The following is a 115,343-nucleotide window of genomic DNA, read 5'->3' as shown; positions in this document are numbered from 1 at the left end:
GGGTCACCGGCCGCGGCGACGGCGAACAGCACGGGCGCCAGCTCGTGCCGCCGCCGGGCCGGGATACGGCCCAGGTGCAGCGCCTCGATCAGCGCGCGCATCGACGCCAGGTGGAAGTGCGCTGGCAGCGCGCGGGCCAGTTCCGTCGGCCCGCCCCGCCCGTCCTCGGCCCGCGCCGCGTGCCACAGCGCCTCGTCCGCCAGGCCGGCACCGCCGCCCCAGTCCCCGGAGAGGCGGCCCACGGCCAGGAAGCGGGCCGTCCGCCCGTCGGGCAGCATGCCGACGCAGTTGATGCCGGCCCCGCACACCACGGCGACGCCCCGCGGCTCGTCGACCCCGGCCCGCAGCACCGCGAACGTGTCGTTGCGCACGGTGGTCGACGCGCCCCAGGCGCGCGCCCCCACGGCGCGGGTGAGCTGTTCCTCCTCCACCGGCAGGTCGGCGTTGGCCAGGCACGCCGACACGTGCGCCGCGTACGGTCCGCCGCCGGGCGCGTCCCACCGGGGCCCCGCGTCCCGCACGGCCGCCCGCACCGCCGCCGCCACCACGTCGACGGCCGCCTCGACCCCCACCGCCTGGGGTTGGAAGCCGCCGCCGCGCGCGGTGCCGAGGACCGTCCCGTCGGCGGCGACGAGCGCCACGTCCGTCTTGCTGTTGCCCGCGTCGACCGCGAGCACGGCCGCGGCCGGGGTCACGCCCACGCCAGGTGCTCCCGGTTGTGCGCGACCAGCCGGTCCGTGAGCGTGTCGGCGTACCCGTACTGGCCGACCAGCGGGTGTGCGAGCAGCGCCCGGAACACCCGCTCCCGGCCGCCGCGCAGCGCCGCGTCCAGCGCCAGCTCCTCGTACGCGGCGACGTGCGCGACGAGCCCCGCGTACAGCGGGTCCAGCGGGCGCGCCGGCAGCGGCCGCACGCCCGTGCCGTCCACGGCGGCCTGCACCTCCACCACCGCGTCGTCCGGCAGGAACGGCAGCGTGCCGGCGTTGCGGGCGTTCACCACCTGCACCGCGCCGCCCCGGCCGCCGAGCAGCGACGCCACCAGGTCGACGGCGGCCTCCGAGTAGAAGGCGCCGCCCCGCTCCGCCAGCAGCGCCGGCTTCTCGTCCAGCGCGGGATCGGCGTACATCCGCAGCAGCCGGCGCTCCATGTCGGCGACCGCGGCGGCCCGCGACGGCCCGGCCCGCAGCTCGTCCACGACCTGGTCGTGGGCGTAGAAATAGCGCAGGTAGTACGAGGGGACGACGCCGAGCCGGTCCAGCAGGCCGCGCGGCAGCCGCAGGTCGTCCGCGACCGCTTCGCCGTGCTCCGCGAGCAGTGCCGGCAGCACGTCCGGCCCGTCCGGCCCGCCGAGCCGTACGCCCAGCTCCCACGTGAGGTGGTTGAGCCCGACGTGCTCCAGGTGCACCTCCGCGGGGGCCGCGCCCAGCAGCGCCGCGAACTTCCGCTGGAGGCCGATGGCGACGTTGCACAGCCCGACCGCCCGGTGCCCGGCGTCGAGGAGCGCGCGGGTGACGATGCCGACGGGGTTGGTGAAGTCGACGATCCAGGCGTCCGGGGCGGCCCGCCGGACCCGCTCGGCGATGTCGAGGACGACCGGCACCGTCCGCAGCGCCTTGGCGAGACCGCCCGCGCCCGTCGTCTCCTGCCCCACGCAGCCGCACTCCAGCGGCCACGTCTCGTCCTGCTGCCGGGCCGCCTGCCCGCCCACGCGCAGCTGGAGCAGGACCGCGTCCGCGCCATCGGCGGCCGCGTCCAGGTCGGTGGTGGTCGTGACCTTCGCCGGATGGCCCTGCCGGGCCAGGATCCGCCGGGCCACCCCGCCGACCACCTCCAGGCGCTCGGCCGCCGGGTCGACGAGGACCAGCTCGTCGAGGGGCAGCGCGTCCCGCAGCCGCGCGAAGCCGTCGACCAGCTCCGGGGTGTAGGTGGAACCACCCCCGACCACCACGAGTCTCATGCCACCCGCGTTCACCGCGTTCACCGTCTTCACCGCGTTCACCGTCTTCACCGCGTCGGACGTGTCGGATGCTCCGGACGTGTTGGCCGTGCCGGCCGTGCCGGCCGTGCCGGCCGTGCCGGCCGTGCTGGACGTGTTCAAGGTGTTTCCCCTACCCCTTCACTCCGGTGAGCGTGACGCCCTCGACGAAAGCCTTCTGGGCGAAGAAGAACACGACGACGACCGGTGCCATCACGAGCACCGCCGCGGCCATCGTCAGGTTCCAGCCCGTGTGGTCCGCGTGCAGTTCCACGTCCGGGGCGCCGGACCCGCCGGCGCGCAACGCCTGCTGGGTCTTGCCATCGGTGACGTTGGGGACAGCCTCCACCGTGATGTTCGGGTGCGCGTCCTTGAACGCTCGATGCCCGCGTCGACCGCCGCCACCTCCTTGGGCGCGGACCAGCGGTGCCAGAAGGTGAACGTCCCCTTCGTGTGCGGGTCGTCGTGGGCCCCGCCGCCCGCCGAGCCGGTACAGCCGACGCGGGCCAGGGCCAAGGCCATGCACACGGCGGCCGCGCCGAGCGGACGCGGGCGCCGGAGCGCGGGCGGGGGCATGGCGGGTCTCCTGTCGTCGGGGACGGACGGTCAGCGCACGGAGGTGTCGAACACGTCGTCGCGGGTGGCGGCCAGGGCGACCTCCAGAGCGCCCCGCAGCACCGGGTGCTCCCGCACGCCGCCGAGGACCAGCCGCGGCAGGGCGGCGGCCAGCTCCCCGAGCTCCGCCCGCACCCGCTCGCACAGCGCCTCGCCGCCCGCGACGGCCACGTCACCGGAGAGCACGACCAGCTCCGGGTCGAGGACGGCGACGAGCGAGGCGAGCCCGGTGGCCAGCCCGGTGGCGTAGACGTCGAGCAACCGCGCGTACGCCCCGGCGCGGGCGGCCCCGGCCCCGGCGCCGCCGGCCCCGGTGGGCTCCGCGTTCCTGCCGGCGCCGCCGGCCCCGGCGCCCGAGCCGGTCACCGTCGAGCCGGCCACCGCCGCCCCGGCCGCCGCTGCCCCGGTCACCGCCGCGGCGGCCCGCTCCAACAGCCGCACGGCGACCTCCGGGTACGGCCCCGCCGGCACGGCGAGCCCCAGCTCGCGGGCCAGCCGGGGGAGGACCTGGCCCCCGGCGAGCTCCTGGAACCCGCCGCTGCCGGCCTTGGCGACGTTCCGTACGAGCGGCGCGCCCGGCACCGGCATGAACCCGACCTCGCCGGCGCCGCCGGTGTACCCGCGGTGCAGCCGCCCGCCCAGCACGAGGGCCGCGCCGAGCCCCTCCTCGCTCCACAGCAGGACGAAGTCGCCGTACCCGGCGGCGGCGCCGAGGCGCTGCTCGGCGACGGCCACGAGGTTGACGTCGTTCTCGTACTCGACCGGTGCGGGCAGCGCGGCGGCCAGTTCCTCCAGCAGGGTCGGCCCGTGCCACCCGGGCAGGTGCGAGGCGTACCGCAGCCGGCCGGTCGACGGGTCGAACGCGCCGGGCGTGCCGATCACCAGCCGGTGCACGTCGCCGAGGGTCAGCCCGGCCGCCTTCACCGCGCCGTCCAGCGCCTCGGTCACCTGCCGCACCGCCCCGGGCCCGCCGCGCCGCGGGGTGCGCAGCTCGAACTCCCCGACCACCGCGCCGGTCACGTCGGCGACGGCCGCGCGGACGCGCCGCGGGTTCACGTCGAGCCCGGCGGCGTACGCGGCCCGCGGATTCACCCCGTACAACTGCGCGTTCGGCCCGGGCCGCCCCTCGCTCGTCCCGGTCGCCACGACCAGCCCGGCCGCCTCCAGCCGCGCGAGCAGCTGCGACGCGGTCGGCTTCGACAGCCCGGTCAACCGCCCGATCCGCGCCCGCGACAACGGCCCGTGCGCCAACAGCAGATCGAGCGCGGCCCGATCGTTCATCGCCCGCAGCACGCGGGGGGTACCGGGGACACCGGGACTGCTTCCGGACAAGGGACGCGCACCTGCCTTCGACCACGGCCGGGAACCTGCGGCCGACCACTGTTAGGAAAGTTTCCTGTTCGCTTGCTGTGACGGTAGGGCCGGTGTGATCCGGCGTCAACACCCTCGGCGGCGTCCTCCCGGGGCGCGTCCGCGCTTTGTCGCCACGAGCCACGCCGCCGTCGATAACGCGTTGACTCCGTGCCGTTCCGCTCCATAGCGTCGCGTCGATCACTCTGGGTCGTGTGTTCGACACGGGTGAGGATTCCGAGGGGGGATTCCATGCTTGTCCCGTCATCCCGGCCGCAGGTCGGGCGACGTGCCGGACGGCCGAGCGGCCGGTTCCGGTTCACCGCCGCGCTGGCGTTCGGCCTGCTCGCGGCGGCTGCCGTACCGCCGGCGTACGCGACGACCGCCACCGACGATCCCGTGCCCCGCGCACCCCGCGTCACGTCGCTGGGACCGTACGAGGAGTGCACGACCAACCAGTGCGCCACGCACGGCGCTTCCGGCCTGCCGGGCCGGTTCCGCTTCACGCCGGACCCCGCCGACGAGGACGTCACGAGCTACCGCGTGCGCGTCGGCGGCGAGGTGCACACGATCAGCGCGGCGGAGGCCGAGTCGTTCGCGTTCGTGCCGCCCACCGCGGGGTTCTACGTGCTCTACGTGGAGGCCGCCGACCGGGGCAGCCGCTACGGGCCGGAAACCACGTTCTCCTTCAAGGTGGGGTACGTCGAGGAGGCCGCCCGCTGGCGCTTCGACGACGGGCTGACCGACCCGTCCGCCACGGTCGCCGCCGACTCCGGCGTCCGGGGAGCGCACCACGACGCCGCGCTCCACACCGACGGCGACCCCTGGTCGCCGCTCGCCCGTGCCGGGGACCGCGACCGCGCCCTGCTGCTGGACGCCCCGGGGGAGGGCCGGCCGCAGGAGTACGCACAGACCGCCCGGCCCGTCGTGGACACCTCTCGGCCGTTCACGGTGTCGGCCTGGGCGCAGCTCGCCGACACCGGCGCGGACCGCGTCGTGCTGTCCGCGCCCGGCGAGCACGGCTCGGCGTTCGAACTGCTCTACTCGGCCGCCGACCGGCGCTGGGCGTTCGGCAGGACGGCCCGGGACGAGCCCGGCGCCCCGCGGGTGCGGTCCCTGGCGACCACCGCCGATCCGGCGCGGAACGCCTGGACCCACCTGGCGGGCGTCTTCCACACTCGGCACGACACCGACCCGTCCAACGACACGGTCCAGCTGTACGTCAACGGTCGCCCGCAGGGCAGCCCCGTCGTCCTCGCCGAGGGAGCCCCCGCCTACGAGCCGTGGACGAGCACGGCGGGTCTGCAGTTCGGCCGCGGCCGTACCGGCGGCGCGTACGACGGCCACTTCCTGGGCCGGATCGACGAGGTCCGCGCCTGGCAGTGGGCGCTGACCGCGGACGACGTGCGGAACGAAACGGACGTACGGGACGCCGAGGGTTACCCGGCCGTGCCGCTGGCCGCCCACTGGGACGCCGCGTCGGCCGGGGACGGCCGTGTGCCGCAGGTCGGCCCGTACCCGGTCGGGGACATGACCCTCTCACCCGCCGGCGCCACCCTGGACGCGGGGGAAGGCAGCGTCCTCCTCGACGGGGTGGCCGGGCACCTCTCGGCGACCGGGCCGGTCGTCGACGAGACGGGGTCGTTCACGGTGTCCGCCCGGGTGCGGGTGGACAGCGCCGGTCTGGAGTCCAAGCCTGTCGGCTACCGCGCGCTGGTGGCGGGCCAGCGCGCGGGTTCTGAGTACTCATGGGCCCTGTGGGCGCGGAAGACCTCGCCGGAGACGTGGCGCTGGGAGTTCTCCCGCACGGTCCTCGGCCCCGACGGCGAAAGCACGGACACGGCCACCGTGGGCAGCAACGAGGTTGTCGCCGCGGACACCTGGGTGGACCTGACGGGCAGCTACGACGCCTTGGACGGCAACGGGCGGCTGACCCTCTACGTCGACGCCTCCTGGCAGTACGGCTCCGGCGCATCCGAACTGAACGGCGTGCAGCAGGGCGGTGGCGTCCTGGGGGCCGGTGGTGACGCCCGCGACGGCGCGACCACCGAGCACGCCCTGCCCGGGGCGCTGAAGTCCTTGCGCGTGTGGACGGGCGCGATGACTCCGGACGGCCTGTGGCGGCACGTCCTGCCGCAGTGACCGGGCCCGGACCGACGTGAAGGCGCCCCCTCCGCTCGTGTGGAGGGGGCGCCTTCGCCCGCTGGTCGGCCCGGTGCCGGGCCCCGGTCGCTGCCGCGTCAGCCCTTCGACAGGTTCGACCCCGTGGACGGCTGCGGTATCGACGGGGGGTGCTGGAGGGGGGTCGCCGCCAGGGACTGGGGGGTCGTGGGGGAGGCGAAGGCGGACGGGGCGGCCATGCCGGCCGTCGGGTCGGCCGGGGCGTCCTCCGCCGGGAGCGGGATGCCGCCCACGATGCGGATGCCCGCCGCGTCGAAGGCGCGCTTGAGGCGCCAGCGCAGCTCCCGCTCCACGCCCAGGGCCTTGCCCGGCATGGTCTTCGCCGCGACGCGCAGCGTCATCGAGTCGATGAGGACCTCGGTCAGGCCCAGCACCTCGATCGGGCCCCACAGCCGCTCGTTCCACGGCTCCTCGGCCGCCATCTCCTCCGCGACGCCCTCGATGACCTTGCGCAGCGCGTCCAGGTCCTCCGTCGGGCGGACGGTGACGTCGACGGCCGCCGTCGCCCAGCCCTGGCTGAGGTTGCCGATCCGCTTGATCTCGCCGTTGCGGACGTACCAGATCTCCCCGTCGACGCCGCGCAGTTTCGTCACGCGCAGGCCCACCTCGATGACCTCACCGGAGGCGACGCCCGCGTCGATGGAGTCGCCGACGCCGTACTGGTCCTCCAGGATCATGAAGACGCCGGACAGGAAGTCCGTGACCAGGTTCCGCGCGCCGAAGCCGATCGCCACGCCCGCCACACCGGCCGAGGCCAGCAGCGGGGCGAGGTTGATCTCGAAGGCGGCCAGGACCATCAGCACCGCCGTTCCCATGATCAGGAACGACGCGACCGACCGCAAGACCGAGCCGATCGCCTCCGACCGCTGGCGGCGCCGCTCGGCGTTCACCAGCAGCCCGCCCAGCGCCGTGCCCTCCACGGCCTGGGCACTGCGGTTCATGCGGTCTATGAGCTTGGTCAGCGTCCGCCGGATCAGGAAGCGGAGCGTGACCGCGATGGCGATGATCAGCAGGATCCGCAGGCCGGTGTTGACCCACGTGGCCCAGTTCTGCTCGACCCAGCCCGCGGCCTCGCCGGCCTGGCGGGCGGCCTCGTCCAGGGACACGGGGGCCCCGGGGGAGGGGGTGGATTCGGTGGGCGGTACGGAAGGCGGGGCCGACCTGAGCACGGTGGAAACCTCCTGGCATCACGAGCGGGTCACAACCATTTAACGGGGTCGACCGGGGGGTTCGTTGCACTGTTCGAGGGAGAGCCTCGTCTCATGTGGGGATGACCACGGTGTGGTCGAAAACACCTCGGGCCCGTTACCGCCATGTGGTGGCGCTTCGACCTGGCATGAGGAGAGACTGAGAGCAGATCGTCCCGGCGCGAGCCACGCGCCGCCGGCGTACAAGGAGGCATCCGTGCCGCATGTCCTGGTCCTCAACGCGTCGTACGAGCCCCTCGGCGTCGTACCGCTCCGCCGCGCGCTCGTACTCGTCCTCGAGAACAAGGCCGTGTGCCTCGAGGAGTCCGGCGCCTTCATGCACAGCGCTACCCGAGCCATCGCAGCCCCCAGTGTCGTGCGGCTGAAGCGGTTCGTGCGGGTCCCCTACAGGGGGCCCGTTCCTCTGACCCGCAAGGCGCTCTTCGCCCGTGACGGAGGGCGCTGCATGTACTGCGGGGGCGTCGCAACCAGCGTCGACCACGTGGTCCCGCGCAGCCGCGGCGGCAAGCACGCCTGGGACAACGTGGTGGCCGCGTGCCGCCGCTGCAACCACGTCAAGGCCGACCGGCACCTGCGCGAGCTGGGCTGGCGGCTGCACCAGCCGCCGGCGCCGCCGTCGGGGCTCGCGTGGCGGATCATCGGCACGGGGCACCGGGATCCGCGCTGGCTGCCCTACCTGCAACCATACGGCGCGGATGACGCACTGGCCCGGATCGACGGCATCTCAGCCTGAGGCCCGGGCCCCGTCGTAGGCGGGTCCGGGTCCGGGTCCGGGTGGGCACCCCGGGCGGACCGCATGCGGGGGGCGGGGTGCGTCGTGGTGCGGGCGGGCCACCGGGGGTGGTGGGTGCCGGTCCGCCGTTGCGGCGTGCCCGCGTACGGGGTCGGGCGGGCGCGGGTCCCGCGGGGTGGCCGTGCCCACCCGTTCCGCCCTGCGGAACGCCTGCCCACGACCACACGGGCTCCGGCCCCGCCCGCATCGGCCATGGCCACCACCCGGGCGCGCCGCCGGACCCACCGGCCACCAGGTACCAGCCACCGCCGTCGGTCACCGATGTGACCGTGCCGACACCCCAGGCACAGCCGCCACCCGGCGCGCTGCCCGGCCGTGCCGTTCCGGGCCGTCCGCACGGGCGGTCACGCCGGCCGGGGGCTGGACGTACCGCCATCCCGGGCCGCGCCTGACACGCGGCCACGTCGACACCCCGGCCGCTCCCGCCAGGGCGACCGCGCCCACTGGCGCGGTCCCGCCGCCCCCGGCGGCCACACCCGCCGGGGGACCGCGTCGGTACGACCGCTCACGTCCGCCCGGCCCACCGCGCTGCTCCAGCCGCCCCCGGTCACACCCGCCGGGGGAGGGCGTCGATACGGCCACTCACGCCGCCCCGGCCGCGCCCGACCGGGCCCACCGCGCCGCGCCCGGCCGTGCCTGGTCGTGCCTGGCCGTGCCTGGCTCCCGCCTACCGCGCCGCCCCGGCCCCGCCCGGGCGGCCTGCCGCGTCGCCGGCCGCAGGCGCGCCCTTCCGCGCAGCCGGTGGCCGGGCGGTCTCCGCGACCGCGTACGCCTCCACCGCGTACAACGAGTAGCCGTACTTCGTCGCGCGCTCCTCGCCCTGGATGCGGAGGTAACGGGTGCCGGGGGCGTCGAAGCGAACCGTCTCGCGGCCGCCGCGGCCCTCGCGGACCGTCGCCGCGGTCCGCCAGGTGCGGCCGTCGGCCGAGACCTGGACGCGGTAGCGGGTCGCGTACGCGTCCTGCCAGTGCAGGACGACCTGGCCGACGCGGGCCGGGCGGGCCAGTTCGACCTGCCACCACGCGCCGTCCTCCGCCGGGGAGGACCAGCGGGTCTCCGGGTCGCCGTCGAGCGCCGCCGGGGCGGGGAAGTCGGGCGTCTCGTCACCCGAGGAGGTCGCCGTGCCGGTACGGGTCAGGTCGGGGCCGCCGGTGCGCGGGTAGGCGCGCACGGTCAGCGTGCGTTCCTCGCCGGCGAAGGCGAGCCGCACCTCGTACGTGCCGACCGGGGTGGTCGCCGGGACGGTGACCGTCACGGGCACCTTCGCGGCCGTGCCGCGCGGCACGGCCGTCAGCGCGGGGACGGTCACCGTGACGCCCTTCGGCGCCCGGACCGTGAGCGCCCCGCGGACGGCCCCGGGGCGCTGCGCGGAGAGGAGCGCGTCGACCCGCTGGGGGCCGCCGCCGATCACGGCGTCCGTCTCGGCGCGCGGCAGCTCCAGAGCGGCCTGCGGCTGGTCCGCGAACCACGGCACCAGGGAGCGCACGGGCGGCTCCGGCGCGCCCTGCGGCCAGGACACGCGGACCGCGTCGGCGCGGACCCCGGCGGCGGGCGTCTGCGTCCAGCCCGTGGGCGACAGGGCGCCGAGCCGGCGCCACCCCTCGCCGGGGACGTGCACGTCGACACTGCCGGAGCCGGAGCCGGAGCCTGCTCCCGGGCCGGAGCCCGAGTCCGCTCCCGAGCCCGTGCCGGGCCCGGTCAGCGCGGTCACCGCCTCCAGGGGCCGCACCCGGCCGAGGTCCACCGTGTACGAGGTGGCCGTGCGGTACGGCTCCCCGGTGGAGCGGGACGCCCCGGTCCACTCGGCCGCCGCGTCGAGGGCCCGCTTCAGGAACGGGTCGAGGACGCCCTGCCCCACCTTCGCGGGGCTCGCCGCCAGGTCCCGGCGCAGCGACTCCAGCTCCAGCTGGGCCTTCCAGGCGGCGGCGCCGTCGCCGCGCGCCTGCGCCTGGAGCATGTCGACGGCCCTCTCACCGGCCCGGCCGTACCGGGCGAGCTGCTCCAGCCACGGCCGCACCTCGTCGTCGAACCGTCCGTCGGCAGGGGCGGTCAGCGCGTCCGGGGCCTCCCGCATCACCGTGAACGCCGCCCGCAGCTGCCGGGCGGCCCGGTCGCGGGTGGCGGCGGGGACGCCCGCCGAGGTGCGGGTGTGCCAGAAGCCGGTCAGCAGCGGGCGCAGGTACGCCGACTCGCCGGACGGGTCCAGCAGCGACGAGGCGTCGTTGCCGGCCAGCGCGCCCAGGGCCCGACGGGCCGTCGGGTCGCCGCCCGCCAGGTCGTCCAGCGCGGCCCGCCAGGACTCCTGCGGGCGGTAACCGCGCGGGTTCCACGCGAAGTCCGCGGCGGTGAAGACGGGGACGCGGGAGGCGGACGCCTGCTCCATGCCGTTGGCGAGGAGCGCCGCCGACCCGGCCGCCACGGCCGGCTCGCGGCCGGTGTACGGGCCGAGGAAGATACGGTCCTGCGCGTAGTCGTTGACCGGGTAGTTGTCCATGGTGACCAGCGGGTGCCGGAACACGTCGCGGGCCTCGGCCAGTTCGCCGCCGCTGATGGTGCGCGGCACGACGCCGACGCCCGTCCACGCCACCTGGACGCGCGCGTCGAGGGTGTCGGCGAGCGTCGTGCGGTAGTCGGTGGCGCCGTCCTGGTAGTACTCGGTCGGCATCAGCGACAGCGGCGCGGCGTCCGGGTGGTGCGCCGTGAGGTGCCGGGACAGTTCGCTCGCCACGCGGGCGTGCGCCCGCGCCGCGCCCTCGGGGCCGCCGCCGAAGGCGTCCGCGTCCCGCGAGCAGTGCCACTCGTCGTACCCGGCGTCCTGGAACTGCAGCTGGAAGGCGCGCACCCCGAGGGCGTACATGGCGTCGACCTTGCGCTTGAGCGCCGCCAGGTCGTCGTCCGAGGCCAGGCACATGGACTGGGCGGGCGCCACCGCCCACGCCAGGGTCACGTGGTTGCGCCGGGCCCGCTCGGCGAGCCGGCGGAACTCCGCCCGCTGCGCCGCCGGGTAGGGGTCGCGCCACTGGGCCTGCCGGTACGGGTCGTCACCAGGGGCGTAGAGGTACCGGTTCTGCTTGGTGCGGCCCATGAAGTCGAGCTGGGCGAGCCGCTGGTCGTGGCTCCAGGGCCGGCCGTAGAAGCCCTCCGCCAGGCCGCGCACGGCTGTGCCGGGCCAGTCGCGGACGACGACGCCGGGCACGGTGCGGTCCGCCGCCACCAGCTGGCGGAGGGTCTGCACGGCGTGGAACAGCCCGTCCGGACCGACGCCGTCCGCCGCGACGGCGTCCCGGCCCTGGTACCGACCGGTCGCGAGCCGGTAGCCGCCGGCGGGCAGGTCCCCGCGCTCGGGCACCCGCAGGGCGCGCAGCACGCTCTGCGCGCCGTCCCCGCCCCACCACACCACCGGCCCGCGGGCGCCCGCCGGACCCTGCGGCCCGGCGCGCAGCACCCTCCGCACACCGGCGGCCCGCAGGACGTCCTCCAGGGCGGCCACGGCGTAGGGGTCGGCGGACGCGTCCGCGACGAGCGTCACCTCGTCCCCGAGGCGCACGGCACCGCCCGCGGCCCGCAGGGACTGCGGCCGGGGCCACACGGCGGGCGGCGCCGCCCCGGCGTCGCGGTCGGGCGCCGCCGCCGCGGGGGCGCCGGGCCCGCCGGGGGCGGCCAGGGCGCCGGGCGCGCCGCCGAGCAGACCGCCGAGCACGGCGACCGCGATGGCGGTCGCCGTGCCCTTGCCGCGTCCGAACTGCGCGAGCTGACCGAACTGCACGCGCGTCTCCCCTCGTCCTGCGTGGTTCTGCGGGTAGCTTTGCCGGTGCCGTACCGGTGTTCTGACTGGTTGTCGGACAGGGTCGTCCGTCCGGTGGGTGTCGAGCCCACCACCCCCTCGGCGAAGGTGTCAATGTGCGTGGCCGATGTGTCGGATTTGCACACCGGGCCCTGCGGGCCGGGCGCCGTCGCCCCGCGCCCGCGCCGGACGCGGGATGTGAGCAGCGCCACGTCCGGTGGATGCCGGGGCGCGCGATGGGTAGGGCTGGGTCGAACCGCCGTTCCTGTCGTCCAGTACCGGGAGGCCGCCATGGCCGCGTCCGCACAGCTCCTCCTCACCGCCCTCTCCAAACAGGTCCCGTCCCCCCGACCTGTCTCCTGCCCGTTCTCCGGGCCCCTCACCAGCGAGCCGCCGCTCGCCGACGCCGCGCCCCTCACCAGCGAACCGCCGATCTACGACGCCACGCCCCTGACCAGCGAACCGACCGCCCGCGGTACGGCCGGCGGACCGGAGTCGCCCCGCATGTGACGCCGCGTCGGCACGGGGGCCGCGCGGTCCGACCCGATCGACCCGTCCCCCCGAGCGTCCAGGAGGCCGAATGACCCTCGCCCGGCTCGCATCGCTGCACGGAGTGGCCACGGCCTACTCCCCGTCCCCGGGCACCACGGTCCCGGTCCCCGAAGCGACCGTGGTCACCGTCCTCGGGGCGCTCGACGTCGACGCCACCACCCCCGCGGCGGTCCGCGCGTCGCTCGCGGCCGCCGAGGAGGCGGCCGCCGCGCGGCTGCTGCCGCCCACGGTGGTGGTGTGGCAGGGCGACGAGCCGTCGGGAACCCCCCGGCCGCTCGCCGCCCTCCCGGCGGGCAGCACGCTCCGCGTCACGCTGGAGGGCGGCTCCGCCGCCGCGTCCCCCGTCCCGTGGGACGACCTGCCGCCCGGGATCCACACCCTGGAGGCGCGGGCGCCGGACGGGCGGACCGGGCACGCCGCCCTCGTCGTGGCACCCCCGCGGGTGCCGCGCCCCGCCGCGCCCTGCCACGGCGTGCTCGTCCAGCTCTACTCGCTGCTGTCCACCCGCTCCTGGGGCATGGGCGACCTCGGCGACCTGCGCGAGCTCGCCGACTGGGCGGGCCGCTCGCTCGGCTCGGGCTTCGTCCAGGTCAACCCCCTGCACGCCGCCGTCCCCGGCACACCGACCGACCCGTCCCCCTACCGTCCCTCCTCGCGCCGCTTCCCGGACCCGGTCCACCTGCGGGTGGAGGACGTGCCGGAGTACGCCTACGTCACCGGGGCCGCCCGCGCCGAGCTCGACGCGCTCGCCGGGCGGGCCGGGGAGCTGCGCGACGGCGTCCTGCGCAAGGGCGAGCTGATCGACCGGGACGCGGTGTGGGTCCTGAAGCGGCGCGCCCTGGAGATCGTCGCCGACGTGCCGCTGGGCCCCGGCCGGAAGGCCGCGTTCGACGCCTTCCGCGCCGCGCAGGGGCAGGCCCTGGAGGACCACGCCACCTGGTGCGCGCTAGTCGAGCGGTACGGCGCCGACCGCGCCCCGTGGCCGCGGGGGCTGCACGACCCCCGGTCCGCCGCCACCGCCCGGGCCCGCGAGGAGCTGGCCGACCGCGTCGCCTTCCACCGGTGGCTGGTCTGGCTCACCGACGGCCAGCTGGCCGCCGCGTCACGGGCCGCCCGCGACGCCGGCATGGCCGTGGGCGTCGTGCACGACCTGGCCGTCGGCGTCCACCCCGACGGCGCCGACGCCTGGGCGCTGGGCGACGCGTACGCGCGCGGCATGTCGGTCGGCGCCCCGCCGGACGCCTTCAACGCCCGCGGCCAGGACTGGGGACTGCCCCCCTGGCGCCCCGACGCCCTCGCCGCGTCCGGCTACGCTCCCTACCGCGAGCTGCTGCGATCGCTGCTGCGACACGCGGGCGCGCTGCGCATCGACCACGTCATGGGCCTGTTCCGGCTGTGGTGGGTGCCGGCGGGGCTGCCGCCCACGGAGGGCACGTACGTGCGCTACGACGCCGACGCCATGCTCGCCGTCCTCGTCCTGGAGGCCCACCGCGCGGGCGCCGCCGTGATCGGCGAGGACCTCGGCACGGTCGAGCCGGGCGTCCGGGACGCGCTGGAGCGCCGGGGCGTGTGCGGCACGTCCGTCCTGTGGTTCGAACGCGACTGGGAGGGCGACCGGCGCCCCCTGCCCCCTGAGGCGTGGCGGGAGGACTGCGTCGCCACGGCCACCACGCACGACCTGCCGTCCACGGCGGCCCGGCTGAGCGGCGAACACGTGGACCTGCGCCACCGACTGGGCCTGCTGACCCGGCCGCTGGCGGAGGAGCGCGCCGAGGACGCCCGGGACGTCGCCGAGTGGCTGGCGTACCTGCGCGGGCTCGGCCTGCTGGACGCGGACGCCGGGCGGGACGAGGAGGCCGAGGTCCGCGCCGTGTACCGCTTCCTGCGCCGCACGCCGGCCCGGATGACGGGGGTGTGGCTGCCGGACGCGGTGGGGGACCGGCGCCCCCAGAACCTGCCCGGCACCTGGGACCAGTACCCGAACTGGCGGCTGCCCCTCGCCGGCGCGGACGGTCGCCCGCTCACCCTGGAGGAGCTCGCCGCCTCGCCGCGGCTGCACGCCCTCATGGCGGAGCTGGACGCCGCCGGCGCCTCGGAGCGGCGTCCTACGGCACCCCCGGGCGCGCGGGGCGACTAGGCGTTCGCTACGTTTGCTCCGTGGACAAGAAGAACGCCCTGCGCGCCGGCGCCGTCGCGGCCGGTACGACGCTGATGATGCTGCTCATGTCGTCCCCCGCGCTCGCGCTCACCCGCGACGACGGCGACGACCCGGGTTCCGGCCTGTCCGTCGTCGAGACGCTCGGCCTGTACGTGGTCGCGCCGATCGCGCTCTTCGCGGTCATCGCGGGCCTGGTCATGGTCCTCGACCGGTCGAAGAAGCAGCAGCACCAGGGCTGACGCCGCCTCCCGCTCTTCCGGGGCGCCGCGCGACGGGGTGACCACCCCGCCACGCGGCGCTCCGTCGTGTCCGCGCCCGGGTACGGAACCGGCGCCTGGCGTCCGGGTACGGGACCGGCGCCTGGCGCCCGTGCGCGGGGCCGGGCCTGCCGCCCGCGCGTACACCGGGCCGCCCGTCCGTCGGCCCGCCGGCTCGTCCGCCGCCGGGGCAGCCGGCCTTGTCCGGGCGCCGGGCGCGGGGCTGTCCGTACGTCGGGCCGGGGCTGCCCGTACGCCCGTCCTGCCCGTACGCCGCCGGCTTGCCCGCACGGCCCGGCCGCCCGCACGCCGTCGGGCCGCCCGTACGCCGGTGTCGCGCGGGGCGGGCCGCGCTATCCGGCCGTCGTGCCGAGCAGCCGGCGCAGCAGCACGGCCAGCTCCTCGGCCTCCCGTTCGTCGAGCGCCGCCTCCAGCGCCTCGCGCTGCACGGCCAGACCGGCCGTCACCGCCCCGTCCACGACCTCCCGACCCCGGTCGCTGAGGGTCACCCGCAGGGCGCGCCGGTCGTGCGGGTCGGGGCTGCGGCTGAGCAGCCCGGCCCGCTCCAGCTTGTCCAGCCGGCCCGTCATGCCGCCGGTCGTCAGCATCAGCGTGTCCGACAGCTGGCGCGGGGACAGCGTGTACGGCTCCCCGGAACGGCGCAGCGTCGCCAGCACGTCGAACTCGCCGCGTGAGACGCCGAAGGGCGCGTAGGCGCGGTCCATCCGCTCGCCCATCGCGTGCGCCAGCCGGTACACCCGGCCGAAGACGGCCATCGGCAGCGTCTCCAGGTCGGGGCGCACGACCGCCCACTGGGCGGTGATCGCGTCGACCGCGTCGACCGCGTCGGCGGGTTCCACGGTGGGGCCGGTGCCCGCGGGGGCGCCGGGGTCCGCGGGGGCGCCGGTGCCCGCGGGGGCGTCGGGGGCCGGCGTGGGGGTGGGGCTCGCGTTCATGGCCGCAGTCTTCCCGCGCGAGCCCTTCGCTCGCAAGGAAGCAACCCGACGGTAAGCAACTTGTCAGCAACTCGTCCGCAAGTACCTTGCCAATAATTAGCTTAGCGCTAAGCTAGTTACTGCCAAGCTATTGATCGGAGGGGTCGCCATGCCGTCCCGCGCCGCCGTCGTCGCCGTGACCGCGCTCGCCCCGGTGTCCTGGGGCACCACCTACGCCGTGACGACCGAGTTCCTTCCGCCCGACCGGCCGCTGTTCACCGGGCTCGTGCGGGCCCTGCCCGCCGGGCTCGCCCTCCTCGCCCTCACCCGCACGCTCCCGCGCGGTGCCTGGTGGTGGCGGTCCGCCGTGCTGGGCGCGCTGAACATCGGTGCCTTCTTCCCGCTGCTCTTCCTCGCCGCGTACCGGCTGCCGGGCGGGGTCGCCGCGGTGGTGGGCTCGGTCGGGCCGCTGTTCGTGGTCGGTCTGGCGGCGCTGCTGCTGGGCGAACGGCCCACGGTCCGGGCCCTGTCCGCGGCGACCGCGGCGGCCTTCGGGGTGAGCCTCGTGGTCCTCACGGCGGGCGCCGCATTCGACTGGGTCGGTGTGGTGGCCGGGCTCGCCTCGTCGGCGTCCATGTCCGTCGGCACGGTCCTCACCAAGCGGTGGGGCCGGCCCGCGGGGACCGGACCGCTCGCCATGACCGGGTGGCAGCTCACCGCGGGCGGGCTCGTCATCGCCCCGGTCGCCTTCCTGGTCGAGGGGGCGCCGCCCGCGCTCGACGGGGGCGCGCTCCTCGGCTACGCCTACCTGGCCCTGGCGAACACCGCGGTCGCCTACTGGCTCTGGTTCCGCGGCATCGGGCGCCTCTCCGCCACGTCCGTGACCCTGCTCGGGCCGCTCTCGCCGCTCACCGCCGCCGTCGTGGGCTGGGTGGCGCTCGGGCAGTCCCTCGGCCCGGTGCAACTGGTCGGCATGGCCGTGGCGTTCGCGGCGACCGTGGCCGGGCAGATCGCACCGCGCCCCGTGCGACCGTTCAGCTCCACTGAACAGACTGGACAGACCGATCGAAAAGTTTCGATGGACCTCACCGTTCCGGCGGCGCGACGGTAGGGCCCGCCAACCACGGACCCGGCCGTACGGGCGGGAGAGGGGCGGTAACGAGCGTGACACTCCTGGACCTGGCCGGCCCGGCGGCACCGCCCCACCGGCCTGACGGCCACCGACCCGGCCCGGCGGCACCGCCCCACCGGGCGGTCAGACCGTGCGGACCCCGCCGGCGGGACCGGACCGCCCGCGTCCCCGGCGCGGCGGGACCGTCCCACCGACCCGGTCGGGGGCGGTCCCGTCGTCCGGCCGGGGGCGGCGCGCAGGTGCCGCGCGCCGCCCCGGCCGCTGCTACTTGTCGGCCGCCTGCGCCTTCAGCGCGCGCTCGACGCCCGCGCGGGACTCGGAGACCAGCCGGCGCAGCGCCGCGCTGGGCTCCGCGTCCGCCAGCCACGCGTCCGTGGCGGCGAGGGTGGCCTCGGACACCTGGAGCGACGGGTACAGACCGACGGCGATCTGCTGGGCCATCTCGTGCGAGCGCGACTCCCACACGTCCTTGACGACGGTGAAGAACCGCTCCGTGTACGGGGCGAGCAGCTCACGCTGGTCGGTCTGGACGAACCCGCCGATCACGGCCTCCTGCACGGCGTTCGGCAGCTTGTCCGACTCGACGACCGACGCCCATGCCTCCGCCTTGGCCTCCGCCGTGGGCCGGGCGGCCATGGCGGTGGCGGCGTGCCGCTCACCGGCCGCGGTGCGGTCCCGCTCGTGCTCGGCGGCGATCTCCGCCGCGCCGAACCGGCCCGTCGCCGCGAGCCGCTCGACGAACGCCCAGCGCAGCTCGGTGTCGACCTCCAGGCCCTCGACCGTCTCGGTGCCGTCCAGCAGGGCGTTCAGCAGGTCGAGCTGCTCGTCCGTGCGGGCGGTCGCCGCGAAGGCGCGGGCCCACGCCAGCTGGTGGTCGCTGCCCGGCGCGGCCGCCCGCAGGTGCTCCAGGGTCGCCTCCGTCCAGCGGGTCAGCCCGGCCTCGCGCCACTGCGGCGCCGCGTACAGGTCGAGCGCGAGCTTGACCTGCCGGTGCAGCGTCTGGACGACGCCGATGTCCGTCTCCTTGGCGATGCCCGACAGCACCAGGTCCAGGTACGCGCGGGTGGCGAGCTCGCCGTCGCGGGTCATGTCCCAGGCGGAGGCCCAGCACAGGGCGCGCGGCAGCGACTCGGTGAAGTCGCCCAGGTGCGCCACGACGTTGCGCAGCGACTCCTCGTCGAGCCGCACCTTGGCGTACGACAGGTCGTCGTCGTTGAGCAGCACGACCGCCGGCCGGCGCTTGCCGACGAGCGCCTCGACGCCGGTCAGCTCGCCGTCGACGTCCAGCTCGACCCGCTCGGTGCGCACCAGCTTGCCCGCGTCGTCCAGGTCGTACAGGCCGATGGCGATGCGGTGGGGCCGCAGGACCGGCTCGCCCTGGGCGCCGGCGGGCAGGGCCGGGGCCTCCTGCTTCACCGCGAACGACGTGATGAGGCCGTCGGAGCCGGTGTCCACGACCGGGCGGAGGATGTTGATGCCGGCCGTCTCCAGCCACTTCTTCGACCAGTGCCGCAGGTCGCGGCCGGAGGTCTCCTCCAGCGCGCCCAGCAGGTCCGACAGGCGGGTGTTGCCGAACGCGTGGCGCTTGAAGTACGCCTGCACGCCCTGGAAGAAGGCGTCCGTGCCGACGTAGGCGACGAGCTGCTTGAGCACCGACGCGCCCTTGGCGTACGTGATGCCGTCGAAGTTGACCAGGACGTCGTCGAGGTCGCGGATCTCCGCCATGATCGGGTGCGTGGACGGCAGCTGGTCCTGCCGGTACGCCCAGGTCTTCATCGAGTTCGCGAACGTGGTCCACGAGTGGGGCCAGCGCGAGCCGGGCGCGGCGGCCTGGCAGGCGATCGACGTGTACGTGGCGAACGACTCGTTCAGCCAGAGGTCGTTCCACCACTCCATGGTCACGAGGTCGCCGAACCACATGTGGGCCAGCTCGTGCAGGATCGTCTCCGCGCGCACCTCGTACGCCGCGTCCGTCACCTTCGACCGGAACACGTACTGGTCGCGGATGGTCACCGCGCCCGCGTTCTCCATCGCGCCGGCGTTGAACTCCGGCACGAACAGCTGGTCGTACTTGGCGAAGGGGTACGCGTAGTCGAACTTCTCCTGGAACCAGTCGAAGCCCTGCCGGGTGACCTCGAAGATGGCGTCCGCGTCCAGGAACTCCGCGAGCGACGGCCGGCAGTACACGCCCAGCGGCACGACCTGCCCGCCCGGGCCCTCGTACGTCGAGTGCACGGCGTGGTACGGGCCGACGATGAGCGCCGTCACGTACGTCGACATGCGCGGCGTCGGCTCGAAGGCCCAGACGTCGTCCTGCGGCTCCGGGGTCGGCGAGTTCGAGATGACCGTCCACCCGGCCGGCGCCTTCACGGTGAACCGGAACGTCGCCTTCAGGTCCGGCTGCTCGAAGCTGGCGAACACCCGCCGCGCGTCCGGCACCTCGAACTGGGTGTAGAGGTACGCCTGGTCGTCGACCGGGTCGACGAACCGGTGCAGGCCCTCGCCGGTGTTGGTGTACGCGCAGTCCGCGACGACCCGCAGCTCGTTCGTGCCCCGGCGCAGGTGCTTCAGCGTGATCCGGGAGTCCCGGAAGACGGACGCCACGTCGAGGTGCCGCCCGTTGAGCACCACCTCGTGGACGGCGGGCGCCACCAGGTCGATGAACGTCTGCGCGTCGTCCTCGGCGGACTCGAAGCGCACCGAGGTCACGGACCGGTAGGTGCCGCCCTCCTGCGCGCCGCTGAGATCCAGGTCGATCTCGTACGCGTCCACGGTCAGCAGCGCCGCGCGCCGCTGCGCCTCTTCGCGGGTCAGGTTCGTGCCAGGCACCCGGTCATCTCCTCCATGTACGACTTTGGGGGCCATCCTTCCACGCGCCGAGCGGATCACGGAGTGGGAGAACGGGGTGCGCGGGTCGAGGGCGGCGGGCGGCGGCGGACACGGGCGGCGGGGTGCGCGGGTCGAGGGCGGCGGGGCACGGAAAAGGGGCGCCTACGCCGTTCGGCGGAGGCGCCCCCAGGGGCGTGGGGCGCGGTGCGTCAGCCCCGCAGCTCAGCTGCGACCAGCTCGGCGATCTGCACGGCGTTCAGCGCGGCGCCCTTGCGGAGGTTGTCGCCGGACAGGAACAGCGCCAGACCGTTCTCGACCGTCTCGTCGACGCGGATGCGGCCCACGTACGAGGCGTCCTTGCCGGCCGCCTGGAGCGGCGTCGGGATCTCGGAGAGCTCCACGCCCTCGGCGTCGCCGAGCAGCTCGTGGGCGCGCTCCACGCTGATCGGACGCGCGAAGCGGGCGTTGACCTGGAGGGAGTGGCCGGAGAAGACCGGGACGCGCACGCAGGTGCCGGAGACCTTGAGGTCGGGGATCTCCAGGATCTTGCGGGACTCGTGGCGGAGCTTCTGCTCCTCGTCCGTCTCGAAGGAGCCGTCGTCGACGATCGAGCCGGCCAGCGGCAGCACGTTGAAGGCGATGGGGCGCTTGTACACGCCGGGCTCCGGGTACGCCACGGCCGCGCCGTCGTGGGTGAGCTCCGTGGCGCGGTCGGCGACGGCCCTGACCTGGCCGTCCAGCTCGGCCACGCCGGCCAGGCCCGAGCCCGAGACGGCCTGGTAGGTGGTGGCGACCAGGGCGGTCAGCCCCGCCTCCTGGTGCAGCGGCTTCAGCACCGGCATGGCGGCCATGGTGGTGCAGTTCGGGTTGGCGATGATCCCCTTGGGGCGGTCCTTGACCGCGTGCGGGTTCACCTCGGAGACGACCAGCGGCACCTCGGGGTCGCGCCGCCACGCGGAGGAGTTGTCGATGACGACGGCGCCCTGCGAGGCGACCTTCTCCGCGAGGGCCCGGGAGGTGGCGCCGCCGGCGGAGAACAGCACGATGTCGAGGCCGGTGTAGTCGGCCGTGGCGGCGTCCTCGACGGTCACGCCGTCCAGGACGGTGCCCGCCGACCGGGCGGAGGCGAACAGCCGCAGCTCCTCGACCGGGAAGTCCCGCTCCGTGAGGATGCTGCGCATGACCGTGCCGACCTGACCGGTGGCTCCGACGATTCCGACCTTCACGGGGACTCCTCCGTACGTACGTGCTGGGCGCTGGTCCATGATGCGTCGGCCCCCGGCCGCCTCGCCAATCCATTGTCCACGGGGTGAGAAGGACCACGCGGGGCGTGGGGCCGGTCGGGAAGGGGAAAGGGCGGGCGCCCGCGGGACGCCCGCCCTCACGCTCCGTATCCCTCCAGATTACGGAGTGACCCCGCCGATCACGACGCTGCCGGAGCCCGCGGCGGTGCCGCGCGCGTTGAGCAGCTGCACCTCACCGAAGAACCGGCGGCCGTCGGGGGCGGCGCCGTTCACCACGACCTCGGCGCCGAACCGCGCGGAGGCGCCGTTCGCCAGCGACACCGTCGAGGCGGCGTCGACGCGCACCTCGCCGAGCGCGGAGGAGAAGTACACGTCCTTGTAGTCGAAGGCGGTCTCACCGGCCGGGACCGAGTAGCCGTCGACGACGATCGTGTACGTGCCCGCGGCGGGCTTGACCAGGGACACCGACTCCTCCGAGTCGCCGTCCGCGGACGAGCCGACCTGCACGCCGTCGCGCAGCACCGTCAGGTCCAGGTCGGCGGCCTTGTCGGAGACGTTGCCGATGGCGACGTCGAACCGCTCGACACCCTCGCCGAGCTGCACGGTGGTGCGCTGGACGGCGTGGTGGGCGAGGGTCGGACGGGTGACCTTGGCGGAACCGAGCGAGCCGCCCCGCAGCTTGCCCTCCAGCGCGGCGAAGCCGTTGGTGACGGTCCACTGCACCGGCGCGGCCTTGCCGGGGGTGACCTCCGGCAGGGTCTGGACGGCCGGGTCGAACGTGGCGCCGAGCACGGCGACGTCCAGCTTGTACGGGTTGTCCAGCAGCGGCGACGTGCGGCGCGACTCGACCTCGATCTCCCAGACGCCCGGCTGCGGGTTCGGGTAGGACCGCAGGTCGGGGCGGCAGGTGTTGGCCGGGTTCGGGTAGTTCGGGTAGCAGTTCACCGTCGACGTGGGGTCGGACGGGACGCCGTACGGGTGGATCGCGACGAACCGGGTCTGGCTGTCCTTCGCCAGGCCGCCCAGGGCGACCTCCAGGGACTTGGCGCCGGCCGGCACGTCCACGAAGTACGAGCGGTGGCTGTTGCGCTGGACCGAGCCCTCGGCCGACAGGGCGAAGGCCGGCTTGGCGAGCTGCCCGGCGGCGACGACGGTCGTCAGGACCTGCTTGTCGATGCCGCGGGTCCGCGGGTCGGTGATCTCCAGGACGGCGCTGTGCACACCGGCGCTGCGCGGCTTCGCGGCGACCTTCACGGTGACCGGCTTGTTCAGCGGCAGGTCCACCTCGTCGCTGCCGACGACGCGGAAGGTGCGCTCGTGGTTGTTCTCGAACCACAGCTCGTGCCGGACCGGGCGGTCGGCACCCGTGGTGCGGGTGACGGTGATCTCGTAGACCTTCTCCTGGCCGACCTTGGCGCCGCCCTCGCGGTCGTACAGACCGGTGCCGTGGCCGGGCTCGGCGAGGAACTGGTCGAGCGCCGTGTCGACCGGCGCCTTGACGGTGTACTCGTGGGCGTGGGCGCCGCGGAGCACCTCCTGCCAGGCGTCGACGACGTTGATGCGGCCGGCGCCCTGCTCGTGCGCCTGCGTGCCGGGGATCCGGTCGGCCTGGCTGACCACGGCGGTGCGCAGCTTCGCGGGCGTGAGGTCGAGCCCCTGCTGCTTGGCGGCGGAGAGCATCAGCGCCATCGCGCCGGTGGCCTGCGGGGCCGCCATCGAGGTGCCCTGGAGCATGGAGTAGCCGGCCGGCAGCTCGTAGCCGGCCTCGCGGACGGGGCCGCCGGGCGACCAGGTCTGCGTGGTGTTGACGGCCGCGCCGGGGGCGCTGATCGTCGGGGCGAAGCCGCCGTCCTCGCGCGGGCCGCGGGAGGAGAAGGGCATCATCGCGTACGGCGTGGAGACGGCCGAGCCGTAGTTGGCGGCCCAGGTCTCGCGGGACGCCGCGGCGCCGACGCTGACGACCTTGTCGGCCAGGGACGGGTCACCGATGGTGTTGACGCCGGGGCCGCTGTTGCCGGCCGAGATGACCAGCTGGACGCCGTAGGTGTCGATGAGGCGCGTGTACAGCCGGGCGCGGGCGTTGTTGCCGTCGTTGAGCGCCGGCAGACCGCCGATCGACATGTTGACGATGTCGACGCCGCGGTTCACGACCAGGTCGATCATGCCCTCGGTGAGCGCGACGTTGGTGCAGCCGCCGCTCCAGGTGCACGCGCGCGAGGAGACCAGCTTCGCGCCGGGCGCCGCGCCGTTCATCCTGCCCCCGAAGAGGCTGTGGGCGGCGGTGATGCCGGCGACGTGGGTGCCGTGCGAGCCCTCGATGACGCCGATGTTGACGAAGTCCGCCTTGGCGCCGGCGCCGTTGTACACGACGTCCTTGCGGATCTCGACGACGAAGGGGATCCGCTCGACGACATCGGTGGCCGGGTCGTCGGTGCCGAAGTACCCGACCTGGAAGCCGTCCTTGTACGGCTTCATCGCCTCGTCGTCGCCGAAGTCGCCGTTGGCGTTCAGGTCGACGCGGACGGTGCCGGCGGCCGGGTCGTACAGCACGCCCCAGACGTCGGTGGTGTCACCGTCGCGGTTGAGGTCGCCGTCCATGTCGCCGCCCTTGGTGGCGGCCTCGGCGAAGGTGCGGAACCGGTACGCGCCCTCGGGCGCCTGCCAGCCGCGGCCCTCGGCGGTGAAGGACGGGCCGGACACGCCGACGTCCATCCGGCGCCAGGTGCCGTCCCCGTCGGCGACCGGGTCGGTCGCCGTCACCCAGTCGACGATCTTGCGCTCGCCGGTGGTGGTCTTCTGCAGCGCCGGGTGGCCGAGGTCGACGCCGGAGTCGAGGATGCCGATGGTGACACCGCGGCCGTCCGCGGCCGGCCACTTCCGCACGAAGTCGACGGCGCCCGTCTCGTGGGACGGGTTGTACGGGTTGGCCGCCGGGGTGGTGCGGCCCGGCGCCGGGTACGTCCCGGCCGTGCCCGCGGTCGCGCCCGCGCGGTCGGCGGCGGGCGTCGGGTCGTCCAGCCGGATCTCGTGCTTCAGGTCGATGCCCTGCACGCTGGAGAGCTTGGCGGCCGCGCCGATGGCGGCCTCGGCCCGCGCCGTGGGGACGGTGGCGCGCACGTAGCCGAGCTTGTCGTGGGCGACGCCGACGGTGCCGCCCTCGACCGCGTCGAGCTGCCGGGCGACCTGCTCGGTGGCGCCGGGCGCGGTCGCCACCATGAGGGTGATGTTCTTCTGGCCGCGGGCCTCGGCGTCGGCCAGGCGCTCCGCGTCGTCCGAACCGAGCTTGGCGGCGGCCGACTTGGCCGGTTCGGGAGTGGTCGCCGGGGGCTCGGCGGGGGTGGCGAAGGCGGGAGCGGCGCCGGTCGCGACGAGCGCGGCGACCAGGCCGGCGGCGGCCGCGATGCGGGCCGCGCGTCTCGCCCCGGGTATGGGGCTGGGGGGTTCGAGGGTCATCAGCATCCCTGTGCAGTGGAAGGACGGGTCCGGATTCCGGTACCGGATGACCGCTGAGCCTTGCGTACGCGACCGGGTCTTGTGGAGGTCTGGCGGAGGGGGAATGGTGCCGTGGCGGACATCCGCCACCGCGGCCCGTACGCCATCGGGAACAAACAGGGAGATAGTGAACTCGTCAACCATCGGCCGGAGTTGTCCGTAGCCTTCAGCGGGTGAGAAGGACCCTGAGGGTGGCGGCCTACGCCGTGTGCGTACGGGACGGACGGCTCCTGTTGGCCCGCGGCGCCGCGGGGGACGGCGCGGGGGCGTGGACCCTCCCCGGCGGCGGCACGCGCCACGGGGAGGACGTCCTCGAAGCGGTCGCCCGCGAGGTCGAGGAGGAGACCGGCTACCGCGCCGAGATCACCGCCCTCCTCGGCGTCGACACGCTCCGCCGGGAGCTGCGCCGGGGCCGTGCCCGGCGGCGGGTGGACCACCACGCCGTGCGCGTCGTGTACGAGGGCCGCATCACCGGCGGCACCCTCCGCCACGAGGTGGGCGGCACCACCGACCTCGCCGCCTGGCACCCGCTCGCCGACGTCCCCGCCCTGCCGCGCGTCGCGCTCGTCGACACCGCCCTGCGCCTGTGGCGCGACCGCCCGCCGACGGGCCGCCCGGCCCCCCTCCGCCCGGGTCCCGGCGAGGACGGCTGAATCCGGCTCAACCCCCGTGAGCGGTCCGCCCGGACGCTCAACCCGCGGGGCGTCCCCGCGGTCCCCACCCACGACCGCACCCGCAGTCGTCAAGGAGGGGACACCCCATGCCCGTACGCAGCACCAGAGGCGCCCTCGTCGCCGCCGCCCTCGCGGCGGCCGTGACCGCCACCGCGCTCACCGCCCCCGCGGTGGCCGCCCCGACCGGCCCCGACGCGCGCGCCGGCCGCCACGAGGCCACCCGGAAGGCCGCGGAGGAGATGGTGCGGGCGGGGGCGCCGGGCGTCCTCGTCCAGGCCCGCGACCGGTACGGCGTCCGGAACGTGGAGGCGGGCGTCGCCGACCGGACCACCGGGCGCGAGCGCCGGCCGCACGACCGCTACCGCATCGCCTCCATCACCAAGACGTTCGTCGCCACCGTCGTCCTCCAGCTGGAGGCGGAGGGCCGCCTCGACCTCGACGACAGCGTCGAGAAGTGGCTGCCCGGCGTCGTCCGCGGCAACGGCCACGACGGCCGGCGCGTCACCCTGCGCCAGCTGCTCAACCACACCAGCGGAATCTACGACGTGACCTCCGACCCCGCCTTCCAGGCGAAGGTCTTCGGCCCGGACTTCCTGCGCCACCGCTACGACACCTGGACCCCGCGGCAGCTCGTCGGCATCGCCATGGGTCACGCCCCGGCGTTCGCCCCCGGCACCGACTGGCAGTACTCCAACACCAACTACGTCCTCGCCGGGATGGTCATAGACGAGGCCGCCGGCCGCCCGTACGCCGAGGAGGTCGAGCGCCGGATCATCCGCCCGCTCCGGCTGCGCGCCACCTCCCTGCCCGGGACGGACCCGCGGATGCCGCGGCCCGCCGGCCGCGCGTACTCCACCCTCGGCGGCGACCCGGCCGACCCGGCCACGGGGGTCCACGACGTCACGGAGCTCAACCCGTCCGTGGCGGGCGCCGCCGGCGAGATGGTCTCCGACGGCGCGGACCTCCAGCGGTTCGTACGGGCGCTGATCACCGGTCGGCTGCTGCCGCCGGCGCAGATGAAGGAGCTGACGAAGGCCGTCCCGGTGGAGTCCGGCGACGGGCGGAACGCCTACGGCCTGGGCGTGGTGCGCCAGCAGCTGAGCTGCGGCAAGGAGGTGTGGGGCCACACGGGCGGCATCCACGGCTCCGGTTCGGTCGTCGTGTCGACCCGCTCGGGCGACCACACCCTGGCGGCGAACGTCAACGGCGACTGGGTGGGCGGCCTGGACAAGATCGTGGAGGCGGAGTTCTGCGGGTGACCCCCGCGCCGTCACCGCGGCAGGACCACCACGTAGGCGGCCGGCGCGCGATCGCCGGCCGCCATCAGGGCGGTCCGCACCACGACGGCCTGCTGGTCGGCGGCGTCACGCAGCTTGCGCGGCGTCAGGTGGACGACCGTGATCCCCAGCCGCTCCAGGTACTCGCGTTTGCGGGTGTACTCCGACCGCAGGGCGTCCTCGTCCCGGTGCGGCGCCCGCGTGTCGAGCTCCACCGCCACGGCGTGGTCCGGCCAGTAGGCGTCCACCCCGCCCAGGTGCGGTCCGCCGGGCAGCCGCAGGTCGACGTTCCACACCGGGTCCGGCAGGCCGTGATCCCGCACCATCGCGTAGAGCCGCTCCTCCGCCACCGCCCGGCCCTCGGCGAGGAGCGAGTCCACCGCGTCCACCACGTGCGGCCGGGACAGCAGCCGGGCCCGGGACAGCTCCCGCACCACCGGGGCCGGCTCGCAGTACCCCTCGCGCACGGCCTCGGTGAGCAGCCTGCGCACGGTCCGCGGGTCGGTCAGGCCCTCCACGGCGTCCGCCAGCGCGCGCGCCACCGGCGCGACGGGCAGCCCCGTCAACTCCTCGGCCGCGGGAGGCTCGTGGGCCGACGCCCGCACGATCCGGACGAAGCCGGTGGACCGCAGCCGGCGGGTGCGCGGCACGAGGACGTCCACCCGGTCCAGCGACAGCAGCCGGGGAGCGGACCGGAAGCCGTGCAGCGCGAGCGCCGCCAGCCCCGTGATCATGGATTCGCCGAACCCGGCCCCGTCGGCGGGACCGGGCCGCCGCCCCGTGTACAGCAGGGCGGCGTGCAGCCGCTCGTCACTGGTCGGCGGCCCCGGGTGCAGCAGGTACACCCCCGGCAGCAGCTGCTGCCAGGGGCCGCCCGGCCGGCTCTGGGCGGCGACCTCGGCGGCGGGCACGCCGTGCGCCCGCAGCTGCGCGGCGGTCAGGACGCGGCGGGGCGCGTCGGAGAGGTCGGACAGGGGGCGGGGGGGAAGCGGGGTGTTCTTCATGCTCGGGAAGTGCCCGCCGACTCCCGCCCTCCTAACCGCTGTTACACGCCCGTCGACAATCCGGGACGAGCCCGTCCTAAAGGACGGACGTTCGATTGCCGATGATGGAAGTTTCGCCCGGCTTCCGCTTCCGGCTCCGGCTTCCGGCTGTCGGAAGCCGGCCTCCGGCTTCCGCTCCCCGCCGCCCGCTCCCCGCCGCCCGCTCCCCGCCGCCCGCTCCCCGCCGCCCGTCAGGCCGCGGCGTCGCACTCCTGGGCGCGCAGGGCGCGGGCCAGGTCGTCCCGCGCCTCCAGCACCAGGCGGCGCAGCGCCGGCGCGCCGTCCTCGTGCGCGGCGAGCCACGCGTCCGTCGCCTCCAGCGTCGCCGGGTCGTCCTGGAGCGACGGGAACAGCCCGCGCACCACGTCCATCCCGATCTGGATCGACCGCTCGGCCCACACCCGCTCGATGGCCGCGAAGTACTTCTGCGCGTACGGCGCGACGAGCTCCCGCTGCGACGGCTGCGCGAACCCGGAGATCACCGCCTCCACCAGCGCGTTCGACAGCCGGTCGGACTCCACGACCTGCGCCCACGCCTGCGCCTTCACCGCCGCCGACGGCCGGGCCGCCAGACAGCGCACCTGGTGCCGCTTGCCCGACGCGGTGTCGTCCCGGGCGAGCTCCGCCGCGACCGCCGCCTCGTCGGCGCGGCCGTGCGCGGCGAGCGGCTCCAGGAACGCCCAGCGCAGCTCCTGGTCGACGTCGAGTCCGTCGACCTTCTCCGTGCCCGCCAGCAACCCCTCCAGGAGGGCGAGGTCGGCGTCCGCCGAAGCGACCGACGCGAAGAACCGCGCCCACGTCAGCTGGTGCTCGCTGCCGGGTTCGGCCTGCCGCAGCTCGCGCAGCGCGCCCTCGGCGAGGAGCCGGCCGCCCGTCGCGCGCCACGCGGGCACCGCGTAGTGGACGAGCGCCGTCCGCGCCCACGCGTGGAGCATCTGGAGCACGCCGATGTCGGTCTCGCGGCCCGCGAAGTCCAGGACCAGCGCCACGAAGTCCCGCGCCGGCATGAGGGCGTCCCGCGTCATGTTCCACAGCGCTGACCAGCACAGCGCCCGCGCCAGCGGGTCGTCGACGTCGCCGAGGTGGGCCCGCAGCGTGGCGAGCGACCCCTCGTCGAAGCGGACCTTGCAGTACGTCAGGTCCTCGTCGTTGACCAGCACCAGCGCCGGCCGCTCGGCGCCGGCCAGCTCGGTCACGGTGGTGCGCCGCCCCGTGACGTCCACCTCGGCGCGGGCGTAGCGCACCAGCCGGCCGTCCTCCAGCCGGTACAGCCCGACCGCCGCGCGGTGCGGGCGCGGCTCGGCGCCGTCCTGCTCGACGACGAGCTCGGCGACGCGCCCGCCGGCCGTCCCCGCCCCGTCACCGTCACCGGTCGCCTCGTCGTACGTGAGGACCGGCGTGAGGGCGTTGACGCCCGAGGTCTCCAGCCAGGACCGGGACCACGCCTTCAGGTCCCGCCCGGAGGTCTCCTCCAGTACGGCCAGCAGGTCGCCGAGGGTCGTGTTGCCGTACGCGTGCCGCTTGAAGTACCGGCGGGAGCCCTCCAGGAACGCCTCCCGGCCCGCGTAGGCGACGAGCTGCTTCAGCACGGCCGCGCCCTTGGCGTACGTGATCCCGTCGAAGTTCAGCTTGGCGTCCTCCAGGTCGCGGATGTCGGCCGTGATCGGGTGCGTCGACGGCAGCTGGTCCGCGCGGTACGCCCACGCCTTGCGGTTGTTGGCGAACGTGGTCCAGCCGTTGGTGAACCGGGTCGCCTCCACCATCGAGAAGGTGCCCATGAAGTCCGCGAAGGACTCCTTCAGCCACAGGTCGTCCCACCACTTCATGGTGACCAGGTCGCCGAACCACATGTGCGCCATCTCGTGGAGGATGACGTTGGCCCGCCGCTCGTACGCCGCGCGGGTCACCTTGCCCCGGTAGATGTACTCCTCGCGGAAGGTGACCATGCCGGGGTTCTCCATGGCGCCGAGGTTGTACTCGGGCACGAACGCCTGGTCGTACTTGCCGAAGGGGTACGGGTAGTCGAAGGCGTCGTGGAAGAAGTCGAGGCCCTGCTTGGTGACGAGGAAGACGTCCTCCGCGTCGAAGTGCCGGGCGAGGCCCTTGCGGCACATCGCGCCGAGCGGGATCTCCAGGTCGCCGCGCCGGTAGACGTCCGTGACGTGGTGGTACGGCCCGGCGACGACGCAGGTGATGTACGTGGAGATGGGGCGGGTCTCCGCGAACCGCCACACGCCCGCCTCGCGGGACTCCTCCGCGCCGTTGCTCCACACCGTCCAGCCCTCGGGCGCCGTCACCTCGAAGCGGTAGGGGGCCTTCAGGTCGGGCTGCTCGAAGTTGGCGAAGACGCGACGCGCGTCGGCCGGCTCGTACTGCGTGTACAGGTAGACCTCGCCGTCCTCCGGGTCCACGAACCGGTGCAGGCCCTCGCCGGTGCGGCTGTAGGCGCACTGCGCGTCCACCACCAGGACGTTCTCCTCGGCGAGGCCGTCCAGGGCGATCCGCGCCCCGTCGAAGACGGCCGCCGGGTCCAGCTCCCGCCCGTTCAGCGTGACCGAGGTCACCGAGGGGGCGACCAGGTCCGCGAAGCTGCCCGCGCCCGGGGTCACGCAGCGGAACCGGATGGTCGTCACGGACCGGAACGTACGCTCCCGCTCCTCGCCCTCCCCGACGGCGGACCGCAGGTCGAGCGCGACGTCGTACCCGTCGACGGACAGCAGGGCGGCCCGCTCGCGGGCCTCGTCGCGGGACAGATTCTCACCGGGCACGGGCACTCCTTCGTGGCTCGTTGGTTCGGCGGTGATCCTCCCACGCTGCCGGACGCGCGATAAGCGGGAATGCCCTCGTCGCCCCCCGGTGTTGTCGCGGTGGAGCGCACCGCACCTTCCCCGCGCGACGCCCGGATCCGAGGAGAGAGATGCCCGAGACGAGGACCACCGCCGACTTCTGGTTCGACCCGCTGTGCCCGTGGGCGTGGATGACGTCCCGCTGGATGCTGGAGGTCCAGGAGGTCCGCCCGGTGGACGTGCGGTGGCACGTGATGAGCCTCGCCGTCCTCAACGAGAACAAGCTCGACGAGCTTCCGGAGGAGTACCGGGAGATGCTCGCGACGCAGGCCTGGGGCCCGGTGCGGGTCGCCGTCGCGGCGGAGCAGCTCCACGGCCCCGAGGTGCTCGGCCGCCTGTACACGGCGATGGGCACCCGCTTCCACAACGAGGGCCTGGGCCCGACGCGCGAGGCGATGGCCGCCGCCCTGGCGGACGCCGGGCTGCCGGCCGGGCTGCTGGAGTACGCCGAGAAGGACACGTACGACGCGGAGCTGCGCGCCTCCCACAAGGAAGGCATCAACAAGGTCGGCCAGGACGTCGGCACGCCGGTCATCTCGGTGCCGGGCCCCGACGGCACGGAGGTCGCCTTCTTCGGACCGGTCGTCACCCCCGCGCCCAAGGGCGAGGCCGCGGCGCGGCTGTGGGACGGCACGCTGCTGGTGGCGTCGACGCCCGGCTTCTACGAGATCAAGCGCACGCGCACCGAGGGTCCGATCTTCGACTGAGCCCCACGACCGGGCCCGGCCACCGGCTCCGGTCACCGGTCCCGCCCTCCCGGTCACCGGTCCCGCCCTCCCGGGCCCCGGTCATCGGCTCCGGCCCGCTCCCGGGTCACCGGTCCCGCCCACCGGGTCCCGACACGCCGAACGGCCCCCCGCGAGTCCTGTCCTCGCGGGGGGCCGTTCCTCCATCCGCCTGCCACGTGAAGGGTGAGAAGACGATCACGAGCAGGACGACCTGGGCGCGGTGGGCCGTCAGGGGGCGATGAGCGGCGTGCGGTCCTTCGCCTCGGCATAGCGCTTGGCCACGTCCTGCCAGTTGACGACCTGCCACATGGCCTCGATGAAGTCCACCTTCTGGTTCCGGTACTGGAGGTAGAAGGCGTGCTCCCAGGCGTCGAAGACCAGGATCGGGACGGAGCCCTGGCCGACGTTGCCCTGGTGGTCGTAGACCTGCTCCACGATGAGGCGGCCGCTGACCGGCTCGTAGGCGAGGACGCCCCAGCCGGAACCCTGAGTCGTCGCCGAGGCCTTGGTCAGCTGCGACTTGAAGCGGGCGAAGGAGCCGAACGACTCGGCGATCGCGTCCGCGAGCTCGCCGACGCCGTCCTTCTCCAGCGGCTCGCCACCGCCCTCGCCCGTCATGTTGTGCCAGTAGATGGAGTGCAGGATGTGGCCCGAGAGGTGGAAGGCCAGGTTCTTCTGGAGGCCGTTGATGGCCCCCCACTGGTCCTTGTCCCGCGCCTCCTCCAGCTGCTCCAGGGTGTCGTTCGCGCCCTTGACGTACGCGGCGTGGTGCTTGTCGTGGTGCAGCTCGATGATCTCCGGGCTGATGACGGGCGCCAGCGCCGCGTAGTCGTAGGGAAGTTCCGGAAGGGTGTAGATCGCCATGGCCGAGCCTCCGACTGCTTATTGCAACCTATGTGCAGGTGCAGGCTAGCAGCAGCGGCCCGTCGAGTTGATCAGCCCTTCGTCGTAGGTCCGGGGGTCGTGCGGGGGTGCGCCGAAAGGGGGAGGCCCCGGCGCGACGAGCGCCGGGGCCTCCCCCGTGGACGGTGCGAACGGGTCAGTCGTCGGCCTTGGCGGGCTTCGCGGCCGCCTCGGTCCCGCCGTTCCCGGCCCCCGGAGTGGCGGCGGGCGTGGGCTCGTCGGCCTTCGGCTCGGCGGCCTTCGCCTTGGGCTCGGCGGCCTTCGGCTCGGCGGCGGCCGGCGCGGCGGCGGGGACGCCGGCGGCGGCCGCGGCGGTCGCGGTGCCGGCGGTCATCCGCTGGTGGGCGTAGCCGAGCACGGCGAGGAAGATGACCAGGCCGCCCGTGTAGTACAGCTGCGTCCGGGTGCCCTCCTCGCGGGCCATCAGCAGGAACACCGCGGCGATGCCGGCGAGCGCGGCCCACGTCAGGTAGGGGTACGCCCACATCCGCACGGCCAGCCTCTCCGGCGCCTCCTGCTCCAGGCGGCGGCGCAGCACCAGCTGGGAGACGGCGATGAAGAACCAGACGACCAGGATGATGGCGCCGATCATGTTGAGCAGCCACATGAAGATGTCGTCCGGCCGCCAGTAGCTCAGCAGCACGCAGAGGAAGCCGAAGACCGAGGAGGTCAGCACCGCGACGCGCGGCACGCCGCCCGAGATCCTGCCGAGCCCCTTCGGGCCCTGGCCGCGCGCCACGAGGGAGCAGGCCATGCGGGAGGCGCCGTAGATGTTGGCGTTCATCGCGGAGAGCAGCGCGATGAGGACGACGACGTTCATGATCTCGCCGGCGGCCGGCAGGCCCAGGTGCTCCAGGGTGGCGACGTAGGAGCCGTTGGCGAGCGACTTGCTGTTCCACGGGATCAGCGTGACGATCACCGCCATGGAGCCGATGTAGAAGACCGCGATGCGCCACATCGCCGTGCGGACGGCCTTGGCGACGCCCTGCACGGGGTGCTCGGACTCGGCGGCGGCGATGGTGACGGTCTCCAGACCGCCGTACGCGAAGACGGAGGCGAGCAGGCCGACGATGAGGCCCTCGCTGCCGTTCGGCAGGAAGCCGCCCTGACCGGTCAGGTTCGTCATGCCGGGGGAGTCCGTGCCCGGGAGCAGGCCCAGGATGGCCAGCAGGCCGATGACGAGGAAGAGGGCGATGGCGCCGATCTTCAGCGCGGCGAACCAGAACTCGAACTCGCCGAAGTTCTTCACGGCGGCCAGGTTGGTCACACAGAAGACCAGCATGAACAGGGCGACCATCGACCACTCGGGCACACCCGGCAGCCAGCCGGTCACGATCTTCGCGGCGCCGATGGCCTCCAGGCCGACGGCCACGCACAGCAGGAACCAGAAGGCCCAGCCCGCGGTGAAGCCCGCCCACGGGCCGATGGCCCGCTCCGCGTGGACGGAGAAGGAGCCGGACGCCGGGTTGGCCGCCGACATCTCACCGAGCATGCGCATCACCAGCATGACGAGCAGGCCGGAGATCGCGTAGGCGACGACGATCGACGGGCCCGCGGCGGCGATGGCGGAACCCGAGCCGACGAAGAGGCCGGCGCCGATCACACCGCCGAGGGCGATCATCGACAGGTGGCGTTGCTTGAGCCCGTGCGTGAGCGGCACGTCGGTGACCGGCGTGCCGCCCTCGTGCGGGCTGTCGTCGACGGCGGCCGGTTCGGCGGGCGCGGAGGTCCGAGACATGGATGGGCCCTGTTCCGTATCGGGGGAGGTGGAAGGGACGCCACAGTGTCGATGCGGGCCCCGGCCACAGGGAACATGTTTCCGCTATACGGACACAGCGCTCACACATTGTGAAGCCCTGCCCACGGAAACATCACAAGCGGAGGGTGATCACCGGTTGTCCGGAAAGCGTCGTCATGCCCGCCGTGTCCGCCGTGACCGCCGCTCGCGCAGCAGCGCCACGGCCACCACGGCCGCCGTGGCGCCACTGGACCACAGCACCTGCGGACGGGTCGCGTCCTCCCGCAGCATCAGCACGAGCACCCCGGTCATCCCGGCCAGGGCCGCCCACGTCAGCCACGGGAAGCCCCACATGCGCAGCGTCAAGGACTCCGGCGACGCCGCCTCGATCCGGCGCCGCAGCCGCAGCTGCGACACCGCGATCAGCGCCCAGACGAAGAGCAGGACGGCCCCCACGGAGTTGAGCAGGTAGAGGAAAACGGAATCCGGCCACTTCAGGTTCAGCAGCACGGAGGCGAACCCGAACGCCACCGACGCCAGCACCGCCCGCCGCGGCACCCCGCCCGCCGACACCTCCAGCAGCCCCCGCGGCGCCTCCCCCCGCTCGGCGAGCGAGAAGACCATCCGCGACGCCCCGTACAGGTTGGCGTTGAGCGCCGACAGCAGGGCCACGAACACCACGACGTCCATCACCTGACCGGCCGCCGGCACCCCCACCGCGTCGAGCACCATGACGTACGGGCTGAGCCCCGGCCGCATCTGCGTCCACGGCAGCAGCGCCACGACGACCAGCATCGACCCCACGTAGAAGAAGAGGATCCGCCACACGGCGCTGCGCACCGCCCGCGCCACGTTGCGCGCCGGGTCGTCCGACTCGGCGGCGGCGATCGTCACCACCTCCAGGCCGCCGAAGGCGAACACCACGGCCAGGACCCCGGAGACCACCCCCGCCCAGCCGTTCGGCAGGAACCCGCCCTGCCCCGTGAGGTTCGTCATCCCCACCGGCTCGCGCCCCGGCAGCCAGCCCAGCACCGCCGCGACACCGATCAGCAGGAACGCGACGATCGCCGCGACCTTCAGGGCGGCGAACCAGAACTCCGCCTCGCCGAAGGTGCGGACGGCGGCCAGGTTCGCGGCGGTGAACACCACCATGAACAGCAGCACCCACCCCCACTGCGGCACCACCGGCAGCCACCCGGCCGCGATCCGCGCCGCGCCCGTCGCCTCCACCGCCAGCACCACCACCAACAGCAGCCAGTAGAGCCAGCCCACCGAGAACCCCGCCCAACGGCCCAGTGCCCGCTCGGCGTGCACCGAGAAGGCCCCCGACGCGGGCATCGCCGCCGACATCTCGCCCAGCATCCGCATCACCAGCGTCGCGAGCGCCCCGGCGATCAGGTACGACAGGACGATGCCCGGCCCGGCCACCGCGATCCCCGCGCCCGAACCGACGAACAGCCCGGCGCCGATCACCCCGCCCAGCCCGAGCATCGTCAGATGACGCCGTTTCAGCACGTGCGCCAGGGGCTCGGCGGGGGCGGTCACGGTGTCCTGCATGGCGCTGCGCACACTTTCCTCGTACGGCGGTACGGGCACCCGGCCCGCGTCTGCTTTGGTGAGACCCCACAGTCTCTCCGTAGAGCGCGGCTCCGCGCAAAAGGGACCGATCAACCGGCGCCCCTAGTGACACGCATCACGTCCATCGATGATTGAGGGCGGGTCTTTGTGTGAACTCCACCAACGGCAGGAGTGGGGCTTTGTCGTCGGCTGACGGTGATCGCCCGTTCACCCCTGGGCTACGGTCGGCCTGTCCCCCCGTCCCACCGTCCGCGGAGCACCGCGGAGTACCGGAGTCCCGATGAGCACTGCCGCCGCTGCCGCGCCCGCCCGTACCGGAACGGTCCTCGCCGACCTGCTCCCCGCCAGTCGCGTCCGCGACATCGCGCTCGTCGCCGGGGGCGCCGTCCTCACCGGTCTCGCCGCCCAGATCTCCCTGCCCGTGCCGGGCTCCCCGGTCCCGGTCTCCGGCCAGACCTTCGCCGCCCTCCTCGTCGGCACCGCGCTCGGCGCCCGCCGCGGCTTCCTCTCCCTCGCCCTCTACGCGCTCGCCGGCATGGCCGGCATGCCGTGGTTCGCCGAGGGCTCCGCCGGGTACGCCATGCCGACCCTCGGCTACATCCTCGGCATGCTCCTCGCCGCGACCGCCGTCGGCGCCCTCGCCCGCCGTGGCGCCGACCGCTCGGTCCTGCGCATGGCCGGCACGATGGCGCTCGGCTCCCTGATCATCTACGCGGTCGGCGTCCCCTACCTGGCCCTCGCGACCGGCATGCCGCTCTCGCGCGCCGTCGCCGTCGGCCTGCTGCCGTTCCTGATCGGCGACGCCCTCAAGGCCGCCCTCGCCATGGGCCTGCTGCCCACCGCCTGGCGGCTCGCCGGCCGCCGCGACTGACCCCGCGCACGGGGTGCCGCACCCGGCGCGCGCCGCCCCACCCACGACGAGAGGCCCTCCACCCGAGCGGGTGGAGGGCCTCTCGTGCGCCGCGGACGACGCTCAGACCTTCCGGGCGGTCCGGTGCCTGCGGTCCACGACCACCCCGACGGCCACGACGACCGCCGCCACCAGCACCGACAGCAGCACGACCCGCCGGTTGGCGTCGTCGAACAGCATGTAGACCAGCACGAACAGGATCATCGCGGCGGTCGCCCACGTCAGGTACGGGAAGCACCACATCTTGACGGTGACCCGCTCCGGGGCCTCCCGCATGAGGATGCCGCGCATCCGCAGCTGGGTCAGGCAGATCACCAGCCACACGAAAAGCGCTACCGCGCCCGAGGAGTTCAGCAGGAACGTGAAGACGGTGTCCTTGAACGCGTAGTTGAAGTACACCGCGACGAAGCCGAACGCGACCGACGCCCAGATCGCGACGGCCGGCACGCCCTTGCCGTTGACCCGCGCGAAGGACTTCGGCGCGTCACCGCGCTCGCCCAGCGAGAACGCCATGCGGGAGGCCGTGTAGAGGCCGGAGTTCAGGCAGGACAGCACGGCCGTCAGCACGATCACGTTCATGATCTGCCCGGCGTGCGGGATACCGATGGAGTCGAGCGCGGCGACGTACGAGCCCTTCTCGACGATCGACGCGTCGTTCCACGGCAGCAGCGTCAGCACGACGAAGATCGAACCCAGGTAGAAGACGCCGATGCGCCAGATGACGCTGTTGGTCGCCTTGGTCACCGCGCGGCGCGGGTCCTCCGACTCGCCCGCCGCCAGTGTGACGATCTCGCTGCCCATGAAGGAGAAGACCACCATCAGCACACCGGTGAGCACCGCCCCGGCGCCCTTGGGGAAGAACCCGCCGGTGTCCGTCAGGTGCGCCAGCCCCGCCCCTGGGTTGTCCGAGCCGGGCAGCAGTCCGAAGACCGCCAGCAGGCCGATGACGACGAAGCCGCCGATGGCCACGACCTTGACCCCGGCGAACCAGAACTCGAACTCGCCGTACGACGACACCGAGACGAGGTTGGTCGCGGTGAGCACGACCATCACGATCAGCGCCCAGCCCCACTGGGGAACGGCCGGGACCCAGCCCTCCAGGATCACGGCGCCCGCCGTCGCCTCGACGGCGAGGACCACGACCCAGAAGAACCAGTACAGCCAGCCGATCGAGAAGCCCGCCCAGCGGCCGAGGGCGCGCTCGGCGTAGGAGGAGAAGGAGCCGGAGTCCGGGCTGGCCGCGGCCATCTCGCCCAGCATCCGCATCACGAACACGACCATCACGCCGACGAGGGCGTACGACAGGAGGATGGCGGGCCCGGCCGCGGCGATGCCGCCGGACGAGCCGACGAACAGGCCGGCGCCGATCACGCCGCCGATGGCGATCATGGAGAGGTGGCGGTTCTTGAGACCCGCCTTGAGACCGTGTGAGGGCTGCGAAGTGCCGGGTTCCCCGGCCTTGTCGCCTTCCTTCACCAGGTTGGTCTGCGTGGTCATGGGCAGTTCCTTCAGTTCTCTGGGTGCTCGGGTCGCGAGCCCACGCATTGAACACTGCCCCCGTTCATGGTCGTAAGGCCCCGAGTCCGGATCGTTGTACGCGTCACGTCGCGGCCGCCCCCGGCGACCCCCGGAGGCCACCCTCCGTGTCCCCGTGTCACACTCGGAGCCATGCGCGTGTACCTCGGCTCGGACCATGCCGGCTACGAACTCAAGAACCACCTCGTCGAGTGGCTGAAGGCCCACGGCCATGAGCCCGTCGACTGCGGACCCCACATCTACGACGCCCAGGACGACTACCCGCCGTTCTGCCTGCGGGCCGCGGAGCGGACGGCGGCCGACCCGGACGCCCTCGGCGTCGTCATCGGCGGCTCGGGCAACGGCGAGCAGATCGCCGCGAACAAGGTGAAGGGCGTCCGTGCCGCCCTGGCGTGGAGCGAGCAGACCGCCGCCCTGGGCCGCGAGCACAACGACGCCAACGTCATCGCCGTCGGCGCCCGGATGCACTCCACGGACGAGGCCACCAAGTTCGTCGAGGTCTTCCTCGCCACGCCGTACTCCGGCGACGAGCGCCACACGCGCCGCATCGACATGCTGGCCGCGTACGAGACGACCGGCGAGCTCCCCCCGATCCCGGCCCACCACCCGCGGCAGGACTGACCTTGCCCGAAGGGCACACGATCCACCGGCTGGCCGTCGACCACCGCGAGCGGTTCGGCGGCCGGCCCGTGCGGGTGAGCAGCCCGCAGGGCAAGTTCTCGGACGCCGCGGCCCTCCTGGACGGCTCCGTGCTGCGCACCGCCGAAGCCCACGGCAAGCATCTCTTCCTCGGCTTCGGCCCCGAGGAGTGGGTCCACATCCACCTCGGTCTCTTCGGCAAGGTCGCCTTCGGCCCGGCCCCCGCGCCGCCGCCCACCGACACGGTGCGCCTGCGGATCGCCGACGCCGACGCCTACGTCGACCTGCGCGGCCCCACGACCTGCGCCCTCGTCACGGAGCCCGAGAAGCAGGCGGTCCACGACCGGCTCGGCCCCGACCCGCTGCGGCCCGGCGACGACCCGGACCGGGCGTGGCGCCGGATCTCGCGGTCCCGCACGACCGTCGCCGCCCTCCTCATGGACCAGAAGGTCGTCGCGGGCGTCGGCAACGTCTACCGGGCCGAGGTGCTGTTCCGGCACGGCATCGACCCGTACCGCGCCGGCCGCGACCTCCGCCGCGAGGAGTGGACCGCGCTCTGGCAGGACCTCGTGGCGCTGATGCGCGAGGGCGTCCGCCACAACCGCATCGACACGGTCCGCCCGGAGCACACCCCCGAGGCGATGGGCCGCCCGCCGCGCGTCGACGACCACGGCGGCGAGGTGTACGTCTACCGCCGGGCCGGGCAGCCCTGCCACGTCTGCGGCGGGGAGGTCCGCGCCGCCGGCCTCGCCGCCCGCAACCTCTTCTGGTGCCCCACCTGCCAGCCCGCCTGATCCCCCACCGGCCCACCCGCGCCGCCCGGGCACTGCGACCCGCGTCCCCCGCCTGAGCGGCCCGGCCGGCCTGAGCGGCCCGGCCCCGCCGGAGCCGCCCGGCCGGCAAGCCCCTCCAGGCCCCGCCCGGGCCCCGGCCCCGCCTGTGCCCCCGGTCCCGCCTGTGCCCCCGGTCCCGCCTGTGCCCCCGGTCCCGCCTGTGCCCCCGGTCCCGCCCGGGCCGGCCGCCCCCGGACGCCCGCCGGGTGCCGCCCGGTCCACCGGCACCGCCCGACCTGCCCGAGCCGCCGCCCGGCGCCGTACGCCATCCGTACCCGGCGGCGTGCCCGGGGTGGGCCGCCGGGCGGCGTGCGCGGCTGCGTAGACGGGCGCCCACCGCGGTCCGGCTACGGTGCCGCGCCGGTGCCGCCACCGGCGCGGGGCCGACCGGGGCCCGCACCGGCCGTCCGCGCCGGACCGTCCAGCCACCGCCGCGCCATCGGGACGAGGGCGGAGCACCTCCCCGGCCCGCCCCGGAGCCGTCCCGTACCGGGCATATGCCAGGCGTACGGGCCCCTCCCGCGCCGCGGGGACCGATTTCGAACGCAATGTCACGGGGGTCCCCCTGCGCGCCGCCCACCCGGGTGGATAGGGTCCAGGCCAATGGCTCGTAGCGCACAGCGGATCGCCGCGTACACGGCCCGGTACCGCAAGGCGGCCCACCGGGTCCGCGTCGCGCTGCGCAAGTCCGCCGTCGACTACTTCCGCGGCGACGGCTCCGACTGGATCGCCCTCGCCGGCCTCTTCCTCACCATCCCGGCGATCCTGTTCGCCACCCTCGCCACCCCCGTGTGGTGCGCGCCGGAGACCCTCGTCCTGCCGATCGTCGCCGGCGGCCTGCTGCTGCGCCCCGCCAGCCTGCTGGGGCTCTACGCCGCTGCCGCCGCCGCGCTGATCGTAGAGTCGGCCGTCCTCGGCCCGTACACCGAGGGCGCCGCCCGGGTCACCCCCGGCACGGTCCTCGTCGTCGCGGCGTGCGGCCTCTTCGGGCTGCTGATCGCCCAGTTCCGGGCCCGCGTCGGCGTGCCCTGGCGGCGCGGCGGCACCATGCTCTTCGACCTGCGCGAACGCATCCGCGTCCAGAGCGCGCTGCCGCCGCTGCCCGCCGGCTGGCACCGCGAGATGGCGCTGCGGCCGGCCGGCGGCCAGTCGTTCTCCGGCGACTTCGTCGTCGCCGCGCGCACCCACGGCGGCCGCACGCTGGAGGTCGTCCTCACCGACGTCTCCGGCAAGGGGATGGACGCCGGATCCCGCGCCCTGCTGCTCTCCGGCGCCTTCGGCGGCCTCCTCGGCTCCCTCCCGCCGCACGGCTTCCTCCCGGCCGCCAACGGCTACCTGCTCCGCCAGGACTGGGACGAGGGGTTCGCCACCTCCATCCACCTCGTCCTCGACCTGGAGTCCGGCGACTACGAACTGCTCTCCGCCGGCCACCTCCCCGCCCTCCAGCTCCACGCGGGCAGCGGCCGCTGGGAGGAGAAGGCCGCCGACGGGCCGCTGCTCGGCGTGTACGACGGCGCCGAGTTCCACGGCCTCAAGGGCAGCCTGCGCCCCGGGGACGTGCTGATGCTCTTCACCGACGGTCTCGTCGAGGCGGCCGACCGCGACATCGCCGAGGGCATCGACCGGCTCACCGGCGAGGCGGACCGGTACGTCACCTCCGGCTTCCGCGGCGCGGCCTGGCACCTGATCGAGGCGTGCGCCAAGGACGTCAACGACGACCGGGCACTGCTGATCGTCTCCCGCGACGCCTGAGCCCCGCGCCCCCGGTCCGTACCCCGCACCCCGTCCGTACCCCGCACGCCGTCCGGGGCACCCGTCGGGCCCGGCCTCCCGTCGGCGTACAGTCGCCGCCATGCCGCACCTCTCGCTCCCGCAGGTCGAAGCCCTCGCGCGCCGCGCCCACGCCGGGCAGAAGGACAAGGCGGGACGGCCCTACGCCGAGCACCTGCGGGCCGTCGCGGACGGCGTCCGGGCAGGCGGCGGTACCGACGGGCAGGTCGCCGCGGCCTGGCTGCACGACGCGGTCGAGGACGACGCGCTGACGGCCGAGTGGCTGGCGGCCGCGGCGCTGCCGCAGGAGGTCAAGGACATCGTCCTCGCGCTGACCAAGCACCCCGGCGAGGACCCGGCCCGCTACGCCGCCCGGATCCTCGCCGTGCCGGGCGCCCGCCTCGTCAAGGAGGCCGACCTCGCGCACAACGCCGACCCGGACCGGCTCGCCGCCCTGGACGCGCCGACCCGCGACCGGCTGACCGCCAAGTACGCGCACATGCGGCGGCTCCTCGGCCTCACGGCCGGCTGACCGCCCCGGCGCAGGCCGCCACCGCCCGCTCCGGCCCGCCGGCCCCGTGCGCCCGCGACCCGCCGGGGGCCCCGCCGTCGCCCGCCCGGGGCCCTGCGCCGCCCGCCCCGCCGGCGTCCGTCCCCGCCGCGGCGGCGGCCGGGGGCGTACGGCGGAACGCCCACTCCAGGCGCGGTTCGACCGCCCACCGCAGCGCCCGCCGCACGGGCGGGGTGCACATCAGCGTCACGCCGGCGGCGGCCGCCACCGTCAGACCGACCCGCCCGGCCGGCGTGGCCAGCACCTCGTAGGCGTCGACGAGCCGCCAGTACTGGAGGGCCTTCACCGCGAATCCGTGCAGCAGGTAGCCGCAGACGCTGCCCGCCCCGAGGACCGTGAACCAGGTCCGCCGCGCCGGCACCCACGCCAGGAACGCCGCCGTCAGCACCAGCGCGCACGCGCCGAGGGCGACCGTCGCCACCGGCCCCGCCCACCACGCGGCGTCGAGCTCCTGGGCGCTCGTGTTCCGGTAGAACCAGCCCATCCGCACGTGCGGGGCCACCGCGTACGCCACGACCGGCGCGATCACCGCGAGCACCCCGGCCGCCACCCGCACCGCCCGCCGCCGCAGCAGCCGGAAGTGCTCCTCGCGCAGGCACAGCCCCAGCACGAAGAACGGCAGGAACTGCAGCACCCGCTGGAGGTCCAGGTCCGCCGCGATGCGCGGGGTCAGCGAGGCGAGCGCGGCGACGGCCACCGCGACCGGCAGGGGGTGGCGCAGGGCCCGCCACAGCGGCGCGGAGAGCCGCCAGACGAAGAGCGCCACCAGGAACCACGTGAGGTAGAAGGGGTCGGTCAGCGAGAAGGCCGTCCCCGGCGCGTCCTCGGCCCAGCGCCGGTAGAGCGTGTACGCGACCTCGAAGACCAGGTACGGCACGGCGACGCCGGAGACGAGCCTGCGCAGCTGGTCGGGACGGCAGGTGAAGCCGCGCGAGAAGTATCCGGAGATGATCACGAACGCCGGCATGTGGAAGGCGTAGACGAGCATGTAGAGCGCCCGCGTCGCGCGGCTGCCCTCCATGACCGGCTCCCAGGCGTGGCCCACCGCGACGAGCACGATCGCCAGGTACTTGGCGTTGTCGAAGTAGGCGTCCCGCTGACTGTGTTCTGCGTGGCGTGGCTGGAACATCCGAGGCACCATAGCCGCGCCCCGCGGCCTCCCGAAAAATTCGGGAAATCGATCACCACGCGGAGCGCACCGCCCGACTTGCCACCATAAATCCGTGACAAAGGGCGCGATTCTCCCCGCCGTCCATGGCCGGAGAACACCCCGGTCGGCACTCGTGCGGATTTCCTGTGGCGGACTCGCGGGCGCTTGGGGAGGATTCCCGCGCATTCCGTCGCGGAATTCCCGTACCTCCGTACGCCGCCCGGGTCCACCCGGCCCGGTGGCCCGCCCGCGCTTTCCACGATCCGTCACGGGGCAGCATGAAACGGGCCGTTGGTGGCACGATGGTCGACGGGCGGGGGAGTGCCGGGCCGTGTGCCCCCCGGGCCGTGCTGGCGGACCGACCGAGGGGTGAACTGGTGGCTATTTCGCTGTCCGTGGTGCTGCTGTTGGCGATCGTCCTGGTCGTGATGATCCGCAGCGGTTCGATCAAGGCGGGACCCGCCGTGGTCGCCGCGCTCTTCGGCTTCTTCCTGGCGTCCTCGGGCCTCGGGCCCACCATCACCAAGGTGCTGAACGAGATAGCCGCGTCCATCAGCAAGATCAACTTCTAGGCGGGAGCCGGCGTCTTCCGGCCATACCGGCCCGCCCGGGCGGCGCCCCGGCGGGCGACCCGGGCACGCCCTGCGCGCGGCCCGCGACGCGCACGCCCTGCGCCCGACTCGTGGGTGACCGGGGGAACGACTCCGGCCCGGCCGGGACCCGAGGGTCCCGGCCGGGCCGGAGTGCCGTGGAGCGGGCGACGGGAATCGAACCCGCGTAGCTAGTTTGGAAGACTAGGGCTCTACCATTGAGCTACGCCCGCGAGCGGCGCACCGCGCGCGTCACCACTGGAGCGACGGCCGCGGCACGTAGTGCATCGTAGCGGGTCCGCGGCCCCCGTCGCACACCGCTATATGTGCCGACGCAGCGCCCGCGGGCATGTACCCTACGTGTCGCACCGACGGGGTGTGGCGCAGCTTGGTAGCGCGTCCGCTTTGGGAGCGGAAGGCCGTGGGTTCAAATCCCGCCACCCCGACCACACACACCCCTCCGCGCGCACGCGACCACCCCCGTGCGCGCAGGCGACGCAAATCAAGATCACGTTGTGGGGCGGCTACTGCTTGCGGTTACTATGCAAGCTGCGTGCCCGTGTGTCTCTCTGACCGGGCCGATCCGCTGGGACGCCGCAGTCAGCGCCCAGCTGAAACCCAGAACAGCCACCAAGGAGACCGAACCGTGAAGAGCGCCGTGGAGACCCTGAACCCGACCCGGGTTCGGCTCACTGTCGAGGTGCCCTTCGAGGAGCTCAAGGCCAGCCTCGACGCGGCGTACAAGAAGATCAACCAGCAGGTCACGGTCAAGGGCTTCCGTAAGGGCAAGATCCCGGCCCGGGTCATCGACCAGCGGTTCGGCCGTGGTGCGGTGCTGGAGGAGGCCGTCAACGACGCCCTGCCGAAGCTCTACACCGAGGCGGTCAACGAGGCGGACGTCAACCCGCTGGGCCAGCCCGAGGTCGACATCACCGAGCTGAAGGACGGCGAGCTGCTGGCCTTCACCGCCGAGGTCGACATCCGCCCGGCGATCGAGATCCCGGACTACTCCGGCATCGAGGTCACCGTCGACGCGGTCGAGGTCGATGACGAGGACGTCGAGAAGTCGGTCGAGCAGCTGCGCGAGCGCTTCGCGTCCACCTCCCCGGTCGAGCGCGCCGCCGCCGAGGGCGACGTCGTGACGATCGACCTGCGGGCCGAGGTCGACGGCGAGGTCCTGGCCGACGGCGTCGCCGAGGGCGTGCAGTACACCATCGGCTCCGACGAGCTGCTCGACGGCATCGACGAGGCCGTGACCGGCCTGGAGGCCGGTGGCGAGGCCACCTTCACCTCCACGCTGAAGGGCGGCTCCGCCGAGGGCAAGGAGGCGCAGGTCACCGTCAAGGTCACCACCGTCGCCGCCCGCGAGCTCCCCGAGCTGGACGACGAGTTCGCCCAGATGGCGAGCGAGTTCGACACCCTCGACGAGCTCAAGGCCGACAGCCGCAAGCGCCTCGAGAACATGAAGCAGTACGACCAGGCCACGCAGGCGCAGGAGCGCGTCCTGGACGAGCTGCTGAAGCTGGTCGAGGTCCCGATCCCCGAGAAGCTCCTCGAGGACGAGGTCAACACCCGCAAGCACAACCTGGAGCACCACCAGCTCGGCCAGATGGGCCTCACGCTGGAGAAGTACCTGGAGCTCCAGGGCAAGACGGTCGAGGAGTTCGACGCCGAGACCAAGGAGCAGGCGGTCAAGGGCATCAAGACCCAGTTCATCCTCGACGAGCTCGTCTCCCGCGAGAAGCTCAACGTCAACCAGGAAGAGCTGACCGAGCACCTGATGCGCCGCGCCGCGTCCTCCGGCATGAGCCCGGACCAGTTCGCGCAGGCCGTCGTCGAGGGCAACCAGGTCCCGATGCTCGTCGGCGAGGTCGCCCGCGGCAAGGCCCTGGCCCTGGTCGTCGAGTCCGCCAAGGTCGTCGACACCGAGGGCGAGCCCGTCGTCCTGGACGACGACTCCGACGACACGGACGAGGTGGAGGAGGCGGCCGAGGCCGCCGACACCACCGAGGAGAAGACCGAGGCCTGAGCGGCCTCGCCCTGAGCTCCGCGGCGGGCTCCGGACGCTTCGCGCGCCCGGGGCCCGCCGCCGTACTCACGGAACCTTGCGCTCCCAGCGAACAGTTCGGGAACCGGGATGGCGCCCGCCCACCTGCGCGTTAGGGTCCATGAAGACGAGGGCAGGGGAGTACCCGCCCCCAGTACGACAGACGCTGAGACGGCCGCCGCGGCCGTCGGAGACGAGCAGGTGGATACGTGACGAATCTGAAGCCTTACGCCGCGGGTGAGCCGTCCATCGGTGGTGGCCTCGGCGACCATGTCTACAACCGGCTGCTCGGCGAGCGGATCATCTTCCTCGGCCAGCAGGTCGACGACGACATCGCCAACAAGATCACCGCCCAGATGCTCCTCCTGGCCGCCGACCCGGACAAGGACGTCTACCTGTACATCAACAGCCCCGGCGGTTCGGTCACGGCCGGCATGGCGATCTACGACACCATGCAGTACATCCCGAACGACGTGGTCACGATCGGCATGGGCATGGCCGCGTCGATGGGGCAGTTCCTGCTCACCGGCGGCGCGACGGGCAAGCGCTTCGCCCTGCCGAACACCGACATCCTGATGCACCAGGGCTCCGCCGGCATCGGCGGCACCGCCTCCGACATCAAGATCCAGGCCGAGTACCTGCTCCGCACGAAGCGCCGCATGGCCGAGATCACCGCGCGGCACTCGGGCCAGACCGTCGAGACGATCATCCGCGACGGTGACCGCGACCGCTGGTTCACCGCGGAGGAGGCCAAGGACTACGGCCTGATCGACGAGATCATCTCCGCCGCCTCGGGCGTTCCGGGCGGTGGCGGCACCGGCGCCTGAGCGGCCGCCCCGCCTCCGTCCCCCAGCCCCAGCCCGTCGAACGCCACCAGGATGGTGAACACCCCATGAGCAACTTCTCCGCGAGCGGCCTCTACACCGGCCCGCAGGTGGACAGCCGCTACGTCGTCCCGCGCTTCGTCGAGCGCACCTCCCAGGGCGTGCGCGAGTACGACCCGTACGCCAAGCTCTTCGAGGAGCGCGTGATCTTCCTCGGCGTGCAGATCGACGACGCCTCCGCCAACGACGTCATGGCGCAGCTGCTGTGCCTGGAGTCGATGGACCCCGACCGGGACATCTCGGTCTACATCAACAGCCCCGGCGGCTCCTTCACGGCGCTGACGGCGATCTACGACACGATGCAGTTCGTGAAGCCGGACATCCAGACGGTCTGCATGGGCCAGGCGGCCTCCGCCGCGGCCGTCCTGCTGGCCGCCGGCACGCCGGGCAAGCGCATGGCGCTGCCCAACGCCCGCGTGCTGATCCACCAGCCGTCCGGCGGCACCGGCCGCGAGCAGCTCTCCGACCTGGAGATCGCGGCCAACGAGATCCTCCGCATGCGCACGCAGCTGGAGGAGATGCTGGCCAAGCACTCCAGCACCCCGATCGAGAAGATCCGTGACGACATCGAGCGTGACAAGATCCTCACGGCCGAGGACGCCCTGGCGTACGGCCTGATCGACCAGATCGTCTCGACCCGCAAGAGCACGGCGGCCGCGGCGGCCTGACGCTCGACCTTCCCTTGGCGCGGCCCGCCGCGGACACCCGTCCGCGCCAACCGTGCCAAGGGGGGCCCGAACGGGGGGCCCGGCAAGGTACCGTCGGATATGAGGCACCAGGAGTCGGCTGCGAACAAGCCGCTCCCAGGCGAAGGGGAAGCACCTCGTGGCACGCATCGGTGATGGCGGCGACCTGCTCAAGTGCTCGTTCTGCGGAAAGAGCCAGAAGCAGGTGAAGAAGCTCATCGCAGGCCCCGGTGTGTACATCTGCGACGAGTGCATCGACCTCTGCAACGAAATCATCGAGGAGGAACTCGCCGAGACGAGCGAGGTGCGCTGGGAGGAACTCCCCAAGCCCCGCGAGATCTACGAGTTCCTCGAGGGGTACGTCGTCGGGCAGGAGCCCGCGAAGAAGGCCCTGTCGGTCGCGGTGTACAACCACTACAAGCGCGTCCAGGCCGGTGAGAACGGCGGCGCGCAGGGCCGGGACGACGCGATCGAACTGGCCAAGTCCAACATCCTGCTGCTGGGCCCGACGGGCTCCGGCAAGACGCTCCTGGCCCAGACCCTCGCCCGCATGCTGAACGTGCCGTTCGCCATCGCCGACGCGACGGCGCTGACGGAGGCCGGCTATGTCGGCGAGGACGTCGAGAACATCCTCCTGAAGCTCATCCAGGCGGCCGACTACGACGTCAAGAAGGCCGAGACGGGCATCATCTACATCGACGAGATCGACAAGGTCGCCCGTAAGAGTGAAAACCCGTCCATCACACGGGACGTCTCCGGTGAGGGCGTGCAGCAGGCGCTGCTGAAGATCCTGGAGGGCACGACCGCCTCCGTCCCGCCGCAGGGCGGCCGCAAGCACCCGCACCAGGAGTTCATCCAGATCGACACGACGAACGTCCTGTTCATCGTGGGCGGTGCCTTCGCCGGACTGGAGAAGATCATCGAGTCCCGGGCGGGCGCGAAGGGCATCGGCTTCGGCGCGACGATCCGCTCCAAGCGCGAGATCGAGGCGAGCGACCAGTTCCAGGAGGTCATGCCGGAGGACCTGGTGAAGTTCGGGATGATCCCCGAGTTCATCGGCCGACTCCCCGTCATCACCTCCGTCCACAACCTGGACCGCGAGGCGCTGCTGAAGATCCTCGTCGAGCCGCGCAACGCCCTGGTGAAGCAGTACCAGCGCCTCTTCGAACTCGACGGCGTGGAGCTGGACTTCGACCGGCCGGCCCTGGAGGCCATCGCCGACCAGGCCATCCTCCGCGGCACCGGCGCGCGCGGCCTGCGCGCCATCATGGAGGAGGTCCTGATGTCGGTGATGTACGAGGTCCCGTCCCGCAAGGACGTGGCCCGCGTCGTCGTCACCGAGGACGTCGTCCACAACAACGTCAACCCCACGCTGGTGCCCCGGGTCGTCAAGGACCAGGGCCGCCACGAGAAGAGCGCGTAGCGCGCGGCTCCACCACGACGACAGGGCGCCCGGCCGGTTCACCGAACCGGCCGGGCGCCCTGTCGTCGTGCGTGCGGCTCACGCCTTGACGCGGATCTCCTTGCGGAGGTCGGCGGTGATCTTCGCCGCCGCGTCCTTGCCCAGGCCGGTCGTGGCCTGGCCGGCGTAGACCACGGCGAAGGTGCTGTGGTCGGACCAGGCGCAGAACCAGCTCGTCTGGCGCTGCTTCGTCATCATGTTCTCGCCCTCGACCGACTGGCACTTCATCAGGCCGTTGAAGCCGTCCGGCTCCATCTCCTCCGGGGAGCCGATGAGCTTCGACTTGCTGGTCGTGTCCTTCTTCGCCTCCGCGTCCACACTGGCGAAGTAGGCGTCGAGGGTCTTCCCCGGGTCGGCGATCGTGCCGTAGACACCGCTGAACGAGACGGACTTCGCCGTCATCAGCTCGGGCGAGGCGGACGGGTTGGTCAGGTCGATCTTCTTCGGGTCGATCGTGGTGTACGCCCCCGTCACGGAGGTGCCGCCCTGGACGCCGGCCTTCTCCATGTCCTTGACCATGTCGGCGTTGTCCGTGCCCCCCTTGGAGGAGCGCTTGTACTCGGTGAGGACCGTCTCCGGCGCCGTCAGCTTGTGCGGGCCGTCGTCCTCCAGGCCGCCGCCCAGGCCGCCGCCGAAGACGAACCACGCCCCGACCGCCAGCGCCGCGACACCCGCGGTCACCCCGATGATCAGACCCGTCTTCTTCTTCGGCGCCGGCGGCACCGGGGCACCCGGGTAGCCGCCGGGGGCGCCGCCGTACTGCGGCTGCTGCGGGGGCTGGCCGTACGCGCCCGGCTGCGGGGGCTGGCCGTACGGGTTCGGCTGCTGCTGCGGGTACCCGTAGTCGGGCTGCGGCGGCGGGGCCTGCTGCGGGTAGCCGTAGCCGGGCTGGGGCGCCTGCGGGGGCTGGCCGTAAGGGCCGGGCTGCTGCCCGTAGGGGCCCGGCTGACCGTACGGCCCGGGCTGCTGGGGCGGTCCACCGTACGGGCCCGGCTGGTTGTAGCTCATCGAAGGGTTCCCCCATCCAGACGTTCATTCGTTCCCCACATAGTGGCCGAAGCGGGCCCCGCCGAGGCCGCCGGGGTGCACACCGTCACGGAACATTCCCGTTTCAGTACGCGCCTGTGACACCTCTAAACTGGCCCGGTGACCGAGAACACTCAGCAGCAGCCCGCATCCGTCCCCGAACTGCCGACCCAGTACGCGCCGGCCGAGGTAGAGGGGAAGCTGTACGAGCGCTGGGTGGAGCGCGGTTACTTCACGGCCGAGGCCACCAGCTCCAAGCCCGCCTACACCATCGTCATCCCGCCGCCGAACGTCACCGGCAGCCTCCACCTGGGCCACGCCTTCCAGCACACCCTCATGGACGCCCTCACGCGCCGCAAGCGCATGCAGGGGTACGAGGCGCTGTGGCTGCCCGGCATGGACCACGCCGGCATCGCCACCCAGAACAAGGTCGAGCAGCAGCTCGCCGAGGAGGGCAAGTCCCGCCAGGACCTGGGCCGCGAGGAGTTCGTCCGGCGGGTCTGGCAGTGGAAGGAGGAGTACGGCGGCCGGATCCTGGGCCAGATGCGCCGCCTCGGTGACGGCGTCGACTGGTCGCGTGAGCGGTTCACCATGGACGAGGGCCTGTCGAAGGCCGTCCAGACCATCTTCAAGAAGCTCTACGACGACGAGCTGATCTACCGCGCCGAGCGCATCATCAACTGGTGCCCGCGCTGCCTGACGGCGATCTCGGACATCGAGGTGGAGTACCAGGAGGACGACGGCGAGCTCGTCTCCATCCGGTACGGCGAGGGCGAGGACAGCCTGGTCGTCGCCACCACCCGCGCCGAGACGATGCTCGGCGACACGGCCGTCGCCGTCCACCCGGACGACGAGCGGTACCGCCACCTGGTGGGCAAGCGCATCAAGCTGCCGCTGACGGACCGTACGATCCCCGTCGTCGCCGACGCGCACGTCGACCCGGAGTTCGGCACCGGCGCCGTCAAGGTGACCCCGGCCCACGACCCGAACGACTTCGCCATCGGCCAGCGCCACGGCCTGGAGTCCCTGACCATCATGGACGAGCGCGGCGTCATCACCGTCCACGGTCCCTTCCAGGGCCTGGACCGGTTCGAGGCGCGCTCCTCCGTGGTCGGCGCGCTGCGCGAGCAGGGCCGGATCGTCGCCGAGAAGCGGCCGTACGTCCACTCCGTGGGCCACTGCTCCCGCTGCCGGACCACCATCGAGCCGCGCCTGTCGATGCAGTGGTGGGTCAAGGTCGGCCCGCTCGCGCAGGCCGCCGGCGACGCGGTCCGCGACGGCCGGGTGAAGATCCACCCGGAGGACATGTCGAAGCGGTACTTCGACTGGGTCGACAACATGCACGACTGGTGCATCTCGCGCCAGCTGTGGTGGGGCCACCGCATCCCCGTCTGGTACGGGCCGAACGGCGAGGTCGTCTGCGTCGGACCGGACGACGAGGCTCCGGCGGGCGAGGGCTGGACGCAGGACACGGACGTCCTGGACACGTGGTTCTCCTCCGGCCTGTGGCCGTTCTCCACGCTCGGCTGGCCTGAGCACACCCCGGACCTGGAGAAGTTCTACGCGACCGACGTCCTGCTCACGGGCCACGACATCATCTTCTTCTGGGTCGCCCGGATGATGATGTTCGGCCTGTACGCGATGGACGGCGAGGTCCCCTTCAAGACCATCGCGCTGACCGGCCTCGTCCGCGACGAGCGCGGCAAGAAGATGTCGAAGTCCTTCGGCAACGTCGTCGACCCGCTGGACTGGATGGACGCGTACGGCTCCGACGCCGTCCGCTTCACCCTCGCCCGCGGCGCCAACCCCGGCACCGACGTCCCGATCGGCGAGGACTGGGTCCAGGCCTCCCGGAACTTCGCCAACAAGATCTGGAACGCCACCCGCTTCGCGCTGATGAACGGCGCGACGGTCGAGGGCCCGCTGCCGGACCCGTCGCGGATGTCCGCCACGGACCGGTGGATCCTCTCCCGCCTGAACAAGACGGTCGCCGAAGTCGACGCGTTCTACGAGGACTTCGAGTTCGCGAAGCTCTCCGACGCGCTCTACCACTTCGCGTGGGACGAGGTCTTCGACTGGTACGTCGAGCTGTCGAAGACGACGTTCTTCGCGGGCGGCGAGCAGGCCCGGGTCTCCGGCCGGGTCCTCGGCGAGGTCCTCGACGTGATGCTGCGCCTGCTGCACCCGGTGGTCCCCTTCGTCACCGACACCCTGTGGACGACGCTCACGGGCGGCGAGTCCCTCGTCGTCGCCGACTGGCCGCGCGACAGCGGCTTCCGTGACGACGCGGCCGAGCGCGAGATCGAGCTCGTCCAGCGCGTCGTCACCGAGGTGCGCCGCTTCCGTTCCGACCAGGGCCTCCAGCCCGGCCAGAAGGTCCCGGCCCGCCTGGACCTCGCCGGCACGGACCTCGCCCCGCACGAGGCGGCCATCCGCCAGCTGCTGCGCCTCCAGCCGGAGGGCGAGGGCTTCCACGCCACCGCCTCCCTGCCGGTCGCCGGCGCCACGGTCGCGCTCGACCTGTCGGGCACGATCGACGTCGCCGCGGAGCGCAAGCGCCTGGCGAAGGACCTGGCGGCGGCCGAGAAGGAGCGGGCCCAGGCCCAGGCGAAGCTGGGCAACGAGGCGTTCCTCGCCAAGGCGCCCGACCAGGTCGTCGAGAAGATCCGCACCCGACTCGCCCAGGCGGACGAGGACATCGCCCGCATCGGCAACCAGCTGGCGAACCTGCCGCAGGGCTGACCCGCCCGCCCGCCGAGGGCCCCGGAGCCGCACGGTTCCGGGGCCCTCGCCGGTCCTCCGCCGAGTGCGCGGGTCCGGCCGGACCGCGGCCGCGGCGCTCCGTAGACTGGACGGCGTGAGTGAGCAGCCCTCGTCCAGCGACCCCAGCGACCACCCGACCGGCGACGCCTTCGACGCCTCCGACGACTTCGACGGCATCGTGGACGCGGAGACCGAACGAGACCCCGACCTGGCGGTGATCGAGGCGGGCAGCCGCACCCTGCGCGCCCAGTCCGGTCCGCCCCAGGGGGACCCCGTACCGGTGCGCCCCACCGACCCCGAGGTCGACGCGGCGCTGCGCGAGGTCGAGCAGGAGCTCTCGACCCGCTGGGGCGAGACCAAGCTGGAGCCGTCCGTCCGGCGGATCGCCGCCCTCATGGACGTCCTCGGCGACCCCCAGCGCGCCTACCCCTCCGTCCACATCACCGGCACCAACGGCAAGACGTCCACGGCCCGCATGATCGAGGCGCTGCTCGGCGCGTTCGACCTGCGCACCGGCCGGTACACCTCGCCGCACGTCCAGATGATCACCGAGCGGATCAGCCTCGACGGCGCCCCGATCAGCGCCGAGCGCTTCGTCGAGACGTACCGGGACGTCCAGCCGTACCTCGACCTGGTCGACAGCGGCCAGGAGTACCGGCTGTCGTTCTTCGAGGTCCTCACCGCGATGGCGTACGCCGCCTTCGCCGACGCCCCGGTCGACGCGGCCGTCGTCGAGGTGGGCATGGGCGGCACCTGGGACGCGACGAACGTCATCGACGCCTCCGTCGCCGTCGTCACGCCGATCTCGCTCGACCACACCGACCGGCTGGGCGGCACCCCCGCGGAGATCGCCGGCGAGAAGGCCGGCGTCATCAAGGAGGGCGCCACCGTCATCCTGGCGCAGCAGCCGGTGGACGCGGCGCAGGTGCTGCTCAAGAAGGCCGTGGACGTCGACGCGACCGTCGCCCGCGAGGGCATGGAGTTCGGCGTCGTCGCCCGTGAGGTCGCCGTCGGCGGCCAGCTGCTGACGCTGCGCGGCTTGGGCGGCGAGTACGACGGCGTCTTCCTGCCGCTGTACGGCGCGCACCAGGCGCACAACGCCGCGGTGGCGCTCGCCGCGGTCGAGGCGTTCTTCGGGATCGGCGCGCAGCAGGCCCGCCCGCTGGACCTCGACACCGTCCGCAGGGCGTTCGCCTCGGTGGCGTCGCCGGGCCGCCTGGAGGTCGTCCGGCGCAGCCCGACCGTCGTCCTCGACGCCGCGCACAACCCCGCCGGGGCGCGGGCCGCCGCGGAGGGCGTACAGGAGGCGTTCGGCTTCTCGCGGCTGATCGGCGTGGTCGGCGCGAGCGCGGACAAGGACGTGCGCGGCGTGCTCGAAGCCTTCGAGCCGATCTTCGCGGAGGTCGTCGTCACGGCGAACTCCACCCCCCGCGCCATGGACCCCGACGCCCTCGCCGCGGTGGCGGTGGAGGTCTTCGGCGAGGACCGGGTCGTCGTCGAGCCGCGCCTCGACGACGCCCTGGAGGCGGCGATCACGCTCGCCGAGGAAGAGGGCGAGTTCGCGGGCGCGGGTGTGCTGGTGACGGGTTCGGTGATCACGGTCGGGGAAGCCCGGCTGCTCCTGCGGAAGGGCTGACACGATGCGTACGCTCTGCGCCTCGACTCTGATCGGCGAGTTCTTCGTCATCGGTTTCGCCGGGCTGGTGGCCATGAAGGACGACAGCCTCTCCCCGGGCACGGTGTGGACGGTGTGCGGCGTCGCGATGCTGCTCTCCGTCCTGCTGTGCGGGATGCTCACCCGACCGGGCGGCGTCCAGCTGGGTTGGGCGCTGCAGATCGCCCTGGTGGCGAGCGGCTTCGTCGTGCCGGTCATGTTCTTCCTCGGCATCGTCTTCGCCGGGCTGTGGTGGGCGTCGATCCACTACGGCCGCCGGATCGACGAGGCGAAGGCCCGCTGGGCGGCGGCGGAGACCGCCGAGGCCCCCTAGCCCGTGGCCCTGTCGCGGCCCCCGGCCGGCCCGTTTCGGCCGCCCCGAGACCCGGACGGGGGACGCCCGGAGGGGTGTCGCGAGCCGTACCCGGAGCCGGGTGCCGGGGCGCCGATCACACCGGGTAACCTCGGGCGGAACCGCACACCCCGGCCTGCAAGGAGCCGCACACCATGACCGAGCGCACGCTCGTCCTGCTCAAGCCCGACGCCGTCCGCCGTGGCCTGATCGGCGAGATCATCGGCCGTATCGAGCGCAAGGCCGGCTGGAGCATCACCGCGCTGGAGCTGCGCACGCTGGACCAGGAGACGCTGGAGCAGCACTACGGCGAGCACCAGGGCAAGCCCTTCTACGAGCCGCTCGTCGCCTTCATGTCCTCCGGCCCCGTCGTCGCGCTGGTCGTCGAGGGCGAGCGGGTCATCGAGGGCGTGCGCCGGCTGGCCGGTCCGACCGACCCGATCGCCGCGGCGCCCGGCTCCATCCGGGGGGACTACGGCACGATCGTCCGCGAGAACCTGATCCACGCCTCGGACTCGGAGGAGTCCGCCATTCGGGAACTGAAGATTTTCTTCCCCGGTCTTTCCTGACCTGTTGTCAGCCATACAGCGCTCTCGCCCTGGGGCGACCGATGGAATTTCGGTCGCCCCCCGGCATATGAGGACGATGATCGGGAACGCATCGGTCCGACATCTCGTCACCTATACAGAGGCGGACCACCGCGCGGTGTTCGCGTAGGCGGCACTACGATGGAATCCTCCACTCCACACGATCCAGCGCGCCGTCCTGAGAAGCCGTCAACGCTCTATGGGAAGGCCCGACGCTCCTCATGGGAAACAAGGGGAACTCTATGTCGTTCATCGGCCGTGACATGGCTGTCGACCTCGGGACCGCCAACACGCTGGTGTACGTCAGGGGTCGCGGCATCGTCCTCAACGAGCCGTCGGTCGTCGCCATCAACACCAACACCGGTGGCATCCTGGCGGTCGGCGCGGAAGCGAAGAAGATGATCGGCCGGACCCCCGGCAACATCGTCGCCGTACGGCCGCTGAAGGACGGCGTGATCGCCGACTTCGAGATCACCGAGCGGATGCTCCGCTACTTCATCCTGAAAATCCACAAGCGCCGTTATCTGGCCCGCCCCCGGGTCGTCGTCTGCGTGCCCTCCGGTATCACCGGGGTCGAGCGCCGCGCCGTGATCGAGGCGTCGACGCAGGCCGGTGCCCGCCAGGTGCACATCATCGAGGAGCCCATGGCCGCCGCCATCGGCTCCGGCCTGCCCGTCCACGAGGCCACCGGCAACATGGTGGTCGACATCGGCGGCGGCACCACGGAGGTCGCCGTGATCTCCCTCGGGGGAATCGTCACGGCACAGTCCATCCGCGTCGCCGGCGACGAGCTGGACAACGCCATCATCCAGCACATCAAGAAGGAGTACAGCCTCCTCCTCGGTGAGCGCACCGCCGAACAGATCAAGATCACCATCGGTTCGGCGTACGACCTCGGCGAGGACGAGCACACCGAGATCCGCGGCCGTGACCTCGTCTCCGGCCTGCCGAAGACCGTCGTCATCTCGGCCGGCGAGGTCCGCAAGGCCATCGAGGAACCCGTCAACGCCATCGTCGACGCCGTGAAGACCACCCTCGACAAGTGCCCGCCGGAGCTCTCCGGCGACGTCATGGACCGCGGCATCGTCCTCACCGGCGGCGGCGCCCTGCTGCGCGGCCTCGACGAGCGACTGCGCCGCGAGACGGGCATGCCGATCCACATCGCCGAGGACCCGCTCGACTCCGTGGCCCTCGGCTCCGGCAAGTGCGTGGAGGAGTTCGAGGCGCTCCAGCAGGTCCTGGACGCCCAGCCCCGCAGGTAACGGCGGACGCGGTCAGCCGTACGGGTGCTGTCGGACCCGTACGGCTGATCGTTGGTATAACGGCATGAACATTCCTACGAGGAAGGTACGGCCGCCCCACGTGAGGGACACGAAAGAGAGCCGGCTGCTCCTGGCGCTGCTGGTCGCCGTGGCGTTCGCGCTGATCACGGTCGACATCCGCGGCGGTGAGGAGTCGCCCGTCGACGGAGCCCGGCGGGCCGCCGCCACCGTGTTCGGCCCGGTCGAGAACGGCGTCGCCTCCGCGGTCGACCCGATCGGCAACGCCATCGGGGCCGTGCGGGACTCGGGCGAGCGCCACAGCCGCATCGCACGACTGGAGCGGGAGAACGCCGAGCTGAAGGTGAGACTCGGCAGCGACGACCGCAACCGCAACCGGGTCCGCGAACTCGACAAGCTGCTGCGCACGGCCGGCGCCGGCCAGTACGGCATCAAGGCGGCCGAAGTCATCGCCATAGGAGCCGCGCAGGGCTTCTCCTGGACGGTCACCATCGACGCCGGCTCCCACGACGGCATCCGCCGCGACATGACCGTCGTCAACGGCGACGGCCTCGTCGGCCGCGTCACCACCGTCGGCCCCTCCACCGCCACCGTGCTCCTCGCCAACGACCCGGACTTCACCGTCGGCACCCGCATAGAGCGCACCAACGAGCTGGGCTTCGCCACCGGCCAGGGCGAGCGCCCGCTCTCCGTGCAGCTCCTCAACGGCAAGGCCAAGGTGCGGCCCGGCGACCGGCTCGTCACCTTCGGCTCGCAGGCCGACCGGCCGTTCGTCCCCGGCGTCCCGGTCGGCGAGGTCATCCGCGTCGACCCGTCCAGCGGCGACCTGACCCGCCGGCTGTTCGTCCGCTCCTACGCCGCGTTCAGCCGCCTCGACATCGTCGGCGTCGTCGTCCAGCCGCCGCGCACCGACCCGCGCGACACGGTCCTGCCCGCCAAGCCGAAGCCCGCCCCGACCGTCACCGTCACGGTCACCCCGTCCCCGAACGCCGAGGCCGCCGAGGGCGACCGGCCGCAGGGGGAGCGGGAGGGGCAGACGGAGGCGCAGCCCGGCGTGACCGCCCGCACCGACGAGCAGGAGCAGGAGTAGTCCCATGCGCTTCAACCGGATCCTGCTCTCCACCACCCTCGTCATCGTCGCCCTCGTCGTCCAGGTCTCCGTCCTCGCCCGCCTCCAGCTGCCCGGCGCCGTACCCGACCTGGTCCTGCTGACCGTCCTCGCCCTGTCCCTCGTGTACGGGCACGTGAGCGGCGCGCTCATCGGCTTCGGCGCCGGCCTCCTCGCCGACCTGGCCCCGCCCGCCGACCACGCCGTCGGCCGCTACGCCCTCGTGCTCTGCGTCATCGGCTACGTCGCCGGCCTCACCAAGCCCGAGAACGGCCAGCCACGGTCCGCCGCCGGCCCCATGGTCATGGTCGTCGCCGCCGCGGTCGGCTCGACGCTGCTGTACGCGGGCGTCGGCGCGCTCGTCGGGGACACCGGGGCGCGCCACGTCGGTCTCGTCTCGCTCATCCTCACGGCCGTCGTCTACGACCTGCTGCTCGCCCCGTTCACCGTGCCGTGGATCATGGCGCTCGCCCGGCGGGCCGACAACGACCCGCTCGCCGAGTCGACCACCACCGCCGGTGACGTCACCTCCGGCTGGATCGCCTCCGGCACGGGGCTGCGCGTCGGCGACCGGCGCGGCGGCGGACTGCGCGGCGGACTGCGGACCAGGGCCGCCCGCAGCAGGGCGGCCCGCGCGGCCCGCATCAAGGGGGTCAAGCGCCTGTGAGGCCGACCGGAGCGGTCCGGGCGACACCGGTGACCCGTGCGCGTCGACACACCCAGGGGAGGGAGTCATGAGCAACATCCCGGAGACGGGCCGCACCCCGCGCGTCCAGATCCGCCTCGTCGTCATCCAGGTCCTCGTCTTCTCCCTCCTCCTCACCCTCCTCGGCCGGCTCTGGTACCTCCAGATCCGGCAGGGCAAGGAGTACACCGACGAGGCACGCAACAACCACGTCCAGCAGGTCGTCCAGCCCGCCGTCCGCGGCTCCATCCTCGACGCCCGCGGCGTGCCCCTCGCCGACAACGAGACCCGCCTCGTGGTCTCCGCGTCCCGCACCGAGCTGATGAAGATGAAGGACGACGGCAGGGCCGTCCTCACCCGGCTCGCGGGCGTCCTGGGCATGAAGCCCAAGGAGGTCATGGACAAGATCCGCCTCTGCGACTCCGAGACCCCCCAGCCGTGCTGGAACGGCTCGCCCTTCCAGCCCATCCCCGTCACCGACTCGGCCACCACCCAGCAGGCCCTCCAGATCCGCGAACGCGCCGAGGACTTCCCCGGCATCACCGCGGAACCCACCGCCGTACGCCGTTACCCGGCCCCCGGCAAGGCCCGCACCTCGCAGGTCCTCGGCTACCTCTCGCCCGTCACCGACGCGGAGATCGAGGAGGCCAAGGACAGCGACTCGCCGTTCCTCCGCTCCGACCAGGTGGGCCGTTCCGGACTGGAGCGCACGTACGACAAGGCGCTGCGCGGCAAGGCCGGTGTCACCCGGTACGAGGTCGACAACCTCGGCCGGGTCCTCGGAGAGGCGGAGAGCGACCCGGGCCGGCCCGGCTCCACCGTCGTCACGAGCATCGACGCCCGGGTCCAGGCGGTCGCCGAGTACGAGCTCCACCAGGCGATGCAGACCGTCCGCAAGGAGACCGACCGCATCACCGGCCGCCCGTACAAGGCCGACGCGGGCGCCGTCGTCGTCATGGAGTCCAAGACCGGCCGGGTCGTCGCCATGGCGTCCCAGCCCGACTACGACCCCAACGCCTGGGTCGGGGGCATCTCCGGCAAGGAGTACGCGAAGCTCACCGGCAAGAACTCCAACTACCCGCTGCTCAACCGGGCCATCCAGGGCCAGGCACCGGCCGGCTCGATCTTCAAGGTGATCTCGGCGAGCGCCGCCGTGCGGGCCGGCTACCCCTTCGACGGCCGCTACAACTGCAGCAGCTCCTACAGCCTCGGCGGCCGCAGCTTCGCCAACTTCGAGTCCAAGGGGCACGGCCCCATCTCCCTCGGCGACGCCCTCAAGTTCTCCTGCAACACCGTCTTCTACGCCCTCGGGCACAAGGAATGGCAGAAGGACGGCGGCCTGAAGCCGAAGAAGGACGCCCACGACTGGTTCTACCGGACCGCCCACGACTTCGGGCTCGGCGCCGAGACTGGCATCGACCTGCCCAACGAGGTCACCGGCCGTATCCCCGACCGCCAGTGGAAGCAGCGGTTCTGGCAGGCCAACAAGGACGCCTGGTGCCGGCAGGGCAAGAAGGGCGGCAGCTACGTCGAGCAGATCGCCTACGAGAGCTGCCTGGAAGGCAACCAGCTGAAGGCGTTCGACAGCATCAACTACGCCATCGGCCAGGGCGACGTCCTCGTCACCCCCATCCAGATGGCCACCGCCTACGCCGCCATCAGCAACGGCGGCACCCTCTTCGAACCCACCATCGGCAAGGCCGTGATCAGCCCCGACGGCAAGAGGATCGAGGAGATCACGCCCAAGCGCCGCGGCCGGCTGCCCGTCGACGCCCAGACCGTCAGCGACCTCGACAAGGGCCTGCGCTCCGTCGTCGAGCCCGGCGGCACCGCCGCCTGGCGGTTCGAGGGCTGGCCCCAGGACAAGATCCCCATGCGGGCGAAGACCGGCACCGCCCAGGTCTACGGCAAGCAGACGACGTCCTGGTTCGCCACCTACACCGACGAGTTCACCATCGTCATGACGATCTCCCAGGGCGGTACCGGCTCCGGCGCCTCCGGCCCCGCCGTCCGCAACATCTACGACGCCCTCTACGGCCTCGACGACGCGGGCAACCAGGACCTCAAGCGCGCCCTGCTGCCCACGCCGCAGAAGACCCTGCCGAAGATCCAGCCGGACGGCTCCATCGAGGCCCCCACCGTCAAGCCGTACGACCCCGAAGCGCAGAAGCCCAAGGACGGCCAGGGCACGGGCGACGGACAACCGGGCCTCGCCGGCCCACCGGTCTGGAGGGACTGAGCGCCACCATGCCCGGAACCAGCACCTTCTCCGTCCCCCGCTACGCACCCGAGCGCGGCGGGCTGTGGGCCCGGCTCACCGCCCGCGACTCCCTCGTGCGCCGGCTCGACTGGCCGCTGCTCTTCTCCTCGCTCGCCCTGTCCCTGATCGGCGCGCTGCTCGTGTGGTCCGCCACCCGCAACCGCACCGAACTCAACCAGGGCGACCCGTACTCGTTCCTCTTCAAGCACCTGCTCAACACCAGCATCGGCTTCGCCCTCATGGTCGGGACGGTCTGGCTCGGCCACCGCACCCTGCGCGGCGCCGTCCCGTTCCTGTACGGCATCTCCGTGGTGCTGGTGCTGCTCGTCCTCACCCCGCTCGGCGCGACCATCAACGGCGCCCACGCCTGGATCGTGCTCGGCGGGGGCTTCTCCCTCCAGCCCTCCGAGTTCGTCAAGGTGACGATCATCCTCGGCATGGCGATGCTCCTCGCGGCCCGCGTCGACGCCGGGGACCAGCTCCACCCCGACCACCGCACCGTCGCCAAGTCCCTGCTCGTCGCCGTCCTCCCCATGGCCATCGTGATGCTGATGCCGGACCTCGGCTCCGTCATGGTGATGGTGGTGATCGTCCTCGGCGTGCTCCTCGCCTCCGGCGCCTCCAACCGCTGGATCCTCGGCCTGATCGGTGCCGGGGTGGCCGGTGCCGTGCTCGTCGCCGCGCTCGGCGTCCTCGACGAGTACCAGCTCAACCGCTTCGCCGCGTTCGCCAACCCCGAGCTCGACCCGGCCGGCGTCGGCTACAACACCAACCAGGCCCGCATCGCCATCGGCTCCGGCGGCCTGTACGGCGCCGGCCTCTTCAACGGCCACCAGACGACCGGCCAGTTCGTCCCCGAGCAGCAGACCGACTTCATCTTCACCGTCGCCGGCGAGGAGCTCGGCTTCCTCGGCGCCGGCGTGATCATCGCCCTGCTCGGCGTGGTCCTGTGGCGGGCCTGCCGCATCGCCCGCGAGACGACCGAGCTGTACGGGACGATCGTCGCCGCCGGCATCATCGCCTGGTTCGCGTTCCAGTCCTTCGAGAACATCGGCATGACCCTCGGCATCATGCCGGTCGCGGGCCTGCCGCTGCCGTTCGTGTCGTACGGCGGCTCGTCGATGTTCGCCGTCTGGGTGGCGGTCGGGCTGCTCCAGTCCATCCGGGTGCAGCGACCACTGGCCGCCTAGGGCCTGTCCTCCGGATCAGGCCCTGGGGGGCGTCCCGCCGATCCGGTCGGGTCCCGCGGCGCCCGGCGTGCGCCGTGCCGCCGCCCCGGCGCGGGGCGAGCCTCCGCCCGGTGCGTGCCGTGCCGCCGCCCGGGACCGCATGGCCGGGCCGTTCCGGGGCACCTGGAAGGACATGGTGGCGGATACGAAGCGCGAGATCGAGCGGAAGTACGAAGCCGAACCCGGCACGCGGCTGCCGGACCTCACCGCGGTGCGGGGGGTCGCGGCCGTCCTCGACCGGGGCGTCGCCGAGCTGGACGCCGTCTACTACGACACCCCCGACCTGCGCCTCGCCGCGGCCTCCGTCACCCTGCGCCGCCGCACCGGCGGCGCCGACGCCGGATGGCACCTGAAGCTGCCGGTCGCCCCCGGCGTCCGCGACGAGGTGCACGCCCCGCTGGCGGACGACGTCCCGCGCGACCTCGCCGACCTCGTACGGGCCCGCACCCGCGGGGCCGCGCTCGTCCCGCTCGTACGGCTCCGCTCCCACCGGGACGTGCGCCACCTCGTCGACGACCGGGGCGACCTGCTCGCAGAGGCGAGCACCGACACCGTCCGCGCCGAGCGCCTCACCGGCGGCGACGGCGGCACGGTCGAGTGGACCGAGATCGAGGTGGAGCTCGCCGACGGCGCCGACCCCGCCGTCCTCGACGCCGTCGACAAGCGACTGCGCAAGAAGGGGCTGGCGCCCTCCCGCGCGTCGTCCAAGCTCGCCAAGGCACTCGACCACACCGGACGGCGACCGCCCCGCGCCCCGGAGCCCGACGGCACCGCCGGCGGCCACCTCCTCGCCCACCTGCGCGAACAGGCCGACCTGCTCGCCGCCCACGACGCCGCGGTACGCCGGGACCTGCCCGACTCCGTCCACCAGATGCGCGTCGCCACCCGCCGTCTGCGCAGCGCCTTCCGCACCTACCGCAAGTTCCTGGACCGCTCCGCGACCGACCCGGTCGCCGCCGAGCTGAAGTGGCTCGCCGGTGAACTCGGCGCCGACCGCGACCAGGAGGTCCTCACCGAACGGCTCACCTCCCACGTCGACGCCCTCCCCGTCACGCTGCTCCTCGGACCGGTCCGCGCCCGGCTGCGCGCCTGGTCCGCCGCCGGTCGCGTCCGGGTCCGGGCCCGCACCCTCGCCGTCCTCGACGGCGAGCGGTACACCGCCCTCCTCGACGCCCTCGACGCCCTCCTCGCCGACCCGCCGCTGCGGCCGGCCGCGGCGGGCGCCGCCGACGAGGCGCTGCCCGCGGCGGTCCTCCGCGAGTACGACCGGCTGGCCGCCCGCGTCGACCGCGCGCTCGCCCTGCCGCCGGGCCAGGACCGGGACGTCGCCCTGCACGAGGCCCGCAAGGCCGCCAAACGCGTCCGGTACGCCGCCGAGGCCGCCGCGCCCGTGCTCGGGAAGCGCGGCAAGCGGTTCACCAAGGGCGTGAAGGCCGTGCAGAAGGTCCTCGGCGAGCACCAGGACAGCGTCGTCGCCCGCGAAGCCCTGCGCGACCTGGCGATCCAGGCCCACGCGTCCGGGGAGACGGCCTTCACCTGGGGCCTGCTCCACGGCCGGGAGGCGGCCCGGGCGGACGACTGCGAGCGACGGCTGCCGGAGGTGTGGGCGAAGGTCACGGCGGGGAAACCTCGGCGGCTCTGACCGCCGGCGGGCCGGGGTACGCTTGAGAGTCGCCCCCCTGCCCGCTCATGAAGGTCTCTGATGTCCGAGTCGGTCTTCCCCCAGCTCGAAGCTCTGCTCCCGCACGTGCAGAAGCCCATTCAGTACGTCGGCGGTGAGTTGAACTCCACCGTCAAGGAGTGGGACAGCTGCGACGTGCGGTGGGCGCTCATGTACCCGGACGCCTACGAGGTCGGGCTGCCCAACCAGGGCGTCATGATCCTCTACGAGGTACTCAACGAGCGCGAGGGCGTCCTCGCCGAGCGCACCTACAGCGTGTGGCCCGACCTCGAGGCGCTGATGCGCGAGCACGGCGTACCCCAGTTCACCGTGGACAGCCACCGGCCGGTGGGCTCCTTCGACGTCTTCGGCCTGAGCTTCTCCACCGAGCTCGGCTACACCAACATGCTCACGGCGCTCGACCTCGCGGGGATCCCGCTGGAGGCGAAGGACCGCACGCTCGACGACCCGATCGTGCTCGCGGGCGGCCACGCCGCCTTCAACCCCGAGCCGATCGCCGACTTCATCGACGCGGCGATCATCGGCGACGGCGAGCAGGCCGTCCTCGACATGACCGACATCATCCGCGCCTGGAAGGCGGAGGGCCGCCCCGGCGGCCGCGAGGAGGTCCTCCTCCGGCTGGCGAAGACCGGCTCCGTGTACATCCCGGCGTTCTACGACGTCGAGTACCTGCCGGACGGCCGCATCGGCCGCGTCGTCCCCAACCGCTCCGGCGTGCCGTGGCGCGTGTCCAAGCACACCGTCATGGACCTCGACGAGTGGCCCTACCCCAAGCAGCCGCTCGTCCCGCTCGCCGAGACCGTCCACGAGCGGATGTCCGTGGAGATCTTCCGCGGCTGCACCCGCGGCTGCCGCTTCTGCCAGGCCGGCATGATCACGCGCCCCGTGCGGGAGCGAAGTATCACCGGCATCGGCGAGATGGTCGAGAAGGGTCTCAAGGCGACCGGCTTCGAGGAGGTCGGCCTGCTGTCGCTGTCCTCCGCGGACCACTCCGAGATCGGTGACATCGCCAAGGGCCTCGCGGACCGGTACGAGGACGACAAGGTCGGCCTGTCGCTGCCCTCCACCCGCGTCGACGCGTTCAACGTCGACCTGGCCAACGAGCTGACCCGCAACGGCCGTCGCTCCGGCCTCACCTTCGCCCCCGAGGGCGGCTCCGAGCGCATGCGCAAGGTCATCAACAAGATGGTCTCGGAGGAGGACCTGATCCGCACGGTCGCCACCGCCTACGGCAACGGCTGGCGCCAGGTGAAGCTGTACTTCATGTGCGGCCTGCCCACGGAGACCGACGACGACGTCCTGCAGATCGCCGACATGGCGATGAACGTCATCCAGAAGGGCCGCGAGGTCTCCGGCGCCAACGACATCCGCTGCACGGTCTCCATCGGCGGGTTCGTGCCCAAGCCGCACACGCCCTTCCAGTGGGCGCCGCAGCTCTCCGCCGAGGAGACCGACGCCCGCCTGGAGAAGCTCCGCGACAAGATCCGCGGCGACAAGAAGTACGGCCGCTCCATCGGCTTCCGCTACCACGACGGCAAGCCGGGCATCGTCGAGGGCCTCCTCTCGCGCGGCGACCGCCGCATCGGCTCCGTCATCCGCGCCGTGTACGAGGACGGCGGCCGCTTCGACGGCTGGCGCGAGCACTTCAGCTACGACCGCTGGATGCAGTGCGCCGAGAAGACGCTCCCCGCCTACGGCGTGGACGTCGACTGGTACACGACGCGTGAGCGCACGTACGAGGAGGTCTTGCCCTGGGACCACCTGGACTCCGGTCTCGACAAGGACTGGCTCTGGGAGGACTGGCAGGACGCCCTCGACGAGACCGAGGTCGAGGACTGCCGCTGGACCCCGTGCTTCGACTGCGGCGTCTGCCCGCAGATGGACACGCACATCCAGATCGGCCCCACCGGCAAGAAGCTGCTGCCGCTGTCCGTCGTGAAGTGACCGCGGGACGACCGGCGTCGTGACGTCGGGACGTCGTGTGATGCCGTGACGGCTGACGTCGTGGCGCCATGACGCCCCGGCGCGGGATGCCCGCGTGACGGCCCGGCCCGGGGGAGGACCCCCGGGCCGGGCCGTCGCCGTGAGGGGCCGCGGACGGCGGCGGCGGGCGGGCCGGCGGGGCCCCGGCGGCACGACCTGGAGAACTCGTGGGAGTCACGGCGCGTACCCTGGGTAGGACAACGACCGCACCTGGCGTGGCGCCCGCACCCGAGATCTCCCCGCGACAGCGGGGGTGAGCCGGGCGGGACCCCCAGGGGCCGCCCGAATTTCGTGGGCGGCGCGCCACCGCGCCCGCCCCGCACCGAGGAGAAGAACCACTGGGCAAGCGACAGCCCGAAGGCCCGCCGCCCGCACCGGCGGTGCAGCGCATCCGACTGCGCTACACCAAGCGCGGCCGCCTCCGGTTCACCAGCCACCGTGACTTCCAGCGCGCCTTCGAGCGCGCCCTGCGCCGCGCCGAGGTGCCCATGGCGTACTCGGCCGGCTTCACGCCCCACCCCAAGGTGTCCTACGCGAACGCCGCCCCGACCGGTACCGGCTCCGAGGCCGAGTACCTGGAGATCGCGCTCACCGCGCCCCGCGACCCCGCCACCCTGCGGGAACTGCTCGACGCGTCGCTGCCCGACGGGCTCGACGTCATCGACGCCGTCGAGGCCCGCACCTCCGGCCTCGCCGACCGGCTCACCGCCTCCGTGTGGGAGCTGCGGCTCGACGGGGTCGAGCCCGCGGACGCCGAACGGGCCGTCGCCGCGTTCCTCGCGGCCGACGCCGTCGAGGTCCAGCGCAGGACGAAGAACGGCCTGCGCAGCTTCGACGCGCGTGCCGCCGTGGCGGGACTCGAGACCGTTCCCGCGGCCGGTGATAGGCCGGCGGACGGCCCCTGTGCGATACTGCGGCTGGTTGTTCGGCACGTGACACCTGCCGTCCGACCCGACGACGTCCTGTCCGGTCTCCGAGCTGTGGCCGACCTGGCGCCGCCGGTCCCCGCAGCGGTGACCAGGCTGGCGCAGGGGCTCTTCGACGAGGAGTCCGGAACGGTGACCGACCCGCTCGCGCCCGACCGCGAGGCAGTCACGGCCGCCCCACCCAAGGCCGCCGGACCCGCCGTCGCGACGGCGCCGGAAGGTGCAGGTTCCGCGTAGGAGCTGTCGTCGAAGCGCAGCCCTGGCACTCGGGAGCCACCTGGGTCGGGCCGCGTACAGACACAGGAGACTTTCGCCAGGCCGTCCGCACAAGGCGTACGGAACCGGCGAGCCAGACATCAGCTCCCGTGCGGCGCCCGCGCCCCGGACGGCGGCCACCGCGCATCGCGCGTGCCGCGGCCGGACCGGACTCAGACGCGGCGCCCGGGAGCGTGACGGGAGAACCGCCCGCATGCTCGAAGCGAACGAGACCGGCACCGCCGGTACCACCGAGAACGACACCAACGGCCCCGGCGACACGCTGCCGCCGCGCCGCCGGCGCCGCGCCGCGTCCCGCCCCGCGGGCCCGCCGGCAGGCGGGGGGACGGCCGCGGAGACCCCGGCCGCCGCCCCGGCCGCGCCGGAGGCCGCCGACACGCCCGGGCAGGCAGCCCCGGCGGACGCGACCGCGGACGCCGCTCCGGCCCGTCCGCGTCGCCGCGCCACCCGCAAGGCCACCGCGCCCGCCGCCGAGGCCCCCGAGGTCGTGGAGGCCCCGCGGAGCGCCGAGGCCGCCGCGCCCGAGGCCCCGGCCGACCAGGCTCCGGCCGCGCCGGCCGTCGAGGAGGCCGCTCCGGCCCGTCCGCGCCGCCGTGCCACCCGCAAGGCCACCGCGCCCGCCGCCGAGGCTCCCGCCCAGGCCGTGGAGACCCCCGAGGCGCCCTCCGCCGAGGCCCCGGCCGTCGAGGCCCCGGCCGCTCCGGCCGTCGAGGAGGCCGCTCCGGCCCGTCCGCGCCGCCGCGCCACCCGCAAGGCCACCGCCCCGGCCCCGGTCGAGGTTCCCGAGGCCGTGGAGGCCCCGCGGAGCGCCGAGGCCGCCGCGCCCGGGACTCCGGCCGCTCCGGCCGCCGAGGAGACCGCTCAGGCCGTCGAGGAGGCCGCCCCGGCCCGTCCGCGTCGCCGCGCCACCCGCAAGGCCACCGCCCCCGCCGGGGCGCCCGCGTCCACCGGGAGCGCGCAGACCGCCCCCGAGGCGCAGGCCGAGCAGGTCACCGCCGAGCAGGTCCCGGCCGAGCAGGCCGCCCCGGTCCCGGCCGCCGAGGAGGCGGCCCCGGCCCGTACCCGTCGCCGCGCCACCCGCAAGGCCACCGCGCCCGCGCCCCAGCCGGAGCCGGCCGCCGCCCAGGAGAACGGGGCGGGCGCCGAGAGCGGCGAGACCCTCCCGGCCGACACGGTCGCGCAGATCACCTCCGACTCCGGTGCCGTCGTCGCCGCCGAGCAGGCCGCCTCCCGTGGCCGCACCCGCCGCCGCGCGACCTCCCCGCAGTTCACCGCCGAGGCCGCGCAGAAGCCCGACACCGCCCGTGGCCGCCGTGCCGCGCGGCCCGCCGTGCCGGTGTTCCGGGCCCCGGTCTTCGCCGAGCCCATGTTCCAGACCCCCGAGACCGCCGCCGCGGCGGCCGCCGCCGAGGCCGCGCAGGCCACGGAGGTGGACGAGGAGACGGACGAGACCGTCGAGACCCCCGCGCCCGCCGAGGCGGTCGTCGAGACGCCCGCCGAGCGGCCCGAGACCGGTGGCCGCCGTCGCCGCCGCCGTCGCGCCGAGGCCGCCGAGACCACCACCCGTCCGGCTGAGGCCGCCCCGGCCGAGCCCGCGGCCCCCGCCGCGGAGCCCGCCGCGCCCGCCGAGGCCGTCGCCGAGGAGGAGGCCGAGCCGGCCGACGCCGACGAGCACGACGAGCACGACGAGTTCGACGAGCGCCCCTCGCGCCGCCGCCGGCGCGGTGGCCGCCGTCGCCGCCGCGGCGAGTCGGCCGACGCCGACGAGCACGACACCGACGAGCACGACACGGACGCCCCGCACGGCGGCACCGCCGACGCGGAGCACGACGCGGACACCGACGACGAGCCCGAGGACGACGAGGACGAGGCCGGCGACGCCACCCCGTCCGCCGCCGGCACCAGCAGCTCGCGCCGCCGGCGCCGCCGGCGCCGCCGCAGCGGTGAGCCGTCCGGCGACGCCGAGCCGGCCGCCGAGGACGACGGCGTCCGCACGGTCGTCAAGGTCCGCGAGCCGCGCCCCGCCCGCGAGAAGGCCGAGCCCGGCACGGGCGCGGACGAGGTGCAGTCCATCAAGGGCTCCACGCGCCTGGAGGCGAAGAAGCAGCGCCGCCGCGAGGGCCGCGAGCAGGGCCGCCGCCGCGTGCCGATCATCACGGAGGCCGAGTTCCTCGCCCGCCGCGAGGCCGTCGAGCGCGTCATGGTCGTCCGCCAGAACGGCGACCGCACGCAGATCGGCGTCCTCGAGGACAACGTGCTCGTCGAGCACTACGTCAACAAGGAGCAGGCCACCTCGTACGTCGGCAACGTCTACCTGGGCAAGGTCCAGAACGTCCTGCCGTCCATGGAGGCCGCGTTCGTCGACATCGGCAAGGGCCGCAACGCCGTCCTGTACGCCGGCGAGGTCAACTTCGAGGCGCTCGGCATGGCCAACGGGCCGCGCCGCATCGAGGCCGCCCTCAAGTCCGGCCAGCCCGTCCTCGTCCAGGTGACGAAGGACCCCATCGGCCACAAGGGCGCCCGCCTCACCAGCCAGGTCTCCCTGCCCGGCCGCTACCTGGTCTACGTGCCCGAGGGCTCGATGACCGGCATCAGCCGCAAGCTGCCCGACACCGAGCGCGCCCGGCTGAAGACCATCCTCAAGAAGATCGTCCCCGAGGACGCCGGCGTCATCGTCCGCACCGCGGCCGAGGGCGCCAGCGAGGACGAGCTGCGCCGCGACGTCGAGCGGCTCCAGGCGCAGTGGGAGGAGATCCAGGAGAAGGCGAAGAGCGGCAACGCCCCGACCCTCCTCTACGGTGAGCCGGACATGACCGTCCGGGTCGTCCGCGACATCTTCAACGAGGACTTCTCGAAGGTCATCGTCAGCGGCGACGACGCGTGGGAGACCATCCACGGGTACGTCTCGCACGTCGCCCCCGACCTCGCCGACCGGCTCCAGCGCTGGACCTCCGAGGTCGACGTCTTCGCGTCGTACCGGATCGACGAGCAGCTCATGAAGGCGCTGGACCGCAAGGTCTGGCTGCCGTCCGGCGGTTCGCTGGTGATCGACAAGACCGAGGCCATGATCGTGGTCGACGTCAACACCGGGAAGTTCACCGGCCAGGGCGGCAACCTCGAGGAGACCGTCACCAGGAACAACCTGGAGGCGGCCGAGGAGATCGTCCGCCAGCTGCGCCTGCGCGACCTGGGCGGCATCGTCGTCATCGACTTCATCGACATGGTGCTGGAGTCCAACCGCGACCTCGTGCTGCGGCGGCTGCTGGAGTGCCTGGGCCGCGACCGCACCAAGCACCAGGTGGCCGAGGTCACGTCGCTGGGCCTGGTCCAGATGACCCGCAAGCGGGTCGGTCAGGGCCTGCTGGAGTCGTTCTCCGAGACGTGCGTCCACTGCAACGGCCGCGGCGTCATCGTCCACATGGAGCAGCCGACCGGCACGGGCGGCGGGGGCGGTGGCGGCGGCAAGCGCGCCCGCAAGCGCGGTCGCGGCGGTGCCGAGCAGCCGCACGAGCACGTCGAGGCGGTCGACTACGACGAGACGACCGTCGACGAGGTCCCGGACTCCGCGCCCGCCCCGGTCGCCGAGCCCGAGCCGGCCTTCGCCCCGGACGAGGAGCTGTACTCCAGCGCCGCCGAGGCCGAGGCCGCCGCGACCCGTGGCCGTTCGCGCCGCCGGGCCTCGCGCCGGGCGTCGGCTCCGGCCGGTGCGCCGAAGGCCCCCGAGGCCGAGGCCGTCGTGGAGACGCCGGTGGTGCCGGTGGCCGACCCGGTCGTGGTGCCGGAGCCGGTGGCCGAGGAGCCGCAGGCCGAGCCCGCGCGGGTCGAGGAGCCGCAGGTCGAGACCGTCGAGGCGCCGGTCGCCGCGGAGCCGGTCGAGGAGGCCGCGCCGCAGGGCCGTACCCGTCGCCGGGCGACCCGTCGGGCGTCGGCTCCGGCCGGTGCGCCCAAGGCCGCCGAGGCCGTCTCCGTGGTCGTGGCGGCCGAGCCCGCCGCTCCCGAGGCGCCGGCCGCGCCGGCCGCCGCGGAGGAGCCCCCGGCGCCGGGCGAGCCGGCCACCGAGGCCGCGCCGCCCCGCCCGCGCCGCCGGGTGGTCCGTAAGGTGACGTCCCCCGCCGGCTCCCCGGCAGGGGCGCAGGAGGCCGCGATCGTCGTCGTGGCCGCCCCGGCCACCGCCGCCCAGGCGCCCGCCGAGGCCCCCGAGGCCCCCGAGGCCCCCGAGGGCAGTGGGGACGAGGCAGCGGACGACGCGGCCCCGGCGCGGAAGACCGCCAAGAAGGCGACGGCGAAGAAGACCGCCGCCAAGAAGACGGCGGCGAAGAAGACGACCGCCAAGAAGACGACCGCCAAGAAGGCCACGGCCACCAAGTCGGCGTCGAAGACCGCCAAGACCGCCAAGACGGCCAAGACGGCCAAGAAGACCGTGGCCGCCGAGAAGACGGCCCCGGCCACCGTGACGGCGGTCACGGAGGACTGAACACCCGGTGAAGACCGGCTGAAATGATCAGTGCCCCGCCCCGCATTCGTGCGGGGCGGGGCACCGCTTTCGTTTCGGAATCGATGCTTCAGGCCGTTAAGCGCCCGGAAATTGGCAGAGTCATTCCTGATAATGTGACGCCGGTCGACGCCGTCCGCCGGTCCCCACCGGAGCGCGCGGGAGGTGTGGACTCGGTTCCGGGCCGGACCCGTCCCGGCCGTCATCGGTAGGGCGTCGGCATCGCGCCGGAGGGGCTAGCGCGCGCTCTCGACGAGACGTACGCACACCCCGGACCTCTGCCACGAAGAGCTCTTGCGGTGTTCAAGGAGGACGTCCATGCCGAGCGTCAACGAGCAGCCCATCCCCGCTGCCCGCCCGGTCATCGGTGAAGAGGAGATCGAGGCAGCCGTACGCGTACTGCGCAGCGGCCGCGTCGTGCAGGGCCCAGAGGTGGCCGCCTTCGAGGAGAGCTTCGCGGAGCTGGTCGACGGCCGCCACTGCGTCGCCGTCAACTCGGGCACCTCGGCGCTGCACCTCCTTCTGATGGCCCTGAACATCGGCCCGGGTGACGAGGTCATCGTGCCGTCGTTCTCCTTCGCCGCGTCCGCGAACGCGGTCCGCCTCGTCGGGGCCGACGCCGTCTTCGCCGACATCGAGCCGGACTCGTTCTGCCTCGACCCGGCCGCCGTCGAGGCCGCCATCACCCCGCGCACGGTCGCGATCATGCCGGTGCACCTGTACGGCCACCCGGCCGCGATGGACAAGATCATGGCCGTCGCCGACAAGCACAAGCTGGCCGTCGTCGAGGACGCCTGCCAGGCCCACGCCGCGGCCCTCCACGGCACCCCCGTGGGCGCCTTCGGCGCCGGTGGCACCTTCAGCTTCTACCCGACCAAGAACATGCACTCCCTGGAGGGCGGCATGGTCTCGGTCGGCGACGCCGAGGTCGCCCGCACCCTGCGCCTCCTGCGCAACCAGGGCATGGAGCAGCGGTACGCCAACGAGATCGTCGGCGCCAACATGCGCATGACCGACGTCGCCGCCGCGGTCGGCCGTGTCCAGCTGGCCAAGCTGCACGGCTGGACCGAGCAGCGCATCGCCAACGCCGCGTACCTCACCGAGCACATCACCGCGCCCGGCGTGGTGACCCCCGTGGTCGCCGAGGGCGCGCGCCACATCTTCCACCAGTACACGATCCGCGTCCGCGGAGACCGCGACGCCGCCATGGCGAAGCTGACCGAGGCGGGCATCGGCAACGCCGTGTACTACCCGACGCCGATCCACCGCCTCAAGCCGTACTGGGAGCCGGACCAGAAGGCCGGCCGCGACTGGGACCTGCCGGAGACGGAGAAGGCGGCGGCCGAGGTCGTCTCCCTCCCCGTCCACCCGTCCCTCACCCAGGACGACCTCGAGCGGATCGTCACCGCCGTCAACGCCCTGGGGGAGGAGCTGTGACCGCCACCGGAACGCTCCGGGCCGGCCTCGTCGGCCTCGGCTCCATGGGCCGCCACCACGCCCGCGTGCTCGCCGGCCTGGAGGGCGTGGAGCTCGTCGGCGTCGTCGACCCGATGGGCGACAGGAACGGCTGGGCGCAGGGCGCCCCCGTCCTCGCCACCGTCGAGGAACTGCTCGCGCTCGGCGTCGACTACGCCGTCGTCGCCTGCCCGACCGCCCTCCACGAGGAGGTCGGGCTGAAGCTGGCCGAGGCCGGCGTGTGCGCGCTCGTCGAGAAGCCCGTCGCGGACACCGTCGACGGCGCCCGCCGCCTCGTCGAGGCGTTCGAGTCGCGCGACCTGGTGGCCGGCGTCGGCCACATCGAGCGGTGCAACCCCGCCCTGCGCTCCCTGCGCGCCCGCCTGGAGGCCGGCGAGCTGGGCGACGTCTTCCAGGTCGTCACCCGCCGCCAGGGCCCCTTCCCGCACCGCATCGCGGACGTCGGCGTCGTCAAGGACCTCGCGACGCACGACATCGACCTCACCGGCTGGGTCACCGGCCAGACGTACACGTCGATCGCCGCGCGCACCGTCTCCAAGTCGGGCCGCCCGCACGAGGACATGGTCTCCGCCGTCGGCCAGCTCTCCGACGGCACGATGGTCAACCACCTCGTCAACTGGCTGAGCCCGCTCAAGGAGCGCTTCACCTCGGTCACCGGCGAGCGCGGCTGCTTCATCGCCGACACCCTCACCGCCGACCTGACCTTCTACTCCAACGCCGCCGTCGCCACCGAGTGGGAGGCCCTGCGCGCCTTCCGCGGCGTCGCCGAGGGCGACATGGTCCGGTACGCCATCCCGAAGCGCGAGCCGCTCCTCGTCGAGCACGAGCTGTTCCGCGACGCCGTCCTCGGCAAGTCCGACGACATCTGCACGCTCCGCCAGGGCCTGCGTACCGTGGAGGTCGCCGCGGCCGTCCTGGAGTCGGCCGCCACCGGCGACACCGTCCGTCTCAACGGCTCCGCAAAGGGGTAGGGGTAGTCTCCCTTGACCAGACCTGATGTCACCGTCGTCGTGGCGGTCTACAACACCATGCCCTACCTGACGGAGTGCCTGAACTCGCTCGTCAAGCAGAGCATCGGCAGGGACCGCCTGGAGGTCGTGGCCGTCGACGACGGCTCGACCGACGACAGCGGCCGGGAACTCGACCGCTTCGCGGAGCGGTACCCCGGCGTCGTGAAGGTCATCCACCAGGCCAACTCCGGTGGCCCGGCCGCTCCCAGCAACCGGGCCCTGGAGGTGGCCACCGGCCGGTACGTCTACTTCATCGGTTCCGACGACCACCTCGGCCGCGAGGCCCTGGAACGCATGGTCGACTACGCCGACCGGCACGACTCCGACGTCGTCGTCGGCAAGATGGTCGGCACCAACGGCCGCTACGTCCACCAGGCGCTCTTCCAGCGCAACGACCCCGACGTCAGCCTGTACGACTCGGCGCTGCCGTTCACGCTGGCCAATACCAAGCTGTTCCGGCGCGACCTCGTCGAGCAGCACAAGCTGCGCTTCCCCGAGGACCTGCCGGTCGGCTCCGACCAGCCGTTCACCATAGAGGCGTGCGTCCGCGCCCGGAAGGTGTCCGTCCTCGCCGACTACACCTGCTACTACGCGGTGAAGCGCGGCGACTCGTCCAACATCACCTACCGCGCCGACCACCTGTCGCGGCTGCGCTGCACCGCACGGATCATGGAGCACGCGGCCGGGCTGATCGAGGCCGGGCCGCAGCGGGACGCGGTCTTCGTGCGCCACTTCACCTGGGAGCTCGCCAAGCTGATCCAGGACGACTTCCCGTCCCTCGACGCGGCCACGCGCACCGAGGTGTGCGCCGGCATCGCCGAACTGGCCGACGCGTACTTCACGGAGGCGCTCCGCGACTCCATGGACGTCAAGCGGCGGGTGCGGATCGCCCTCGCCCAGCGCGGCGCCCTCGACCACCTCGTCCGCGCCATCGAGGACGAGGCGGCGCACGGCGCCCCGCCGCTCCTGCTGGAGGACGGCCGCGCCTACGTCCGCTACCCCGGCTTCCGCGACCCGGCCCTCGGGCTGCCCGACCGGCTCTTCGAGGTGATCGGTGAGGCGGTGCCCCGGCAGCTCGCCGACGGCACCCGCCTGGTCTCCGCCGCCTGGGAGCAGAGCGGCGACGACCTCGCCGTCTCCCTCGCCGTCCGGGTGCCCGTCACCGGCGAGACCGACACCGCCTCCGTCCGCCTGGCCGCCAAGGCCCTGCCGAAGAGCACCGACAAGCCCGGCGGTCGGCGCGTCCCCGTCGGCGTCGAACTCCCCGCCCGCAAGGGCGAGTCGAGCCAGGAGCCGGCCCCCGACGGCACCGGCACCCACCTGCTCGCCCGCATCCCCCTCCAGCCGGCCCGCGCCAAGCTCGGCGTCCGCGCCTACCTGGATGTGGCAGGCTCGACGTACGAGATCCCCGTGAAGACCCAGGGGGTGCCGCTGCCCCTGGCCCGGCGCTGGCGCGAGAAGGTCCCGTACCGCGTCTCCGCCACCGCCAACGCCAAGGGGCGGCTGGTCATCACCACGGCTCCGCTCTGGGAGCCCTCGCCCGGCGCCGGCCTGCGACTGCGCCGCGTCCTGTCCCGTGTGAAGAGGAAACTGACCCGATGAACATCTGTGTAGTCGCGCTCGGCAAGATCGGTCTGCCGCTCGCCGTGCAGTTCGCCGACAAGGGCCACAAGGTCATCGGCGCCGACGTCAACGAGAAGGTCGTGGAGCTGGTCAACGCCGGCACCGAGCCCTTCCCCGGCGAGCACGACCTGGACGTCAAGCTGAAGAAGGCCGTCGACGCCGGGCTGCTCACCGCCACCACCGACACCGCCGCCGCGGTCGCGCAGTCCGAGGCCGTCGTCGTGGTCGTCCCGCTGTTCGTGGACGCCGAGGGCACCCCCGACTTCGGCTGGATGGACTCCGCCACCAAGGCCATCGCCAAGGGCCTCAAGCCGGGCACCCTCGTCTCGTACGAGACGACCCTGCCGGTCGGCACCACCCGCACCCGCTGGGCGCCGATGCTGGAGGAGGGCTCCGGCCTCACCGCGGGCGAGGACTTCCACCTCGTCTTCTCCCCGGAGCGGGTCCTCACCGGCCGCGTCTTCGCCGACCTGCGCCGCTACCCCAAGCTCGTCGGCGGCATCGACGAGGCGTCCGGCCGCCGCGGCGTCGAGTTCTACGAGCAGGTCCTCGACTTCGACGAGCGCGCCGACCTGCCGCAGCCGAACGGCGTGTGGGACCTCGGCACCGCCGAGGCGTCCGAGCTGGCCAAGCTCGCCGAGACCACCTACCGCGACGTCAACATCGGCCTGGCGAACCAGTTCGCCCGGTTCGCCGACAAGAACGACATCGACGTCAAGAAGGTCATCGAGGCCTGCAACTCCCAGCCCTACAGCCACATCCACCAGCCCGGCATCGCCGTCGGCGGCCACTGCATCCCGATCTACCCGCGGATGTACCTGTGGAACGACCCGGAGGCGACCGTCGTCCGCTCCGCCCGCGAGGCGAACGCCGCGATGCCGGAGTACGCCGTCGACCTGCTGGCCGCCGCCTACGGCGACCTGAAGGACGTCCCCGTGCTCGTGCTGGGCGCCGCCTACCGCGGCGGCGTGAAGGAGACCGCCTTCTCCGGCGTCTTCCCGACCGTCGAGGCCCTCACGGCGCGCGGCGCCGTCGCGTACGTCTCCGACCCGATGTACACGGACGAGGAGCTCGCCGCCCACGGCCTGACCCCCCACAAGGGGGAGAAGGTCACCGCGGCGATCCTCCAGGCCGACCACGCCGAGTACCGCGAGCTGGCCGCCTCCGACCTGCCGGACGTGAAGGTCCTGGTCGACGGCCGGCGCACCACCGACCCGGCCCGCTGGGAGGGTGTCCGCCGCGTCGTCATCGGCGGCTGACGGCCCGGTCCCGCGGCGACCGAGGTCGCCAGGCCCTGTCCCGCCCCGCCAGGCGGGGCAGGGTCGTTTCTCGTAGGAGGTTCCACGATGACCTGGATGATCACCGGAGGTGCCGGATTCATCGGCTCGCACGTGGTGCGGGCGATGGCCGGGGCCGGCGAAGGCGTCGTCGTCGTCGACGACCTGAGCTCCGGGCGCGCCGACCGGCTGCCCGCCGGGGTTCCGCTGGAGACCGGCACGGTCCTCGACCGGGACTTCCTCGACCGGGTCCTGCGCGAGCACGCCGTCACCGGGATCGTGCACGTCGCGGCGAAGAAGCAGGTCGCCGAGTCCGTCGCCCGGCCGCTCTTCTACTACCGGCAGAACGTCGAGGGCCTGCGCGTCCTGCTCGACGCCGCCGTCGCGGCCGGCGTCGGCAGGTTCCTGTTCTCCTCGTCGGCCGCCGTGTACGGGACGCCCGACGTCGACCTCGTCACCGAGGAGACCCCCTGCCGGCCCATCAACCCGTACGGCGAGACCAAGCTCGCGGGGGAGTGGATGGTCGGCGCGGTCGGCCGGACCCACGGCATGGCGACCGCCGCGCTGCGCTACTTCAACGTGGCCGGCGCCGCCGCCCCCGAACTCGCCGACGACGGCGCGCACAACCTCGTGCCCATGGTCTTCGAGCGGCTCACCGCCGGCCGGGCGCCGCTGGTCTTCGGCGACGACTACGCCACGCCCGACGGCACGTGCGTGCGCGACTACATCCACATCGAGGACATCGCCTCCGCCCACCTCGCCGCCGCGCGGCGGCTCGCCGCCGACCCGGGGGCCTCGCTCGTCCTCAACGTGGGCCGTGGCGAGGGCGTCTCGGTCACCGAGATGATCGACGTCATCGGGGAGGTGACCGGACTGCCGGCCACCCCGGAGGTCGCCCCCCGCCGGCCGGGCGACCCCGCCCGCGTCGTCGCCTCGTCCGACCTGGTCCGCGCGGAGCTGGGGTGGACGGCCCGGTACGGCGTGCGCGAGATGGTCGCGTCGGCCTGGGCGGGCTGGCGCCTGCGCCACCCGGCCTGACCGGGCGTCCACCCCGGACGGGGCCTGATCGGGCGTCCGCACCGGACGGGGCCTGATCGGCCGCCGGCCTTCCCGGGGCCGGATCGGCACGTACGCCTGACCCGACCGGACGCGACCCGGTCGGCCCGGCCCGGCGCCCCGCCCGCCGACCGGCCCGGCGCCGCGCCCCGGACCGGACCGGCACGGCGCCCGTCGGAGAGCCGTGCCGGAACGGCTCAGGCCGAGGCGCGGACCCAGGCGCCGAGCGCGAGCCCCGACTCGTCCTTCTGCCGGGCCACCCACAGCGCGCCGTCCGTACCGATCACGGCCATCACCACGCGCCCCGCGCCGTCCAGCGCCAGCGCGGGCGCCCCCAGGCAGGGACCGCCGGTGAGCGTCCAACTGGCGCCGGCACCCTCGTCCTCCGTCGGGTACGCGGCCAGCGCCGACCGTCCCGTCGCCTCGTCGCGGTGCGCCACCACCGTGCAGTCGTGGCCGTCGACGACCGTCCGCAGCACGGCCACCGGGCCCGTGCCCGTCCCGTCCCCGAGCCGCGCGGCCCCTCCGGCGGCGGCCACCGGGTCCGCCTCCCGCGCGTCCTCAGGCCCCTCGGACCCCGCGACGGCCTCCGCCGGCGGGCGCCAGGCCCGTACCGTACGGTCGTCGGCGTCGTGCCAGAAGTGGCTCAGCCCGCCGTCCCCGCCCGTGACGGCCGCGGCCGCCGAGGAGGGCGCCGCCCGCAGGGACACGTCCGGCGCCCGCTCGAACCGCACGCCCGGCTTCTCCCGCTCCCAGCGCAGCAGCCGGTCCGACGCCGCCGCCAGGACCTCCACCCGGCCGTCCCCGGCGAGCGCCGCCGACACCGTGCCCCGCACGTCCGCGCCCTTGAGGTCCACCCAGGCGTTCCAGGCGCCGGTCTTCGCCTGGCTGCGGGCGCAGACCCCGCCGCCGGCGTTGCGGACGAAGACGTTGAGCGACCCGTCGGTGTCGACCACGGCGGACGGGTGGCCCATCTGCGCGGCGAGCGAGGGGTCCGCCGGATAGGGGGACCCGAGCGGCCGCCAGTCCCGCACCGGCCGACCCGACTGGTACTGCAGGGCGTACACGACCTCGGTGCCCGTCCGCCCGTCCGGCAGCGGCGCCCGCCGCAGGCCCACCAGGTGGACGTAGCCGTCGGCGCCCTGGGCGACCGCCACGTACGGCAGCAGCCCCGGTGCCGGGATCAGCTCGGGCCCCGTCCAGTGGGGGCCGCCCGGCCGGGTCTCCGTCCAGCGCAGCACACCGCCGTCACCCGGGGCGTACGCCGTCAGCCGGCCGTCCTTGCCGCGCACCAGCCAGCCGGTGGCCGCCGGCACCGACGGGTCGAGGACCGCCTGCGGCGCCTCCTCGGCTGGGGCGGACTCGCCGGCCCGCTTTCTGGCTTTCCGTACGAACAAGACCGCCATGGCTGACGCCGACCTTTCCCTGTACCCGTACCGCGTACCCGTACCGCGAGTGAGTGATCCTCTTCTCAGGCGCGCGCGACCCTAGCATCTCGCATTCCGGCCGGACCGGTCACGGCGGACGGGGTGGGCACCGAGCACGCCGGCCGCGGGCATACCATGGCCGTGCCCCTCATCGGCCTGACCCAGAAGAAGAGTGCGCAGTGAAAGTCATCAGCATCGTCGGCGCCCGTCCCCAACTGGTGAAGCTCGCGCCCATCGCGGCCGCGTTCGCAGGGACGGAGCACGAGCACTTCATTGTGCACACCGGGCAGCACTACGACGCCGACCTCTCGGACGTCTTCTTCCAGGGTCTCGGCATCCCCGACCCGGACGTCCACCTCGGCGTCGGCTCGGGCAGCCACGGCGTCCAGACCGGCTCCGTGCTCTCCGCGCTCGACCCGGTCCTGGAGCGGGAGAAGCCCGACTGGGTCCTCGTCTACGGCGACACCAACTCCACCATCGCCGGCGCCCTCTCCGCCGTGAAGATGCACCTGCCCGTCGCGCACCTGGAGGCGGGCCTGCGCTCCTTCAACCGGCGCATGCCGGAGGAGCACAACCGCGTCCTCACCGACCACTGCGCCGATGTGCTCCTCGCCCCGACCGAGGAGGCCATGCGCCACCTCGCCGACGAGGGCCTGAAGGACCGCGCGGTCCTCGCGGGCGACGTCATGGTCGACATCTGCCTGCGCATCCGCGACGCCGTCCTCGCCGGCGAGCACGCCGCCCCGGCGCTGCCCGAGGGCATCGACCCCACGCAGCCCTTCCTGCTGGCCACCCTGCACCGGCCGGACAACACCGACGACCCCGAGCGGCTCGCCGCCATCGTCGACGCGCTCGCCGCGCTGCCCCTGCCGGTCGCCCTGCTCGCCCACCCGCGGCTCGTCGCCCGCGCGCAGAAGCACGGCATCGAGCTCGCCAAGGGCTCCGTCCACGTCGGCCGCCCGCTGCCGTACGCCGGCCTCGTCGCCGCCGTCCTGGCCTCGGCCGGCGTCGTCACCGACTCCGGCGGCCTGCAGAAGGAGGCGTTCCTGCTGGAGCGCATCACCACCACCATCCGCCCCGAGACGGAGTGGGTCGAGACCGTCGACACCGGCTGGAACGTCCTCGTCCCGGACCCGCACCTCATGTCCGCCGACGAGTGGGCCGCCACCGTCACCCGCGCCGTCCCCACCGCCGACAAGGGCATCCCGTACGGCGACGGGCGCGCCGCGCACAACGTCGTCCGCATCCTCGAGGAATGGCAGAGCACCGTCCGCAACGACGGCTGACGGCCGCCCGCGAGGCCGCGCCCGGACCCGCCTCACGGCCGGGTCCGGGCCGGTCCGGATCACCGGCCGTGAACACGGCCGGTGATAAAGTGGCGCGTCGCCGCGCAATCTCGTAAGGAAGTCGACATGAAGCAGGCAGCATCCCGGGATGCAGCCGTGGTCACGCCGTGGTATCCGACACGGGAGTTGCCTTTCCGGGGTTCCTTCGTCTACGACATGGTGGCGGCGACCGCACCCGGCTGCGACAGCCTCACGGTCTACCACGGCGACCCCTGGGTCGCCGCGATGGACGCGGCGACGACCAAGGCGGTCGAGGAGGCCAACGCCAAGCTCATGGCCCGCGCCGCGCACCGCGTGCCCACCGCGGGCGGCGCCGAGCTCGTCCACTTCCCCGTCACGACACCGCGCGGCCAGCTCTACGGCGCGCAGGCCCGCAACCACGAGCGGCACCTGCGCCAGGTCCTCGGCGGCAAGCCCATCGACGCGCCCGTCGTCCACGCCCACGTGGGACTCCCCAGCGGATGGGCGGCGCTGCAGAACGCCCGCCCCGACGCCAAGGTGTTCGTGACCGAGCACGCCTCGTTCCTCGACAAGGTCTTCCAGGACCCCGAGGCCGTCGAGCTCTACGACGCGGTCCTGGAGCGGGCGGCCGGCTTCCTCGTCGTCGGCGACCCCGTCACCGAGGCCGTCGCGCGGCAGTTCCCCCGGCACGCCGGCAAGATAGGGCGCATCCCCAACCCGGTCTCCTTCGACGCCCCGCGCGCCGAGCCGGTCAAGGACCTGCGCAACTGGCTCTACCTGGGCGGCATCCTGGAGAGCAAGGGCTGCCGGTGGCTCGTCGAGGCGTTCGCCCAGTGCCACGCCGAGGACCCGACGCTCACGCTCACGATGGTGGGCGAGGGCGAGCTGCGCCGCCCGCTCACCGAGCGCGTCGCCGAACTCGGGCTCGCCGACGCGGTGAAGCTGCCCGGCTCCATTCCGCACGACGAGGCCCTCGGACTGATGCGGAGCCACGACCTGCTGGTGCACCCCAGCCGGTACGAGACGTTCGGCATGACCATCGTCGAGGGCGTCGCCGCCGGCATGCCGCTCCTGGTCACCCGCTGCGGCGGCCCCGAGAAGACCCTCGCCGGTATCGAGGACGCCGCGGGCGAACTCATCGACGTGGAGGAGAACGCGGAGTCGATCAGCGAGGGCTTCCGGCGCCTGCGCGCCCGTTTCCTCGGCGGCGGACTGGACCTCGAACGCGCCCAGGCGAAGCTCGCCGCCGACTACGGCTACGAGGCCGTGGCCCAGGCGCACTACCGACTCTGGTTCCCCGACTCCCCGTGATGGAGTGACATGCAGGTTCTGTTCCTGGCCCTCGGCGCCTCGCGCAAGCGGGCCGTGGTCGAAGAGTCCGCCGCGGTGGCCGCCGCCGGCGGCCGGGCCGTCGTCCTGGTCGGCCGGAAGCAGCCCTGGGCGAGCGAGGTGTTCGCCCCCGGAGTCGAACTGCTCACCCTCGCCGACCTGGAGGCCAGGCACCTGCCCCGCCGGCTGGAGCGGGCGGTGCTCTACCAGGGCCCCCGCCGCGTCGCCGGCGTCGTCGGCCGCGGACCCCTGGGCGCCGGCGCCCGGAAGGCCCTCACGGCGTACGAGAAGCGGGTCGCCGGCCGTGTGCACCGCCGCGTGTTCGTGCCGCTGCACCGCAGGGTCTGGCCGACCGCGGCCGCCCGCATGATCCTCCGCCGCTGCTTCGGCCCGCAGGGCGGCCCCGACCTCGTCGTCGTCGCCGACGCCCTGTCGACGCGCACCGCCGCGGAGATGATGGACGCCTGGGCCGCCGAGGGCCTGGGAACCCCGCGCCTGTGCTACAGCGTCGATTCCGTCGTACCGCCGGTCGTCGCCCGGACGGCCCCGCAGACCTCAGCCGCTCGCTGACCCAACCGAGGAAGACTGATGAAGAACCGTAGCGAACGGCGCCCCCGTGTGCTCTACCTGGCGTTCTACTTCCCCCCGTCGCGCGCGAGCGGTGTCTACCGCGCCCGCGCCACCGCCAACCACCTCGTGGAGAAGGGCTGGGACGTCACCGTCTGCGCGGCCCCGCTGGACTTCCTCCACAACGTGATCGGCTCCGTGGACGAGGAGCTGTCGAAGACCGTCGACCCGCGCATCCGCGTGGAGCGGCCGTCCCTCAACCAGTACACCTGGCAGCAGGACCTGCGCGACTACAGCTGGCTGCGGCGCAGCTTCCCGCTGACGGCCAAGCGCGTCTACGAGTTCAGCCAGACGAAGCTCTTCCCCGAGCGCTACTCGTCCTGGGCGTGGGCATCGGTCACGCGGGCGCTGAAGCTGCACGCCAAGGACCGCTTCGACGTCGTGGTCGCCACCGGCAACCCGTTCGCCTCGTTCGGCGCCGCCTGGCTGTTCAACAAGCTCACGGGCGTCCCGTACGTCATGGACTACCGCGACTCCTGGACCCTCGACCTCTTCCACGACGAGCCGGCCTTCCCCGAGGGGCACATCGCCTGGGCGTGGGAGAAGCGCATGATCGGCAAGGCGGCCGCGTCCGTCTTCGTCAACGAGGCCCTGCGCGGCTGGCACGCCGAGCGCTACCCGGAGGTCGCCGACCGCATGATGGTCGTGCCCAACGGCTGGGACGCGGACGTGCTGCCGAAGGTCGTCGAGAAGGCCGCCGGTGAGCTGCCCGCCGCCGGTGACGGTGACGGCGGCACGGCGGCCGGTGACACGGCGGCCGGCGGGGACGGCGTCGCCGCGGCGGCCGCCGAGGCGGTCGCGGCGGCGGAGGCGGTCACGGGGGCGGAGGCGGCGCAGGAGCGGCGCGCCCCGCTGAAGTTCACGTACCTCGGCACGCTCACCGCGAAGCAGCCGGTGGAGGAGATGGCCGAGGCGTTCAAGATCGCCCGGCGCCACCCCGACCTGGCCGACGCCGAGTTGCAGATCCACGGCCACCTCGGCTTCTTCAAGAACAGCCCCGGCGCCCTCAAGGCCCGCCTCGGCCTCCAGGACGGCCCGCGCCCCGAGGGCGTCGAGGACACCGGGCTGCGCTACTGCGGCCCCGTCTCCAAGACCGAGGTCGGCAAGGTCTACGAGGAGGCCGACGTCCTCGTCTTCCTCGCGGGCGGCGGCAGGTACGTCACCTCCGGCAAGATCTTCGAGTACATGGCCTTCGGGCACCCGATCGTCTCCGTCCACCAGCCCGGCATCGCCGCGCAGGACGTGCTCGACGGGTACCCGCTGTGGTTCAACGCCGACAGCCTGGACGTCGAGGAGCTGGCCGCGTCGATGGTCGCCGCGGGCAAGGCCGCCCGTGACCTGACGCCCGACCAGCGCGCGGCGGCGCGGCGCCACGCCGACACCTACACGCGTGAGGCGACGCTCGCCCCGTTCGAGCAGCGCCTGCGGGAGATCGTCGAACGCTGAGGCCGGCTGACGGCCTGCCGGCGGCCCCGCCCCCAAGGCGGCGCCGCCGGCGCCCCGCGCGAGAAGCGCGCCGCGGATGAGGAAGATGGCGCGGACGGCGCGCGACGCGCGAGACGCACGACATGAGGCCCCCGACCGGAATCCGGTCGGGGGCCTCATGTCGTGCGTCTCGCGCCGGGGCGTCACCGCCCGCGGTGTCACTCCGGGTCGTACGCCGTGCGGTCCAGGCTCGTCGTCACCTTCAGGTGCGGGTGGGACTTCGCCCACTTCCAGCCCGTCACCGTGGAGTTGATGTCGCTGACGAACACCGTGTCCACCCGGTCGAGGCCCAGCTCCGGCAGCACCCGCCGCTTGGCGATGCGCGCGAACAGCTGCGGCCTGACCTCCTTGTAACCGCGGGTGAAGACCTTCTTGTGGAAGGCGTTGGCGACCTTCGTGTGCGCCCGCTGCACGGTCGCCACGGCCAGCTCGGGGCCGATCGCCTCACGGTTCTTCGCGGCGAGCCGCCGCGCCCGGCGCAGCACGGCGCGGGGCGCGCGGTACACGAGGAACCGCTCGGCGCGCGGGATCCGCAGCTTCTTCTCGGCGTCCCCGACACTCACGACCGGCACGCTCGGGTCCAGGTCCAGCCGCTCCCACAGCAGGGGCGCCTGGGCCGTGACGAGGGTGACCTCGACGCCCTTGCCCACCAGGTGGTTGGCGAAGTCGACGATGCGCCGCGGCTTCGCGGGCGTCAGCGCCAGGACCACGGCCCGCCCGACGGGCTCGCCGTCGCGGCGGACGACGGCCGCACCCGCGTCCTCGGCCACCTCTGCCGCCCCCGCGACCTCGGTGAGCGCGGCCGCCCCCTCCTCCGCCTCGGCGGACGGCGCGGGCGGTACGGGCGGCAGCGCGCCCCCGTACACCTCCACGATCTGCTTGCCGACGGCCTCGCAGCCGACCCGGCCCTCCAGCGCCGTGCGCGCCGCGGGCAGGTCGAGCTCGGAGGCGCGCGCGCGGAGCGCCCGGTAGGCGTCGACGATGACCCGCGGGTCGTCGCTGACGTCCATCAGCGCACCGGCCGCCGACTCGATGCCGGCCAGCGTCTCCTCGGGGCCCCCGCTGCGGGTGGCGAGCACGGGCAGGCCGGAGGCGATGGCCTCGACGACCGTCATCCCGAAGGTCTCCCGCTTGCTCGCGTGCACCAGCAGGTCGTACTCGTGCATCAGCGGGCCCACGGCCTCCGGCGCGACGGGCGGCAGGATCCGGAAGCGCTCGCCCAGGCCGAGTTCGGCGGCGCGGGCGCGCAGCTCCTCCTCGACGGGGCCGTGACCGACCATGGTGAGCGTCGCGCGCGGCTCGTCGGCGGCGACCAGCGCGAACGCCTCCAGCAGCTCGCCGACGCCCTTCGGCTGCACCAGCCGGCCGATGTACAGCCAGCGCAGCAGCTCGGGGGAGCGGTCACCACCGGGCGTGAAGCGGTCCAGGGCGATGGCGTTCGGCACCACGCCGACCTTGTGGGCGTACTCCGGGAAGCGGCCCACGACCTGCTCGCGCAGCGCGGAGCTCACGCACAGGACGGCGTCGGCGCGCTCCAGCATCTCCTCGTACATCCGCACGGCCGGGCGCTGGGAGAAGACCTTGTCGAGGAAGGAGGAGTGCTCGGTCACCACGACGCGGGCGTCGGGCCGGGCCAGCCGGGCGGCCAGCACACCCCCGTAGATGCCGGTGTGGGCGTGGACGACGGGCGCCTCGATCTGCCCCGTCGGCAGGGCACTGCGCAACGCCTTGACCTGGGCGTTGACCCAGGGCGCGTAGAGGCGGCGGTGGATGAGCGGCACCGGGACCCGGACGATCGTGCCCTCGTCGGCGTCCAGCACGTGGCCGAGGGCCCGGCGCTCCTGGAGGCGGTCGACGGTCACCCGGATCGCGTCGTTGAGCGGGGCCGACGCGCGGCCGGACCAGTCCTCGGTGTGGAAGACGGACACCCGGGCGAACTGCCCGGCCACCGCCGCCGTCGCGGCCTGCACGAACGACCCGGCGTACGGGTTGTTCGGCGACGGGTACCACGGCGTCAGCACCGCCAGGTCCGCGGGCTCCACGACCCGGCCCGCGCCGTGCGGCTCCAGCCGCAGCTCGACACCCGGCCGGCGGCGCTTGGCGATCCACGCCACGGGCAGCGCCTGGGCGTCACCCGCGACGACCACGTCGGCCTGTGCGAACGGGCCCGACTTCGCGGCGGCGAGCTTCTTGGCGGACGTCCACGCGTGGCCGTCCTTGTCCGGAGCGACACGGATCACGTCCACGCCGTCGACCCGGCCGAGCTCCTGAAGCGCCTCGCGCCACTCGGGAGCGTCCAGCACCACCAGGGAGACCCGGGACCCCGAGGCCGCGAGCTCCTGCACCTGCTCGCGGGTCGCCCGTACTCGGTATGTGCCAAGCGCGAGATAGAGCACGTGGCTGTTCATCTGGATCCCTTCGCCCTTTCACCTGCACGCCGCGCACCCGTGCGGCGGAAGCGTCATCACGGGGTTCGATACGGAGATACAGCGCGGCGGCACCACCCTACCGAAGGCGGTGCCCCCTCCCGGCACGCGGCCGGGGCGCCGTCAGCCCTCGCGCTCGGAGAGGACGCCGTCCTCTTCCACGTACACGGCGCCGGTCTGCGGGCACTCCCAGACGCCCGCTTCACCGGCCCGCTCGACCAGCCGCACACCGGCCCGGCCGACCCACCCGATCCGCTTCGCCGGCACACCCACGACGAGCCCGAAGTCCGGAACGTCGCGCGTGACGACGGCACCCGCGGCGACCATCGCCCAGCGACCGACGCGCACCGGCGCGACACACACCGAACGGGCCCCGAGCGAGGCGCCCTCGGCGACCTTCACGCCCACGGCCTCCCAGTCGCCGCCCCGCTTCTGCTTGCCCTCGGGGTCGACGGAGCGGGGGTTGTGGTCGTTGGTCAGCACCACGGCGGGGCCGACGAACACCCCGTCACCCAGCTCGGCCGGCTCGTAGACCAGCGCGTAGTTCTGCAGCTTGACGTTGTCACCGATCCGCACGCCCGTACCGACGTACGCGCCGCGGCCGACCACGCAGCCTTCCCCGAGCCGGGCGTTCTCACGGATCTGCGCGAGTTCCCAGACGCTGCTCCCGGCCCCGATCTCGGCGGTCTCGTCGACCTGGGCGGTGGGCTGGACCCTGTAGTTCACTCTGCTGTCTCTTTCGGGGGACGGCGGAAGTCTCTTCGACCGCCGAGCATACGCGGAGCCCCGCGCGCGCTCCGTGCGGCGGGGCGGTGCCTGCGCGACCGTACGGCGAGGGAGGGCAACGCGGGGCCGGAGCGGGGACGGTGGGGCTCAGCGCCGTCGGGTGAGCCCGCTCAGGCGGTGCCCGACGCCCCACGCGGTGACCCGCCACAGGGCCTCGACGACGATGGAGCGGCTCATCTTGCTGTCGCCCCGCTCCCGCTCGACGAAGGTGATGGGCACCTCGACGACCCGGAAGCCGGCCTTCACCGTGCGCCACGCCAGGTCGACCTGGAAGCAGTACCCCTGGGAGGCGACCTGCTCCATGCCCAGTCCCTCCAGCGTCTCGCGTCGAAACGCCCGGTAGCCGCCGGTGACGTCCTTGATCGGCACGCCGAGCAGGGTGCGGGAGTAGAGGCTGCCGCCGCGGGACAGGACCTCGCGCGACCTGGGCCAGTTCACGACCCGGCCGCCCGGCACCCAGCGCGAGCCGAGCACGAGGTCCGCGCCGTCGAGGGCGGTCAGCAGCCGGGGCAGTTGCTCGGGCTGGTGGGAGCCGTCGGCGTCCATCTCGACCAGGACGTCGTAGCCCCGCTCGATGCCCCAAGCGAAGCCGGCGAGGTAGGCGGCGCCCAGCCCCTCCTTGCCCCGGCGGTGCAGGACGTGCACGTGTTCGTCGGAGCCGGCCAGTTCGTCCGCGATCTTGCCGGTGCCGTCGGGGCTGTTGTCGTCGGCGACCAGGACGTGGGCCGCGGGGACGGCGGACCGTACGCGGGAGACGATCGCCTCGACGTTGTCGGCCTCGTTGTAGGTCGGGATGATCACGAGGACCGATTCCGCGGAGCCCCGAGCCCGCCGCTCGTTGATGTTCACTGCACCTTCACCTCGGGATCCCCGCCGGCGGGTCGGAGGGCCGTGCGGATCCAGGAAGCATACGGCGTCGCCCGGAGGACGGGGGCGGCGGCCGGGCGACGGTGCGGCCGGGGGACGCAGGGGAGTGCCGGGGTGCAGGGGGGTGCCGGGGTGCGGGCGGTGCGGGGGCGCGTGAGGGTCCCGCACCCCTATATGGGGGCCGCTCCACGGCAGGTGCCGGCCGCGACCGTGCCGGGACGCGGCCGCCGGGGGAGGCCGTGTCCGGCACCGCCGGCCGGGACCCGGGACGCCATGGCCGGTTTGACCCGGGCGGGGACGGATCGTAGTCTTGACCGTCGGCGTGTTTCCATGCGCGCCAGCTCCTGAGCACCTTCCCTCCCTGCTCCGGTCGGGAGAGGCCGTTCCAACCATCCGGTTCAGTCGCGGGCCCCGGCCCGTGCGGACGGCTGGCGTCAGGGGTTTCCGTAACGAGCGAGGAGAGATCCGTGTACGCCATCGTGCGCAGCGGTGGTCGCCAGCACAAGGTTGCTGTCGGCGACATCGTTGAGGTTGACAAGATTTCCACTGCCAAGGTTGGCGACACGGTCGAGCTCTCGACCCTGCTCGTTGTCGACGGCGACTCCGTGACCAGCGACCCGTGGGTCCTGGCCGGCATCAAGGTCGAGGCCGAGGTCGTGGACCACCACAAGGGCGCCAAGATCGACATCCTGCGCTACAAGAACAAGACCGGCTACCGCCGTCGCCAGGGCCACCGCCAGCAGTACACGGCGATCAAGGTCACGGCGATCCCGACGGCCGCGAAGTAAGGGACTGAGGAGACATGGCACACAAGAAGGGCGCATCGTCCACCCGGAACGGTCGCGACTCCAACGCTCAGCGGCTCGGCGTGAAGCGCTTCGGCGGTCAGGTCGTCAACGCCGGTGAGATCCTGGTCCGCCAGCGTGGCACGCACTTCCACCCCGGTGCGGGCGTCGGCCGTGGCGGCGACGACACGCTGTTCGCGCTGCAGGCCGGTTCGGTGCAGTTCGGCACCTTCCGTGGCCGCAAGGTCGTGAACATCGTCCCGGTCGCCTGACCGGACGCTTCGTGAGGGCGGGCCTCTCTTCCCGCACGGTGTAGGCCGTGCGGGAAGAGGGTCCGCCTTTCGCTTGTTACTGCTGAGACACACGTACGTTCTTTCCGCACTGCTGGAGGCACCCCCACCATGACCACCTTCGTGGACCGCGTCGAGCTGCACGTCGCCGCGGGTAGCGGAGGCCACGGCTGTGCCTCCGTTCACCGGGAGAAGTTCAAGCCGCTCGGCGGCCCCGACGGCGGCAACGGCGGGCGGGGCGGCGACGTCATCCTCGTCGTCGACCAGTCCGTGACCACGCTGCTCGACTACCACCACTCGCCCCACCGCAAGGCGACCAACGGCAAGCCCGGCGAGGGCGGCAACCGCTCCGGCAAGGACGGTCAGGACCTGGTCCTGCCCGTACCCGACGGCACGGTCGTCCTGGACCGCGACGGCGAGGTCCTCGCGGACCTGGTCGGCCACGGCACCCGGTTCGTCGCCGCCCAGGGCGGCCGCGGTGGCCTCGGCAACGCGGCGCTTGCCTCCGCGCGCCGCAAGGCCCCCGGCTTCGCGCTGCTCGGCGAGCCCGGTGACCTCCAGGACATCGTCCTGGAGCTGAAGACCGTCGCCGACGTCGCACTCGTCGGCTACCCGAGCGCCGGCAAGTCCTCGCTGATCTCCGTGCTCTCCGCGGCGAAGCCGAAGATCGCGGACTACCCGTTCACCACCCTGGTGCCGAACCTCGGCGTCGTCACCGCCGGCTCCACCGTCTACACCATCGCCGACGTGCCCGGCCTCATCCCCGGCGCCAGCCAGGGCAAGGGCCTCGGCCTGGAGTTCCTGCGCCACGTCGAGCGCTGCAGCGTCCTCGTGCACGTCCTCGACACGGCGACGCTGGAGTCGGACCGCGACCCGGTCTCCGACCTCGACGTCATCGAGGAGGAGCTGCGGCAGTACGGCGGTCTCGACGACCGGCCGCGCATCGTCGTCCTCAACAAGGTCGACATCCCGGACGGCAAGGACCTCGCCGACATGATCCGCCCGGACCTGGAGGCACGCGGCTACCGCGTCTTCGAGGTGTCGGCCGTCGCGCACATGGGCCTCAAGGAGCTGTCGTTCGCGCTCGCCGAGATCGTCGGCACGGCGCGCGCCGCCAAGCCGAAGGAGGAGGCGACCCGCATCGTCATCCGCCCGAAGGCCGTCGACGACAGCGGCTTCACCGTCACCCGCGAGGAGGACGGTCTGTACCGGGTCCGCGGCGAGAAGCCGGAGCGCTGGGTGCGCCAGACCGACTTCAACAACGACGAGGCCGTCGGCTACCTCGCCGACCGCCTCAACCGCCTCGGTGTCGAGGACCAGCTGATGAAGGCCGGGGCCCGCGCGGGCGACGGCGTCGCCATCGGCCCCGAGGAGAACGCGGTCGTCTTCGACTGGGAGCCGACCATGATGGCCGGCGCCGAGATGCTCGGCCGCCGCGGCGAGGACCACCGCCTGGAGGCCCCGCGCCCCGCCGCCCAGCGCCGCAAGGACCGCCAGGCGGAGCACGACGAGGCCGAGCGCGAGTACGACGAGTTCGACCCGTTCTGACGGACGGGGCGGGCCTGCCCGTGACGGAGGTGCGTCACGGGTCGCCGCCGGAGCCGCAGGGCCGCCCGTGGCGGGTGGCGGCAGTGGTGGCTCGTGGCTCGTAGTCGGCGTTCGTCGTCGTAACGTACGGAAGACGGGCGGGGCCGCCACACGGCGGCCCCGCCCGCCGTCGTGCGCGGGGCGGCGGGCGGGCGTGACGGGTACGGCGGGTTCGTCGGGCGCCGTCGCGGGGGAGGGCGGAAAATGGGCCCGACCTGCACAACCTTTCGGTTTCCGTCGCCGTCTAGCTTTCGGGGCGGCCTCGCAGCGCCCCCTTCGTACACACATGGGGCACCGGTGAAGATCTCTTTCCTCATTCACACCGTCTACGGGATAGGCGGCACCATCCGCACCACGCTCAACCTCGCGGAGGAGCTCGCGGACCGGCACGAGGTCGAGATCGTCTCCGTCTTCCGGCACCGCGACATCCCGCTCTTCACCATCGACCCGCGCATCACCGTGGTCCCCCTGATCGACACCCGCCCCTCCTCGCCGACGAACGAGAAGGAGCATCCGGACCTCCTGGCGCCGTCCACGTCCTTCCCCCGTAACGAAGCGCGGTACAAGGAGTACGGCCGGCTCACCGACGAGCGGGTCCGCGCCCACTACGCCTGCTCCGACGCCGACGTCGTGATCGGCACCCGCCCGGGCCTCGTCGCGTACGTCGCCCGGTTCGCCCCGCGCGGCGCCGTGCTCATCGGTCAGGAGCACATGACGCACAACCACCACAAGCAGGCGCTGCGCGACGAGATGCGGCCCCACCTTCAGGCCCTCGACGCGTTCGTGACCGTCTCCGAGGGCGACGCCGCGGTGTGGCGGGAGCGGATGAGCCTGCCGGACACGCGGGTCCTGTGCATACCGAACAGCGTGCCCGAACCGATGGTCGCGCCCTCCGACCAGTCGGGCACCACCGTCGTCGCCGCCGGGCGCCTCTCCCGGGAGAAGCAGTACGAGGTGCTCGTGGAGGCGTTCGCGAAGGTCGCCGCCGTCCACCCCGAGTGGACCCTGCGCATCTGCGGCTGGGGCACCGAGCGGGAGAAGCTTCAGCGCCGCATCCAGGCGCTCGACCTGCACAACCACGTCTTCCTCATGGGGCCGCGCTCGCCCATCGAACCGGAGTGGGTCAAGGGCGCGGTCGCCGTCTCCACCTCGCGGCACGAGTCGTTCGGCATGACCCTGGTCGAGTCGATGCGCTGCGGCGTCCCGATGGTCAGCACGGACTGCGACTACGGACCACGCGAGATCATCCGCGACGGCGAGGACGGCCTGCTCGTACCGGTCGGGGACGTCGACGCGGTGGCAGCCGCCCTGCTGCGGCTCATCGACGACGAGCCGCTGCGCCGGCGCATGGGCGAGGCGGCCCGACACAACGCCCGCCGCTTCGACCCGTCGGTCATCGCCGAGCGGTACGCCGACCTGTTCGCCGAACTCGGCGCGGGGACCGGCGCCAGGGCGGCCGGCGGGCGGGACCTCGCGGCCGGTGACGGGCCGGGTGCCGGGGCGGCGGGCGAGGGGGTCGGTGCCGGCTCCAACGCCACGACGGACGCCGTCGCGTCCGGCGTCCCGAACGGCGCCGGCTCCGGTGCCGCCACGGACACCACGCCGGACACCTCCGCCACCCCCGCGAGCCCCGCCACTCCCGCGAGCCCCGCCACTCCCGCGAGCCCCGCCCCTCCCGCCCCTCCCGCCACTCCTGCCCCCGACGGCTTCGAGCCCGTCGCCGACTGCGTGGTCCGGCCCGACGGTTCCCTCGCCGTCACCCTGCTCGCCCCGCCCGCCGCGGCCGCCCGGTACGAGGACCTGCGTCTGGTCGCCGTCCTGCAGGGCCGTACGCCCGTGGAGCGCTCCTGGGCGTTCGCGCCCGACGGCACGGTCACGGTTCCCGCGGGCGAGGACCTCGCCGAGGGCAACTGGGTGTGCCACGCCGAACACCCGGCGACCGGCGTCCGCGCCCCCCTCACCGCCCGCGCCGTCGACCAGCGCGGAGCGCTGCGCCCCGCCGACCGCCTCGCCCCCGGTGACCCGGTGCGCCACCTCGTCCCGTACCGCCGCGCCCCCCGCCACCTGCTGGAGCTGCGCGCCTGGGCGCGGGCCGTGCACGCGGAGGCGGGCGACGTCGCGCTCACCGACGACCACGTCACCGTCACCGGACGGCTCCTCGGCCCCGTCGGGCGGGTCGCCGAGCGGCCCGAACTCGTCCTGCGCCGCTACGACAGCCACGAGGAGTTCGCCGTCCCCGGCACCTGGCGGTCCGGGCACCGCTTCCGTGTGACCCTCCCGTGGGACGAGCCGGCCGCACGCCGCCACCGCGACCAGGACACCTGGGCGCTGTGGCTGCGGTACGCCGACGGCGAGCCGCCGGTGAAGGTCGCCCGCCTGCTCGACGACGTCGTCGCCAAGGCCGACGTGTTCACGTACCGCCCGGTCCGGCGGCACCGGCGGCGTCCGCTGCTCCTGCTGCGCCGCGTCGTCCGCCGCGTACGCCGCCGGCCCCAGCTCATGACCGAGCTCACCCTCCGCTACGACGGCCACAACGCCCTGTACCTCACGGTCACCGGCGCGTGACCGCGTACCGGGAGAGGGGAGGGGCGGACCATGGACACCCCCCGGCACCCCAGGAGTGTGGTGGGCCCACACACCGTGATCGCGAAGGGCCCACACGCCGTCCCGAACCGCCGGATCATGTGCGGTCCGTCACCACCCGGGCGCTTTCCCACCCCGCCAACACAGCTGGCCACACGGTGAACCACCGGTTGCCGGCAGGGGTCGACCCCGCCCGTCCCGCCTTGCGAGACGGTCACGGAGGGTGCGACCATCAGCCCGTTCCCCGAGCCATAGCAAGGTAGGTCGTCCCTGTGTCTGCGCCTCCGTCCGCGCCTCGTGAAGCCAAGACCCGCACCACCGCCGTCGTCCTCGCCGGGGGCACGGGCCAGCGGGTGGGCCTCGCCATCCCGAAGCAGCTGCTGAAGATCGCGGGCAAGGCCGTCATCGAGCACACCCTCTCGATCTTCGAGCAGGCGGACAGCGTTGACGACGTGATCGTGCTGATGGCGCCGGGCTTCGTCCCCGACATCGAGAAGATCGTCACCAAGGCCGGCCTGACCAAGGTCACCCGGATCATCGAGGGCGGCGCCACGCGCAACGAGACCACCGAGCGCGCCATCCGCGCCCTCGGCGAGGGCCTCGCGGACGGCGAGGACCTGAACGTCCTCTTCCACGATGCCGTCCGCCCCCTGCTGTCACAGCGGGTGATCGAGGACTGCGTCGCCGCTCTCGACCGCTACCAGGCCGTGGACGTCGCCATCCCGTCCGCCGACACGATCATCGTGACGCGCACGCACGGCGAGGACGGCGAGTTCATCACCGACGTCCCGGACCGCTCGCGGCTGCGCCGCGGCCAGACCCCGCAGGCGTTCAAGCTGTCCACCATCCGCCGGGCCTACGAGATCGCGGCCGGCGACCCCAACTTCCAGGCCACCGACGACTGCTCCGTCGTCCTGCGCTACCTCCCCGACGTGCCGATCCACGTCGTCCCGGGCGACGAGTACAACATGAAGGTGACGCAGCCCGTCGACGTCTTCATCGCCGACAAGCTGTTCCAGCTCGCCTCCACCGCCGCCCCCGCCCAGGCCGACGAGGACGCCTACCGCGCCCTGCTCTCCGGCCGCACGCTCGTCGTGTTCGGCGGCTCGTACGGCATCGGCGCCGACATCGCCGCGCTCGCCGAACGGTACGGCGCGCGGGTCTACGCCCTCGGCCGCTCCACCACCGGCACCCACGTCGAGAACCCGCAGCACGTCGAGGACGCGCTGGCCACCGCGTACCGCGAGACCGGCCGCGTCGACTACGTCATCAACACGGCGGGCGTCCTGCGCATCGGCAAGCTCGCGGAAACCGACAACGACACCATTCAGGAAGCCCTGAACGTCAATTACCTGGCACCCGTCCAGATTGCCCGTGCTTCCTACAAGTACCTGGTGGAGACGAGGGGGCAACTCCTGCTCTACACCTCCTCCAGCTACACCCGCGGACGCGCCGAGTACAGCCTCTATTCGTCCACCAAGGCCGCCATGGTGAATCTCACCCAGGCCCTCGCCGACGAATGGGCCACCGACGGAATCCGCGTCAATTGCGTCAATCCCGAGCGCACCGCCACGCCCATGCGCACCCGGGCGTTCGGCCAGGAGCCCGCCGGATCCCTGCTCTCCTCCGAGGCCGTCGCCCGCACCTCCCTCGACGTCCTGCTCTCCGAACTCACCGGCCACGTCATCGACGTGCGTCAGCAGGACCCCACCCGCGCCGCGGGCGAGGCGTCCGGCTTCGAGCAGGCCCTCGCGGCCGTCCTGGACCGCCAGGAAGATGTGTAATACTCGCAGGATGTGAATTCCCGGGCCCCTGCATCACCGCGAGCAATCGCGAATGCAGGGGCCCGCGCAGTGAAGTACCGCCTTCACGGAACCAAAGCCTTGTGAAACAACCGGCATCCCCGTCTGGAGCAGGTTCTACGTGATTTCGACCGTCATTCGACTGGCCCGCGTGGGCAGTCGGTCGGAGCTGGCCGCGGCAGTCCTCATGGGACTCGGTTACCCGGCCGTCATGCTCGCCGCGCTGATCCCGAACATCTGGCTGTTCGCGGCAGCCGGCGCCGTCACCTACGCCGCCGACTGGTACCTGCACCAGAAGAACAGCTACCTGGTCAACCGTCTCAACAGCGTCCGGGCCGGGCTGCCCATCCGCTTCCTGCTGCGGCAACTGCTGCTCATCCTGCTCCTCGCCCGCGAGAACCTCGCCGAGCAGCCGGTGTTCTACGCGACGGTCGCCTGCTTCCTGCTCTTCTACGGACTCCAGGCCCCGCACGGCGCGCTCGCCACCCTCATCAAGCTCCGCCGCACCATGCCAGTCGTCACCCGCAACGTCGACCTGCACGGCGTGCGCATCCCCGACGCCCCGCCGCGCACCCTGCTGCACCGCTCCGGCGAGAAGATGCTCCACCTCGACCTCCCCGCCGTCGTCGGCGTGGTCGCCGCCGTCGTCACCGGCCGCGCCACCCCCGCCTACGCGGGTGTCGCCGCCACCCTCGGCCTCGGCGTCCTGTACATCCTGCTCCTCGCCCCGTACCTGCGCCGCAAGCGCCGCGTCCCCGGCGCGGGCGCCGTCCTCAAGGCCGTCGACATCTGGCTGCGCGAGTACCAGCCCACCGTCGCCCTGTACTTCTCCGGCTCCGACGACTCGGCCTACCAGGTCAACATGTGGCTGGAGACCATGGAACAGGTCGACGGCCGGCCGATCGTCATCATGCGCGAGCCGAGCCTCGTCCCGAAGCTCGGCGACACCTGGGTGCCCATCCTGTGCATCCCCGGCGGACAGCACGTCATGGCCCGCGACTGGTCCACCGTGCGCGTCACGCTCTACCCGGCCAACGTCGGCAAGAACATCCACATGCTGCGCGTGCCGACCTCCAAGCACGTCTTCATCGGCCACGGCGACAGCGACAAGCTCGCCAGCGTCAACCCGTTCTCCAAGGTGTACGACGAGGTGTGGACCGCCGGCCGCGCCGGCCGCGACCGGTACGCCCTCGCCGACGTCGGCGTCCGCGACGAGGACATCGTCGAGGTCGGCCGCCCGCAGCTCGCGCCCATCCGCCGCTGGACGGGCGCACCCGCGAACCCCGTCCCGACCATCCTGTACGCCCCCACCTGGGAGGGCTGGGACGGCAACCCCGGCAACACCTCCCTCCTCCGCGCCGGCGAGAACATCGTCCGACGCCTCCTGGACGCCGACAGGCCCGTCCGCCTCATCTACAAGCCCCACCCCTTCACCGGTCTCGTCGACAAGAAGGCCAAGGCCGTCGACGAACGCATCCGCAAGCTCGTCACCGACGCCGCCGCCCAGCGCGCCACCGACCCGCGCTGGGCCGCCGAGGCCGCCGCCTCACAGGCCGGGCAGGCCGCCGCACGCGCCGAACTCCTGCGCATCGAGACCCGCCTGGCCGCCCTCGCCCGCCCCGGCCGCAAGGGCAGCGACGCCGCCGAGACCTCCCGCGTCTCCCTCGCCGACCCGCACCGCCTCGCCGAGGTCAAGCGCCTGCGCGCCGAGTGGAACGACGCCTACTGGCGCTCCGCCGGCTGGTGGGAGCACCGCGTCGTCACGGGCGCCGAACCGCGCCTCTACGACTGCTTCAACGAGGCCGACGCGATGGTCTCCGACATCTCCAGCGTCGTGTCCGACTTCATCGCCAGCGGCAAGCCGTACGCGGTGACCGACTCGGCGGAGCTCGGCCCGGACGAGTTCCGCCGCCAGAACACCGCCGTGCGCGCCGCCGTCATCCTCACCAACAGCGCCGTCGAACTCGACGAACTGCTCGCCGCCGTCGCCGACCCCGCCGCCGACCGGACGGCACGGGAACGGCGCGAGCTGAAGCAGTACCTGCTCGGCCCCGACGAGCCCACCTCCATGGAGCAGTTCGACGCCGCCCTGCGCGCCCTCACCGCCAAGGCCGAGGCCCGCAACGCCGGCGTCGCCCAGCGGCTCGCCGGACAGCACATCGGCGAGGTCGACCGCGAGGACGACGCCCCGCCGATCGGCACCCCCGACGACACCGCGACCGATCCCACCGACCCGGCCGACCACCCCGTCGCCGGCGCCCCCGGCAGGACCGGCAGCGGCGCGCTGGGCGTCCTCGTCGCGGAGGACGAGGACGACGCGGCGGAGACCACCTCGGTCGGCTGACCCGCACCCGCGGCGACGGCCCGTGCCCACCCCTGCCCGGGGTGGGCACGGGCCGTCGCCGCGTCGGGCGGGGCGCTGTCGCACGGGGCCCGAGCGTGTGTGCGTCCGCGTGCCGGGCCCTCGGCACGGCCCCTCGCCGCGACTGGCCCCTCGGCACGGCGGGCCGGGCGCCCACGGCGTCGGAGCGCCTGCCTCCGACCCGCCGCCCCACCTCCGTGGCCTGGCGACTCACCGGGCCCCGGCCCGTCCGGAGACGTATCCGGAGACGGGTCCGAAGACGTCTCCGAAGACCTGTCCACGAACGTGTCCACCCGATGGAATGAACGCGCACCGACCACCCCGGCTGGCATAGATTCGCCCCGTGACAGTGGCAAGGCAGTTCGTGACGGAAGCCCGCAGGATCGTCGTCAAGGTCGGCTCGTCCTCCCTGACCACCGCCTCGGGCGGGCTCGACGCCGACCGGGTCGACGCCCTCGTCGACGTACTCGCCAAGGTCCGCGGCGACGCCCGGCGCGAGATCGTCCTCGTGTCGTCCGGCGCCATCGCCGCCGGGCTCGCCCCGCTCGGCCTCGACCGCCGCCCCAAGGACCTCGCCCGGCAGCAGGCCGCCGCCAGCGTCGGCCAGGGCCTCCTCGTCGCCCGCTACACCGCCTCCTTCGCCCGCTACGGCGTCCGCGTCGGGCAGATCCTCCTCACCAGCGACGACATGAGCCGCCGCGCCCACTACCGCAACGCCTACCGGACGCTCGAACAGCTCCTCACCATGGGCGCCCTGCCCGTCGTCAACGAGAACGACACCGTCGCCACGGACGAGATCAGGTTCGGCGACAACGACCGGCTCGCCGCCCTCGTCGCCCACCTCGTCCGCGCCGACCTGCTGGTCCTGCTCTCCGACGTGGACGGCCTCTACGACGGCGACCCGAGCCGCCCCGGCACCACCCGCGTCGCCGAGGTGAGCGGCCCCACGGACCTCGCCGGCATCGAGATCGGCTCCACCGGAAAGGCCGGCGTCGGCACCGGCGGCATGGTCACCAAGGTCGAGGCCGCCCGCATCGCCGCCGCCGCCGGCATCCCCGTCGTGCTGACCTCGGCCAGCCGGGCCGCTGACGCCCTCGCCGGCCGCGACACCGGAACGTACTTCCACCGCACCGGCCGGCGCTCCGCCGACCGCCTGCTGTGGCTGGCGCACGCCTCCGCCCCCCAGGGAGCCCTCACCCTCGACGAAGGCGCCGTCCGCGCCGTCGTACAGGGCCGGAAATCCCTGCTCCCGGCCGGGATCGCCGCCGTCGAGGGCGACTTCGCCGCCGGCGACCCCGTCGAGCTGCGCGACCGCGACGGCCGGCCGGTCGCCCGTGGCCTCGTCAACTTCGACGCCAGGGAGGTCCCCCAACTCCTGGGCCGCTCCACGAAGGAACTGGCGAAGGAACTCGGACCGGCGTACGAGCGGGAGGTCGTACACAGGGACGATCTCGTCGTCCTGCACCCCTGGAACGGCTGAAAGTCGGGTCAACCTCCGGAGAGCTTCCCCAAAACCGCCCCACGCTCCGCTCGGGGCTGGTCAACTTTGTCTGGGGGGTAAGTGGGGTGACAGCACGACAACGCATCAACAGGAGGCCGCCGGTGAGACGAGCGCGCCCAGGGGCCCTGCCCCGTGGGACGACCGAACGTGCCTTGACCAGTGTCGAGGCCGGGGCCGATTTCGACGACGCCGCCTTCCGGCCCGGAACCGGCACGACCACCGGCACGGGGACCGGCACGGGCACGGGAGCCGCTGACGGCACCCCCGAGCGGCCGGTGTCCAAGCTGTGGCACATCACCCTCACCGTGTCCGGACGGGAAGCCCCGCTGGAGGAGGTCCGGCGGGCGCTGGAACAGCTCGCCCACGACCACCCCTTCCTGCTGACCAGCAGATACGCCACCGACCACGCCGAGATCCGGTACTGGGAGGAGGCCCGCGACCTGCACGACGCGGCAGCCGTGGCCCTGCGCCTGTGGGGCGAGCACCGCCAGAGCGCCAAGCTGCCGCCGTGGGAGATCGTCGGCCTGGAGGTCATCGACCGCGAGACCTACCACCAGCGCGTCGCCGAGGGGTACGGACCTCCGCCCGCCGCCCCCGTCGGCGTGCACCCGTACTGACACCGGCACCCGGAGCGGGCCCCGCCGGTCCGGCGGGGCCCGGTCCCGGCGCTCGCTTTCGGTCACGGTCGCGGACCACAGGCCCGCGGCCCCGGCCACGGCCCGGACTGCGGCCGGTTCGGGTCCGCCGTGGGCCGGTGCGTGGTGCGACCCGCCCGGCGCGGTGCCGTGCGGCGTGTGGTGCGGTGCGGTGCGGTGCGACGCATGGTGCGGCCCGGTTCCGTACCCGGCCCGGTGCGGGCCGTACCCGGGCACGGCCCGCACCGGGCGCGACGCGCCGGGCGCGGCCCCGACCCAGCGCCGGGCCCCGGGCCGCACTGGGCCGCACTGGGCCGGACGGGGCCGGACGGGGCCGCCGCACGGCGCCGCGGCACGGCGGATCGCCCGGGCACACCGGCACCCTCCGTTCGTGACGGTCACCCCGGGTGTCTCGTACGGCGGGACGGAGCCGGACATATGTGGGGTGTCCGCGCGGGGCGCATTACCCTGCGGGCATGACCTCGCGATCCGCCTCCCCGTCCATGCACCCGTACGACGACATGTCGCCGGTGGCGCAGGCCGCCTACCGGGCCCGCGCCGCCTCCGCCGACATCGCGCCCCTGCCGCGCGCGGCCAAGGACGACGCGCTGCTGGCCATGGCCGACGCCCTCGAAGTCCGCACCGCCGACATCGTCCGGGCGAACGCCGAGGACGTGGCCCGGGCCCGCGAGGCCGGCACCAGCGAGTCGATCGTCGACCGCCTGACCCTCACCCCCGAGCGGGTGCGCGCCATCGCCGCGGACGTCCGGCACGTGGCGGGGCTGCCCGACCCGGTCGGCGAGGTCGTCCGCGGCTCGACCCTCCCCAACGGACTCGACCTGCGGCAGGTGCGCGTCCCGCTCGGTGTCGTCGGCATCATCTACGAGGCCCGCCCGAACGTCACCGTCGACGCCGCCGCCCTCTGCCTCAAGGCGGGCAACGCCGTCCTGCTGCGCGGCTCCTCCTCCGCGTACGCCTCCAACACCGCCCTGGTGCGGGTCCTGCGCGACGCCATCGGCGGCGCCGGCCTGCCCGCCGACGCCGTGCAGCTCGTGCCGGGCGAGTCGCGCGACTCCGTCCGCGAGCTGATGCGCGCCCGCGGCCTGGTCGACGTCCTCATCCCGCGCGGCGGCGCCTCCCTGATCCGCACGGTCGTCGAGGAGTCCACCGTCCCCGTCATCGAGACGGGCACCGGCAACTGCCACGTGTACGTCGACGCCCAGGCCGACCTGGACATGGCCGTCGACATCCTGATCAACTCCAAGGCGCAGCGCGTCAGCGTGTGCAACGCCGCCGAGACCCTCCTCGTCCACCAGGACATCGCCGACCGGTTCCTGCCGCGCGCCCTGGAAGCCCTCGCCGAGGCGGGCGTCACCGTCCACGGCGACGAGCGGGTCCTGGCCCGAGCGGAAGGCTCCAAGGCCACCGTCGTCCCGGCCACCGCGGAGGACTGGGAGACCGAGTACCTCTCCCACGACATCGCCGCGGCCGTCGTCGACTCGCTGGACTCCGCCGTCGCCCACATCCGCCTGTGGACGTCCGGTCACACCGAGGCGATCGTCACCACCTCGCAGGCCGCCGCCCGCCGCTTCACCCAGCTGGTGGACTCCACGACGGTCGCCGTGAACGCCTCGACGCGCTTCACGGACGGTGGCCAGTTCGGGTACGGCGCGGAGATCGGCATCTCCACGCAGAAGCTCCACGCCCGCGGCCCCATGGGCCTGCCGGAGCTCACGTCGACCAAGTACATCGTCACCGGCGACGGTCACATCCGGTAACCGCCGCCCCTCCACGCCCTGTCCTTCGGCAGGGGGAGCTTGCACGCTCTCCCTGCCGAAGGAGACCGTCCGGGGCTACTCTGAGCACGTGCCGGACGACGTGGGGGGCAGGCCGTTTCCGGACGGCCGAGAGCCCGACGACGACCGCGGAGGCGCTGACGAGGACTTCGCCTCCGTGGTGTTCGACGAGGACTTCGTACGGGCCGCCGCGTTCCACGAGCCGACCGCCGTCGAGCGGCTCCTCGCCGCGGCCGAGGCGCGGGCCGACGCGGACGCCGCCAGGGCGCGCGGCCGCGGCGCTCCCCCCGACGACGACCCGTACGGCCCGGGCCTCCACGACGACGACCGGGACGACGACCCGTACGAGTCCTACGACCCCTACGGGCCCTACGGCGGCGCCCTGCGTCCGTACCGGCCGGGATCGGGCTGGTATCGCCCCGTCGCCTGGATCGTCGCCCTGCTGATGGGCCTCGGCATGGTCGCCCTCGCCTTCGCCGCCGTGTACCGCAGCTCCTCCGGTGAGCGCGAGGAGCAGGTGCCGACACCGGCGAGCACCGATGTGAGCCCGGACGGGCCCCCGCCCCCCTCACCCCCCGCCGCCCACCCCGCCCCGCCCGTCCCCGCCACCCACCACACCCCCTGACCCCCGCGGCACCCGCCCGGCACCACGCCGTCCCCCTGCCGGCGCGGCCGGACCCCAGGCCCGGCCACCCCGGCGCCGCCCATCCCGAACACTCGGGGCCGCGTGCCGCGTTTACCGGCTCCGCCTCGGACCCACCCTGAAGGTATGGCAGGGAGTGTCGACCCACCCGACGAGACGCCGGAGGGCCTCCCCGGCGGAGATGACGAATACCGGTCCGTCGCCTTCGACGAGTCCTTCGTCCGCGCTGCCCGCATCAGGGAGCTCTCCGCCCTGGAGCGCATGGCCGATGACACCACTGCCGACCCCGAAGACCCCGGCATCCGGCGCGGCGGATCCTCCGACGACGACAGCGACAGCGACATCGCGATCGACGACGACCGGTACGCGTACCGCCCCGGCCGGGTCCGCCGGCGCGGTCGCGGCGCGGGCGCCGGTGCCCTGCTGGTGGTCCTGCTCGTCGCGGTGGTCTTCGCCGCCGCCGTCCACTTCGGTTCGCGCTACCCCTACCAGCCCCCTCCCGACCAGCGAGCGGAACCGCTCCGCGTGACTCTCGTCGCCCTCGCCCCCGCGGGCACGGTGACGGGCGGCGAACCCCGCGACCTGTTCGCCCGCGGACCCGCGGCTACGGACCGTTCCGGTGCGGCCGGTATCGCCCTGCCTGCCGCGCGCCGCACCACCCACTTCTCCGAGGGGCAGGTGAGGGCCGCCCTGAGCATCGCCAGGGACTACCTGCTGCGATCGTCCCTCGACCCGGACGTCGTCACCGGCGCCACCGTCCGCCCGGTGCGGGCGCTGCTCGACCCGGACCAGCTCGCCCAGTTCGACCGGAGCGTCGACTCCCCGGCCGCCGACGGGCGGCACGCCACGGGTGGCTGGCTCGTCCGCTTCGATCCGGCCCGTGTGGCACTGGCCGACCCCGGCGTCCGGATCAGGGGATCCCTCCGGGTGGCCGAGGCGTCCACGGGCGTCCTGGAGGTGACGACGGACCACACCACCACCTACGCGCTGCGTCCCGCCGCCTCGGGCGGCGACTCCGCGGACGCCTCCCTCTTCACCGTCCGCCGCGAACTGCGCCTCCGCTTCGACCGCGACGACCTGCGGACACACCGCGTCGAGCTGGTGGCGAGCCACCTCCAGGCGGGCCCGACGGACTGCTCCGCCGACCTGTCCGGAGCCTTGCGCCCCCTGTTGGCGGGGGAACGGGCCACGGCCACGGCCCCGCCGGCGGCCGACCCGTACGCCTCCGCCCCCGCCACGGCCGCCCGCCACTGCGCGCCGCTGTCTCCCGCCTCGCAGCCCACGCCGCCCTGACGCGCGGGGTTCGGCCGGCGGACCGCCCGGCCGCACCGGCCGGGGCCACAGGCCCACCCGACCCGGGCGCCGGTCCGAACCGATCAGCCGGGCGGGCTCACCCCGGCCCCGACTCCGGCTCGGCGGCGCCGACCCGTCGGCCGCCCCGGCTCGTCCGGCGCGGGCCCGGCCCGCCGGGTCCGAGGCATCAGTCGCCCCAGGGTCAATGCTCCGCTGCCGGCCCGGCCAGGGACGCGTCCACCCGACGATCACCCGCCCGGGTCGGACGCGCCCCGCCCCTCACGCCTTGCCGGGACCGTCCCCGTCCCCGTCGGCGCCGGACGCCCCGCCACCGTCACCGCCCGCGCCGGTGCCCGGGCGGTTGCCGCCCCCGCCTCCGGCGAACCTCTCGAAGAGCTTCCCGCCGAGGTCCCCGGCGCCACCGGCTATGTCACCGACCAGCTTCATCAGCGGGTCCTTGCTGGCGCGCACCGTGTCCGCGTAGTGGCCGGCGGACTCGCGGAAGGAGTCGGCGACCGAGGTGTCCCCGTCCTCCGAGCGCCGCGTGTAGTGCCCGTCCATGATCCGCTGGTAGTCGCGGCTCTCGGACCACCTCTTCAGCTCGGCCGCCCGCACCGTGGTGAACGGGTGGCTGCGCGGCAGCACGTTCAGGATCTTCAGCACCGAGTCGCGCAGGTCACCGGCGGCCTCGTACTCCTCCGCCTGTGCCAGGAAGGCGTCGACGTTCATCTCGTGCAGGTGGTGGCCGCCCGCCAGCTTCATCAGACCGCGCATCGAGGCCTGCACGTCCTGGCCGACCAGGAGGCCGGCCCGGTCCGCCGACAGCTCCGACTTGCGGAACCACTCCCGCAGCGCCGTGACGATCGCCATGATCGCCACGTTGCCCAGCGGGATCCACGCGACCTTCAGCGCCAGGTTCGTCAGGAACAGCAGCACCGTCCGGTAGACGGCGTGGCCGGACAGGGCGTGGCCGACCTCGTGGCCGACCACCGCCCGCATCTCCTCCTCGTCCAGCAGCTCCACCAGGCTCGTCGTCACCACGATGATCGGCTCGTCCAGACCGACGCACATGGCGTTCGGCTTCGGATCCTGCGTGACGTACATCGGCGGGACCTTCTCCAGGTCGAGGATGTGGCAGGCGTCCCGCAGCATGTCGTGGAGGTGGGCGAACTGGGCGTCGCTCACGCGCACGGAGTCGGAGAGGTACAGCAGGCGCAGGCTCCGCTCCGGCAGTAGCCCGCTCAGCGCCTTGAACACGGTGTCGAAGCCGGTGAGCTTGCGCAGCGCGACGAGCGCCGAACGGTCCGCCGGATGCTCGTAGGCGCGGGAGGAGATCCCGGGGAAGCGTCGGCGCGTACGGCTCGGCGCCTTCTCGTGGCCGTTCTCAGTCATGGTTGCCCCCATATGTCGTACGGGATCTGCCTCGTCCCCCGGACAGACCTCAGCGTAGGCGCTGGTCTCCGAGACCGCCGAGGCTGTGGACAACGGCCTGTGGACAACGGCCCGTGCGAGGACAACGCCTGAGTCGGCGTGAGCGTGCCCGCACCGCCCGCATACGATGTGCGCGAAGTCTCCGCCCCCGACCCCGATGGATTGGTCCGCAGAAGATGAGCAGCCTCCACACCGCCGCCGCCCACCTGGTCACGCTCGCCGAAGGCGGCTCCGAGCACGGCGGCAACCACGAGAGCCTCAACCCCTACCTCACCGGCGGCGGCGCGCTCCTCGCGCTGCTCTTCCTGCTCTGGGTCACCACCCGCTTCAACCGCGACCGCTGAGCCGGCACCCGCCGGGACCGGGCCGCAGCGACGTGCCGTTAGGCTCTGCACGCATGGGAGAGCAGGAAGTGCCGAGAAGTCCCGGCAGACGCCGCCTTGGCGTGATGGGTGGGACGTTCGACCCGGTCCACCACGGACACCTGGTGGCCGCCAGCGAGGTGGCCGCCCTGTTCCACCTCGACGAGGTGGTGTTCGTGCCGACCGGGCAGCCGTGGCAGAAGACCCACAAGGTGGTCTCCCCGGCTGAGGACCGCTACCTGATGACGGTCATCGCCACGGCGTCGAACCCCCAGTTCTCGGTCAGCCGCATCGACATCGACCGCGCCGGCCCCACCTACACGATCGACACCCTGAGGGAGCTGCGCTCCCTCAACCCGGACACCGATCTGTTCTTCATCACCGGCGCCGACGCGCTGTCGCAGATCATGCCGGGCTGGCGCAACGCCGAGGAGCTCTTCTCGCTCGCGCACTTCATCGGGGTGACCCGCCCCGGTCACGACCTGTCGGACGACGGACTGCCCAAGGGCGGTGTCTCCCTGGTCGAGGTGCCCGCGCTCGCCATCTCCTCGTCGGACTGCCGCGCGAGGGTCGCCAAGGGCGACCCGGTCTGGTACCTGGTACCGGACGGTGTGGTGCGCTACATCGACAAGCGCCAGTTGTACCGGGGCCGATGAGGCACGGAGAGGGGCACCGGTGAACGACCGGAACGACCACCACGACCCGTACTACCCGCCGCAGCCGCGGATCGTCGGCTACGACGAGTACGGGCAGCCGGTGTACCAGCAGGGAGCCTCGGACCGGCAGCAGCCCGGGACGGGCCGGGCGGGGGACGGCGGACCGCAGGAGTACGGGTACGGCTACGACCCGTACGCCCAGGCACAGCCGTACCCCGAACCCCAGCAGTACCCCCAGGCCCAGCAGTACTCCGGAGACCAGCACTACTCCGGTGAGCAGCAGTACCCCGAGAACCAGGGCTACCCCCAGGGCCAGGGCTACTCCGTGGACCAGGGCTACTCGCAGGGGCAGGCGTACTCCCAGGACCAGCCGTACCAGGGCCAGGTCCAGGGCCAGGCCCACGCGGCGCAGCAGCGGCCCCAGCAGGCGCAGGCCCCCGGGCAGCCCCGGGACGGCCTGCCGTATGGCCACGATCCGTACGGCACCCAGCAGTGGCAGCCCCAGGGGCGCCCGTCCGCGCCCGGACAGCCGGCCGCGCACGCCACACCCCAGACCACCCCGCAGGCCGCGTCCGCCCCGGCCACCGGGCACGCCGTCGCCCCCGCGCCGGTGCCCGAGCAGCGGCGCCCCGCCCCGGAGCCGGAGCAGCCCGCGGCGCCCGAGCCGACCGCGCAGGGCCGCAGGGCCCGCGGCCCCCGCGACGAGCGCCGTGCCGCCGGGGAGCGCGCCGCCGGGCAGACCCCCGGGCCCCGGGAGCGCCCGAAGAACGGCGAGCGCCCGAAGAACGGGGACGCCCGCGGGGCCCGTGCCGCCCGTGACGCCGGCGACTACAGCACGGAGCAGTTCGCCTTCGTCGACGAGTCGGACGAGGAGTCCGAGGACGTCATCGACTGGCTCAAGTTCACCGAGAGCCGCTCGGAGCGCCGCGAGGAGGCCAAGCGGCGCGGCCGCAACCGGATGGTCGCGCTCGTCGTCGCCCTCGCCCTGGCACTCGTCGGCGGCGTCGGCTACCTGTGGTACGCCGGGCTGCTCCCCGGCCTGTCCCAGGAGGACGCCCAGCAGGGCGGCGCCACCGCCACCGGCCCGCAGAAGCGGGACGTCATCGTCCTGCACCTGCACAACACCAAGGACGAGGCCACGTCCACCGCCCTCCTGGTCGACAACGCGACGACCAAGCAGGGCACGACCGTCCTCCTGCCGAACGCCCTCGCCGTCACCAACGACGACGGGACGGCCACCACCCTCGGCAAGTCCGTCGAGGACGACGGCTCCTCCGGCACCCGCGAGGCCATCGGTTCCCTCCTCGGCACCAGGATCACCGGCACGTGGCGGCTCGACACCCCGTACCTGGAGAACCTCGTCGAGCTGGTCGGCGGCATCGAGGTCACCACCGACGCGGAGGTGCCCGCCGCCAAGGAGGGGGAGCCCCCGCTCGTCAGGAAGGGTGAGAACCAGACCCTCGACGGTCGCATGGCCGTCGCCTACGCCACCCACCGCGGCGACGCCGAGTCCGAGGCCGAGCAGCTCCAGCGGTTCGGCCAGGTCGTCCACGGGGTCCTGCGGAAGATGTCGGACGACCCCAGGAGCGCCACCACGACGATCCAGTCCCTGGCGCAGATCCTCGACCCGTCCCTCCCCGACAAGGATCTGGGCGCGTCCCTCGCCAAGCTCGCCGAGCACGCCAAGAAGGGCGCCTACAAGACGGCGATGCTGCCGGTGGAAGGCGACGGACGGCTCACCGAGGAGTCCGGGCGCAGCGTGGTCGAGGACATCCTCGGCGGCTCCGTCTCCGCCCCCGAGCAGGGCTCCGTCGTGCGCGTCGGCGTCCGCAACGCCAGCGGCGACCCCGACGCCACCGAGGCGGCGCGGATCGTCCTCGTCAACGGCGGCTACGCGGTCGTCGACGGTGGCAGGACGGACGGTACGGAGAGCACCTCCGAGATCGTCTACGGAGACGCCGCCCAGAAGGCCAAGGCCGACGAGGTCGCCAAGACCCTGGGCCTGCCGGCCAAGGCGGTCCGCCAGGGCAAGGCGTCCGCCAACGCCGACGTCACCGTCGTCCTGGGCAAGGACTACGAGGTCCCCTGAAGGGTTGGTCGGGCTGTCGGCGGCACGTGAGACCCTTGAGGTGTCCTTGACCGCCGACGAAAGCCTGCTTGTGACCGCCACGGACCGTTCCATCGAGCTCGTCAACGCCGCCGCCCAGGCGGCCGCCGACCGGCTCGCGCACGACATCATCGCGTACGACGTCAGCGACGTGCTGTCGATCACCGACGCCTTCCTGCTCGCCTCCGCGCCCAACGACCGCCAGGTCAAGTCGATCGTCGACGAGATCGAGGAGCGGCTCAACAAGGAGCTGGGCGCCAAGCCCGTGCGCCGCGAGGGCGACCGCGAGGCCCGCTGGGTCCTCCTCGACTACGTGGACATCGTCGTCCACGTCCAGCACAGCGAGGAGCGGGTCTTCTACGCCCTGGAGCGGCTGTGGAAGGACTGCCCCGAGCTGCCGCTGCCCGAGGACGCCGTGAAGACCCGCGGGAAGGCCGAGGAGCACGCGCGGCTCACCGGCGCCGACGCCTCCGAGGGCGACGACCTCGGTACCGGTACGGACGGTGAGCTGCGCTGAGCGCCACCAAGGGCGGCACGGGCCGCCGCATCGTCCTCTGGCGCCACGGCCAGACCTCCTGGAACCTGGAGCGCCGTTTCCAGGGCAGCACCGACATCGAGCTGACCGAGACGGGCGTCGGCCAGGCGCGCCGCGCCGCCCGGCTGCTCGCCGCCCTGAAGCCGGACGCGATCATCGCCTCCGACCTCAGGCGCGCGGCGGCCACGGCGGCCGAGCTCGCCGCGATCACCGGCCACCAGGTCACCCACGACGCCGCGCTCCGCGAGACGTACGCGGGCGTGTGGCAGGGCCTGACCCACGAGGAGATCCTCGCCCGGCACGGTGACGAGTACCGGGCGTGGAAGCGCGGTGAGCCCGTCCGGCGCGGCGGTGGGGAGCTGGAGACCGAGGTGGCCGACCGGGCCGCCCCGTTCGTGCTGCAGCACGTCGAGAAGGTGCCCGAGGACGGCACCCTCGTGGTCGTCAGCCACGGCGGCACCATCCGCACCACCATCGGTCGGCTGCTCGGCCTCGACCCGCACAGCTGGGAGAGCCTCGGGGGCCTGACGAACTGCTGCTGGTCCGTGCTCGGCGAGGGCGCCCGCGGCTGGCGGCTGATGGAGCACAACGCCGGCACGCTCCCCGAGCCGGTCCTCGGCGACGACGACTGACCCGGATTTCACTTTCGGGCAGGTGACAGGCTAAAGTTCTTCTTGTTCGCAGCGCGGAGCGCGAAGAACACGAGGGGCTATAGCTCAGTTGGTAGAGCGCTTGCATGGCATGCAAGAGGTCAGGAGTTCAATTCTCCTTAGCTCCACAGTCAAGGATCCCGTCCCCGTCAGGGGGCGGGATTTCTGTTTGCCCTCGCGGTGCCACCCGCGGCCACCTGGTACGGGCTCCCTGACCGGCCCTCCCGGCGGTTCCGCCCGGCGCCCCCGCTCGGTCGCCCGTCCCGTCACCCGACCGCACTCCCGGCCGCGCGGGGCCATGGCAGAATCGGACGGCCGGAGGGGGCTGACGGACCGGACGGGAGGAGTGCGCGCGCATGGCCGCCAGGAGTAACGAGGGACCCGCCGCCCGGCTCGCCACCCCGAAGGCGCGCACCGCCCTCAGCTGCCCCGCGTGCGGTTCCGCGGACGTCGCGCAGGTGCTCGGTGACAACGGCGGCGTGACCTACGTCTGCACGTCCTGCGGCCACAGCTGGAGCTGAGTGATGGGTGCACACAGGCGGAAGTGCGACTGGTGCGGCAGTGGCACGCCGATCGTCCGCGACATGGATCCGGTCAACCCGGACTACCAGTACTGGTGCGAGGAGTGCGCGCGGGCGCTGATCATAAAAGGCGACCCCATCGAGACCTACCGGGAGCTCGAAGGGGAGCCCATCTACGGGCGCCTCCTCGACGAGCACTGCACCCTCAAGCGCTTCTACTCCTTCGCGACGGCCTGACCCGACCGGGCGCCCTCCATGGGCGCGCCCGACCCCGCAGGGGCCTCGCCCGGCCCCGAGCCGGGCCGCGACCGCGTGTGCTCCCCGACCGACCCCGCGCCGGGCCGCGCCGCCGTGCGGCCCCGCACGGCGGCGACGGCGAACACCGCCAGCAGTGCCAGCCCCAGCAGCGTGTAGAGCCCGGACAGCAGCATCTGCCAGCCGTTCTGGTGCAGTTCGAGCCGCACCGGCGCCGGGGCGTGCGGAACCCACCACAGCGAGAACGACCCGAAGACCAACGCCACCCCGGCCACCCACAGCGGCCGCGCCCGGCTCGCCAGCAGCACCAGCGCCGGCACGCACCACACCCAGTGGTGCGACCACGAGATCGGGCTCACCAGCAGCGCCGTCACGGCACACGCCACGACGGCCACCGGCCGGTCGCCGTCCAGCGCCGCCCGTACCGCCACGGCGAGGCCCGCCGCGCCCACGAGGGCCGCCGCCACCACCCACCACAGCCCCGGGTCGGTGGTGTGCAGCAGACGCGCCAGCACCCCGCTCAGCGACTGGTTCGCCGTCTCCTCGGTGCGGCCCACCCGGCCTGTCTCGAAGATCATCTCCGTCCAGAAGCGTCGCGAGTCGTACGGCAGCAGCACCGCCGACGCGACCGTCACCACCAGGAACGTCACCGTCGCCCGCACCCCACGGCGGAGCCACTCGTTCCACCGGTCGGCGCCGCCCCCGCGCGCGCGTGCCACCCCGACCGCGAACAGCAGCACCACGAACAACCCCGGTGTGAGCTTCACCGCAGTCGCCAGCCCGATCCCGACCCCCGCCCACCGGCTGTCCCCGCGGCGCGTGAGGTCCCACAGCACCGCGACCGCCATCAGCAGGTTGATCTGCCCGTACCGGAACGTCTGCCACACCGGCTCGCACCACACCAGCGCCGCGGCCACCCACAGGGCCGCTCCCGGCCGCTCCCAGAAGGCTCCGCCCCGGCGCGGCCGTCCCGCCCCGCCCGACACCACCAGGCGCAGCGACAGGTGCGCCAGGGCCACCATCAGGAGCAGGTTCCCCAGCGTCGCCAGCACCCGCATCTCCGCCACGCCCACCAGGGTCAACGGCGTGAACAGCAGCGCCGCGAACGGCGGGTACGTCGTCGGCAGGTTCGCCGAGGTGGCGCGCATCGCGTACAGGTCGCCGCCGGCCAGGACGGTCTCGCCCTCCGCCCGGTAGACCGACAGGTCCAGCATCGTGACGTGGGCGGCGCGCTGCGCGACCCAGAAGGCCACGAACGACAGGAGGCAGACCCCCAGGGCTGCCAGCGGCAGCGTACGGAGGCGGGAGCGGATGGTCACGGTCGCGGTCACGTGGGCCGACGCTACCCGCCCCGTCGGGGCCGCGACCGGGGGGCCGGGGAATCGATTTGGTGGTTCACCGGGGGGACCGTGTAATGTTCTCTGTGTCGCCGCGAGGGAAGCCCGCGAGGGAAGCCCGCAAGGGAGACCGGACAGGCGGCACACCGCAAGGGGCTATAGCTCAGTTGGTAGAGCGCTTGCATGGCATGCAAGAGGTCAGGAGTTCAATTCTCCTTAGCTCCACAGCACGAGAAGGCGGGCCATCCGATTCGGATGGCCCGCCTTCCGTGTTCACGGGGTCAACTCCTGCCGCTGCCCAGCGCCTTGCGGTTCGAGGCGGGCAGGGCCGGGCGCTCCTTGGGCGCGGCCGCCTGCTCCAGGCGCAGCGCCAGCGCGGGGCAGCGGCCCACGGCGCGCTGCGCCCGCCCGCGCAGGTGCGTCGGCACGGACGCGTCCGCCAGCACCGGGAAGCCGTCCGCGCCCATCCGGATCAGTTCCGGCACGATGTCCGCACACAGCCCGTGCCCCTGGCACAGCGTCCAGTCCACGGCCAGCCGCTCACCGCTCGGAACGGACTCCTCCACGTCCTGGTAGCCGGGCGCGGGCAGCGGCAACACCCCCGTCGTCGGACGGCCGCAGCCCCCGTCCAGGACGTGCGCGGCGAGATCGTCGGTGAACGCGGACAGCGTCGAGGCGAAGAAGCGCGCCGAACCGTCCGGGTGCTTGCACGCGCCGCGCCCCTTCACGGCCTGCACGACCTCCCGCAGCGCCTCCAGCGCCGCCGGGCCGCCGCCGTTCAGGACGTCCGACAGGCCCCCGGCCGCGGCCGGCAGGCCCAGCCGGCACGGCCCGCACTGCCCGGCCGTCTCCGCGGCCAGCCAGTTCGCCACGCGCTGCGCCTCACCGAGCGGACAGGTCTCCGGGCCGATCGGGAGGATGGCACCCGCCCCCAGGGAGCCGCCCACGGCCGCCAGTGACGCCCGGGACACCACCGCCTCGTGCACGGCGGCCGAGTCGATCCAGTTGCCGTGGTACCCACCCGTGAGCACGCCCTGCGGGACCGGCGGGGCACCCGCCAGCTGGAGGACGTACCGCAGCGGGACACCCGTCGGGACCTCCACCACCATCGGGCGGGCCACGGCGCCCGACAGCGTCAGCAGCACCGTCCCCGGCTCCTGCTCCAGTCCGGCGTGCGCGTACCGGTGCGCACCGATCCGCGCGGCGACCGCCAGCTGCGCGAAGGTCTCCGCGTTCGACAGCAGCGTCGGCGCGCCGCCCACCCCGGACTCCGAGGCCCGCTCGCGGCGGCCCGGCGGCAGAGCGGGACCGCCCCCTATGGCGCGGATCACGGCGGAGGCCTCACCCGACACCATGCGCTCCGGCGTGCGCACCACCCGCGCGCGCAGCTGCTGCCCGCGCCGGTCCGACAGGCCCCGCTCGGCGAGCGCCGCCCGCAGCGAGATCTCGGTGGAGTTGCGGGTGACCGCGACGACGAGCGTCCGGGCACCCAGCGCCTCCGCGGCCAGCAGGGCGCCGTCCAGGATGAGGTGCGGGGCACGGTTCAGCAGGACCGTGTCCTTGCGGCAGGCGGGCTCGCCCTCGCTGCCGTTGACGACGACCACCGGCCGCACCCCGCGGCGTATCGCGGCCTCCGCGACCGCCCGGAGCTTGCGGCCGAAGGGGAAGCCCGCGCCGCCGCGGCCGCGCAGGGAGATGTCGTCGGCGAGACGGGCCAGCCGCTCGCCGCCCACCGGCTCCAGCGGGCCGTGCACCTTCAGGTGCATGGCCAGGTCCAGCCGCTCGATCAGGTCGAAGCCCTGCGTGAGCTGGGGGAGGCCGACGACACGGACCTCGGGGACGTCGGGCAGAGGGGTGTTCACGGGCGTTCTCCTGCGGGTGCTGTCCACGGCTCGCCGGCGGGCGGGCGGTGGAAGGGGCCGGGCGTCGGCTCGGCGGTACCGCCGTACGGGGACGGCGGCTGAGCGGGGTCGTACCGGGAGGGGGAGGGCGCCGCGAGCGGGGGCTCCGACGGGGGTGCGGGAGCGTCGTACGCGGCCGGGGACGGGGACGGGGACGGGGACGCCGGAGCGTCGTACGCGCGCGGGGGCTCGGACGGTGGCGGGGGAGCGTCGTACGCGCGCGGGGCGGGGGACTGGGTGGGCGGCGGCGGTGACGGGGTGGGCCAGTAGCCGGCGCGGACGGGCTGCTCCCCGGGGATGACGGGCAGCTCCTCGGTCATGGGCACCCGCTCGGCGAACGGCACCTCCTGGGGGGCCGGTTCCGCAGCCGCGTCACCGCCCCCCAGGGAGACGGCGCGGTACCCGGCGGCGAGACCCGCCCCGGCGCGACCCGGGCGGCGGCCCCCGGCCTGCGGCGGGACGGGACCCGGCAGGCGTTCGCCACCCGGCAGGCGCTCGGCCTGCGCGCGGCGCGGGGGCTCCCAGCGGGCCTCCGGCTCGTACGGGTGCGGGCGGGGCGCCTCACCGGGGTCGTAGGGCCCCGCGCCGGTCGTGCCGGGCAGCGGCTGGGTCGCGGGGTCGCGGCGTGCCCGCCGGGAACCGGGCCGGGCCGGGCCGAAGCCGGCGGCAGGGCCCGCGGCGACGGGGTCGGGGAGGGGCCCCAGGAGGTTCAGGAACCGCTCGGTGAGGTCGCGCTGCAGGTGGGAGGGGAGCAGCCGCACCGAGACGGCCGCCGCGACCGCCGCAAGCGACGTGCCGTACAGGACCATCACCCAGGGCGCCGCGGGGCGTCCCGCGTACAGGCCGTGGATCAGCGCCGCGCACCAGGCGGGGTAGGCGAGCATGTGCAGGGGGCGCCAGCGGGCGGCTATCGCCCCGCGGCCGGCCAGGGCGCTGCGCAGGGCGCCGGTCGACGCGACGACCACCATGAGGAGGCCGGCGAGCGACCCGAAGCCGATGAGGCCCGCCGAGCCCGTGACCCCCAGCCCGAACGGCACGAGGGCGCCGATGAGTTCCACGTGCCCGAGGGACACCTTCACCGTGCCGTGCAGCAGGAGGAAGCCCAACGACGCGACGGCCGTGCCGCGGTGGACGGCCTGGGCGAGCAGCCGCTGGCGCGGGGTGAGCAGCAGCCGGTCGGTGGCGACCAACGCCCACGCGACGGACGCCGTCAGGGAGACGAGTGACAGGACGCCGGTGCCGAAATCCAGGAACTCGCGGAAACCGTCGCTTCCGCCGATGACCAGAAGGGGCAGGAGGACGAGAGCTGCCGCGTACAAGCCGCCCTGTACCGGCCGGCTCAGGCCCGCCTTCTCGGCGGGGGAGGAACGGATCTTGCGATGAGGGGTCATGGGCGACTCCGAATGGTGCGGATGAGGTCCCGTCGGCGCATGCTATGGCCGCGCATACCAGCGAGTACGGCGTTTGCGGGTTTACGGAGACGACTGGCCGACAACTGACTCGGGGGTTGCCCGGGAACGCGCCGATACGCCGAGTAACCGTTCCCGCAGGGGTAGTGCGACCGTCACGCGACTGTCCGTGTCCGCGTGGTGGGACGGTTGCGATGCGGCCCGCGGGGGCCCTGCGGTACCCTGACGCCATGCGTGCCGTACGCCTCCTGCTTAGCGAGCCGCGCTGATCAGTACCGGCGGATGAGAAATCCGACCGGAATCGGCGCGGCGTCCCCTCCTGTGCGAGGGGTTTTTTCATTTCGCCGTGCCGACCGAAATCGGGGCGCGGCGGCGGCAGCGACGCAGAGACGATCGATGGAGCTTCAGAGGATCATGACCGAGACGAATTCGGCTGCCGAGACGGCGGCCCCGCATCGTTATACGGCGGCCATGGCGGCCGACATCGAGGCACGCTGGCAGGACTTCTGGGACGCCGAGGGGACCTATGCGGCGCCCAACCCCGTGGGTGACCTGGCGGGCGACCCGCAGGCTGTCGCCCGGCCCAAGAAGTTCATCATGGACATGTTCCCGTACCCCTCCGGCGCCGGCCTCCACGTCGGCCACCCGCTGGGCTACATCGCGACCGACGTGTACGCCCGGTACCAGCGCATGACCGGCCACAACGTCCTGCACACCCTGGGCTTCGACGCGTTCGGCCTGCCCGCCGAGCAGTACGCCGTCCAGACCGGCACGCACCCCCGGGTGTCGACCGAGGCGAACATCGAGAACATGAAGGCCCAGCTGCGCCGGCTGGGCCTGGGCCACGACAAGCGCCGGTCGTTCGCCACGATCGACCCCGAGTACTACAAGTGGACCCAGTGGATCTTCCTGCAGATCTTCGACTCCTGGTACGACGAGGAGGCCGGGAAGGCCCGCCCGATCGCCGAGCTGGTCGCCCTCTTCGAGAGCGGTGAACGGCCCGTACCGGGCACCACGCGCGCGTGGAGCGAGCTGAGCGCCGCCGAGCGCGCCGAGGTGCTGGGCGACTACCGCCTGGCCTACGCCTCCGACGCGCCGGTCAACTGGTGCCCCGGCCTGGGCACCGTCCTGGCCAACGAGGAGGTCACCGCCGACGGCCGCTCCGAGCGCGGCAACTACCCGGTCTTCAAGGCCAAGCTGCGCCAGTGGAACATGCGCATCACCGCCTACGCCGACCGACTGCTGGACGACCTGGACGCGCTGGACTGGCCCGAGGCCATCAAGCTGCAGCAGCGCAACTGGATCGGCCGTTCCGAGGGCGCCCGCGTCGACTTCGCCGTCGGCGACGACGCCATCACCGTCTTCACCACGCGCCCCGACACCCTGTTCGGCGCCACCTACATGGTGCTGGCCCCCGAGCACGAACTGATCGAGAAGATCGTGCCGGAGGCGTGGCCGGCCGGCACGCAGGCGCTGTGGACCGGCGGACACGCCACCCCGGCCCTGGCCGTCGACGCGTACCGCAAGCAGGCCG

85 protein-coding genes, 4 tRNA genes and 1 pseudogene (2 of these 90 running past the window's edge) are annotated in these 115,343 nt (G+C 73.5%); 63 read left to right on the top strand and 27 right to left on the bottom strand.

The genetic code is table 11. From position 1 onward, the window contains the following. From NRO40_RS09660 to NRO40_RS09645, 4 genes and pseudogenes are all read right to left on the bottom strand, one after another. A protein-coding gene (locus NRO40_RS09660) for an N-acetylglucosamine kinase (protein ID WP_058945294.1) crosses the window boundary here: on the bottom strand, nt 1–701 show its 5' portion. 340 nt of this gene lie to the left of the window's left edge; 701 of the gene's 1,041 nt are visible here — the first part of the coding sequence; it begins with the start codon at nt 699–701; its stop codon lies off the left edge, out of view. Beyond that, nucleotides 692–1,957, bottom strand: a complete 1,266-nt coding sequence (locus NRO40_RS09655) for a 6-phospho-beta-glucosidase (protein WP_058945301.1) — start codon at nt 1,955–1,957, stop codon at nt 692–694. The genes NRO40_RS09660 and NRO40_RS09655 overlap by 10 nt, the downstream gene beginning before the upstream one ends. A 151-nt stretch (nt 1,958–2,108) precedes the next feature. Further along, a pseudogene (locus NRO40_RS09650) lies at nt 2,109–2,237 on the bottom strand (carbohydrate ABC transporter permease); the annotation flags it as partial. Nucleotides 2,238–2,581: 344 nt separating this feature from the next. Next, nucleotides 2,582–3,871, bottom strand: a complete 1,290-nt coding sequence (locus NRO40_RS09645) for an ROK family transcriptional regulator (protein ID WP_408056988.1) — start codon at nt 3,869–3,871, stop codon at nt 2,582–2,584. 321 nt (nt 3,872–4,192) lie between these two features. Here NRO40_RS09645 and NRO40_RS09640 point away from each other — a divergent pair, with 321 nt between their 5' ends. Next, the gene (locus tag NRO40_RS09640; RefSeq protein WP_058945297.1) at nt 4,193–6,082 is read left to right on the top strand and encodes a LamG domain-containing protein; all 1,890 of its coding nucleotides are present in this window, start codon (nt 4,193–4,195) and stop codon (nt 6,080–6,082) included. 98 nt (nt 6,083–6,180) lie between these two features. On the opposite strand, the gene NRO40_RS09635 is transcribed toward NRO40_RS09640, so the two are convergent. Then, complete coding sequence (locus tag NRO40_RS09635) at nt 6,181–7,290, bottom strand: mechanosensitive ion channel family protein (RefSeq protein ID WP_058945298.1); 1,110 nt, start codon at nt 7,288–7,290, stop codon at nt 6,181–6,183. A gap of 235 nt (nt 7,291–7,525) precedes the next feature. On the opposite strand from NRO40_RS09635, the gene NRO40_RS09630 reads away from it, so the two are divergent. Continuing rightward, nucleotides 7,526–8,062, top strand: coding sequence for an HNH endonuclease (locus NRO40_RS09630; RefSeq protein ID WP_058945299.1), 537 nt, complete (start codon nt 7,526–7,528; stop codon nt 8,060–8,062). Between the two features lie 727 nt (nt 8,063–8,789). Here the strand turns inward: NRO40_RS09630 and NRO40_RS09625 are convergent. Then, nucleotides 8,790–11,888, bottom strand: a complete 3,099-nt coding sequence (locus NRO40_RS09625) for a beta-N-acetylglucosaminidase domain-containing protein (protein WP_257375376.1) — start codon at nt 11,886–11,888, stop codon at nt 8,790–8,792. Between the two features lie 309 nt (nt 11,889–12,197). Here NRO40_RS09625 and NRO40_RS09620 point away from each other — a divergent pair, with 309 nt between their 5' ends. The 3 genes from NRO40_RS09620 (at nt 12,198) to NRO40_RS09610 (ending at nt 14,855) form a co-directional block, all read left to right on the top strand. Beyond that, nucleotides 12,198–12,416 (top strand): hypothetical protein, encoded by a 219-nt coding sequence (locus tag NRO40_RS09620; RefSeq protein WP_058944250.1) that lies wholly within the window; start codon nt 12,198–12,200, stop codon nt 12,414–12,416. Between the two features lie 70 nt (nt 12,417–12,486). Next, nucleotides 12,487–14,595, top strand: a complete 2,109-nt coding sequence (gene malQ, locus NRO40_RS09615; protein WP_058944249.1) for a 4-alpha-glucanotransferase — start codon at nt 12,487–12,489, stop codon at nt 14,593–14,595. Between the two features lie 20 nt (nt 14,596–14,615). Further along, nucleotides 14,616–14,855 carry a hypothetical protein gene (locus NRO40_RS09610; RefSeq protein ID WP_058944248.1) on the top strand — a complete coding sequence of 80 codons (240 nt, stop codon included), beginning with the start codon at nt 14,616–14,618 and terminating at the stop codon, nt 14,853–14,855. A gap of 371 nt (nt 14,856–15,226) precedes the next feature. Here NRO40_RS09610 and NRO40_RS09605 read toward each other — a convergent pair whose 3' ends face one another. Continuing rightward, nucleotides 15,227–15,829 carry a MarR family winged helix-turn-helix transcriptional regulator gene (locus tag NRO40_RS09605; RefSeq protein WP_079047362.1) on the bottom strand — a complete coding sequence of 201 codons (603 nt, stop codon included), beginning with the start codon at nt 15,827–15,829 and terminating at the stop codon, nt 15,227–15,229. A gap of 148 nt (nt 15,830–15,977) precedes the next feature. Between NRO40_RS09605 and NRO40_RS09600 the strand changes: the two genes are divergently transcribed. Then, nucleotides 15,978–16,919, top strand: coding sequence for an EamA family transporter (locus tag NRO40_RS09600; RefSeq protein WP_058944247.1), 942 nt, complete (start codon nt 15,978–15,980; stop codon nt 16,917–16,919). 285 nt (nt 16,920–17,204) lie between these two features. On the opposite strand, the gene pepN (NRO40_RS09595) is transcribed toward NRO40_RS09600, so the two are convergent. The 3 genes from pepN (NRO40_RS09595) to NRO40_RS09585 all read right to left on the bottom strand — a co-directional run bounded on the left by pepN (NRO40_RS09595) (nt 17,205) and on the right by NRO40_RS09585 (nt 24,466). Continuing rightward, nucleotides 17,205–19,769 carry an aminopeptidase N gene (gene pepN, locus NRO40_RS09595; RefSeq protein ID WP_058944246.1) on the bottom strand — a complete coding sequence of 855 codons (2,565 nt, stop codon included), beginning with the start codon at nt 19,767–19,769 and terminating at the stop codon, nt 17,205–17,207. Nucleotides 19,770–19,978: 209 nt separating this feature from the next. Then, on the bottom strand, nt 19,979–20,995 hold the full coding sequence (locus NRO40_RS09590; RefSeq protein ID WP_058944245.1) for an aspartate-semialdehyde dehydrogenase: 1,017 nt from the start codon (nt 20,993–20,995) through the stop codon (nt 19,979–19,981). Between the two features lie 177 nt (nt 20,996–21,172). Next, nucleotides 21,173–24,466: a S8 family serine peptidase gene (locus NRO40_RS09585; RefSeq protein ID WP_058944252.1), complete on the bottom strand. Its 3,294-nt coding sequence runs from the start codon at nt 24,464–24,466 to the stop codon at nt 21,173–21,175. A gap of 212 nt (nt 24,467–24,678) precedes the next feature. On the opposite strand from NRO40_RS09585, the gene NRO40_RS09580 reads away from it, so the two are divergent. Both NRO40_RS09580 and NRO40_RS09575 read left to right on the top strand, forming a co-directional pair. Next, nucleotides 24,679–25,158, top strand: coding sequence for an NUDIX hydrolase (locus NRO40_RS09580; RefSeq protein ID WP_198549433.1), 480 nt, complete (start codon nt 24,679–24,681; stop codon nt 25,156–25,158). 107 nt (nt 25,159–25,265) lie between these two features. Next, nucleotides 25,266–26,438: a serine hydrolase domain-containing protein gene (locus NRO40_RS09575; RefSeq protein WP_058944243.1), complete on the top strand. Its 1,173-nt coding sequence runs from the start codon at nt 25,266–25,268 to the stop codon at nt 26,436–26,438. A gap of 11 nt (nt 26,439–26,449) precedes the next feature. On the opposite strand, the gene NRO40_RS09570 is transcribed toward NRO40_RS09575, so the two are convergent. Then, nucleotides 26,450–27,460 carry a hypothetical protein gene (locus NRO40_RS09570; RefSeq protein WP_058944242.1) on the bottom strand — a complete coding sequence of 337 codons (1,011 nt, stop codon included), beginning with the start codon at nt 27,458–27,460 and terminating at the stop codon, nt 26,450–26,452. Between the two features lie 230 nt (nt 27,461–27,690). After that, nucleotides 27,691–30,267 (bottom strand): aminopeptidase N, encoded by a 2,577-nt coding sequence (gene pepN, locus NRO40_RS09565; protein ID WP_058944241.1) that lies wholly within the window; start codon nt 30,265–30,267, stop codon nt 27,691–27,693. Between the two features lie 149 nt (nt 30,268–30,416). Between pepN (NRO40_RS09565) and NRO40_RS09560 the strand changes: the two genes are divergently transcribed. Continuing rightward, a complete protein-coding gene (locus tag NRO40_RS09560) occupies nt 30,417–31,052 on the top strand; it encodes a mycothiol-dependent nitroreductase Rv2466c family protein (RefSeq protein WP_058944240.1) in 636 nt (211 codons plus the stop codon). Nucleotides 31,053–31,301: 249 nt separating this feature from the next. Here NRO40_RS09560 and NRO40_RS09555 read toward each other — a convergent pair whose 3' ends face one another. The 3 genes from NRO40_RS09555 to NRO40_RS09545 all read right to left on the bottom strand — a co-directional run bounded on the left by NRO40_RS09555 (nt 31,302) and on the right by NRO40_RS09545 (nt 35,271). Further along, nucleotides 31,302–31,937: a superoxide dismutase gene (locus tag NRO40_RS09555; RefSeq protein WP_058944239.1), complete on the bottom strand. Its 636-nt coding sequence runs from the start codon at nt 31,935–31,937 to the stop codon at nt 31,302–31,304. 175 nt (nt 31,938–32,112) lie between these two features. Continuing rightward, nucleotides 32,113–33,714 carry an amino acid permease gene (locus NRO40_RS09550; RefSeq protein ID WP_079047361.1) on the bottom strand — a complete coding sequence of 534 codons (1,602 nt, stop codon included), beginning with the start codon at nt 33,712–33,714 and terminating at the stop codon, nt 32,113–32,115. Nucleotides 33,715–33,888: 174 nt separating this feature from the next. After that, nucleotides 33,889–35,271, bottom strand: coding sequence for an amino acid permease (locus tag NRO40_RS09545; protein WP_058944238.1), 1,383 nt, complete (start codon nt 35,269–35,271; stop codon nt 33,889–33,891). A gap of 301 nt (nt 35,272–35,572) precedes the next feature. Between NRO40_RS09545 and NRO40_RS09540 the strand changes: the two genes are divergently transcribed. Continuing rightward, on the top strand, nt 35,573–36,163 hold the full coding sequence (locus NRO40_RS09540; RefSeq protein WP_058944237.1) for a biotin transporter BioY: 591 nt from the start codon (nt 35,573–35,575) through the stop codon (nt 36,161–36,163). Between the two features lie 102 nt (nt 36,164–36,265). On the opposite strand, the gene NRO40_RS09535 is transcribed toward NRO40_RS09540, so the two are convergent. After that, entirely contained in the window at nt 36,266–37,699 is a 1,434-nt protein-coding gene (locus tag NRO40_RS09535) for an amino acid permease (protein WP_058944236.1), read from the bottom strand. A gap of 171 nt (nt 37,700–37,870) precedes the next feature. Between NRO40_RS09535 and NRO40_RS09530 the strand changes: the two genes are divergently transcribed. The 4 genes from NRO40_RS09530 to NRO40_RS09515 all read left to right on the top strand — a co-directional run bounded on the left by NRO40_RS09530 (nt 37,871) and on the right by NRO40_RS09515 (nt 41,512). Further along, the gene (locus NRO40_RS09530) at nt 37,871–38,359 is read left to right on the top strand and encodes a ribose-5-phosphate isomerase (RefSeq protein WP_058944235.1); all 489 of its coding nucleotides are present in this window, start codon (nt 37,871–37,873) and stop codon (nt 38,357–38,359) included. 2 nt (nt 38,360–38,361) lie between these two features. Beyond that, nucleotides 38,362–39,171, top strand: coding sequence for an Fpg/Nei family DNA glycosylase (locus tag NRO40_RS09525; protein ID WP_058944234.1), 810 nt, complete (start codon nt 38,362–38,364; stop codon nt 39,169–39,171). 642 nt (nt 39,172–39,813) lie between these two features. Next, nucleotides 39,814–40,962 (top strand): PP2C family protein-serine/threonine phosphatase, encoded by a 1,149-nt coding sequence (locus NRO40_RS09520; RefSeq protein WP_058944233.1) that lies wholly within the window; start codon nt 39,814–39,816, stop codon nt 40,960–40,962. A gap of 100 nt (nt 40,963–41,062) precedes the next feature. Next, nucleotides 41,063–41,512 carry an HD domain-containing protein gene (locus tag NRO40_RS09515; RefSeq protein ID WP_058944232.1) on the top strand — a complete coding sequence of 150 codons (450 nt, stop codon included), beginning with the start codon at nt 41,063–41,065 and terminating at the stop codon, nt 41,510–41,512. Here NRO40_RS09515 and NRO40_RS09510 read toward each other — a convergent pair. Next, nucleotides 41,499–42,692 carry an acyltransferase family protein gene (locus NRO40_RS09510; RefSeq protein WP_408056987.1) on the bottom strand — a complete coding sequence of 398 codons (1,194 nt, stop codon included), beginning with the start codon at nt 42,690–42,692 and terminating at the stop codon, nt 41,499–41,501. The two genes, NRO40_RS09515 and NRO40_RS09510, sit on opposite strands and share 14 nt — an antisense overlap. 386 nt (nt 42,693–43,078) lie before the next feature. On the opposite strand from NRO40_RS09510, the gene NRO40_RS09505 reads away from it, so the two are divergent. Further along, nucleotides 43,079–43,273, top strand: a complete 195-nt coding sequence (locus NRO40_RS09505) for a hypothetical protein (protein WP_079047547.1) — start codon at nt 43,079–43,081, stop codon at nt 43,271–43,273. 177 nt (nt 43,274–43,450) lie between these two features. Here the strand turns inward: NRO40_RS09505 and NRO40_RS09500 are convergent. Next, nucleotides 43,451–43,524: transfer RNA gene (locus tag NRO40_RS09500), tRNA-Gly, on the bottom strand. Nucleotides 43,525–43,663: 139 nt separating this feature from the next. Between NRO40_RS09500 and NRO40_RS09495 the strand changes: the two genes are divergently transcribed. From NRO40_RS09495 to clpX, 5 genes are all read left to right on the top strand, one after another. Continuing rightward, nucleotides 43,664–43,740 (top strand) — tRNA-Pro (locus NRO40_RS09495). 197 nt (nt 43,741–43,937) lie between these two features. Further along, the gene (gene tig / locus NRO40_RS09490; RefSeq protein ID WP_058945379.1) at nt 43,938–45,320 is read left to right on the top strand and encodes a trigger factor; all 1,383 of its coding nucleotides are present in this window, start codon (nt 43,938–43,940) and stop codon (nt 45,318–45,320) included. Between the two features lie 227 nt (nt 45,321–45,547). Further along, on the top strand, nt 45,548–46,165 hold the full coding sequence (locus NRO40_RS09485; protein WP_058945380.1) for an ATP-dependent Clp protease proteolytic subunit: 618 nt from the start codon (nt 45,548–45,550) through the stop codon (nt 46,163–46,165). Nucleotides 46,166–46,230: 65 nt separating this feature from the next. Then, nucleotides 46,231–46,890, top strand: a complete 660-nt coding sequence (locus tag NRO40_RS09480) for an ATP-dependent Clp protease proteolytic subunit (RefSeq protein WP_058945381.1) — start codon at nt 46,231–46,233, stop codon at nt 46,888–46,890. Between the two features lie 157 nt (nt 46,891–47,047). After that, entirely contained in the window at nt 47,048–48,331 is a 1,284-nt protein-coding gene (clpX, locus tag NRO40_RS09475; protein ID WP_257375374.1) for an ATP-dependent Clp protease ATP-binding subunit ClpX, read from the top strand. A 78-nt stretch (nt 48,332–48,409) separates the two neighbouring features. On the opposite strand, the gene NRO40_RS09470 is transcribed toward clpX, so the two are convergent. Next, entirely contained in the window at nt 48,410–49,378 is a 969-nt protein-coding gene (locus NRO40_RS09470) for a hypothetical protein (RefSeq protein ID WP_058945382.1), read from the bottom strand. Nucleotides 49,379–49,516: 138 nt separating this feature from the next. On the opposite strand from NRO40_RS09470, the gene NRO40_RS09465 reads away from it, so the two are divergent. The 18 genes from NRO40_RS09465 (at nt 49,517) to galE (ending at nt 77,096) form a co-directional block, all read left to right on the top strand. After that, nucleotides 49,517–52,138 (top strand): valine--tRNA ligase, encoded by a 2,622-nt coding sequence (locus tag NRO40_RS09465; protein ID WP_257375373.1) that lies wholly within the window; start codon nt 49,517–49,519, stop codon nt 52,136–52,138. A 115-nt stretch (nt 52,139–52,253) separates the two neighbouring features. Further along, a complete protein-coding gene (folC, locus tag NRO40_RS09460; RefSeq protein ID WP_058945228.1) occupies nt 52,254–53,795 on the top strand; it encodes a bifunctional tetrahydrofolate synthase/dihydrofolate synthase in 1,542 nt (513 codons plus the stop codon). Between the two features lie 4 nt (nt 53,796–53,799). Further along, complete coding sequence (locus NRO40_RS09455) at nt 53,800–54,147, top strand: DUF4233 domain-containing protein (RefSeq protein ID WP_058945226.1); 348 nt, start codon at nt 53,800–53,802, stop codon at nt 54,145–54,147. A gap of 173 nt (nt 54,148–54,320) precedes the next feature. Then, complete coding sequence (ndk, locus tag NRO40_RS09450) at nt 54,321–54,734, top strand: nucleoside-diphosphate kinase (protein WP_058945225.1); 414 nt, start codon at nt 54,321–54,323, stop codon at nt 54,732–54,734. Between the two features lie 260 nt (nt 54,735–54,994). Continuing rightward, nucleotides 54,995–56,014 carry a rod shape-determining protein gene (locus NRO40_RS09445; RefSeq protein ID WP_058945224.1) on the top strand — a complete coding sequence of 340 codons (1,020 nt, stop codon included), beginning with the start codon at nt 54,995–54,997 and terminating at the stop codon, nt 56,012–56,014. A gap of 100 nt (nt 56,015–56,114) precedes the next feature. Continuing rightward, nucleotides 56,115–57,122 carry a rod shape-determining protein MreC gene (mreC, locus tag NRO40_RS09440; protein WP_058945223.1) on the top strand — a complete coding sequence of 336 codons (1,008 nt, stop codon included), beginning with the start codon at nt 56,115–56,117 and terminating at the stop codon, nt 57,120–57,122. Nucleotides 57,123–57,126: 4 nt separating this feature from the next. After that, nucleotides 57,127–57,807: a rod shape-determining protein MreD gene (gene mreD / locus NRO40_RS09435; RefSeq protein WP_058945222.1), complete on the top strand. Its 681-nt coding sequence runs from the start codon at nt 57,127–57,129 to the stop codon at nt 57,805–57,807. A gap of 67 nt (nt 57,808–57,874) precedes the next feature. After that, entirely contained in the window at nt 57,875–60,064 is a 2,190-nt protein-coding gene (gene mrdA, locus NRO40_RS09430; RefSeq protein ID WP_058945221.1) for a penicillin-binding protein 2, read from the top strand. 8 nt (nt 60,065–60,072) lie between these two features. Further along, complete coding sequence (gene rodA / locus NRO40_RS09425) at nt 60,073–61,275, top strand: rod shape-determining protein RodA (protein WP_058945220.1); 1,203 nt, start codon at nt 60,073–60,075, stop codon at nt 61,273–61,275. A gap of 175 nt (nt 61,276–61,450) precedes the next feature. Further along, complete coding sequence (locus NRO40_RS09420; RefSeq protein ID WP_058945227.1) at nt 61,451–62,956, top strand: CYTH and CHAD domain-containing protein; 1,506 nt, start codon at nt 61,451–61,453, stop codon at nt 62,954–62,956. 60 nt (nt 62,957–63,016) lie between these two features. Beyond that, on the top strand, nt 63,017–64,939 hold the full coding sequence (locus tag NRO40_RS09415) for a TIGR03960 family B12-binding radical SAM protein (protein ID WP_257375372.1): 1,923 nt from the start codon (nt 63,017–63,019) through the stop codon (nt 64,937–64,939). 419 nt (nt 64,940–65,358) lie between these two features. Continuing rightward, nucleotides 65,359–66,141 (top strand): TIGR03936 family radical SAM-associated protein, encoded by a 783-nt coding sequence (locus tag NRO40_RS09410; protein WP_058945520.1) that lies wholly within the window; start codon nt 65,359–65,361, stop codon nt 66,139–66,141. Between the two features lie 232 nt (nt 66,142–66,373). Next, nucleotides 66,374–70,654, top strand: coding sequence for an Rne/Rng family ribonuclease (locus NRO40_RS09405; protein ID WP_257375371.1), 4,281 nt, complete (start codon nt 66,374–66,376; stop codon nt 70,652–70,654). A 336-nt stretch (nt 70,655–70,990) separates the two neighbouring features. Further along, on the top strand, nt 70,991–72,109 hold the full coding sequence (locus NRO40_RS09400; protein WP_058943108.1) for a DegT/DnrJ/EryC1/StrS family aminotransferase: 1,119 nt from the start codon (nt 70,991–70,993) through the stop codon (nt 72,107–72,109). Then, nucleotides 72,106–73,119: a Gfo/Idh/MocA family protein gene (locus tag NRO40_RS09395; RefSeq protein WP_079047203.1), complete on the top strand. Its 1,014-nt coding sequence runs from the start codon at nt 72,106–72,108 to the stop codon at nt 73,117–73,119. Before NRO40_RS09400 ends, NRO40_RS09395 begins: the two co-directional genes overlap by 4 nt. Nucleotides 73,120–73,131: 12 nt before the next feature. Continuing rightward, complete coding sequence (locus NRO40_RS09390; protein ID WP_058943107.1) at nt 73,132–74,760, top strand: glycosyltransferase family 2 protein; 1,629 nt, start codon at nt 73,132–73,134, stop codon at nt 74,758–74,760. Next, nucleotides 74,757–76,040: a nucleotide sugar dehydrogenase gene (locus NRO40_RS09385; protein WP_058943106.1), complete on the top strand. Its 1,284-nt coding sequence runs from the start codon at nt 74,757–74,759 to the stop codon at nt 76,038–76,040. Before NRO40_RS09390 ends, NRO40_RS09385 begins: the two co-directional genes overlap by 4 nt. Before the next feature lie 87 nt (nt 76,041–76,127). Then, nucleotides 76,128–77,096, top strand: a complete 969-nt coding sequence (gene galE / locus NRO40_RS09380) for a UDP-glucose 4-epimerase GalE (protein ID WP_058943105.1) — start codon at nt 76,128–76,130, stop codon at nt 77,094–77,096. A gap of 215 nt (nt 77,097–77,311) precedes the next feature. Here the strand turns inward: galE and NRO40_RS09375 are convergent, their stop codons facing one another. After that, nucleotides 77,312–78,520 carry a hypothetical protein gene (locus tag NRO40_RS09375; protein ID WP_079047202.1) on the bottom strand — a complete coding sequence of 403 codons (1,209 nt, stop codon included), beginning with the start codon at nt 78,518–78,520 and terminating at the stop codon, nt 77,312–77,314. Nucleotides 78,521–78,720: 200 nt separating this feature from the next. Between NRO40_RS09375 and wecB the strand changes: the two genes are divergently transcribed. The 4 genes from wecB to NRO40_RS09355 all read left to right on the top strand — a co-directional run bounded on the left by wecB (nt 78,721) and on the right by NRO40_RS09355 (nt 83,250). Further along, nucleotides 78,721–79,827, top strand: coding sequence for a non-hydrolyzing UDP-N-acetylglucosamine 2-epimerase (wecB, locus tag NRO40_RS09370; protein ID WP_058943104.1), 1,107 nt, complete (start codon nt 78,721–78,723; stop codon nt 79,825–79,827). Between the two features lie 126 nt (nt 79,828–79,953). Beyond that, nucleotides 79,954–81,159, top strand: a complete 1,206-nt coding sequence (locus NRO40_RS09365) for a glycosyltransferase (protein WP_232791126.1) — start codon at nt 79,954–79,956, stop codon at nt 81,157–81,159. A gap of 9 nt (nt 81,160–81,168) precedes the next feature. Then, on the top strand, nt 81,169–81,747 hold the full coding sequence (locus tag NRO40_RS09360; protein ID WP_058943102.1) for a hypothetical protein: 579 nt from the start codon (nt 81,169–81,171) through the stop codon (nt 81,745–81,747). Nucleotides 81,748–81,765: 18 nt separating this feature from the next. Next, nucleotides 81,766–83,250, top strand: coding sequence for a glycosyltransferase (locus tag NRO40_RS09355; protein ID WP_079047201.1), 1,485 nt, complete (start codon nt 81,766–81,768; stop codon nt 83,248–83,250). A 197-nt stretch (nt 83,251–83,447) separates the two neighbouring features. On the opposite strand, the gene NRO40_RS09350 is transcribed toward NRO40_RS09355, so the two are convergent. The 3 genes from NRO40_RS09350 to NRO40_RS09340 form a co-directional block, all read right to left on the bottom strand. After that, a complete protein-coding gene (locus NRO40_RS09350; RefSeq protein WP_107115133.1) occupies nt 83,448–85,697 on the bottom strand; it encodes a glycosyltransferase family 4 protein in 2,250 nt (749 codons plus the stop codon). Nucleotides 85,698–85,838: 141 nt separating this feature from the next. Next, a complete protein-coding gene (locus NRO40_RS09345) occupies nt 85,839–86,441 on the bottom strand; it encodes an acyltransferase (RefSeq protein ID WP_058943100.1) in 603 nt (200 codons plus the stop codon). Nucleotides 86,442–86,588: 147 nt separating this feature from the next. Then, nucleotides 86,589–87,350 (bottom strand): polyprenol monophosphomannose synthase, encoded by a 762-nt coding sequence (locus NRO40_RS09340; RefSeq protein WP_058943099.1) that lies wholly within the window; start codon nt 87,348–87,350, stop codon nt 86,589–86,591. A 485-nt stretch (nt 87,351–87,835) separates the two neighbouring features. Here NRO40_RS09340 and rplU point away from each other — a divergent pair, with 485 nt between their 5' ends. The 11 genes from rplU (at nt 87,836) to NRO40_RS09285 (ending at nt 102,645) form a co-directional block, all read left to right on the top strand. Next, entirely contained in the window at nt 87,836–88,156 is a 321-nt protein-coding gene (gene rplU, locus NRO40_RS09335) for a 50S ribosomal protein L21 (RefSeq protein ID WP_023588745.1), read from the top strand. A gap of 14 nt (nt 88,157–88,170) precedes the next feature. Beyond that, on the top strand, nt 88,171–88,425 hold the full coding sequence (gene rpmA / locus NRO40_RS09330) for a 50S ribosomal protein L27 (protein ID WP_010476314.1): 255 nt from the start codon (nt 88,171–88,173) through the stop codon (nt 88,423–88,425). A 129-nt stretch (nt 88,426–88,554) separates the two neighbouring features. Beyond that, a complete protein-coding gene (gene obgE, locus NRO40_RS09325; RefSeq protein ID WP_058943098.1) occupies nt 88,555–89,991 on the top strand; it encodes a GTPase ObgE in 1,437 nt (478 codons plus the stop codon). A 336-nt stretch (nt 89,992–90,327) separates the two neighbouring features. Then, the gene (locus tag NRO40_RS09320; protein ID WP_058943097.1) at nt 90,328–92,595 is read left to right on the top strand and encodes a glycosyltransferase family 4 protein; all 2,268 of its coding nucleotides are present in this window, start codon (nt 90,328–90,330) and stop codon (nt 92,593–92,595) included. 290 nt (nt 92,596–92,885) lie between these two features. Beyond that, on the top strand, nt 92,886–94,397 hold the full coding sequence (locus NRO40_RS09315) for a bifunctional cytidylyltransferase/SDR family oxidoreductase (protein ID WP_058943096.1): 1,512 nt from the start codon (nt 92,886–92,888) through the stop codon (nt 94,395–94,397). Nucleotides 94,398–94,536: 139 nt separating this feature from the next. Next, nucleotides 94,537–96,759, top strand: a complete 2,223-nt coding sequence (locus NRO40_RS09310; RefSeq protein WP_232791125.1) for a hypothetical protein — start codon at nt 94,537–94,539, stop codon at nt 96,757–96,759. Between the two features lie 361 nt (nt 96,760–97,120). Continuing rightward, complete coding sequence (gene proB / locus NRO40_RS09305) at nt 97,121–98,257, top strand: glutamate 5-kinase (protein ID WP_107115132.1); 1,137 nt, start codon at nt 97,121–97,123, stop codon at nt 98,255–98,257. A gap of 122 nt (nt 98,258–98,379) precedes the next feature. Further along, entirely contained in the window at nt 98,380–98,895 is a 516-nt protein-coding gene (locus tag NRO40_RS09300; RefSeq protein ID WP_058943094.1) for a hypothetical protein, read from the top strand. A 494-nt stretch (nt 98,896–99,389) separates the two neighbouring features. Continuing rightward, nucleotides 99,390–100,691 (top strand): glutamate-5-semialdehyde dehydrogenase, encoded by a 1,302-nt coding sequence (locus NRO40_RS09295; RefSeq protein WP_058943093.1) that lies wholly within the window; start codon nt 99,390–99,392, stop codon nt 100,689–100,691. A gap of 88 nt (nt 100,692–100,779) precedes the next feature. Continuing rightward, entirely contained in the window at nt 100,780–101,334 is a 555-nt protein-coding gene (locus tag NRO40_RS09290; RefSeq protein WP_058943092.1) for an SCO2584 family spore wall biosynthesis protein, read from the top strand. Nucleotides 101,335–101,478: 144 nt separating this feature from the next. Next, nucleotides 101,479–102,645: an SCO2583 family membrane protein gene (locus NRO40_RS09285; protein ID WP_058943091.1), complete on the top strand. Its 1,167-nt coding sequence runs from the start codon at nt 101,479–101,481 to the stop codon at nt 102,643–102,645. A gap of 279 nt (nt 102,646–102,924) precedes the next feature. Here the strand turns inward: NRO40_RS09285 and NRO40_RS09280 are convergent, their stop codons facing one another. Beyond that, entirely contained in the window at nt 102,925–104,037 is a 1,113-nt protein-coding gene (locus NRO40_RS09280) for a M48 family metallopeptidase (protein WP_058943090.1), read from the bottom strand. A gap of 215 nt (nt 104,038–104,252) precedes the next feature. Here NRO40_RS09280 and NRO40_RS09275 point away from each other — a divergent pair, with 215 nt between their 5' ends. The 8 genes from NRO40_RS09275 to NRO40_RS09240 all read left to right on the top strand — a co-directional run bounded on the left by NRO40_RS09275 (nt 104,253) and on the right by NRO40_RS09240 (nt 109,144). Beyond that, entirely contained in the window at nt 104,253–104,420 is a 168-nt protein-coding gene (locus NRO40_RS09275; protein ID WP_198549380.1) for a hypothetical protein, read from the top strand. 53 nt (nt 104,421–104,473) lie between these two features. Then, entirely contained in the window at nt 104,474–105,094 is a 621-nt protein-coding gene (nadD, locus tag NRO40_RS09270) for a nicotinate-nucleotide adenylyltransferase (protein ID WP_058943089.1), read from the top strand. Between the two features lie 325 nt (nt 105,095–105,419). Then, nucleotides 105,420–107,183 carry an LCP family protein gene (locus tag NRO40_RS09265; protein ID WP_408057081.1) on the top strand — a complete coding sequence of 588 codons (1,764 nt, stop codon included), beginning with the start codon at nt 105,420–105,422 and terminating at the stop codon, nt 107,181–107,183. Nucleotides 107,184–107,253: 70 nt separating this feature from the next. Further along, nucleotides 107,254–107,718, top strand: coding sequence for a ribosome silencing factor (rsfS, locus tag NRO40_RS09260; RefSeq protein ID WP_058943087.1), 465 nt, complete (start codon nt 107,254–107,256; stop codon nt 107,716–107,718). Continuing rightward, nucleotides 107,715–108,368 (top strand): histidine phosphatase family protein, encoded by a 654-nt coding sequence (locus tag NRO40_RS09255; protein ID WP_058943086.1) that lies wholly within the window; start codon nt 107,715–107,717, stop codon nt 108,366–108,368. Before rsfS ends, NRO40_RS09255 begins: the two co-directional genes overlap by 4 nt. Before the next feature lie 73 nt (nt 108,369–108,441). Beyond that, a tRNA-Ala gene (locus NRO40_RS09250) sits at nt 108,442–108,514 on the top strand. 228 nt (nt 108,515–108,742) lie between these two features. Next, on the top strand, nt 108,743–108,907 hold the full coding sequence (locus NRO40_RS09245; RefSeq protein ID WP_198549378.1) for a hypothetical protein: 165 nt from the start codon (nt 108,743–108,745) through the stop codon (nt 108,905–108,907). Between the two features lie 3 nt (nt 108,908–108,910). Then, nucleotides 108,911–109,144: a hypothetical protein gene (locus NRO40_RS09240; RefSeq protein WP_030494108.1), complete on the top strand. Its 234-nt coding sequence runs from the start codon at nt 108,911–108,913 to the stop codon at nt 109,142–109,144. Here NRO40_RS09240 and NRO40_RS09235 read toward each other — a convergent pair. Next, nucleotides 109,123–110,493, bottom strand: coding sequence for a glycosyltransferase 87 family protein (locus NRO40_RS09235; RefSeq protein WP_058943085.1), 1,371 nt, complete (start codon nt 110,491–110,493; stop codon nt 109,123–109,125). The two genes, NRO40_RS09240 and NRO40_RS09235, sit on opposite strands and share 22 nt — an antisense overlap. Nucleotides 110,494–110,651: 158 nt before the next feature. On the opposite strand from NRO40_RS09235, the gene NRO40_RS09230 reads away from it, so the two are divergent. Next, nucleotides 110,652–110,724, top strand: a tRNA-Ala gene (locus NRO40_RS09230). Nucleotides 110,725–110,780: 56 nt separating this feature from the next. Here NRO40_RS09230 and NRO40_RS09225 read toward each other — a convergent pair. Together NRO40_RS09225 and NRO40_RS09220 are read right to left on the bottom strand one after the other, a co-directional pair. Then, nucleotides 110,781–112,361: an NADH-quinone oxidoreductase subunit NuoF family protein gene (locus NRO40_RS09225; RefSeq protein WP_058943084.1), complete on the bottom strand. Its 1,581-nt coding sequence runs from the start codon at nt 112,359–112,361 to the stop codon at nt 110,781–110,783. Next, nucleotides 112,358–113,791 (bottom strand): ferric reductase-like transmembrane domain-containing protein, encoded by a 1,434-nt coding sequence (locus NRO40_RS09220; protein ID WP_058943083.1) that lies wholly within the window; start codon nt 113,789–113,791, stop codon nt 112,358–112,360. Before NRO40_RS09220 ends, NRO40_RS09225 begins: the two co-directional genes overlap by 4 nt. A 432-nt stretch (nt 113,792–114,223) precedes the next feature. On the opposite strand from NRO40_RS09220, the gene leuS reads away from it, so the two are divergent. After that, a protein-coding gene (leuS, locus tag NRO40_RS09215) for a leucine--tRNA ligase (RefSeq protein ID WP_058943082.1) crosses the window boundary here: on the top strand, nt 114,224–115,343 show its 5' portion. Its footprint extends 1,748 nt past the window's final position; only the first 1,120 of its 2,868 coding nucleotides appear in the window; it begins with the start codon at nt 114,224–114,226; its stop codon lies beyond the right edge, outside the window.

Origin of the sequence: Streptomyces changanensis (genome assembly GCF_024600715.1) — a bacterium.
In the GTDB taxonomy this organism is placed as follows: domain Bacteria; phylum Actinomycetota; class Actinomycetes; order Streptomycetales; family Streptomycetaceae; genus Streptomyces; species Streptomyces changanensis.
The sequence above is the reverse complement of the archived record's forward strand: the minus strand, read 5'-3'. Positions and strand labels throughout refer to the sequence as shown.

What these genes read in the sequence shown, in the direction of transcription:
- NRO40_RS09655 (WP_058945301.1), bottom strand. Translation starts at nt 1,957, where the DNA reads ATGAGACTCGTGGTGGTCGGGGGTGGTTCCACCTACACCCCGGAGCTG.
- NRO40_RS09645 (WP_408056988.1), bottom strand. Translation starts at nt 3,871, where the DNA reads ATGAACGATCGGGCCGCGCTCGATCTGCTGTTGGCGCACGGGCCGTTG.
- NRO40_RS09640 (WP_058945297.1), top strand. Translation starts at nt 4,193, where the DNA reads ATGCTTGTCCCGTCATCCCGGCCGCAGGTCGGGCGACGTGCCGGACGG.
- NRO40_RS09620 (WP_058944250.1), top strand. Translation starts at nt 12,198, where the DNA reads ATGGCCGCGTCCGCACAGCTCCTCCTCACCGCCCTCTCCAAACAGGTC.
- malQ (WP_058944249.1), top strand. Translation starts at nt 12,487, where the DNA reads ATGACCCTCGCCCGGCTCGCATCGCTGCACGGAGTGGCCACGGCCTAC.
- NRO40_RS09605 (WP_079047362.1), bottom strand. Translation starts at nt 15,829, where the DNA reads ATGAACGCGAGCCCCACCCCCACGCCGGCCCCCGACGCCCCCGCGGGC.
- NRO40_RS09600 (WP_058944247.1), top strand. Translation starts at nt 15,978, where the DNA reads ATGCCGTCCCGCGCCGCCGTCGTCGCCGTGACCGCGCTCGCCCCGGTG.
- NRO40_RS09585 (WP_058944252.1), bottom strand. Translation starts at nt 24,466, where the DNA reads ATGACCCTCGAACCCCCCAGCCCCATACCCGGGGCGAGACGCGCGGCC.
- NRO40_RS09575 (WP_058944243.1), top strand. Translation starts at nt 25,266, where the DNA reads ATGCCCGTACGCAGCACCAGAGGCGCCCTCGTCGCCGCCGCCCTCGCG.
- NRO40_RS09570 (WP_058944242.1), bottom strand. Translation starts at nt 27,460, where the DNA reads ATGAAGAACACCCCGCTTCCCCCCCGCCCCCTGTCCGACCTCTCCGAC.
- NRO40_RS09560 (WP_058944240.1), top strand. Translation starts at nt 30,417, where the DNA reads ATGCCCGAGACGAGGACCACCGCCGACTTCTGGTTCGACCCGCTGTGC.
- NRO40_RS09555 (WP_058944239.1), bottom strand. Translation starts at nt 31,937, where the DNA reads ATGGCGATCTACACCCTTCCGGAACTTCCCTACGACTACGCGGCGCTG.
- NRO40_RS09550 (WP_079047361.1), bottom strand. Translation starts at nt 33,714, where the DNA reads ATGTCTCGGACCTCCGCGCCCGCCGAACCGGCCGCCGTCGACGACAGC.
- NRO40_RS09545 (WP_058944238.1), bottom strand. Translation starts at nt 35,271, where the DNA reads ATGCAGGACACCGTGACCGCCCCCGCCGAGCCCCTGGCGCACGTGCTG.
- NRO40_RS09540 (WP_058944237.1), top strand. Translation starts at nt 35,573, where the DNA reads ATGAGCACTGCCGCCGCTGCCGCGCCCGCCCGTACCGGAACGGTCCTC.
- NRO40_RS09535 (WP_058944236.1), bottom strand. Translation starts at nt 37,699, where the DNA reads ATGACCACGCAGACCAACCTGGTGAAGGAAGGCGACAAGGCCGGGGAA.
- NRO40_RS09530 (WP_058944235.1), top strand. Translation starts at nt 37,871, where the DNA reads ATGCGCGTGTACCTCGGCTCGGACCATGCCGGCTACGAACTCAAGAAC.
- NRO40_RS09520 (WP_058944233.1), top strand. Translation starts at nt 39,814, where the DNA reads ATGGCTCGTAGCGCACAGCGGATCGCCGCGTACACGGCCCGGTACCGC.
- NRO40_RS09515 (WP_058944232.1), top strand. Translation starts at nt 41,063, where the DNA reads ATGCCGCACCTCTCGCTCCCGCAGGTCGAAGCCCTCGCGCGCCGCGCC.
- NRO40_RS09510 (WP_408056987.1), bottom strand. Translation starts at nt 42,692, where the DNA reads ATGGTGCCTCGGATGTTCCAGCCACGCCACGCAGAACACAGTCAGCGG.
- NRO40_RS09480 (WP_058945381.1), top strand. Translation starts at nt 46,231, where the DNA reads ATGAGCAACTTCTCCGCGAGCGGCCTCTACACCGGCCCGCAGGTGGAC.
- NRO40_RS09470 (WP_058945382.1), bottom strand. Translation starts at nt 49,378, where the DNA reads ATGAGCTACAACCAGCCGGGCCCGTACGGTGGACCGCCCCAGCAGCCC.
- NRO40_RS09455 (WP_058945226.1), top strand. Translation starts at nt 53,800, where the DNA reads ATGCGTACGCTCTGCGCCTCGACTCTGATCGGCGAGTTCTTCGTCATC.
- ndk (WP_058945225.1), top strand. Translation starts at nt 54,321, where the DNA reads ATGACCGAGCGCACGCTCGTCCTGCTCAAGCCCGACGCCGTCCGCCGT.
- NRO40_RS09445 (WP_058945224.1), top strand. Translation starts at nt 54,995, where the DNA reads ATGTCGTTCATCGGCCGTGACATGGCTGTCGACCTCGGGACCGCCAAC.
- mreD (WP_058945222.1), top strand. Translation starts at nt 57,127, where the DNA reads ATGCGCTTCAACCGGATCCTGCTCTCCACCACCCTCGTCATCGTCGCC.
- mrdA (WP_058945221.1), top strand. Translation starts at nt 57,875, where the DNA reads ATGAGCAACATCCCGGAGACGGGCCGCACCCCGCGCGTCCAGATCCGC.
- rodA (WP_058945220.1), top strand. Translation starts at nt 60,073, where the DNA reads ATGCCCGGAACCAGCACCTTCTCCGTCCCCCGCTACGCACCCGAGCGC.
- NRO40_RS09415 (WP_257375372.1), top strand. Translation starts at nt 63,017, where the DNA reads ATGTCCGAGTCGGTCTTCCCCCAGCTCGAAGCTCTGCTCCCGCACGTG.
- NRO40_RS09405 (WP_257375371.1), top strand. Translation starts at nt 66,374, where the DNA reads ATGCTCGAAGCGAACGAGACCGGCACCGCCGGTACCACCGAGAACGAC.
- NRO40_RS09400 (WP_058943108.1), top strand. Translation starts at nt 70,991, where the DNA reads ATGCCGAGCGTCAACGAGCAGCCCATCCCCGCTGCCCGCCCGGTCATC.
- NRO40_RS09385 (WP_058943106.1), top strand. Translation starts at nt 74,757, where the DNA reads ATGAACATCTGTGTAGTCGCGCTCGGCAAGATCGGTCTGCCGCTCGCC.
- galE (WP_058943105.1), top strand. Translation starts at nt 76,128, where the DNA reads ATGACCTGGATGATCACCGGAGGTGCCGGATTCATCGGCTCGCACGTG.
- NRO40_RS09375 (WP_079047202.1), bottom strand. Translation starts at nt 78,520, where the DNA reads ATGGCGGTCTTGTTCGTACGGAAAGCCAGAAAGCGGGCCGGCGAGTCC.
- NRO40_RS09365 (WP_232791126.1), top strand. Translation starts at nt 79,954, where the DNA reads ATGAAGCAGGCAGCATCCCGGGATGCAGCCGTGGTCACGCCGTGGTAT.
- NRO40_RS09360 (WP_058943102.1), top strand. Translation starts at nt 81,169, where the DNA reads ATGCAGGTTCTGTTCCTGGCCCTCGGCGCCTCGCGCAAGCGGGCCGTG.
- NRO40_RS09355 (WP_079047201.1), top strand. Translation starts at nt 81,766, where the DNA reads ATGAAGAACCGTAGCGAACGGCGCCCCCGTGTGCTCTACCTGGCGTTC.
- NRO40_RS09350 (WP_107115133.1), bottom strand. Translation starts at nt 85,697, where the DNA reads ATGAACAGCCACGTGCTCTATCTCGCGCTTGGCACATACCGAGTACGG.
- rpmA (WP_010476314.1), top strand. Translation starts at nt 88,171, where the DNA reads ATGGCACACAAGAAGGGCGCATCGTCCACCCGGAACGGTCGCGACTCC.
- obgE (WP_058943098.1), top strand. Translation starts at nt 88,555, where the DNA reads ATGACCACCTTCGTGGACCGCGTCGAGCTGCACGTCGCCGCGGGTAGC.
- NRO40_RS09295 (WP_058943093.1), top strand. Translation starts at nt 99,390, where the DNA reads ATGACCTCGCGATCCGCCTCCCCGTCCATGCACCCGTACGACGACATG.
- NRO40_RS09285 (WP_058943091.1), top strand. Translation starts at nt 101,479, where the DNA reads ATGGCAGGGAGTGTCGACCCACCCGACGAGACGCCGGAGGGCCTCCCC.
- NRO40_RS09280 (WP_058943090.1), bottom strand. Translation starts at nt 104,037, where the DNA reads ATGACTGAGAACGGCCACGAGAAGGCGCCGAGCCGTACGCGCCGACGC.
- NRO40_RS09275 (WP_198549380.1), top strand. Translation starts at nt 104,253, where the DNA reads ATGAGCAGCCTCCACACCGCCGCCGCCCACCTGGTCACGCTCGCCGAA.
- nadD (WP_058943089.1), top strand. Translation starts at nt 104,474, where the DNA reads ATGGGAGAGCAGGAAGTGCCGAGAAGTCCCGGCAGACGCCGCCTTGGC.
- NRO40_RS09245 (WP_198549378.1), top strand. Translation starts at nt 108,743, where the DNA reads ATGGCCGCCAGGAGTAACGAGGGACCCGCCGCCCGGCTCGCCACCCCG.
- NRO40_RS09240 (WP_030494108.1), top strand. Translation starts at nt 108,911, where the DNA reads ATGGGTGCACACAGGCGGAAGTGCGACTGGTGCGGCAGTGGCACGCCG.
- NRO40_RS09220 (WP_058943083.1), bottom strand. Translation starts at nt 113,791, where the DNA reads ATGACCCCTCATCGCAAGATCCGTTCCTCCCCCGCCGAGAAGGCGGGC.